The 115,343-nt window shown below is 40.6% G+C and carries 95 protein-coding genes, 3 tRNA genes and 3 pseudogenes (1 of these 101 running past the window's edge); 42 read left to right on the top strand and 59 right to left on the bottom strand.

Features of this window, described 5'->3' with window-relative positions:
* The 9 genes from dsdX to C9J47_RS06430 all read left to right on the top strand — a co-directional run.
* A protein-coding gene (dsdX, locus tag C9J47_RS06470; RefSeq protein ID WP_006231598.1) for a D-serine transporter DsdX crosses the window boundary here: on the top strand, positions 1 to 894 show its 3' portion. The gene continues 444 nt to the left of window position 1, outside the view; the window shows 894 of its 1,338 coding nt (coding positions 445-1,338); its start codon lies off the left edge, out of view; the stop codon is at positions 892 to 894.
* Positions 895 to 909: 15 nt separating this feature from the next.
* Positions 910 to 2,241 carry a D-serine ammonia-lyase gene (locus C9J47_RS06465; protein WP_107252793.1) on the top strand — a complete coding sequence of 444 codons (1,332 nt, stop codon included), beginning with the start codon at positions 910 to 912 and terminating at the stop codon, positions 2,239 to 2,241.
* A 237-nt stretch (positions 2,242 to 2,478) separates the two neighbouring features.
* A complete protein-coding gene (locus C9J47_RS06460) occupies positions 2,479 to 4,641 on the top strand; it encodes a marine proteobacterial sortase target protein (RefSeq protein ID WP_107252792.1) in 2,163 nt (720 codons plus the stop codon).
* A gap of 23 nt (positions 4,642 to 4,664) precedes the next feature.
* Positions 4,665 to 5,237 (top strand): class GN sortase, encoded by a 573-nt coding sequence (locus C9J47_RS06455; protein ID WP_170107466.1) that lies wholly within the window; start codon positions 4,665 to 4,667, stop codon positions 5,235 to 5,237.
* Between the two features lie 98 nt (positions 5,238 to 5,335).
* Positions 5,336 to 5,890 (top strand): RNA polymerase sigma factor SigZ, encoded by a 555-nt coding sequence (sigZ, locus tag C9J47_RS06450; protein WP_107252790.1) that lies wholly within the window; start codon positions 5,336 to 5,338, stop codon positions 5,888 to 5,890.
* 199 nt (positions 5,891 to 6,089) lie between these two features.
* Positions 6,090 to 6,611, top strand: coding sequence for a glutamate--cysteine ligase (locus tag C9J47_RS06445; RefSeq protein WP_245903339.1), 522 nt, complete (start codon positions 6,090 to 6,092; stop codon positions 6,609 to 6,611).
* A gap of 2 nt (positions 6,612 to 6,613) precedes the next feature.
* The gene (locus tag C9J47_RS06440) at positions 6,614 to 8,407 is read left to right on the top strand and encodes an ABC transporter ATP-binding protein (RefSeq protein WP_245903337.1); all 1,794 of its coding nucleotides are present in this window, start codon (positions 6,614 to 6,616) and stop codon (positions 8,405 to 8,407) included.
* Positions 8,400 to 10,319, top strand: coding sequence for an ABC transporter ATP-binding protein (locus C9J47_RS06435; protein ID WP_245903335.1), 1,920 nt, complete (start codon positions 8,400 to 8,402; stop codon positions 10,317 to 10,319). The genes C9J47_RS06440 and C9J47_RS06435 overlap by 8 nt, the downstream gene beginning before the upstream one ends.
* 82 nt (positions 10,320 to 10,401) lie before the next feature.
* A complete protein-coding gene (locus tag C9J47_RS06430; protein WP_211321728.1) occupies positions 10,402 to 11,859 on the top strand; it encodes a glutathione synthase in 1,458 nt (485 codons plus the stop codon).
* Positions 11,860 to 12,324: 465 nt separating this feature from the next.
* On the opposite strand, the gene C9J47_RS06420 is transcribed toward C9J47_RS06430, so the two are convergent.
* Both C9J47_RS06420 and C9J47_RS06415 read right to left on the bottom strand, forming a co-directional pair.
* Positions 12,325 to 12,717 carry a thiol-disulfide oxidoreductase DCC family protein gene (locus C9J47_RS06420; protein WP_107252788.1) on the bottom strand — a complete coding sequence of 131 codons (393 nt, stop codon included), beginning with the start codon at positions 12,715 to 12,717 and terminating at the stop codon, positions 12,325 to 12,327.
* Between the two features lie 413 nt (positions 12,718 to 13,130).
* Positions 13,131 to 14,057, bottom strand: coding sequence for a LysR family transcriptional regulator (locus C9J47_RS06415; RefSeq protein WP_107252787.1), 927 nt, complete (start codon positions 14,055 to 14,057; stop codon positions 13,131 to 13,133).
* A 90-nt stretch (positions 14,058 to 14,147) separates the two neighbouring features.
* On the opposite strand from C9J47_RS06415, the gene C9J47_RS06410 reads away from it, so the two are divergent.
* Entirely contained in the window at positions 14,148 to 14,804 is a 657-nt protein-coding gene (locus C9J47_RS06410) for a CatB-related O-acetyltransferase (protein WP_107252786.1), read from the top strand.
* Positions 14,805 to 15,122: 318 nt separating this feature from the next.
* Here C9J47_RS06410 and C9J47_RS06405 read toward each other — a convergent pair whose 3' ends face one another.
* Entirely contained in the window at positions 15,123 to 15,509 is a 387-nt protein-coding gene (locus C9J47_RS06405) for a hypothetical protein (protein ID WP_107252785.1), read from the bottom strand.
* A 547-nt stretch (positions 15,510 to 16,056) separates the two neighbouring features.
* Entirely contained in the window at positions 16,057 to 16,704 is a 648-nt protein-coding gene (locus tag C9J47_RS06400) for a metal-dependent hydrolase (protein WP_245903333.1), read from the bottom strand.
* A gap of 502 nt (positions 16,705 to 17,206) precedes the next feature.
* Here C9J47_RS06400 and C9J47_RS06395 point away from each other — a divergent pair.
* The 3 genes from C9J47_RS06395 to C9J47_RS06385 all read left to right on the top strand — a co-directional run bounded on the left by C9J47_RS06395 (position 17,207) and on the right by C9J47_RS06385 (position 19,778).
* Positions 17,207 to 18,004, top strand: a complete 798-nt coding sequence (locus C9J47_RS06395; RefSeq protein ID WP_006231612.1) for a transporter substrate-binding domain-containing protein — start codon at positions 17,207 to 17,209, stop codon at positions 18,002 to 18,004.
* A gap of 81 nt (positions 18,005 to 18,085) precedes the next feature.
* The gene (locus C9J47_RS06390) at positions 18,086 to 19,033 is read left to right on the top strand and encodes an amino acid ABC transporter permease (protein WP_006231613.1); all 948 of its coding nucleotides are present in this window, start codon (positions 18,086 to 18,088) and stop codon (positions 19,031 to 19,033) included.
* A 19-nt stretch (positions 19,034 to 19,052) separates the two neighbouring features.
* Positions 19,053 to 19,778 carry an amino acid ABC transporter ATP-binding protein gene (locus C9J47_RS06385; RefSeq protein ID WP_006231614.1) on the top strand — a complete coding sequence of 242 codons (726 nt, stop codon included), beginning with the start codon at positions 19,053 to 19,055 and terminating at the stop codon, positions 19,776 to 19,778.
* 140 nt (positions 19,779 to 19,918) lie between these two features.
* Here C9J47_RS06385 and C9J47_RS06380 read toward each other — a convergent pair whose 3' ends face one another.
* From C9J47_RS06380 to yjeH, 5 genes are all read right to left on the bottom strand, one after another.
* Positions 19,919 to 20,629: a DUF445 family protein gene (locus C9J47_RS06380; protein WP_107252784.1), complete on the bottom strand. Its 711-nt coding sequence runs from the start codon at positions 20,627 to 20,629 to the stop codon at positions 19,919 to 19,921.
* A 165-nt stretch (positions 20,630 to 20,794) separates the two neighbouring features.
* On the bottom strand, positions 20,795 to 22,522 hold the full coding sequence (locus tag C9J47_RS06375; RefSeq protein ID WP_107252783.1) for a hypothetical protein: 1,728 nt from the start codon (positions 22,520 to 22,522) through the stop codon (positions 20,795 to 20,797).
* 217 nt (positions 22,523 to 22,739) lie between these two features.
* Positions 22,740 to 23,984, bottom strand: coding sequence for a dicarboxylate/amino acid:cation symporter (locus tag C9J47_RS06370; protein ID WP_107252782.1), 1,245 nt, complete (start codon positions 23,982 to 23,984; stop codon positions 22,740 to 22,742).
* 178 nt (positions 23,985 to 24,162) lie between these two features.
* On the bottom strand, positions 24,163 to 25,293 hold the full coding sequence (locus C9J47_RS06365) for an S-(hydroxymethyl)glutathione dehydrogenase/class III alcohol dehydrogenase (RefSeq protein WP_107252781.1): 1,131 nt from the start codon (positions 25,291 to 25,293) through the stop codon (positions 24,163 to 24,165).
* A 187-nt stretch (positions 25,294 to 25,480) separates the two neighbouring features.
* On the bottom strand, positions 25,481 to 26,773 hold the full coding sequence (gene yjeH, locus C9J47_RS06360; protein WP_107252780.1) for an L-methionine/branched-chain amino acid transporter: 1,293 nt from the start codon (positions 26,771 to 26,773) through the stop codon (positions 25,481 to 25,483).
* A gap of 165 nt (positions 26,774 to 26,938) precedes the next feature.
* On the opposite strand from yjeH, the gene C9J47_RS06355 reads away from it, so the two are divergent.
* The gene (locus C9J47_RS06355; RefSeq protein ID WP_107252779.1) at positions 26,939 to 27,355 is read left to right on the top strand and encodes an Lrp/AsnC family transcriptional regulator; all 417 of its coding nucleotides are present in this window, start codon (positions 26,939 to 26,941) and stop codon (positions 27,353 to 27,355) included.
* A gap of 93 nt (positions 27,356 to 27,448) precedes the next feature.
* Here C9J47_RS06355 and dnaK read toward each other — a convergent pair whose 3' ends face one another.
* The 15 genes from dnaK to ebgR all read right to left on the bottom strand — a co-directional run bounded on the left by dnaK (position 27,449) and on the right by ebgR (position 46,563).
* Complete coding sequence (gene dnaK / locus C9J47_RS06350; protein WP_107252778.1) at positions 27,449 to 29,374, bottom strand: molecular chaperone DnaK; 1,926 nt, start codon at positions 29,372 to 29,374, stop codon at positions 27,449 to 27,451.
* 254 nt (positions 29,375 to 29,628) lie between these two features.
* Entirely contained in the window at positions 29,629 to 30,063 is a 435-nt protein-coding gene (locus tag C9J47_RS06345) for an Hsp20 family protein (RefSeq protein ID WP_107252777.1), read from the bottom strand.
* A gap of 361 nt (positions 30,064 to 30,424) precedes the next feature.
* Entirely contained in the window at positions 30,425 to 31,489 is a 1,065-nt protein-coding gene (locus tag C9J47_RS06340; RefSeq protein WP_107252776.1) for a DUF3080 domain-containing protein, read from the bottom strand.
* Between the two features lie 428 nt (positions 31,490 to 31,917).
* Positions 31,918 to 31,994, bottom strand: a tRNA-Val gene (locus C9J47_RS06335).
* Positions 31,995 to 32,038: 44 nt separating this feature from the next.
* Positions 32,039 to 32,115, bottom strand: a tRNA-Val gene (locus C9J47_RS06330).
* A gap of 45 nt (positions 32,116 to 32,160) precedes the next feature.
* Positions 32,161 to 32,237: transfer RNA gene (locus C9J47_RS06325), tRNA-Val, on the bottom strand.
* A 305-nt stretch (positions 32,238 to 32,542) separates the two neighbouring features.
* A complete protein-coding gene (locus C9J47_RS06320) occupies positions 32,543 to 33,340 on the bottom strand; it encodes a ParA family protein (protein ID WP_107252775.1) in 798 nt (265 codons plus the stop codon).
* Positions 33,341 to 33,579: 239 nt separating this feature from the next.
* Positions 33,580 to 33,852, bottom strand: coding sequence for a DUF5062 family protein (locus C9J47_RS06315; protein WP_107252774.1), 273 nt, complete (start codon positions 33,850 to 33,852; stop codon positions 33,580 to 33,582).
* Positions 33,853 to 34,115: 263 nt separating this feature from the next.
* Complete coding sequence (gene gltS, locus C9J47_RS06310; protein ID WP_107252773.1) at positions 34,116 to 35,339, bottom strand: sodium/glutamate symporter; 1,224 nt, start codon at positions 35,337 to 35,339, stop codon at positions 34,116 to 34,118.
* 752 nt (positions 35,340 to 36,091) lie between these two features.
* On the bottom strand, positions 36,092 to 36,439 hold the full coding sequence (locus C9J47_RS06305; RefSeq protein WP_107252772.1) for a hypothetical protein: 348 nt from the start codon (positions 36,437 to 36,439) through the stop codon (positions 36,092 to 36,094).
* 117 nt (positions 36,440 to 36,556) lie between these two features.
* Positions 36,557 to 39,718 carry a sensor domain-containing protein gene (locus C9J47_RS06300; protein WP_107252771.1) on the bottom strand — a complete coding sequence of 1,054 codons (3,162 nt, stop codon included), beginning with the start codon at positions 39,716 to 39,718 and terminating at the stop codon, positions 36,557 to 36,559.
* Positions 39,719 to 39,984: 266 nt separating this feature from the next.
* Positions 39,985 to 41,409, bottom strand: a complete 1,425-nt coding sequence (locus C9J47_RS06295; RefSeq protein WP_107252770.1) for an amino acid permease — start codon at positions 41,407 to 41,409, stop codon at positions 39,985 to 39,987.
* A gap of 147 nt (positions 41,410 to 41,556) precedes the next feature.
* Positions 41,557 to 42,009 (bottom strand): beta-galactosidase subunit beta, encoded by a 453-nt coding sequence (locus tag C9J47_RS06290; RefSeq protein ID WP_107252769.1) that lies wholly within the window; start codon positions 42,007 to 42,009, stop codon positions 41,557 to 41,559.
* Positions 42,010 to 45,126, bottom strand: a complete 3,117-nt coding sequence (gene ebgA / locus C9J47_RS06285; RefSeq protein ID WP_107252768.1) for a beta-galactosidase subunit alpha — start codon at positions 45,124 to 45,126, stop codon at positions 42,010 to 42,012.
* Between the two features lie 459 nt (positions 45,127 to 45,585).
* Positions 45,586 to 46,563 (bottom strand): transcriptional regulator EbgR, encoded by a 978-nt coding sequence (ebgR, locus tag C9J47_RS06280; RefSeq protein ID WP_107252767.1) that lies wholly within the window; start codon positions 46,561 to 46,563, stop codon positions 45,586 to 45,588.
* A 498-nt stretch (positions 46,564 to 47,061) separates the two neighbouring features.
* Between ebgR and galE the strand changes: the two genes are divergently transcribed.
* The 4 genes from galE to galM all read left to right on the top strand — a co-directional run bounded on the left by galE (position 47,062) and on the right by galM (position 51,602).
* Positions 47,062 to 48,072: a UDP-glucose 4-epimerase GalE gene (gene galE / locus C9J47_RS06275; RefSeq protein ID WP_107252766.1), complete on the top strand. Its 1,011-nt coding sequence runs from the start codon at positions 47,062 to 47,064 to the stop codon at positions 48,070 to 48,072.
* A 109-nt stretch (positions 48,073 to 48,181) separates the two neighbouring features.
* On the top strand, positions 48,182 to 49,273 hold the full coding sequence (locus C9J47_RS06270) for a UDP-glucose--hexose-1-phosphate uridylyltransferase (RefSeq protein WP_425440593.1): 1,092 nt from the start codon (positions 48,182 to 48,184) through the stop codon (positions 49,271 to 49,273).
* Positions 49,274 to 49,325: 52 nt separating this feature from the next.
* Entirely contained in the window at positions 49,326 to 50,528 is a 1,203-nt protein-coding gene (galK, locus tag C9J47_RS06265) for a galactokinase (RefSeq protein ID WP_107252765.1), read from the top strand.
* Between the two features lie 6 nt (positions 50,529 to 50,534).
* The gene (gene galM, locus C9J47_RS06260; protein ID WP_425440597.1) at positions 50,535 to 51,602 is read left to right on the top strand and encodes a galactose-1-epimerase; all 1,068 of its coding nucleotides are present in this window, start codon (positions 50,535 to 50,537) and stop codon (positions 51,600 to 51,602) included.
* A gap of 84 nt (positions 51,603 to 51,686) precedes the next feature.
* On the opposite strand, the gene C9J47_RS06255 is transcribed toward galM, so the two are convergent.
* Together C9J47_RS06255 and C9J47_RS06250 are read right to left on the bottom strand one after the other, a co-directional pair.
* Complete coding sequence (locus C9J47_RS06255; RefSeq protein WP_107252763.1) at positions 51,687 to 52,709, bottom strand: substrate-binding domain-containing protein; 1,023 nt, start codon at positions 52,707 to 52,709, stop codon at positions 51,687 to 51,689.
* A 237-nt stretch (positions 52,710 to 52,946) separates the two neighbouring features.
* Entirely contained in the window at positions 52,947 to 54,935 is a 1,989-nt protein-coding gene (locus C9J47_RS06250; protein ID WP_107252762.1) for a methyl-accepting chemotaxis protein, read from the bottom strand.
* A gap of 409 nt (positions 54,936 to 55,344) precedes the next feature.
* Here C9J47_RS06250 and C9J47_RS06245 point away from each other — a divergent pair, with 409 nt between their 5' ends.
* Positions 55,345 to 55,677, top strand: coding sequence for a tRNA-binding protein (locus C9J47_RS06245; RefSeq protein WP_107252761.1), 333 nt, complete (start codon positions 55,345 to 55,347; stop codon positions 55,675 to 55,677).
* Between the two features lie 97 nt (positions 55,678 to 55,774).
* Here C9J47_RS06245 and C9J47_RS06240 read toward each other — a convergent pair whose 3' ends face one another.
* The 5 genes from C9J47_RS06240 to artP form a co-directional block, all read right to left on the bottom strand.
* Positions 55,775 to 57,154, bottom strand: coding sequence for an MATE family efflux transporter (locus C9J47_RS06240; protein ID WP_107252760.1), 1,380 nt, complete (start codon positions 57,152 to 57,154; stop codon positions 55,775 to 55,777).
* A 207-nt stretch (positions 57,155 to 57,361) separates the two neighbouring features.
* Positions 57,362 to 58,033, bottom strand: coding sequence for an arginine ABC transporter permease ArtM (gene artM, locus C9J47_RS06235; protein WP_107252759.1), 672 nt, complete (start codon positions 58,031 to 58,033; stop codon positions 57,362 to 57,364).
* The gene (gene artQ / locus C9J47_RS06230) at positions 58,030 to 58,719 is read right to left on the bottom strand and encodes an arginine ABC transporter permease ArtQ (RefSeq protein ID WP_107252758.1); all 690 of its coding nucleotides are present in this window, start codon (positions 58,717 to 58,719) and stop codon (positions 58,030 to 58,032) included. Before artQ ends, artM begins: the two co-directional genes overlap by 4 nt.
* Position 58,720: 1 nt before the next feature.
* Complete coding sequence (locus C9J47_RS06225; RefSeq protein WP_107252757.1) at positions 58,721 to 59,452, bottom strand: arginine ABC transporter substrate-binding protein; 732 nt, start codon at positions 59,450 to 59,452, stop codon at positions 58,721 to 58,723.
* Positions 59,453 to 59,528: 76 nt separating this feature from the next.
* Positions 59,529 to 60,257 carry an arginine ABC transporter ATP-binding protein ArtP gene (gene artP, locus C9J47_RS06220; RefSeq protein WP_107252756.1) on the bottom strand — a complete coding sequence of 243 codons (729 nt, stop codon included), beginning with the start codon at positions 60,255 to 60,257 and terminating at the stop codon, positions 59,529 to 59,531.
* A gap of 534 nt (positions 60,258 to 60,791) precedes the next feature.
* Between artP and C9J47_RS06210 the strand changes: the two genes are divergently transcribed.
* From C9J47_RS06210 to C9J47_RS06200, 3 genes are all read left to right on the top strand, one after another.
* Complete coding sequence (locus C9J47_RS06210; protein WP_107252754.1) at positions 60,792 to 61,388, top strand: HAD family hydrolase; 597 nt, start codon at positions 60,792 to 60,794, stop codon at positions 61,386 to 61,388.
* Between the two features lie 95 nt (positions 61,389 to 61,483).
* Positions 61,484 to 61,972: a hypothetical protein gene (locus C9J47_RS06205; RefSeq protein ID WP_245903330.1), complete on the top strand. Its 489-nt coding sequence runs from the start codon at positions 61,484 to 61,486 to the stop codon at positions 61,970 to 61,972.
* 152 nt (positions 61,973 to 62,124) lie between these two features.
* Positions 62,125 to 62,454 carry a membrane lipoprotein lipid attachment site-containing protein gene (locus C9J47_RS06200; protein WP_011218762.1) on the top strand — a complete coding sequence of 110 codons (330 nt, stop codon included), beginning with the start codon at positions 62,125 to 62,127 and terminating at the stop codon, positions 62,452 to 62,454.
* Positions 62,455 to 62,497: 43 nt separating this feature from the next.
* Here C9J47_RS06200 and C9J47_RS06195 read toward each other — a convergent pair whose 3' ends face one another.
* Complete coding sequence (locus tag C9J47_RS06195; RefSeq protein WP_107252753.1) at positions 62,498 to 63,409, bottom strand: WYL domain-containing protein; 912 nt, start codon at positions 63,407 to 63,409, stop codon at positions 62,498 to 62,500.
* 486 nt (positions 63,410 to 63,895) lie between these two features.
* Between C9J47_RS06195 and C9J47_RS06190 the strand changes: the two genes are divergently transcribed.
* Positions 63,896 to 64,441 carry a hypothetical protein gene (locus tag C9J47_RS06190; RefSeq protein ID WP_107253441.1) on the top strand — a complete coding sequence of 182 codons (546 nt, stop codon included), beginning with the start codon at positions 63,896 to 63,898 and terminating at the stop codon, positions 64,439 to 64,441.
* 114 nt (positions 64,442 to 64,555) lie between these two features.
* On the opposite strand, the gene rihA is transcribed toward C9J47_RS06190, so the two are convergent.
* The 5 genes from rihA to C9J47_RS06165 all read right to left on the bottom strand — a co-directional run bounded on the left by rihA (position 64,556) and on the right by C9J47_RS06165 (position 68,116).
* The gene (gene rihA / locus C9J47_RS06185) at positions 64,556 to 65,488 is read right to left on the bottom strand and encodes a pyrimidine-specific ribonucleoside hydrolase RihA (RefSeq protein ID WP_107252752.1); all 933 of its coding nucleotides are present in this window, start codon (positions 65,486 to 65,488) and stop codon (positions 64,556 to 64,558) included.
* 212 nt (positions 65,489 to 65,700) lie between these two features.
* Positions 65,701 to 66,231 carry a peptide deformylase gene (gene def, locus C9J47_RS06180; protein ID WP_107252751.1) on the bottom strand — a complete coding sequence of 177 codons (531 nt, stop codon included), beginning with the start codon at positions 66,229 to 66,231 and terminating at the stop codon, positions 65,701 to 65,703.
* A 184-nt stretch (positions 66,232 to 66,415) separates the two neighbouring features.
* The gene (locus C9J47_RS06175) at positions 66,416 to 66,781 is read right to left on the bottom strand and encodes a hypothetical protein (protein ID WP_006232079.1); all 366 of its coding nucleotides are present in this window, start codon (positions 66,779 to 66,781) and stop codon (positions 66,416 to 66,418) included.
* A gap of 145 nt (positions 66,782 to 66,926) precedes the next feature.
* Positions 66,927 to 67,361: a MarR family winged helix-turn-helix transcriptional regulator gene (locus C9J47_RS06170; protein ID WP_006232078.1), complete on the bottom strand. Its 435-nt coding sequence runs from the start codon at positions 67,359 to 67,361 to the stop codon at positions 66,927 to 66,929.
* A 92-nt stretch (positions 67,362 to 67,453) separates the two neighbouring features.
* Positions 67,454 to 68,116 carry a cytochrome b/b6 domain-containing protein gene (locus tag C9J47_RS06165; protein ID WP_107252750.1) on the bottom strand — a complete coding sequence of 221 codons (663 nt, stop codon included), beginning with the start codon at positions 68,114 to 68,116 and terminating at the stop codon, positions 67,454 to 67,456.
* A gap of 149 nt (positions 68,117 to 68,265) precedes the next feature.
* Here C9J47_RS06165 and C9J47_RS06160 point away from each other — a divergent pair, with 149 nt between their 5' ends.
* Both C9J47_RS06160 and C9J47_RS06155 read left to right on the top strand, forming a co-directional pair.
* Positions 68,266 to 68,736: a c-type cytochrome gene (locus C9J47_RS06160; RefSeq protein ID WP_107252749.1), complete on the top strand. Its 471-nt coding sequence runs from the start codon at positions 68,266 to 68,268 to the stop codon at positions 68,734 to 68,736.
* 62 nt (positions 68,737 to 68,798) lie between these two features.
* Positions 68,799 to 69,245: a hypothetical protein gene (locus C9J47_RS06155; RefSeq protein ID WP_107252748.1), complete on the top strand. Its 447-nt coding sequence runs from the start codon at positions 68,799 to 68,801 to the stop codon at positions 69,243 to 69,245.
* A 121-nt stretch (positions 69,246 to 69,366) separates the two neighbouring features.
* On the opposite strand, the pseudogene C9J47_RS06150 reads toward C9J47_RS06155, so the two are convergent.
* A pseudogene (locus tag C9J47_RS06150) lies at positions 69,367 to 70,755 on the bottom strand (PTS fructose transporter subunit EIIC); the annotation flags it as partial.
* Positions 70,756 to 70,838: 83 nt separating this feature from the next.
* A pseudogene (locus C9J47_RS27580) lies at positions 70,839 to 71,274 on the bottom strand (PTS sugar transporter subunit IIA); the annotation flags it as partial.
* Positions 71,275 to 71,660: 386 nt separating this feature from the next.
* Between C9J47_RS27580 and rhtB the strand changes: the two are divergent.
* A complete protein-coding gene (gene rhtB, locus C9J47_RS06145) occupies positions 71,661 to 72,284 on the top strand; it encodes a homoserine/homoserine lactone efflux protein (RefSeq protein WP_107252746.1) in 624 nt (207 codons plus the stop codon).
* A 77-nt stretch (positions 72,285 to 72,361) separates the two neighbouring features.
* Here rhtB and C9J47_RS06140 read toward each other — a convergent pair whose 3' ends face one another.
* On the bottom strand, positions 72,362 to 72,757 hold the full coding sequence (locus C9J47_RS06140) for a hypothetical protein (RefSeq protein ID WP_245903328.1): 396 nt from the start codon (positions 72,755 to 72,757) through the stop codon (positions 72,362 to 72,364).
* A 283-nt stretch (positions 72,758 to 73,040) separates the two neighbouring features.
* Here C9J47_RS06140 and C9J47_RS06135 point away from each other — a divergent pair, with 283 nt between their 5' ends.
* On the top strand, positions 73,041 to 73,322 hold the full coding sequence (locus C9J47_RS06135; protein ID WP_107252745.1) for a hypothetical protein: 282 nt from the start codon (positions 73,041 to 73,043) through the stop codon (positions 73,320 to 73,322).
* Positions 73,323 to 73,448: 126 nt separating this feature from the next.
* Here C9J47_RS06135 and C9J47_RS06130 read toward each other — a convergent pair whose 3' ends face one another.
* The 3 genes from C9J47_RS06130 to C9J47_RS06120 form a co-directional block, all read right to left on the bottom strand.
* Positions 73,449 to 73,811, bottom strand: coding sequence for a hypothetical protein (locus C9J47_RS06130; RefSeq protein WP_107252744.1), 363 nt, complete (start codon positions 73,809 to 73,811; stop codon positions 73,449 to 73,451).
* A gap of 272 nt (positions 73,812 to 74,083) precedes the next feature.
* Positions 74,084 to 75,553 (bottom strand): alanine/glycine:cation symporter family protein, encoded by a 1,470-nt coding sequence (locus C9J47_RS06125; protein WP_107252743.1) that lies wholly within the window; start codon positions 75,551 to 75,553, stop codon positions 74,084 to 74,086.
* A 756-nt stretch (positions 75,554 to 76,309) separates the two neighbouring features.
* Positions 76,310 to 76,492: a hypothetical protein gene (locus C9J47_RS06120; RefSeq protein WP_107252742.1), complete on the bottom strand. Its 183-nt coding sequence runs from the start codon at positions 76,490 to 76,492 to the stop codon at positions 76,310 to 76,312.
* Positions 76,493 to 77,465: 973 nt separating this feature from the next.
* On the opposite strand from C9J47_RS06120, the gene C9J47_RS06115 reads away from it, so the two are divergent.
* The 4 genes from C9J47_RS06115 (at position 77,466) to C9J47_RS06100 (ending at position 80,462) form a co-directional block, all read left to right on the top strand.
* On the top strand, positions 77,466 to 77,834 hold the full coding sequence (locus tag C9J47_RS06115; protein ID WP_107252741.1) for a hypothetical protein: 369 nt from the start codon (positions 77,466 to 77,468) through the stop codon (positions 77,832 to 77,834).
* Between the two features lie 546 nt (positions 77,835 to 78,380).
* Positions 78,381 to 78,764, top strand: coding sequence for a GntR family transcriptional regulator (locus tag C9J47_RS06110; protein ID WP_107252740.1), 384 nt, complete (start codon positions 78,381 to 78,383; stop codon positions 78,762 to 78,764).
* The gene (locus C9J47_RS06105; protein ID WP_107252739.1) at positions 78,748 to 79,605 is read left to right on the top strand and encodes an ABC transporter ATP-binding protein; all 858 of its coding nucleotides are present in this window, start codon (positions 78,748 to 78,750) and stop codon (positions 79,603 to 79,605) included. The genes C9J47_RS06110 and C9J47_RS06105 overlap by 17 nt, the downstream gene beginning before the upstream one ends.
* Positions 79,602 to 80,462, top strand: a complete 861-nt coding sequence (locus tag C9J47_RS06100; protein WP_107252738.1) for an ABC transporter — start codon at positions 79,602 to 79,604, stop codon at positions 80,460 to 80,462. The genes C9J47_RS06105 and C9J47_RS06100 overlap by 4 nt, the downstream gene beginning before the upstream one ends.
* 80 nt (positions 80,463 to 80,542) lie before the next feature.
* Here the strand turns inward: C9J47_RS06100 and C9J47_RS06095 are convergent, their stop codons facing one another.
* From C9J47_RS06095 to C9J47_RS06080, 4 genes are all read right to left on the bottom strand, one after another.
* Positions 80,543 to 80,746, bottom strand: coding sequence for a hypothetical protein (locus C9J47_RS06095; RefSeq protein ID WP_107252737.1), 204 nt, complete (start codon positions 80,744 to 80,746; stop codon positions 80,543 to 80,545).
* 112 nt (positions 80,747 to 80,858) lie between these two features.
* Positions 80,859 to 83,837, bottom strand: coding sequence for an Hsp70 family protein (locus C9J47_RS06090; protein WP_107252736.1), 2,979 nt, complete (start codon positions 83,835 to 83,837; stop codon positions 80,859 to 80,861).
* 225 nt (positions 83,838 to 84,062) lie between these two features.
* Positions 84,063 to 85,898 (bottom strand): Hsp70 family protein, encoded by a 1,836-nt coding sequence (locus C9J47_RS06085; protein ID WP_107252735.1) that lies wholly within the window; start codon positions 85,896 to 85,898, stop codon positions 84,063 to 84,065.
* Entirely contained in the window at positions 85,898 to 86,548 is a 651-nt protein-coding gene (locus tag C9J47_RS06080) for a DUF2760 domain-containing protein (RefSeq protein WP_107253439.1), read from the bottom strand. The genes C9J47_RS06085 and C9J47_RS06080 overlap by 1 nt, the downstream gene beginning before the upstream one ends.
* Positions 86,549 to 87,056: 508 nt before the next feature.
* On the opposite strand from C9J47_RS06080, the gene C9J47_RS06075 reads away from it, so the two are divergent.
* Positions 87,057 to 87,410, top strand: a complete 354-nt coding sequence (locus C9J47_RS06075) for a YajD family HNH nuclease (protein ID WP_006232055.1) — start codon at positions 87,057 to 87,059, stop codon at positions 87,408 to 87,410.
* A 156-nt stretch (positions 87,411 to 87,566) separates the two neighbouring features.
* Here the strand turns inward: C9J47_RS06075 and C9J47_RS06070 are convergent, their stop codons facing one another.
* Positions 87,567 to 88,649: a site-2 protease family protein gene (locus tag C9J47_RS06070; protein WP_107252734.1), complete on the bottom strand. Its 1,083-nt coding sequence runs from the start codon at positions 88,647 to 88,649 to the stop codon at positions 87,567 to 87,569.
* A gap of 100 nt (positions 88,650 to 88,749) precedes the next feature.
* The gene (locus C9J47_RS06065; RefSeq protein WP_107243000.1) at positions 88,750 to 89,043 is read right to left on the bottom strand and encodes a winged helix-turn-helix domain-containing protein; all 294 of its coding nucleotides are present in this window, start codon (positions 89,041 to 89,043) and stop codon (positions 88,750 to 88,752) included.
* A gap of 276 nt (positions 89,044 to 89,319) precedes the next feature.
* Here C9J47_RS06065 and C9J47_RS06060 point away from each other — a divergent pair, with 276 nt between their 5' ends.
* From C9J47_RS06060 to lpxL, 5 genes are all read left to right on the top strand, one after another.
* Complete coding sequence (locus tag C9J47_RS06060) at positions 89,320 to 89,457, top strand: periplasmic nitrate reductase, NapE protein (protein WP_081470346.1); 138 nt, start codon at positions 89,320 to 89,322, stop codon at positions 89,455 to 89,457.
* 80 nt (positions 89,458 to 89,537) lie between these two features.
* A complete protein-coding gene (gene napA, locus C9J47_RS06055) occupies positions 89,538 to 92,030 on the top strand; it encodes a nitrate reductase catalytic subunit NapA (RefSeq protein WP_107252733.1) in 2,493 nt (830 codons plus the stop codon).
* Positions 92,031 to 92,041: 11 nt separating this feature from the next.
* On the top strand, positions 92,042 to 92,503 hold the full coding sequence (locus C9J47_RS06050; protein WP_107252732.1) for a nitrate reductase cytochrome c-type subunit: 462 nt from the start codon (positions 92,042 to 92,044) through the stop codon (positions 92,501 to 92,503).
* Between the two features lie 13 nt (positions 92,504 to 92,516).
* Complete coding sequence (locus C9J47_RS06045; protein WP_011218729.1) at positions 92,517 to 93,098, top strand: NapC/NirT family cytochrome c; 582 nt, start codon at positions 92,517 to 92,519, stop codon at positions 93,096 to 93,098.
* Between the two features lie 311 nt (positions 93,099 to 93,409).
* A complete protein-coding gene (lpxL, locus tag C9J47_RS06040) occupies positions 93,410 to 94,339 on the top strand; it encodes an LpxL/LpxP family Kdo(2)-lipid IV(A) lauroyl/palmitoleoyl acyltransferase (RefSeq protein WP_107252731.1) in 930 nt (309 codons plus the stop codon).
* A gap of 89 nt (positions 94,340 to 94,428) precedes the next feature.
* Here the strand turns inward: lpxL and C9J47_RS06035 are convergent, their stop codons facing one another.
* The 4 genes from C9J47_RS06035 to C9J47_RS06020 all read right to left on the bottom strand — a co-directional run bounded on the left by C9J47_RS06035 (position 94,429) and on the right by C9J47_RS06020 (position 98,122).
* A complete protein-coding gene (locus C9J47_RS06035) occupies positions 94,429 to 95,274 on the bottom strand; it encodes a pirin family protein (protein WP_107252730.1) in 846 nt (281 codons plus the stop codon).
* Positions 95,275 to 95,425: 151 nt separating this feature from the next.
* Positions 95,426 to 96,091, bottom strand: a complete 666-nt coding sequence (locus tag C9J47_RS06030) for a DNA-J related domain-containing protein (protein WP_107252729.1) — start codon at positions 96,089 to 96,091, stop codon at positions 95,426 to 95,428.
* Between the two features lie 233 nt (positions 96,092 to 96,324).
* On the bottom strand, positions 96,325 to 96,810 hold the full coding sequence (locus C9J47_RS06025) for a YajQ family cyclic di-GMP-binding protein (RefSeq protein WP_107252728.1): 486 nt from the start codon (positions 96,808 to 96,810) through the stop codon (positions 96,325 to 96,327).
* A 256-nt stretch (positions 96,811 to 97,066) separates the two neighbouring features.
* Positions 97,067 to 98,122, bottom strand: coding sequence for a 3-deoxy-7-phosphoheptulonate synthase (locus C9J47_RS06020; RefSeq protein ID WP_107252727.1), 1,056 nt, complete (start codon positions 98,120 to 98,122; stop codon positions 97,067 to 97,069).
* 623 nt (positions 98,123 to 98,745) lie between these two features.
* On the opposite strand from C9J47_RS06020, the gene C9J47_RS06015 reads away from it, so the two are divergent.
* On the top strand, positions 98,746 to 99,636 hold the full coding sequence (locus C9J47_RS06015; protein WP_107252726.1) for a putative PEP-binding protein: 891 nt from the start codon (positions 98,746 to 98,748) through the stop codon (positions 99,634 to 99,636).
* Between the two features lie 149 nt (positions 99,637 to 99,785).
* On the opposite strand, the gene C9J47_RS06010 is transcribed toward C9J47_RS06015, so the two are convergent.
* The gene (locus tag C9J47_RS06010) at positions 99,786 to 100,802 is read right to left on the bottom strand and encodes an acyltransferase (RefSeq protein ID WP_107252725.1); all 1,017 of its coding nucleotides are present in this window, start codon (positions 100,800 to 100,802) and stop codon (positions 99,786 to 99,788) included.
* A gap of 265 nt (positions 100,803 to 101,067) precedes the next feature.
* On the bottom strand, positions 101,068 to 102,597 hold the full coding sequence (locus tag C9J47_RS06005; RefSeq protein WP_107253438.1) for a protein adenylyltransferase SelO: 1,530 nt from the start codon (positions 102,595 to 102,597) through the stop codon (positions 101,068 to 101,070).
* 252 nt (positions 102,598 to 102,849) lie between these two features.
* On the opposite strand from C9J47_RS06005, the gene C9J47_RS06000 reads away from it, so the two are divergent.
* Positions 102,850 to 103,194 (top strand): hypothetical protein, encoded by a 345-nt coding sequence (locus C9J47_RS06000; protein WP_107252724.1) that lies wholly within the window; start codon positions 102,850 to 102,852, stop codon positions 103,192 to 103,194.
* Between the two features lie 175 nt (positions 103,195 to 103,369).
* Here the strand turns inward: C9J47_RS06000 and C9J47_RS05995 are convergent.
* The 4 genes and pseudogenes from C9J47_RS05995 to C9J47_RS05980 form a co-directional block, all read right to left on the bottom strand.
* Positions 103,370 to 105,259, bottom strand: a pseudogene (locus C9J47_RS05995) (FAD-dependent oxidoreductase); the annotation flags it as partial.
* Between the two features lie 295 nt (positions 105,260 to 105,554).
* On the bottom strand, positions 105,555 to 107,648 hold the full coding sequence (locus tag C9J47_RS05990) for a methyl-accepting chemotaxis protein (RefSeq protein ID WP_107252722.1): 2,094 nt from the start codon (positions 107,646 to 107,648) through the stop codon (positions 105,555 to 105,557).
* Between the two features lie 333 nt (positions 107,649 to 107,981).
* Positions 107,982 to 109,001 (bottom strand): DUF2860 domain-containing protein, encoded by a 1,020-nt coding sequence (locus C9J47_RS05985; protein WP_245903326.1) that lies wholly within the window; start codon positions 108,999 to 109,001, stop codon positions 107,982 to 107,984.
* A gap of 192 nt (positions 109,002 to 109,193) precedes the next feature.
* Entirely contained in the window at positions 109,194 to 110,555 is a 1,362-nt protein-coding gene (locus C9J47_RS05980; RefSeq protein ID WP_107252720.1) for a hypothetical protein, read from the bottom strand.
* 277 nt (positions 110,556 to 110,832) lie between these two features.
* On the opposite strand from C9J47_RS05980, the gene C9J47_RS05975 reads away from it, so the two are divergent.
* The 3 genes from C9J47_RS05975 (at position 110,833) to C9J47_RS05965 (ending at position 115,112) form a co-directional block, all read left to right on the top strand.
* Positions 110,833 to 111,675: a CvfB family protein gene (locus tag C9J47_RS05975; RefSeq protein ID WP_006232031.1), complete on the top strand. Its 843-nt coding sequence runs from the start codon at positions 110,833 to 110,835 to the stop codon at positions 111,673 to 111,675.
* 274 nt (positions 111,676 to 111,949) lie between these two features.
* Positions 111,950 to 113,581 (top strand): peptide ABC transporter substrate-binding protein, encoded by a 1,632-nt coding sequence (locus C9J47_RS05970; protein ID WP_107252719.1) that lies wholly within the window; start codon positions 111,950 to 111,952, stop codon positions 113,579 to 113,581.
* Between the two features lie 277 nt (positions 113,582 to 113,858).
* Entirely contained in the window at positions 113,859 to 115,112 is a 1,254-nt protein-coding gene (locus tag C9J47_RS05965; protein WP_107252718.1) for an esterase/lipase family protein, read from the top strand.
* The last annotated feature ends 231 nt before the right edge of the window (positions 115,113 to 115,343 follow it).

The raw sequence follows: 115,343 nt of genomic DNA, 5'->3' as shown, positions 1-115,343 counted from the left end.
ACCGCTTTAATGGCTGTACATTGTATTGTACCTCCTCATCCGGCAGCTCTTTATGTAACAAATGCACTTGGTGCTGATATTGGTACTGTGATTTTTTATGGTCTTTTAATTGGTTTAACTGCTTCTCTTGTTGGTGGACCACTATTCTTAAAAGTAGTTGGTGCTAACTTGCCATTTAAGAAAGTACCAGAAGAATTTACTTCTCTAGAAGTAAAAAATGAAAACGAACTACCATCACTTGGAGCTACTCTATTTACTGTTCTTCTTCCTATTATTCTTATGCTGACTAAAACAGCAGCTGAACTTAATATGGAGCATGGTACTACGGTTTACTCTATTCTTGAGTTTCTTGGTAACCCTATAACTGCAATGTTTATTGCTGCATTTGTTGCTTACTACATTTTAGGTATTAAGCAAAACATGGGAATGTCTATATTACTAGAAAAAACGGAAGGTGCATTTGCATCTATTGCCAATATTCTATTAATCATCGGTGCTGGTGGTGCGTTCAACGGAGTGCTTAAAGGTAGTGGTTTAGCTGATGTGTTAGCACAGATACTTTCTAATTTAGATATGCCCCCAATTCTACTGGCTTGGTTAGTCGCAATTATATTGCATGCCGCTGTAGGTTCGGCAACAGTTGCCATGATGGGAGCAACTGCAATCGTTGCACCTCTGCTTCCGCTATACCCAGATATCAGCCCTGAAATTATTACTCTTGCAATTGGCTCTGGTGCTATTGGCTGTACTATCGTTACTGACTCATTGTTTTGGTTAGTCAAACAGTACTGCGGCGCGTCAATGTCAGAAACGTTCAAATACTATACGACAGCTACTTTTATTGCTTCTTTTGTAGCTTTGGGTGGCACCTTCCTACTGTCGTACATCATCTAGGTTTAAGGAATTAAAATGAGCACATTGAATATTCAACAATTAGTTACTGATTTTCCTCTGGTTGAAAAACTAATCGCCTTAGACGATGTAAGTTGGTTTAATCCAAATATTACAACTCTGGCTGAAGGCTTGCCTTATGTAGGGCTTGATAATACAGATATAAAAGATGCAAGTGACCGACTAAAAAGATTTGCTCCTTATTTGGCAAAGGCATTTCCTGAAACAGCCAAAACAAATGGCATTATAGAATCTGATGTTGTTGCTATTCCAGCCATGAAAACAGTTCTTGAACAGCAGTACAACATAGAAATTCAAGGAACCTTACTATTGAAAAAAGATAGTCATCTGCCGATTTCTGGTTCAATAAAAGCGCGTGGTGGTATCTATGAAGTGTTAACTCATGCTGAAAAATTAGCAATCCAAGCTGGTTTGCTATCTGAGTCTGATGATTACAGCAAATTGTTTACGGATGAATTTAGAGCTTTCTTTAAGCAGTTTAGTATCGCTGTAGGCTCTACCGGTAATCTAGGCATGTCTATAGGTATTATGAGTGCAAAACTTGGCTTTTCTGTATCGGTTCATATGTCGGCAGATGCCCGCCAATGGAAAAAAGACAAACTTCGATCGCATGGTGTAATTGTTGTTGAATATAAAGAAGATTACGGTGTAGCGGTTGCACAGGGACGAAAAGAAGCAGAAAAAGATCCAACGTGCTTCTTTATTGATGATGAAAATTCACCAACACTTTTTCTAGGTTATTCTGTTGCTGGAGAGCGACTAAAGAGCCAGTTTGAAGCCATGAATATTCTAGTAGATGAGCTGCATCCACTGTTTGTTTATTTGCCATGTGGCGTGGGGGGAGGGCCTGGTGGTGTGGCGTTTGGTTTGAAAATGGCATTTGGCGATAATGTTCATTGTATCTTTGCGGAACCTACCCACTCACCTTGCATGTTATTGGGTATTCATACTGGCCTGCATGATGAAATCTCAGTTCAGGATATTGGTATCGATAATATAACAGCTGCTGACGGCCTAGCTGTTGGTCGTGCTTCTGGATTTGTGGGAAGAGCAATGGAAAGATTACTTGATGGTTTTTATACCATTAGTGATGAAAGAATGTACCACCACCTCGGAGAGCTGAGTAAGTATGAAGATATTCAGCTAGAGCCTTCAGCTTTAGCCGGAATGCTTGGTCCTGTTGTAGTTTCTGACAATGAAGAATATCTTCAGCGAATCCAAATGGATGAGCAAAAACTCAAAAACGCGACCCACTTAGTTTGGGCTACGGGTGGTGGTATGGTTCCAAGTGAAGAGATGGCATCGTACCTCGCTAAGTCTGGAATTTAATTTTTATTTAAGGCATAGCCTAGGCTATGCCTTATCTGATCATTTACTTATCCAGAATGGTATAGCAGCCAGTTTTCTAGATAACAGTTTTGTTCTATGTCGGCTGCCTTTTTTCCGCCACTTTTCATCCATGATTAATCATTTTTCTTGCCTGTTCTCGCCATGCTTATTTGCTTTAATGCCCTTATTAGCAAGAAACAATTCTTTGTGATTAATGGGTGAAGCGAAGGCGATATCATGGTCTGTATTAATATAAAAACGTGGGTGGTTGCCGCTTACTGGTGTGCATTAAGAGATCGGTCTAGGCGATTAAAAAGAGGATTACTTAAACAAGGGCTACATAAACTATTAATAGGTGGGCTAACAGGCATACTGGCACTGTGTTCATTGGCTGTGCAAGCGGACGATTTAGGCTTGGTATATCGTGATGAACATGGCACTCAAACAGCGCCATTATTGTCGACTGATGTAACAATGACGGTGAATGGCTTGGTCAATCGGGTCACAGTACGTCAGACATTCAAGAATACGAGCACAGATTGGATTCATGGTCGCTACATATTTCCTTTACCTGATAAAGCGGTTGTCGACCATTTGCGGTTGTGGATTGGTGAACGCTTTATAGAAGGGGATATTCAGCCTAAAGCTATTGCGAAAAAGCAATATGAAGCGGCGCAACAGGCAGGCGTGAAAGCCAGCTTAGTTGAACAACATCGACCAAACATTTTTTCGACTCAGGTGGCCAACATTGCGCCTGATGAATCTGTCACTGTTGAAATTGAATACCAAGAAGTAGTGTTGTACCGCGATGGCGAATTCAGCCTGCGTTTCCCCACAGTGGTTGCACCTCGTTATATTCCCGTTGTGCCATTAAATAAAGTGCCAGATGTGAACGAAATTACTCCTTCTCTACGTGATTCACAAGACGATCCAACCTTACCTTTTTCACTCAATATTGATCTGAATGCTGGGTTACCCATCGCAGTTATTAATACACCATCTCATGCTTTTACTCAGCAGACGTTATCTGAATATCATTACATCTTGTCTTTGATACAGCCTGATATTGCCGATCGCGATGTGGTTTTGTCATGGCGACCGAAAGCAACGGATTTACCTTCTACAGCCTTATTTACTCAGCATGTTGAAGGGCAAGGTTATGGATTGTTATTGACCATGCCGCCCCAAGTGAATCATCAAGTTAATAGTACGACTAGTACGACTAGTACGACGAGCAGTGCCTTGTTCCACCAGTCTGTCACTTTCGTGCTCGATATTTCAGGTTCAATGTACGGTGAATCTATCGAGCAAGCGAAACAAGCATTGAAATACGGTTTGCAGCAACTACAGCCTGAAGATTCATTTAATATCGTGACGTTTAATCATGAAGCCATGCTCTATTCTGAGCAATTACTGCCAGCTACATCGTCAACAATCGCTCGCGCATTACGTTTTGTTGATGGGTTAGATGCCGATGGTGGCACAGAAATGGCAGCTGCGTTAAAGGCTGCGTTTTCAATCAAAACATATGATCAACCGAACAGCACACGTTGGCTCAATCAAATTGTATTCATTACCGATGGCAGCGTTGGTAACGAAACGGCATTGTTTGATTTGATTGAGCAACAATTGGTTGATCGTCGTTTATTTACAGTCGGTATTGGCTCTGCACCAAACAGTTATTTTATGACCCGAGCAGCAATGAAAGGCAAAGGTACATATACCTACATTGGTGATGTGAAAGAGGTTGATACCAAAATGCGGTTACTGTTTTCTAAAATCAGCCAACCCGTAATGCGTGATATTAAACTGGCATGGTCTGATGGTAGATCTGTTGATTATTGGCCAAACCCTGTGCCGGACTTATATCAACAGGAACCTCTGCAAGTGTCATTTAAGATCCCTGAAAATGCCGCTAATTTGGTAATTACAGGCCAACAAGTTGATCATGAATGGCGTAACGAAGTAGATATATATCAAGGTTTGGCGATAGGCGAAAAACAACCGCAACCGCGTATTGGGTTAGACATTATATGGGCGCGTAATCAAATTAGCAGCATACAAATGAACCCTGAAATATCTGCGGAAGAGAAGAAAAAGCAAATCGAGCAACTAGGAATGAAGCACCACATTGTAACGCGGTATACCAGTTTGATTGCCGTTGATAAAACCCCAGCCCGTGCAGAAGGTGAAGTGGTTAATGATGCCAACGTGAAACCGCATTTACCAAAAGGGTGGAAGTCGAAACAGGCGTCTTTACAGCCCGCACCATACCAATTGGCTCAAACGGGTACTAACAGTGAAGTTATGATTTTTGTCGGCGCATTATTGTCACTGTTTGCTTTATTAATCGGGTGTACCTCTAAGAATCGCATCACGATATGCCGCACGAGATCGTAGTGCAAAACGAAAAGGGTAAAACGATGTTAACACTTTCTAATGTTCGCACAGCTTTGATGGTTGTTGTATTGAGTGTTGGCTTGTTAATGATGGGTCGAGGGGGCTATATCCAAGCTAAGGCGTGGCTTGCACAAGTATTGATTGCTCAAGCTTGGCAACAACAAACAGCAACAGGTATACCAACTAAACCATGGTCGTGGGCAGATACATCGCCCATTGCGCAATTGATTTTACCTAACGGTGAGCAACAAACAGTACTGGCGGGTGTTAGTGGGCGTAACTTAGCGTTTGGGCCTACTTTACAGTTATTCACTGCAAAGCCAGATGAGCAAGGCAATGTGGTGATTTACGGGCATAACGATACGCATTTTAAGTCGTTAGAAACAGCTAAAATAGGTGATGGTATTGAAGTACAAGATGAGTATGGAAAGATTGTACGTTACATTGTCACAAGTGTGCGGGTGGTGAACCAACAAGAAACAAAGGTAGCTGCACAAACGCCGTGGTCGCAGTTAACCTTAATTACGTGCTATCCCTTTATTACTGTTAGCGTAAATGGCCCTTTGCGATGGGTGGTAACCGCCATACCTGCATAAAGACTAACAATCGACTTACTTGGTCTTTGACACTTTAAATTTACTCATAATTCCATTATTATCGAAATATAGTAAGTGTCGTAAATTGAGGGAAGGCTATGCTAGCGGAGTGGTTAACACACAAAGACCAATTAAGAAGTTACATAGTGAAACAAACAGGTGATCTAGACTTAGCTGACGATATCTTGCAAGAGGTATACATTAAAGCAAGCCAGAAAATTCACCAGCTAGAAGCTAAAGATAAACTTAAAAATTGGCTGTATCGCATTACTTATAATACGATTATGGATTTCTACCGATCGCACCAAAGCCATGAAGAGCTGATGGATAACCAAATAGAAGAAGAGGTGCCTGCTGAAGTTGTCAATTTACAAACAATGGGGCAGTGCTTACGCCCGATGTTTGATTGTTTGCCAGAGAAATATCGCCAAGCAATGATTCTTTCAGAATTAGATGGATTACCTCAACAGGCAGTCGCTGAACAATTAGGGTTGTCATTATCCGGAACGAAAAGTCGGGTTCAACGTGGTCGAGTTAAGCTTAAAGAAATTCTAATGAATTGCTGTAATGTGGAAACGGGACGCGAAGGTATCATTGATTTCTATCCCAAAGCAGAGTGTGCTGAATTCGCTAAAAGTAACTGTGTGGGTTAAGCCTAATCTTTAATATTTCATTGATATTTTTTTCTATAAATCGACTCACTTTCTGGGTCGCTTTCTTCTTTTAGAAGAGCTTCTTCGTCTTGCCCCCATCTATATTTTAATTTTCTGGAAAAATATTTTTAAAAATTGCGTCTTTTTTCATTTTCCTACGTCCTAATAGAATGATTAACATTTTTATTGAATAAGACAAATGAGAAATGAAGCTATCCCCTCTGAAGTTAAGACACCAGTTATAGAAATGCTGGAATTTTTAGCAAGCGATCAAGCGAAAGAAACCCTGCGTGATGTTCGCCGTGGAATTGAACGTGAAATGGTTCGAATTACACCCAATGGGTCGCTTTCTCAACGACCACACCCTGTATCTTTGGGCTCTGCACTTACTCTCCCGTACATCACCACCGATTTTTCAGAAGCGCAACTAGAGTTAGTGACTCCTGCGGTTAATGAGAGAAGTGAGACATTTGAAACACTGGCTTCTTTACACCACTTTGTTGCGGCTAATTTGAATGAGGGTGAGTCGATGTGTGCTGCGAGTATGCCCCCTGCATTGCCTGATGATCACGATATTGCTCGTTACGGTACTTCGAATGCTGGAATGGTGAAGGCTCGCTATCGTGAAGGGCTAGCCAATCGTTATGGAAAGCGGATGCAGCCAATTCGGTGCCATTCGCCCCAATCTCAGACAAACCAAGCTCAAGAGAAAATTGTGTAATTATGAATATTCTTTGGAAATTAAAGGGCTACCTTAAAATGTTTGGCCGACACTATCTGATTGCCTTTGCGGCATTGCAGGTGGTTGCGTTGGTCAATTTGATTCCTTCATGGTTGATTGGTCGAATTGTCGACGGCATTAGCACGGACACATTAGACACTCAAACGATGATTGTTCACGTCGTTGGGATTATAGTCTCGGGCGCGGCAATGTACGGTTTGCGTTTTGTATGGCAAAGCAAACTATATGGTGCTTCTATTGCGATAACTCGTGTGATTCGAAGTGAGTTGTTTCAAAAGTTCTCTCAATTGTCACCTGCATTCTATGCTCGCAGAAGTACAGGGGATCTGATGGCACATGCGACCAATGACCTTAATGCGGTGGAAGAAACCATGGGAATGGGGGTTATGACATTGGTGGACTCTTTGATCGCAGGTATTACGGTCATTTTGGGAATGATCTTTGTTGTTAGTGGTGAACTTACCGCTGTCGCACTGCTTCCCTTCCCATTACTAGTACTCATTACTCGCCGCTATGGTGTCAAGCTACATAAGGCGTTCGGTAAGGCGCAATCTGCGTTTTCTGATCTAACCGAAGAGACTCGTGAAACGGTATCGGGTATTCGTGCGGTTCGCTCACACGGCATTTCTGAACGTCAAGAACAGCGCTTTGGAAAAACCTTAGATGAAACGGTAGATGCAAATCTTTTAGTTGCAAAAGTGGATGCGGCATTTGGTCCCACGATTCAATTAGTCTATGGGCTGTCGTTCATCATTTCACTGGGCTACGGAGCATGGTTGATAGAACAAGGCAGCATAACTGTGGGATTGTTTACTACCTTTACACTTTACCTTGGGCAACTACTTGGGCCATTTATGCAGTTTGGTTGGCAGTTCAATGTATTTCAACGAGGTAAGACGTCATGGCGTCGTCTGGAGCAGTTATTTGCTGAAAATATTGAAGTCGTAGAAGGTGACATAACACTGCCGAAAACAGCGGACGCAAGTATGTCTTTTGATATCAAGTCATTCACTTATCAAAAAGCGAACCGTAAAGCGCTCGATAAGGTGAAATTTGATTTGCCATCGGGCGGGTTGGTCGGCATTACTGGGCCAACGGGCAGCGGTAAAAGCACGCTATTGCACTTGGCACTACGCCAATTTCAACTTGAGAAGCCGTCAATAATTCACATTTCAGGTATGCCAAGCGACAGCCTAACGTTTGGTTCCTTACGCAGTAAGCTGGCTTGGGTTCCTCAAAAGCCGCACTTGTTTTCAGGCACTATCGCAGAGAATATCGCGTTGGCGAAACCTGATGCGTCGCAAGCAGAAATCGAGCATGTGGCTGAAATGGCGGGTATTCGAGCAGAAATTGAAGCGATGCCTGAAGGCTTTGATACTTCACTTAGAGAGGGCGGTACGAATCTGTCGGGTGGTCAAAAACAGCGTTTGACTCTTGCTAGAGCTCTATTGTCGGGTGCTGATATCCTTTTGTTGGATGATCCATTTAGTGCATTAGATATGAACACTGAAGTGCAAGTTCGTCAAAACCTAAAGGCGCGTTATTCGCATAAAACGATGTTGCTTGTAACGCAGCGATTAACGAATCTTATCGAAGCTGATCATATTTTAGTGCTCAATGATGGGCAAGTAGAAGAGCGTGGTTCTCACCATGAGTTGGTGGCAAATCAAGGCTGGTATTCAATGGTTTATCAACGTCAAAGCCAGTTGGGGCTGTCCATAAGTGGCGATGCTGCTATTCAAGGTACTGGCATTGAGGGAAAAGACGATGAGTAAGTCTCAAGCAAGTAATGCTCGAACAAACAATAGTGCTGAGAAGCCTGAATCAATGAAAGATAATACGCTTTATCGCCGTTTATTGACCTTCTCATTGCCGCACAAAGCGCGTTTTAGCTTTGCCTTTTTGATGCTGTCGCTTGCGGTCAGTGCCGAGATGGCGATTCCATGGTTGGCTAAAATTGTGTTGGATGAGGTCATTGTGCCTCAGCAATTTGAATGGCAACAACTTATCACATTGATCGGGCTTGTGATGCTGTTCTATGTGCTTGCTGCGGTGTTTGGGTATTTACAAGCGGTTACCTTTAAACACAGTGCATTGCTGGTGGTTAAAGACGTACGTGAACAACTATTCCGCCATGTATTGAACTTTCCTATTGCGACGTTCGATAAATTGTCAACGGGTAAACTGGTCTCTTACATTACCAACGATACTGAATCGCTACGGAATATGTACGTTTCGACGATTCCAACCGTGATTCAAGGTGCATTGCGCATCACGGTTATTTTCATCGCAATTGCATTATTGGATTGGCGTTTGATGTTGCTTAGTTTGGTGCTGATTCCTATTTTGTTGATGACGATGCATTTGTATCGCAAGATTTCAATGTCAGTGTTTGACGGCATTCGAGTTCAAGTCAGCAATATTAACGGGCAAATAAACGAATCGTTGCAAGGTATGGCTTTGATTCAAGCGTTTCGTCAAGAAAAGGCGTTCCAAACTAAGTTTGAGAAAGATAACCAAAGCTGGTTTAACTTCCGTGCTAAGTCAGTCGCAATTGATAGCTTGATGTTGTTACCACTGACACGCTTGATTTCGACGTTGACAGCAGCAGGCATTGTAGCGTGGTTTGCAGGAGCATCGATGTCGACCGTTGTTGAGATTGGTACTTTATATGCGTTTTTGAACTACATTGAGCGCTTCTTTGACCCGTTCCGACAGTTATCGATGGAATTGCACAAATTGCAGGTTGCAACTGTGTCTTCGAAACGTATTTTTGAGCTGCTAGACGATGATTCTGAAATTCATAATCAATCGATGCCGGAAGTGAAGATAAATGATAGCAACGATATTGAGTTTCGTAATGTCACCATGGGATACGAAGTCGATAAGCCAGTACTCAAAGATGTCAGCTTTACGGCAAAAGGTGGTGAGTTTACAGCGATTGTTGGGCATACCGGCAGCGGGAAAAGTTCGGTGATCAACCTGTTGATGCGTTTTTATCAACAGCAGCAAGGCGACATCCTTATTGGCGGACAACCGCTTAATAAACTGCCTGAATCACAACTGCGAAAGCTGTTTGGCTTGGTATCACAAGACCCAACCATCTTTAGCGGTTCAATCGTTGATAATATTGATTTATCTCATGATGCTGCTTTTAGTGATAGCTATACGAGTGATGACAGTACGCTTAATGACAATGACAATAAAGCACTAAAAGCTAGCCGTGATAAAGCGATACAAGCAGCCGAAATGGTGAAAGCGGATCGCTTCATTCATCGTTTACCTGATGGTTTTGATCATCAACCAAGCGATGGCGGCGCTACGCTTTCTGTGGGTGAAAGACAGTTATTGGCATTAGCTCGTGCGATTTCTCACGATCCGAAAATATTCCTGCTTGATGAAGCGACGGCGAATATCGACAGTGAATCGGAAGAAACGGTAAAGCAGGCTCTTGAGAATATCCAAGACGGCAGAACTATTATCACCGTTGCGCACCGTTTATCGACGATTCAAAACGCCGATCAAATTTTGGTGATGAACAGCGGAAAGGTGGTACAGAGTGGTACACATCAGGCGCTAATCGAACAAGATGGCGATTACCGAGATTTATACCTTGCACAGAAAGCGCAAGAAGAAAACGAACATCAAAACAGCACGCTAGGCCTAGCGGCTGTGAGCGCGGCATAAGTGATAAAATAGAAAGAGTCATTACATTATGAATAACGGCACTATTAATAACGACACTATTAATAACGAAAATAAGCAATTTATGCCTCAAGACGTCATTAACGATATTCTTGAGTGGGAAATTATGCACGGAGTCGCGTTTCGTCAGGCCGATAATACGGCAAGGCACGTACCATTCAGCATCGCACCGATGACGATGGAACGCTCTGTGTACCAACACCTGCTTTCTGTTACACCACTGATCGCTAAGTTGGTAAGCAACGTGTCTGAAGATCATGATTTCCTGCAAGAGTCGCTTAGTGATATGGCAAAGGCAGACCCGTTTTTTGGTCGTTTGATGGAGCTGCATCAGCAAGCACATGGTGATGTAACTAAGCGTCAGCAACCTGCTCGCCAGCCACTACTTTTGATGCGTACCGATTTTATGGATGATCGTCAGCATGGGGCAAAAGTGATCGAATTCAATGGTATTGCTGCTGGTATGGGACCATTTGGTCAGCGCGCTACAGAGTTGCATTGCTTTGTGCAAGATCAATGGAACGATGTCTACCGTAATTGGTTAGAAGACGATACGGCAATACCAGCAGACAATCACGGCATGGAACAACTCGCTATAGGTATTGCCGCCTCAGCAAGAAAGGTAAAGGCGCACTTTGCTGAATTGGGTGATAGTGCGAACGAACAAAAGCCAACCTTCCTGATGATTGTGCAGAAAGATGAAGACAATGTTTACGATCAGCACCTATTGGAAGTTGCATTGCAAAATATTGGGGTTCGCACAGTAAGACGCACCTTTGAGCAATTGAGCACTCAGCTCTCTAGTGGTGAAAATCAGCGTCTAATTCTTGAAAATGTTGGCGCAATTGACACGGTTTACTTACGTGCGGGCTATCAATATTCAGACTACTGGGCACCAGAGCTGAATGAAGATATTTGCTGTCACACATTAAGCCAAACGCGTCTGTTTATTGAAATGCATTACGTGGCAATGAACGCGACCATCAGCCAGCAGCTTGCAACGAGTAAATCAATGCAGATGCTACTGACCATGATGCCTGCACAAGAGTATGCCCGTTGGAGGTTAACCCTAGAAGAAGCCCGATTAGTAAAGAGTGTATTGGCAGATATGAAACCCATATCGAAGGAGGCAATCGAATGGTTTAATACCTCTGCCGATAAGCAAGAGTGGGTACTCAAGAACCAAGGCGAAGGTGGTGGTCACTGTGTGTTTGGAGATCAGATCAGTGAGACATTAGCCAAATTGAAGCCAGAAGAGTATGACGCATGGGCATTGATGCAGCGTTTGTATCCGCATGAACGAGATACGCCAACCATTGCGGTTCGTGATGGAAAGCAGACGTTAGTGAACGATCTTGTGAGCGAAATCGGCTTGTTTACCGCCCATTATCAAGGAGAGCCTGTAACGGAGCTAGACGGCTATGCTGGTTACTTAATTCGCAGTAAGCCTGCCAGTGAAAATGAAGGTGGCATTCATAGCGGTCAAGGGATCTTAGATTCTCTAGTACTTATTAATGCGTGATTGTTTATGAGGCTATTGTCCGAACCCTGATGGTCTTAATAGCATGAGAATCTAAATGCTATCAAGGCTCAGAGTCATGTGAGTGACAGCAAAGAGGGTCTTGGCTGTTATAATTAATGGTATTAGACCGTAGTGTTTTGTGAAAAATTTGAAACACGGAAATATTCACCATCGAGTCAGCGAGATCTATGCTGACTCGCCTTTGCCCCAAAGCTTGTTAGAGCTTTAACTCATTCACAATATGTTCATAGCAATTTGCCATACATTTGCTCATGTGATGGGTGTCGCTTACAAAATCTGTACAGTATTATCTCCCCCGGCATTTGAAGATATTGCGACTTATCTGGTCAGCGTGGTCGACAATATGGTGCAGGTGTTTGACGAGCAGACAGATAGTTCGTTAATGCTGATAAGCTCTTCCTTTGTTCAATTGCAGATGGAAAAATTTTCAGCTGCAAGCGGTTTTTATTTCCGATTTTGACGCTGCGGGTAGCGGCCGCTTTTCTTCAGCCGTTTAGCCACACTATAGTGATAATAGCGGGCCAGAAGTGGACGAATAAGCGGCAGGCCGATAAAAAAAGCCAGCGGTTTAAGACAACTGACTCGGCTCATTAACAGGATATACGCATCAAGTTCGCTCAAAACTTTCCCACTTGCTGTTTTTACATGCAGTTCGGTCAATGCTTTCAGGGGGTCGATACCTAGCTGCTGCAGCAACTTTTCCTGCCCGGTAATATCAACCCAGCATACTGAATCGCTCTTCTCTCCTGCCAGACTTTGATAATTATTACGATCTTTAATACAACGCGGGCAGCTGCCATCGTAATAAACAGTTACTTTTTCGTCGCCATTTTTCATATTTCGCCCTCCTACATATATTCTATACCTAGCCTCCTTTATTGCCGTGAAGGCTGAGTTCTTATGATCCCGGTTAATAAAAAGAACGATATTTGCAATTGAACAAAGTGAACTAAAATTACAAAAAACTATGCCTCTCAATGGATTTTTTTATTGTCCGGGTTTACTGACATTTCTTGGTTCGCAGAATATGACGACATCTCGCCATGGGGCACATAGTGCCTTAGAGTGTCAGCTTTAATTACACCACCAAACCAGCCTTTCCTATCACGTTTTTGCCCCTTTTTTTGTTAGTACTGATACTCATTCATAAGCTATTAATACTGCTTTTAGATACCTAAAGTGATGCGATGATCTTGGTATACTTGTTTCAACAAACAAAGTTCGTTCCTCTTGCTGAGGATTAATGTTAATCACTTGAGCTGCTTTGATTGAATACCATTCAGGTGGTTTCGGAAAAATTCAACAAACAATTTGGTACGTTTGGGCAAATGTTGCCTTTTAGGATAGAGAATGTATAAGGGCAATATCGGGCTCGTTTTCCAATTGGGAACGAGTTGAACCACTTCTTTTCGTGTGGCCAGCGACAGTTTAGACAGTGCAAATTCATCCAGCATTGCTACACCACATCCACTTAACATGGCATCGACCATAGATGCGACTAAATTGACGCTGAATGTTCCATGTAGCTTAATATGTACATCTTCCTTGGACTTTTTATTCAGAAACTTCCAGTTATCTAATGCGAACTCTGTATTCCTATAAAGAATATGACTGAGCTTACCGAGTTCCGATGGATGCGCAATCTCACCTTGTTCTTTAATATAACTCTTATGTGCGAATGGCTTGCAATGTAGTGAGCGAAGGTAATGTCCAACATAACCTTCTGGCGGGGAGTCTGTAAGGTAAAATGCAACATCAAAGCCTGACTCGATAAGATCTAACGGACTTTCAGTGAAGATAACCTCTATCTCTATCTCTGGGTAAGTCCGATAAAATTCGGCTAAGGGTTCAGTTAATAGCATCGCTCCGAATGACGCTGAAGCCGCTACACGCAATTTGCCTGCGACGTTTTCTGTTGAACATAGCTTTTCATTAATGGCCTCAGCACTCTCCAGTAGGTACTTAACTTGCTTATAAAACTCAACACCATCGTAAGTAAGATTAAACTGTCGAGTTGTCCTTTGAATTAGTTGAACTGACAAAATATCCTCTAGTTGTCTTAGCTGCCTACTCACATGGGCATTTGAACAATTTAACTTTTTAGCCGCCCCCGCAATGCTTTTTTCCTCACATAATGCGATGTAGATGGGTATGTAGTGAAGCCACTTTATTTCCATATGGTAATTCTGAATGTCTAAATGAACACTACTGGAAATAATAGGGATTATTTAAACTCTCGGCAACATGAATTAGACAAGGGTTAACACATGGAGTTATTCAGCAGTTGGCTTGAAAGCCAAAACCTAAAAGATCACGTTAAAAATCCGAATATTGAGGTCGGAGACTATAGCTATTATTCAGGATTTTATCATTCTAAGTCGTTTGAAGAACAAGCTGTACGCTATTTGTTAGGCGACAAAACAACGGAGGATGCATGGCAAAGCGGTCAGTTTGGAGATATTGATAAACTGCGCATAGGTAAGTTTTGCTCCATTGCGTCGGGAGCAATTTTTATGATGGCGGGAAACCAAGGACATCGACTTGATTGGATATCAACGTTTCCATTTTCAGCAGAAGTGTTTGGTGAAGGTGTTAAAGAAGGATTCCAGAAAGCGGGTGATACGGTAGTAGGCAATGACGTCTGGATTGGCAGTGAAGCGATGATCATGCCTGGCGTTCAAATTGGTGACGGTGCAGTGATAGGTGCTAGGGCTGTAATTACGAAAAATATTGAGCCTTACTCTGTAGTTGTCGGTAACAACCTCGTAATTAAAAAGCGATTTAATGAAAAAGCCATTCAGTCGTTATTAGACATACAATGGTGGGAATGGCCGCTGGAACATATTAAGAGTGCAATGAAATTGCTATGTAGTGGACAAATCGAGGAGTTGGAGCGTTATTTTTTCAAGAACGTGGCTGTTTGATTAAAATTGCTTTTTGAATTTCAGAGTAATTATCAGCTTAAGGTTACAATTGAGATAGCAACTAAACAAGTAAGGGTATACTTTTCATTATCTAATCCGAATCGTAAGAGTTAGTGCAAGAGTACTAACACATTCTTGTCCTGAGACGTGTCAGCGACAACCTGTCTGACACGTTCTTGCCCCAAAGTTTCTGACGAATAAAAATATCAGCTAATAAATTAAGCGTCATTTGGTATTTTTCTATTACAGACTTAGTGTCTATGAAGTCGATAGTTATTGGTTTTCACTTATCGACTCACCTTTAGCTCATGGTCATAATCACTCAATAATTTCAAAGTGGAACTTGTATTTACGTACACCGTCTATCTGAACACCTTTCTCTCTCAACTCAAGGTACTGCTGAATTTTAACAGTTCTAAAATTCATAGCCTTCAGCGCAAGGATTATTCGTAGCTCATCCATTGAACGTGACTTAGCTTCAGAACTACAAGTACCGCAGACAACATAAGCCTTTTGTTTAAAACCAATCTTATTAAGCCAGTTTAGCTCTTTCGGTTCTTTACGTTTGCCACAAAAGTAGCAGCGATTCTCTTGCTGCAATGCTGCCTGTTCCCTTAAAGCTTTAGGGCTTGGTGATTTGATTGGTGGGGTAGTGTTAGTCTTCTTACTACCACTGAACATAGAGAACTGAACTATATTAGACATTTGGATTGCTCTTACTAATCAAGGTATACAGCATATAACTGAACATTATTGTCATGTGCCTTTATATCCTATTCCTTGTGCATTCAATTAGTCAAATTACCATTTTACGCACTGTACTGGTTAAGGGGCTTAGCCTGTGTTTGACGTGAGTACTACAAGACACTTATCTAAGCGAGTTTTGCCATACATCAATTAATTCATGTTCTGCTAAATTAGCAAAACATCTGACTCATTTCTGCCCATATTTGAGATAGGGCAGCAGTAATCACATAATGCCTGTTTGGTTTCACTCATGTTGTTTTTCCGGCATGTAGCTACACTATTAAAGCTAGCACGGCCCTTAGACTTGGCAAAAAATGGTTGAGTTTGTTTGTAGTGGTACAGTTTCCGCAGTTAAGAAATTACATCTTTATTTTTCTTGTTTCGACGTTACTACGAAGGGACTTCACCTCGAAAAATACCCGCCGTTGAACTAAGAATATCTTTTAACCAGCTTGAAGTGACTTGTAGATTAAGCCACTCAGGTCGAAACTGAAAGCGATGCCAATCAGAGAGCAAATCTATTGTTGAGTTGAAGGGGGGGGGCAATAAGAAATAAGGCAACAACCGCAATCAATTGCGCTGTGCTAATGAAAGGGTTTTTAAAAGAAATAACCTTCATCGCAGTACCAAAAGAGGACTTTAACTTTCGGTTGGCTAAATCAACGCTATAGCATTCATCCAATGCAAGATGTAGCACCCCACCAAAAGCGACGAATAACCCAGATAGCCAGCTGGTCGCATTACTATACCCCATATAGTGGGTCATACATACAATGCACATACTCAGTAATGCAATAAAGGCCAACGAATGACAACAGCCCCTATGGATGGTGAGTTTTTCAAAAAATGACTTTGCGCTATGACGAATAAATATATAAAAAGCCACAGCTGCCAAAACAAGTTCTAGCATTGTGACTTGCGCATAGAGGTGGCAAATTAAGACAAAGCTGCATACGCAAGCAAATAAACTAAACAGGGTGCGCATAGAGGTTGAATTGTCTGAATCGATGTCAGGCAATAATCCACCGATAGTGCCTAAAAAGGTCAACCATAGTGCAGTAATAGGCTGTATGTTTCCTGCCGATAATAAAGCGGTGGCCGCTAAACTACTGGCGATAGCCGCATAATTCAAATGTGTATTGAAGTTAGCCACTGGTGCTCTTAGGGTTTGTTATTCTCACAGCTTCGCCTCTATGCCGATATTAACTGTATTTATATCCAGTATTATGGTGCAAATTGTGACGACATCAATGAAAAATCATGAATTTGTCATATGTATTACATCAAGGGATGATTTTTTAAGCGATATGCTTCATGCGTGGGGCAATGATCATTAAAAAAAGGCATTAAATAGGATTTATACATAAATTAAATATATTTTCTAAAGTTTCACATATCTATTCAGCAGTGACATGTGATCATGTATTTATCTCTCTACGTAGAACTTACCACTAATTTTATACTTTAAAGCCACCGTTAGTTTGTTTTGGTTATGTCAGATGTTAAGGGTTTTGTTATTTTATGTGTTGTAGATGTTTGAGTTACTAGCGGTTTATTTGCTATAAAACGGTAGTATCTTTTTTGATACATGCTGTTAAAAACAAATTGATTGTTTTGATTCATTACTGAAGCAGCGACAAATAACAGGGATGTTTATGCGTAAATTACTGAGTGGCATTGTTGCCGCTGTAGCTTTAATGAGTACTTCTGCTGCCGTTACTGCGGGTCCTATTCTTGACGATATAGCTAAATCAGGCGAACTACGTGTTTGTTTTGATGCGGGTTATATGCCGTTTGAAATGAAGAGTAAGAATGGCTCATTCATTGGTTTTGATATTGATATTGGCAAGCAGATGGCTCGCCAAATGGGTGTTAAGTATGTACCTATCAACACCGCGTGGGATGGCATCATTCCTACATTGTTGACGGGTAAGTGCCACATGATCAATGCCGGTATGACAATCAATGCACAGCGTAATATGCGCGTGAATTTTGCTGACCCATACATTGTTATTGGTCAATCTATTCTGATAAATCCTGAGCTTGAGGGTGAAATCACTAGCTATAAAGACTTGAACGACAGTAAATATACGATTGCAACCAAGCTAGGTACAACGGGCGAGCAAGCTATTAAGCGCATGATTAGCAAAGCGAAGCTAAATGTTTTCGAAACGCAATCGGATGCTGTACTAGAAGTGGCTAACGGTAAAGCGGATGCGTTCATTTACGATATGCCATTTAACGCGATTTATGCGTCACAAAATGACGGCAAAGTTATTCACCTAGAACAACCATTTACCTATGAACCTTTAGGTTGGGCTATTGCACAGGGCGATAGCGACATGTTGAACTTTTTGAATAACTTCCTTCGCCAGATTAAAGGCGATGGCACTTATGATCGTGTTTACGATAAGTGGTTTAAAAATGACAGCTGGTTAAAACAAGTACAGTAACTTTTATTGGCTAGGCGCGTAGTGCCTGGCCAATTTTTTATCTTCTTGTTTTAATCTCCAATACGCCTAATGGAAGTAGTTATGCTTAGGACGTCTAATCGTTGGTTGTGGCACGGCATTTTTGTAGTTATCGTCGCGCTGTCTATTTTTGGTATTTACCAATCCTCAAAACAAATTAACTATAACTGGCAGTGGGAAAGGGTGACGCCTTTCTTGATTGATACCTCTCCACTAGAAGTGAGAGCGGGTGGCGATGGTAGTGTTGTTATTAACGATGATGGCTCATTGGTTGTTAATTTCGATTACGATGATCAACCACAGGTTGTGACTCAGTACGACGAGCTGTTTGTTGCTGATAGCGATATTGTTTTCGAGGGTGATATTCTTGCCCAGTCAGAAAATTGGTCTGTCGGTCCTTTAATCGTAGGGTTGTGGGTAACCCTGAAAATATCGGTTATATCCTTATTCTTTGCCGTGATTATCGGCTTAGTTGCAGGTTTGATGCGAATTTCAAATAACCCTGTGACTAAAAATCTCTCGTTTCTATACGTTGAAATTATTCGTGGTACGCCGCTGCTAGTCCAAATCTTTATTGTCTATTTTTTCTTAGGCACAATATTTGATTTAGAACGATTCACAGCAGGTGTGGTGGCGCTGTCTGTTTTCACTGGCGCCTATATTGCAGAGATCATTCGATCGGGTATTCAATCTATTCCCCCTGGGCAAATGGAAGCGGCGCGTTCATTAGGGATGAATTACCCCAAGGCAATGGCTTACGTCATTCTACCTCAAGCATTTAAGCGCACATTACCGCCAATGGCGGGGCAGCTTATTACGCTAATTAAAGATTCTTCATTAGTATCTGTTATTTCTATTACTGATTTAACCAAAGCTGGGCGAGAGGTAATTAGTGGCAGCTTTGCAACATTTGAAGTGTGGTTTGTGGTTGCTGGTTTGTATTTATTACTGACTATTTCACTATCATGGGTAGTGCAACGTATTGAGAAGAGGTTAGCGTCTAGTGACTAGTAATTACCAAGGCGACGATATGATTGTTGCTACGAATGTCGATAAAATCTACCCCAACGGATGCCATGCATTGAAAAAGGTCAGTGCAACTATAAAGCGTGGGGAAGTGGTTGTTATTATTGGCCCATCTGGTTCTGGTAAATCAACGTTCTTACGTACTTTGAACCAGTTAGAGGTGATTAATTCAGGCGATATCATGATTGATGGCATGGACATGTACGCCCGTGGTAGCAATATTAATGCATTACGTGAAAACGTGGGTATGGTGTTTCAATCGTTTAATTTATTTCCTCACAAAACAGTGAAGGGAAACGTCATGCTTGCGCCATTGAAAGTCACAAAGCGTGATGCTAAAGAAATAGAACAACACGCAGAAGATTTGATTTACCGCGTTGGTTTAGCTGAAAAAATGAATGTGTATCCCTCTCATTTATCTGGCGGGCAGCAACAACGTGTGGCTATTGCACGTGCATTGGCGATGAAGCCTGATGTTATGTTATTTGATGAACCTACGTCGGCGCTCGATCCTGAAATGGTAGGTGAAGTGCTTGATGTAATGAAAGCACTTGCTGCTGATGGAATGACCATGGTGGTGGTAACCCATGAAATGGGCTTTGCGCGAGAAGTGGCTGACCGGGTGTTGTTTATGGAAGATGGTGAGTTACTGGTAAGTGACACACCTGAAAATGTATTCGATACGACAATACATCCTCGTTTACAGCAGTTCTTATCTAAAATATTGTAATTCGAAGTGTTATACCCAAGTAGCTTGGGTATATATACATGCCGCTTTATACTTATTATTACGTGATAGTCATTATTTCGTGAAAGTATAAAGCGGTATTGTATTTTATGTTGCGGATTCTTCAGTCAGAACATTCAATGTTACGCGGTAATCAGTGCCGAAATAATACCGATAATGCCACCGAATACACCCCCCCAAATCACCAACCAACCAAGATGTGCAGCTATCATCTTTTGTATCATTTCTTTCACTAGTTGCGGCGTTAATTCGTTTAAGCGTTGATCGATAATATCTTCGATCGTGCTTCGAATTTCATCGAACATCGCAGGCTGTTCTATCTGATCTTTCAGTGCTTGCTTGAAGCTGTCTTGCTGACTGATATCAGAAATGGCATCTTGCATTTTTTCAATAAAAGGTTCTTTCAGTGGTTGCAATGCCTCTGCGCCACCCATCATCACCAGCATGCCTCCGAATGAAGAATTCATAATAACTTCAATTAAAGAATCGAATGTTGGGCTTAGATCGACCTTCTCAATTACAGGCTTAAGATCGAGTTGAGCAGGGCTTGCCATTTCATTGCTAAGGAAACGGTCAACGTTTTGCTTGGTGAAAAACTGCTCCATCATTAAGGTTTTTATGCCTAATTTAAAGTCTTCAAAACGAGCCGGAATAACCCCAGAGCCATACAAGCCTGGTACTTTTTCAAACAACATATGAATAGCTAACCAGTTTGTTAGCGCACCAGAAAATGCAAATAAACCGCAGAACATGACAATTTGCTGGTTTGTGAGATAGCCAATAAGCAAAATCAACAATGAAATAATATTGGTTATTAGACTTTTATTGTTCATAAAACCCTCAAGGTGGGAAGTAAGTAGAAAACCGCGGGATTCTAGCAAAATAGTGTGACTAATGTCATGTTTATTGTCGGGGGAATAAGCCAGCAGCATCTTCGGATACCTATGGCGATTACTTTCTATGATGTTTGATCATCTTCCGAGGCCATTGGGATCTACTTAAATCCTGAAGCGGTTACGTAATCCTAGGCCAATGAGAAATAGGAACAGGAAGCAAAGACCACCATAGACAAGGCTTATTGCGCCGAAGTAACTTGGTAGGGTATCGGCGAGGGCTTCTCCTGCTGTCTTATTAACATTCCTAGAACTAGATATGAAAGGCAGGGCACTTGAAACCGCCAACTCGAAGCCATAGAGATAAGTGGAAAAATCTATGTTAAGGGTATTAGACAGCCATTGTGAATAGTCTTTCGGGTTAAGGCTTAATGGGAAAGCAAAGCCTACTACATACAAAACCATAGTGAGCATCAATGTACACAGGGCTGAAAATGGTCTTAGGATACTTTGCCCGTAATTACTCAAACCAGAGAAGCACATATCCAGTAGAGACGCACTTGTCCCCATTTCATGCCAACGCTTAGCTCTCATTTCGTCTGCATGGAAACGAAGTGCTGCGGCATGGTCTTTGTTGTTTTCGGCTATTTCTTTGATGCGTCTTAGGCGGGCAATGTCATCTATATCTGTGGCTTGTTCTTTAAACCAAGAACCTTCCCTCCGTAACTTATATTCTAGCTCTTGTAACACAACTTGATTTGTAGTTTTAGTACTTGTGAAATCAGGAATACACCCCATACCTTTCACTGAAAAGTCTAGGGATTTTTCGAAGATTGAATGTCTGAAACTAATAAGCTTGGTTGATGTTAAACCAAGTAAGTCATTAAAATATGCAAATCCCTTTATTGTATTTTTTTCAAATAGAAAAGAGTTAGATCCTATTGTTGCACCCGAAAAACGTATATTTCCATCACTAAATTTAGCTTCAGAGAAGTCTGTCTGTCCCAAGCCAAACCTTGCTTTAGTAAAATCGATATCTCCGTAGCCATACTTTGTTTTTGAAAAGTCGACATCTCCCTCACCAAAATCAACATTTGAAAAAATTACATCACCATTTCCAAATACTGTGCGGCTGAAATCCGCCTTTCCACTGTCGAGGATTGAGTTAGCAAATCTTACGTTACCATCACCAAATTCTACTTTTGAAAAATCGACATCTCCCTCACCAAACTCAGTGTTAATGAAAGATAAGATTCCGTCCCCAAATTTAGTATTACTAAAGTCTACTTTTCCAATACCAAACGTTGCATTAGTGAAGCACACGTCTCCACTATTAAAATTGACATCCCTAAAGGTGACCCTGCCATTACCGAAAGTTGCTTCAGAGAAATATTTATTACCTTGCCCAAATTTACTATTACTAAACAGTATTATTCCATTACCAAATTTAGCCTCAGTAAAATATACATTTCCATCACCAAATGACGTTTGTATAAATGTTGCGATTCCATCGCCAAACTGAGTATAGGCAAAATCCACATTACCTTCACCAAAGTTTGCATAAGAAAAATCTATCTTGCCTTTTGCAAAGGTGATGTTTGAAAAATCTACATCTGTATTCCCAAAATGAGTTCCTGAAAATGTAATATCTCCGTTTGGGAAATGAAAATCACGAAATGAATGCGCTAATGAAGAATGGTCAGCTTGAAGACGTGGGGCATATTTACTGAAGTCAACATCCTCAAAACTGACATCAGCTTCTGGATTATCTTCCACCCATTGATTCCAAGCGTCTTTACCCTTTAGCCATAGGTGGATAGCGTCATCACCTTCAAGCACTACCCGTTTTGCAAGGCTTTCATTAGGACTATTAAGTAAAGAAACTTCAGACATACGCACCTCAATTCAATGTAAGTGCGTATATTGGTGTATTTATGTCTTATATTCAACGATATAACTCAACAAAGATTGCAGCTTACAACTTATTTAAACGTAGATATAAACATATCTTGAGACCACTCATCGCCTTAACAAAGCAAGTGTGGTTACTAACGAGCTGTTTCTGGTCTTTTGTCGTTGTTTTAAAGACATCGTGGCATTACCTTACTGGTTATGAGCGTTGCCATTTGTCGACAACATAAGCGGCGATAATATCACCTTCAACATTGACCGCTGTACGGAAGGTATCAAGTGGACGTTCAATGATCAGCAAGATAGCAATCGCTTCTAATGGTATGCCTGCTGCAAGTAGTACTAACTGCATACCAGACATAGAGCCAGAAGGCATACCCGGCGCACCAATTGACGATACCATCGCCATAATGAAGATCATTATTAAACCGCTAGTACCCAGATCAACGCCGTAAAGCTGCGCCAAGAAAATAGCTGCTACGCCTTCAAATAGCGCTGTTCCATCCATATTCATGATAGCCCCTAGGGGAAGCACCATGCTGCTGGTTGACTGTGAAACGCCTAACTCATTTTCTGCTGTTTGCATCGATAACGGCAAGGTTGCAGAACTCGATGATGTTGCGAACGCCATGGCCATAGGTGCTGACAATGCTTTAAATAACGTACTGAATTTTATGCCCGTTGCTAGCTTGGCGATAACGGGTAATACGACACCGCCGTGAATCAGTGTGAGTACGAAAACTAATAAAGCGAATTGGGCGAGTTGACCAAAAATAGCGCTACCGCTGGTGGCTGTAAACTCGAAAACAATGGCAAAAACAGCTATGGGTGCGAAGCGAATAATACCCGAGACAAAACGGTTCAAAGCACTGTTAACGCCAGAGATAACCTCAAACACAGGATGTTTAGTCGGTAAGCTTGTTAGTAGCGCCACACCAAATAGCAGAGAAAAAACAACAATAGCGAGCAAATTTGTATTAGTAAGTGCAGAGAAAGGATTAGCCAATGCCATATTGAATAGCTTTTCTGCAATAGCACCACCAGAAGCGGCAGTATTATCAATTAGTTGTACATTTTCACCAACTGAAACCGATGCAGTATCGATCAGCTGTGGCCAGGCGGGCAAGGCGAGGGATGAGCCTAACCCTAATGTAATCGCAATTAATGAGGTAAAGCTGTAAAACAATACTGCTTTATAACCCAGAGTTTTCAGTCGTAATGTGGATCCTAAACTGGTGATCCCTTGTAGCAGAGAAAACATCACAACCGCACCGACCACCATTTTTAACAGCCCAATATAGGTTGTTTTTGTCAGCATCAGTAATTGAAAAGCCGTCGTTTGCGTTATATTCGATGGAAGTGGTAACAGTGTGGCGAGAAGCCAAGCAATAACGGCAGATAGAAATAGCTGAATAGGCAGTGAAATAAAATGTTTTTTGCTCATTGTTGCGCTTTTGCCTTGTCGTTATGATGAGTATATCGACAAGAAACAAATCCTATATATTGGATGCAGTAATCATCACGGCTTAATAAAAAAAACAGCCTTCGAATGAAGGCTGTTTAGTCGACACTCAATGAGGTCGTTAGGCGGCTACGCTTTATCGCCGCCGCTGTAATCGTATTTATTTATCAAAGTGAATAACGGTACGGATGCTTTCACCTTTGTGCATCAGTTCAAAAGACTCATTGATGTCATCTAAACCCATGGTGTGCGTAATGAAATCATTCAATTTGAATTCACCAGCCATGTAACGTTCAACAATTTCAGGTAGCTCAGAGCGACCTTTAACACCGCCAAACGCAGAACCACGCCATACACGACCAGTTACCAACTGGAATGGACGGGTGGAGATCTCTTGACCTGCACCAGCAACACCGATAATCACCGATTCACCCCAACCTTTATGGCAGCACTCAAGGGCTGAGCGCATTACGTTTACATTACCAATACATTCAAATGAGTAATCAACGCCGCCATCCGTTAATTCAACAATTACATCTTGAATTGGTTTGTCGAATTTAGTTGGGTTAATGCAGTCGGTAGCACCTAATTGACGAGCAAGATCAAACTTACTTTCGTTAATGTCGATTGCAATAATGCGACTCGCTTTTGCCATTTGAGCACCGATAATCGCAGATAGACCAATACCACCCAGACCAAAGACTGCAACAGTGTCGCCTTCTTGTACTTTGGCAGTGTTAAGTACTGCACCCATACCGGTTGTTACACCACAGCCTAATAGGCAGACTTCTTCAAGTGGTGCTTCTTTGTTTACTTTTGCCAGTGAAATCTCAGGCAGTACGGTGTATTCAGAGAATGTCGAGCAACCCATGTAATGGAAGATTGGCTGACCGTCTTTGTAGAATCGAGTTGTACCGTCAGGCATTAAGCCTTTACCTTGTGTTTCACGAATTTTTTGGCAAAGATTTGTTTTACCAGACTTACAGTATTTACACTCACCACATTCAGGAGTGTAAAGAGGAATAACGTGGTCACCAACTTCAACACTCGTTACGCCTTCGCCAATCATCTCGACGATACCACCGCCTTCATGACCAAGAATGACAGGGAAGATACCTTCTGGATCATCGCCAGACATCGTAAATGCATCTGTATGGCAGACGCCTGTTGCAACGATGCGTACCAGTACTTCACCAGCTTTCGGTAACATCACATCCACTTCTTCAATAGAAAGTGGCTGGTTTGGACCCCATGCAATAGCAGCTTTTGATTTGATGAATTGTTCAGTCATGTTGATGTGTCTCTCTATTAGAATTCGGGAGAAAGGGAGAAGAAGTTCGCATCCCCGTTTCGATGGTTGCTATTGTAGTCATTTCTCACATGATGATAATCCCATTAAATGGTAAATGATTATTACCGTATGGAAATAGTGTGACGAGCAAAGATAGAGAGGAGCCTACGCAGGTAGCGATGGCGTATTATTCACGGGCGAGGTGAGTCTGTTGCCATTTTAGAAAGGGAAGGGTTAGGCTTAGTAACAATAAGGCATACACCATTTTCAAACCTAACCCATAGGCGAGAAGAGCACAGAACAAACAGCCTAGAAAAATGAGTGGTTGGTAGTGCTTAGGTAACAACTTAGCGGCAGCCATCATTGAGGCAAAATAGATCACCACAAACACACCATTAACCCATGCGATCAAATCTTCCAGCTCTCGGTTAGCCACATAGGCCAGTACAATCACTAAGCCCATTACAATCAATATGGCAGCCAAAGCACGTGATGGTACATTGTGTTGATTAAGGGGCGACAAGTAACGCGGCAATACGCCGTCTTTACTGAAACTCCACGCTAAGCGAGATAAACTAGCGGTATACACATTAACGGTGGCTAACCCGCCAGCAATCCCCAGAATACCAATGACTTGTTCCCCTAAGCCGCCAAAGCCATAGTTAAATGCATTAATCATGGCTAAATTGCTGCTTGGTAAGTTACTCGCGACAATGTCGGTAGGCATTGGCATACGTAATAACACCCATGTACATAAGAAGTAGATACTGCCGACTAAGACAGTACCGATCATCATTGCGGGTAACATATCTTTTTTGGGGTTACGAAAATCATTGGCTAAGTGAGACATGGCTTCGACACCAAGGAAGCTCCAAAATGCTAATCCTGCGGCTGTCATAATTAGATTTGGTTGGATCTTTTCCTGTGGTAATACCGTAGAAAAAGTCTGTAATGCCGATTCACCAGTTGTTAGCCCTAACTGTATTATCAAAAAGAGCGCTATAACGACGATAATAATCGCTAATGTCAGTAAAAATTGTAACTTAGCAGATATCTGGATGCCTTTGTAATTCAGTGCAAACAGCAATAATAATGATCCCAGTTCTGCCGCCAATAAACCCTGTTCTGATAGAGGGGTTAATGCATAGACAAAATGGAAGGTCAGTAAAATCGCAGCAGGCGCACCAATTGGCACCACAAATAAAAAAAGTAAACCGATGGAACGACCAGCGACTTGACCAAAGGCTTGTTCGACAAAATAAGCGGGACCAGCAGCGTGCGGGAATTTGGCTGTTAGCGCCCCAAAGACAACGGTGACAGGTATGATAGTCAGTGTTAACAATAACCATGTATAGACCGCACCATAGCCAGCAATATCAATGGTCATTTGCGGTAAAATAAACACGCCAGTACCTAATAATGTGGTGGCCATTAAGCCTGCACCTTGCCATCGCCCCATTTTTGTTGAACGGTCATCCATTGCTAAACCTGTCTATTCGTGGTGATATTCTAGTAGATAGGTTGAGTATAATGGGCTCTGTGCTGACAATCTGTCAGATTAACCTTGAAATATGCAGCTTTTCGCGACAATTTGCAGGCATTATGCAGCTAATGTGTAGTGCACAGAAAAGAGCAGAGGACGCCCTTGGACAAATTTGATCAGGCAATCATTGCCGAATTACGAAAAAATGCCCGCCAAAGTGTGTCTGCAATTGCGGAGGCGGTGAATCTGTCTCGTCCAGCAGTTACAGAGCGCATCAAAAAGTTAGAACAAACTGGTACGATTCGCGGTTATCAAGTCTTACTGTCGGAATCACAGAAAGAAGGCGTATCGGCATATTTTGAAATTCGTCATCAATGTGCACGGTGTGCCGATGTGGTCGAAATATTTAAAACGTTGCCTGAAGTACAATCTTGTCATGGGGTTAGTGGTGATATGGATTTATTAGTGTTTGTAAAAGCCGATTCGATCCAACGATTACATCAAATACGTGAAACATTGGATGCACACGTCGATATTGTCAAAATCAAAACCCATGTGGTGATGAGTGAGTGGTTGTAATAATTAATGGATTTGGTATTACACGTATGATTCACCGCGATACGTTTCTAATAAAAAAGCCCACTATCAAAATGAATAGTGGGCTTTTTTGTTTTATTTGTCTTTGACTTCTTCGAACTCGGCTTCAAACACATCATCGTCAGTTGAAGATTGACCTGTTGTGTTATTCGTCTGCTGGCTTGATTGAGCATGTTGCGCTTGTGCTTGTTGTTGCGCCATTTGTACCAAGGCTTGAGATGCTGTCATTAATGCTTGTGTGGCATTATCAATCGCAGTTTTGTCTTCGCCTTTGAGTGCAGTATCAACATCGGCTATTGCTGTCTCAATCTTTGCTTTTTCATCAGTAGGAAGTGCATCACCCAGCTCTTCGACTTGCTTACGGGTACTGTGTACCAGTTGATCGGCTTGGTTTCTGGCTGTCACTAACTCTTCGAACATTTTATCCGCTTCTTTGTTAGCTTCTGCTTCTTGTACCATCTTTTCGATGTCGTCGTTACTTAGCCCGCTAGAAGCTTGGATGGTGATCTTCTGCTCTTTGTTTGTGGCTTTATCCGTAGCAGAAACATGTAAAATACCATCGGCATCTAAGTCAAAGGTCACATCAATTTGTGCTGTTCCACGTGCTCCAGCTTGAATACCTTCGAGGTTAAACTGTCCTAACGATTTGTTGTAGTTCGACTGCTTACGTTCACCTTGCAACACGTGAATCGTAACGGCACTTTGGTTATCTTCTGCGGTTGAGAACACTTGATTCGCTTTGGTTGGAATTGTGGTGTTTTTCCCAATCAACTTGGTCATCACGCCGCCCATGGTTTCAATACCAAGAGACAGTGGAGTCACATCTAATAACAAGACATCTTTTACCTCACCAGCTAATACACCAGCTTGAATAGCAGCACCGACAGCAACTGCTTCATCAGGGTTCACGTCTTTACGCGGCTCTTTACCAAAGAACTCTGTTACTTTGGCTTGAACCATAGGCATACGGGTTTGACCACCCACTAAGATAACGTCAGTGATATCGGTGATGGATAAATTAGCATCTGTCAGCGCTGTTTTCAGTGGCTCTAATGAACGTTGTACTAAGTCTTCAACCAGTGACTCCAATTTCGCTCGAGTCACTTTAACGTTCATGTGTTTAGGGCCGCTAGCATCAGCAGTGACGTAAGGTAAGTTCACATCGGTTTGCTGTGCGGAAGAAAGCTCAATTTTTGCTTTTTCTGCCGCTTCTTTCACACGCTGCATTGCTAGTGGGTCGGATTTCAGATCAATGCCTTGTTCTTTCTTAAATTCGCCAACTAAGTAGTTAATCATACGACTATCAAAGTCTTCACCGCCGAGGTGGGTATCACCATTGGTCGATAACACTTCGAAGGTTTTCTCACCGTCTACTTCGTCGATCTCGATGATAGAGATATCAAATGTACCCCCACCCAAATCGTATACCGCGATGGTACGTTCGCCACCTTGTTTATCTAAACCATAAGCTAATGCAGCGGCTGTTGGTTCATTGATAATACGTTTTACATCAAGCCCTGCAATGCGGCCAGCATCTTTGGTTGCTTGACGCTGTGCATCGTTGAAATACGCTGGCACGGTGATAACAGCACCCGTTACTTCTTCACCTAAATAGTCTTCGGCGGTTTTCTTCATCTTTTTCAAGACTTCAGCCGAGACTTGCGGTGCTGCCATTTTTTTACTTTTTGCCTCAACCCATGCATCACCATTATCGGCTTTCACAATATTGAATGGCATAATTTCGATGTCGCGTTGAACTTCTTCGTCTTCAAAACGACGGCCAAGCAAGCGTTTGATTGCAAATAATGTATTTTTTGGGTTGGTTACAGCTTGGCGTTTTGCGGGTTGACCCACTAATATTTCGCCATCTTGGGTATATGCAATCACTGAGGCTGTGGTGCGTTCACCTTCAGCATTTTCAATTACACGTGGCTTGTCGCCATCCAATAGGGCAATACAAGAATTCGTTGTGCCTAGGTCAATACCAATAATCTTACTCATAATCTTTTCTCCAAGAATTTTGTAGACGGCTGAAGGCTAAAACGCAGTAACCTTGATGGTATCGTGTCGTTTATCGGAAATAATCAGCCGTTGGATATATCAATTTATCAATTGTTTATAGATGAGAACTAACATGACAAAAACGGTATTTAAGCAAGGGCAATATTAATTAAATCATGCTCTTGATGTTATTCACCGTGTTGCTCTGTTTCATAGTGTTGCTCAATGGTTATTCCTCACCTTATTACACACTGTTATTTATGGCTGATGGCAATCGTACGTGGTTGTATGACGTCTGGTGTTTCACGCTCTAAATCAATATGAAGTAGACCATTTTTCATGGTTGCGTTTAGCACTTTGATGTAGTCAGCTAATTGGAACTTACGTTCGAAATCGCGCTCAGCAATGCCTTGATAAATGTAATTCTTGTCTGCGTCTTCGTTGTTTTTACTTTCAGCAGTGATGATAAGTAGATTTTCTTTTTGGGTGATATTAATCTGATCGTCAGAAAAACCAGCTACCGCCATGGTAATACGGTAATTGTTTTCATCTTTCTGCTCGATATTGTACGGAGGGTAACCGTTTGATGTACTTTTCGCATTTTTTGCGTTGTTTGATTCCATCATGTCAAACAGACGGTCGAAACCAATAGCACTACGGTATAGGGGAGTAAAATCGACATTTCTCATAAAACTATCCTCATAAATAAGCAATAGCCTTAGTGATAAATACGCATGAGGGTATCAGACGTAACTAAGCACTAAGGGGATCAGAACATACACTCCACAGACCACCTTGGGTTCAGGGACGTGATGCCTAACATTTCAAGTTGTTTACTTTCTCTTTGTTCCCTCTAACGAGGCGAACGAGACAAGTGGTTTGAAGTTCCATCTGGCAACTTCTGTAATTAATTTATGCTTCCGCTTGGGTTTAGTCAATAACTAAAATTAACTATTTTGCGAGTATCTTATATGTCAATGATAAATAATGGTTTTAAGTTGTTCTTGGTGTTGGTGTTGGTGATGATGGTGTTAGATAAAAAGCTCAGATTTAATTTCCGAGTTTTATGCCACAACGTTTGAATGTACGTTGCCAAAATTTGACGTGTTTTAGAGTGGCTGCACGAAATGATGCATGTAATTGCCCTTCGATATAAGTGCGATGGTAGGGCGAGAAAGCACCGAGTGGCGGAGAGATAATTGAAAATGCAGTAATAAGATCAGGTTGAAGCTGTTGGTATTGTGAATCTAACTCTGCCAGGTAAGGCTGAATAGGTTCAGCAAAGAATTTGAAGAAGACATTACGTAAATAGGTCGCTTTCTGTTGATTTCGGCTCAGACCGCAACTGATCGTGTTTTCTTGTGCTTCAAGTAAGGCTGTTGTGGTAAGTAACCAATCACGGGCACGTGTCATTGAGTAAAATAATTGTCCGTAATAGCGAAATAGGTGGATTTGTTCTTGATGATATAGCAAAGCATCTATTGATTGCTTTGATGTTGGCATTTTAGTGAGAATGTTGGTGGTAATGCCTGCAATATTGCGAAAGGCTTCTTGGTTTTCGACAAAGCCTGGGAAGTGATTAAATTCAAAGGTTACTGACACGGGTGAAAATTGCTGCCGCCATTCTTTGCCACTCACTAACATATTCCATAGATGGTGAGGTAATTGTTGTTGCTTCTGTGCTTCCAATAATACTAATTCACTGTGAAGTGTTGAATTGTTATCGAGTATTGACTGGTTATCGAATATAGCAATACAGCGATTTAGCCCATTAATTAACAGTAGTTCATATTGTAGCTGGTGGGTTTTATCTTGCACCTTTCCCAATATTGAATTGCGCTCGGCTATTAGGTGGAATAAATCACACTTTCTGAGCTCATAAGCGTTCAGCAAACTTATGCGTATATCTGGATTTGGTAGCGTGAGATCACGAACGTCAGGAAAGGGAATCATGGACGTTGTAGGGGGAGGCTTAGTGTCGACATCTAGAGCGCTTGCCAATCGGTCATGATAGCGTTGAAAAGCTACGTCAGTACTGTTTCGTTCACACCCTGTAAGCAGCGCTATCGAGAAGAACAGCCCAAGTATGTGATATTGCAAGATCGATTCAGACATTCAACTATACCCAAGCTACAGGATTCAGAGTGATATCAGCGTATTTAATTCAAGGAAAATGTGTGTAGGAATGGCATTCCCTTTCAAACACATTTGACACAGAAGTAGATACGCTGAATCACTCCCGAAGGGCGAGTTTTGTTAGGCTCTATGCGGTGTTACTTATTTTCAACGTAGAACGACTAGGTCTATAAATAAGTGCCTTGCCTAGAGTCTAACAAATTCTCGCTGAAATGAGCATCTTGAGGTAACTTGGGTATATACAGCTCCTTATATGCATTGTTTAATTATACGAATGATTAGGGCTGTTGATTTTTTAACTTAGCAAGAATGAGTTAGTATCAAGTTCGATGGTAGGAATTGTAGCAATAAACAGCAGATACAAAAAAACCTGCTAAAAGCAGGCTTGATGTATCTCTAAGAGAATTTGGTGCTCGCTACTGGACTCGAACCAGTGACACCTTGCATGTCATGCAAGTACTCTAACCAACTGAGCTAAGCGAGCAAATTGTACTGTGTGATAACAAATTATTTCGTGCTATCTAAAACTGGTGCTCGCTACTGGACTCGAACCAGTGACACCTTGCATGTCATGCAAGTACTCTAACCAACTGAGCTAAGCGAGCAAATTGTACTGTCTAATAACAAGCTATTGCGTGCTATTTAAAATTTGGTGCTCGCTACTGGACTCGAACCAGTGACACCTTGCATGTCATGCAAGTACTCTAACCAACTGAGCTAAGCGAGCAAATTGTATTGTTCCGTTTTTGGGAACGAGAGAATAGTAGCGATTCGATTAATTTCGCGCAAGTGTTTGAGATCGCTTTTTTATTAATTTGCATTCATTCGCTCGCAGAGTGACCAGTTTGGTGCCAGTCTGAGCGTGAAAACACAAATTAATTAAGGGGGAGTTGTTTAGATTTATCATGATGATAGAGATTGAGGCTGACATTTTTAATGTTCCACCCATAATATTAATGCGCTTACACTAATGACGACTGATGGTTTTCTAGACATTCACCAGTTGTCATCAATGATAATTTGACGGTAATGCTATGTTTCTACTTCAGCTAGCACGGGTGCACTTTTTTCAAGTGTCATGAATAACTGCTCAAAACTCTTCGTGAGTTTATGTGTCGGCAGTAAATGGATTAGTGGCTTCTGATAGTAATGCGATTCTTTCATTTTTATCGATTGAGGCAGATAAGGTTCAAGAATCGGTAATCCGAGATCCTTCAAGTCAGTAATGATTTTCTTTGGGAAGTTAGCCTGAGCATTAAACATATTGACGATAACCCCCTCAACCTCGAGTGTTGGATTATGGTCTTCTCGCAATTCAGAAACATTATTGAGTAACGTTAATAGTGCTTGCTGTGAAAAGCTATCGCAGTCGAAGGGGATAAGTAAGCGCTGAGCGGCAATTAAGGCGGCTTTACTGAAAAAGTTTAGGTTGGGTGGGGTATCGATATAAATGCGCTCATATCGTTTATCTAATTCATCTAGCGCATCGCGAAGCTTATAGATCTTATAGCGGCGTTCTAATTCAGATTCGATTTTTTCTAATCGTGGGCTAGATGGAATAATATCAAGGTTAGTAAACGATGTAGGTTGTGGGAACTCAATCACAGGAGTGGAAACACTAAACCAGCCAACAGTTTGGTTTAATAGATCTGCTATGGTTTGTTTACTCTCTGAGTTAACGTCGTAGCCTAAATAATGGCTACTGTTACCTTGAACATCCAGATCAATCAATAACGTTTTATACCCTTTAGCCGCGCTTAAGGCTGCCAAATTAGCTGCAATGCTGGATTTACCAACCCCACCTTTTTGATTAAATACGACACGACGCATTATGACCATCCTTGATATTATCTGATTGAAGATATACCCATAGAACCTCAAGGTTCTCGCTGAGGTGACTTGGGCATATAACAAGTTACATGCCTGTAAACACGGTAGCAATGTTTGTTTATTGTAATTGCAACGAAGGCAAAGAATTAGGTAACTTGTTGTTCTAAATATAGCTTGATACAAAAAATCAGCAACCTGGTTGCTGATTTATATAATGTAGGTGATAACCGCAGTGAGTATTACTGTAGTAATTCGTGATCAGGTGGGAGTAGGCGAGAGATCCATAGCACTAATTTGTGTTTCATGTTCACGCCGTCTTCTTGATCAACGGCAAGAGGGGTAATTTGCTTACATTCGATGAGTAAACGGTAAATGCATTCAACACGTTCTGTGGATGAAACGGTTTTCTCTAAGTCTCCATATCCTTGCTTTTTAGCGAAAGCAAAGCCTAGCTCCATGGCTTTCTTCAGTAGTTTTGCATCATTGTTGTTCTTGTTTTTATTCTTTTTCATTGTTCATCTCTACCTATGAATGCGTAAAAGTTGTGCCCAAATAATGACAATGGATGTGTGCTGTATCTCATTTCTACACTAAGACTAGATTACAACAAACGTAAGAAATGAGGTATGAAATTTATGACTTCATTGTGTAACGTTTGTTCGTTATTAACTTCAATTTTCCGTGATGAGCGTTGTATCACGAAATATAACCGAAAAAAAGGGGATGACGATGTCATCCCCTTTGATATATAGCAATTTGGCATTACTGCAAAGTACTACTGAATAAAGCTTAAATAGCCTTGTAAAACGATCAAGTTCGCGATGTCGATAAAGAAAGCACCAACAATAGGAACAACCATGAAAGCTTGAGGTGATGGCCCATTTCGTGACACTAAAGACCCCATGTTCATCACAGCTGTTGGCGTGGCACCCATACCAAAACCACAGTGACCACCAGCAATAACCGCAGCATCATACGTTTTTCCCATAACGCGGAAGGTAACAAAATATGCAAACGCAGCAAGTACAACTGTTTGTACTGTTAGGATCATCAGCATTGGTAAAGCCAACTCAAGCAATTCCCACAACTTAAGACTCATTAAGGCCATTGCCAAAAAGAGTGATAATGAAATGGTACCTAATGCATCAACTGTTTCACTGTTGATCTTATAAACTTTCGTTGTTTCACTAATGTTGGTGATAAAAACACCAATAAACAATGCATAAACAAAGTCAGGGATACGAAGCCAAGAAATACCAAAGCTATCAACAAGTTCTTTCACATGTGCAGCACCTGCAACACAGATCAACAAGATGAACAGTACTTCAATGGTGTTCTTTGACGTAATACGATCTTCTTCTTTATCGCTATAAGTAATCAGATCAGGGTGTTCAATATGGTGATGCTCACCATCACCAAACGATGACTTCAATTTGTGTTTGTTAATCAGGCGCTGTGCAACAGGTCCACCAATAATTCCGCCCATCACTAAGCCAAATGTTGCAGAAGCCATAGACAGTTCAAGAACGTGTAGATTGTAATCTGCTGCAAAGCTTTGTGCCCAAGCTGCACCCGTACCATGTCCGCCAGACAGTGTTATTGAGCCCACTATTAAGCCAATAATAGGGTCTAAGCCAAGTAAGGTACTTAGTGTTACACCAACAGCATTTTGGATGATGATGAAAACCGTTGCTAACCCTAAAAATAAAAATACGCGTGAACCACCTTGTGCCAGTAGCTTGTAGCTTGCAGCTAGGCCGACGGTAGCAAAAAACATCTGCATTAAAGTGTCTTTAATACTGAGTTTGAAAGTAATGTCGATGCCTTGCTGATGTATTAAAGCAATTATAACCGCGACTATTAGGCCTCCTACAATAGGTTCTGGAATATTATACTTCCGAAGAACCGTTACTTTTGTATTAATGAAGTAGCCAAGAAAAAGCACAATAATCGCAATGAGCAAAGATTCTAGCTCGTTTATTTGAATTGTAGTATTCATGATTTAGTCTTTTCATACTTTTCTTAATGGCCAATATTAACCGCTAAAATCTCTTGTGCCTATATTGTGCTAATCGCTTTAATAGTGTAGGCGTCACGGGGTATTAATGTTTCAAATGTTGAAGGTTTGTTGGGTTGTTATCTTGAATTTATCTAAAGTGATTTTTTTGTGATTATTTTGTAGAGAGTAAGATTGGTCTGATGTGCTGGTTCTATGTGGATATATATGTTGAATAAACGATTCTTTATAAGAAACTTACAGCGTACAATTGAATAAACATTATATTAAACATGGATATACCATCGTTATAGTGCTACATAATATGTTCTATATATTCCTTGCTGTGTAAAACCTCAGTTAAATCTGCACTGATAGAGTATAAAAAGTAAACAGCAAAATAAGCAGAGAGTATTTATGGTTTATTTTGGTGAAAATTTGGCAATATTTATTAAATTTAATTTTATCTTTTAATCTATAAATTATCTAACCATAGAAAATAGCTCGTTTTTTGTTCTAAATTGAGGTTTTGAATGCAATGGGTCTAGTTTATGGGGAGGTTTTCTCGATAATGTTTGTTATATAAGTAGGGGAAGAGTTATCAATAATATAGCTAGTGTGAATTCTTTTGTCAGTTTAACGTTCATTATGTATAGATGTAATGAACGTTATTTTAGGGTAAAAGAGCTGGTACTAAACCAGCTGCTGTATGTTTAAGTCTATACACTTCGAGTTTTGAGTTTAAATACGTTAAATTAAGAATCTGAGCGTTTTTTCAGCTTTAGGTCTTTCTTTAATTGTTGAATAAAATCTAATCGTGATTGACTAACAGGTATCGCGTCTACTTTTTGTTGGTCAAGTGCATACAATTCTTGAGCAGTCATACAGCGACCATGAATACGCGTATGAGGTTGCTTTGTTTCTTCTGTCGCACGCTCAGATGCTTCTTCTTGTTCTCGCGCCATAGCTTCACGCGCTTTGCTCTGATTTGTAGCATCTTGCACTGATTGTGCAGGTTGACGTCTAAACTGTTGACGAGCGGGTGTTTGAGGGCGTTGATCGCGTTGTTTAATAAAATCATCTAAATAATCACTAAAGCTCATAATGCTGCCCCTTTATTATATCTTGAATATAGTAAGTCAGCCTCTTGCTGAATAGAAGCTTTAATAACTTAAGTATGGACGTTTTTTACATCTGAGACGTTTATTGTTTATAACAGACTAGCTTTCATCCAGAATATCTTCAGCATTTATACTATCAGTGATAAATTTCACTTCGAATTCATCGATTGGCATAGGTTTACCGAAGTAGTAGCCTTGAAATTCTTCAACGCCAATGTTGGTCAAAAATTTAATTTGATCTTCGTTTTCGACGCCTTCTGCTACAACGAGCATCGATAAGTTATGTGCAAGTTCAATAATAGAACGCGTGATTGTAACGCTATCTTTGTTCATTGGCAGGTCTTGAACAAACTCTCTATCTACCTTCAAAATATGTATTGGGAATCGACTAAGGTAGGCGAGTGAAGAGTATCCTGTACCGAAATCATCGATGGCAATTTTCACACCAAGAGCTTCTAATTTAATGAGCTTATCGAAGGCTAACTTCACATCGGCCATGACAACACTTTCCGTTATTTCTAACTCTAGGTAGTGGGGATTACAGCCTGACATAGTAACGGCTTTATACACAGTATCTACGATGTCTGAATGCAATAATTGGCGTGCAGAGATATTTAATGCAAAGTGTAGGTCTAACCCGTTACTCTGCCAAATTGCTAACTGTTCACAGGCTTGATTGATCAGCGTTTCGCCAACATTAACAATAAGTCCTGAATTTTCGAGAATCGGAATGATCCCTAGTGGAGACTGGATCTGACCTTCTTCGTTCTTCCAACGTAATAATGCTTCAATACCACATACTTTATGGGTTTTAGCATTCACTTTAGGTTGATAAAAAAATGTGTACTGATCAGTACCTAGACTTTTACGTAGGTCAGATTCAAGTTGAAGACGTTGTACACTTTCTATACCCATTTTTGGGGTGAAAAAACAATATCGATTACGTCCCTGATCTTTAGCGTGATAAAGTGCAATATCAGAGTTTTTTAATAAGGTATCACTATCTAAAGAATTTTCAGGGTAAACGGCAATCCCCATGCTTGCTGTAATCGATAATGATTTCTCTTCTATAGATAAAGAGGCACCAATATTATTTATAATGCGTTCAGCCAGAGTAGCAATACTCTGCGATGTGGTATCCGACTGAATTAAAATGGCAAACTCATCGCCCCCTAAACGAGCAAGAACGTCTTCATCTCGAAGTGAACGTGTAATACGCTTGGCAATGGTGATTAATACTTTATCACCCACATCATGACCAAGAGAATCGTTTATCTTTTTAAACCAATCGAGGTCTATATTTAATACGACAACAGACGTTTTCATTTCTTCTGCGTTTGTGATCGCTTGTTCAATGTACTGCTGGAGAAGTAGACGATTAGGTAGCTCCGTTAAAAGGTCATAATGAGCGAGTTTATGAAGCTTACTTTCAAACAGCACGCGCTCTGTAATATCTTTTCCCGTCGATATGTAGTGACTTATTTTTCCGGTATCGTTACGAATTGGTGAAATAGTTTCGTCTTCATAGGAAACCGTATTATCAGATTTTTTCCGTGTAATAACGCGGTTAATTGTTCTTCCTGCTTTTAATTGTTGACGAATATGCTTTATTTCACTGGTTGTTTCATTAGACCCCTTCATTAAAGTGCGTGAATCTCGTCCTACCGCCTCAGCTGAGGTGATACCAGTAAACGCTTCAAAAGAGTGGTTTACATATTCAATAATACCGTTCTTATCTGTAATAAGAACAGTATTGTCACTTTGCTCTACTGCATGAGATAGACTTTTTAACTTTAGCTCTCTTTCAATCCAATCTGTGACATCACTAATATGAAGCAAAATTTCACTGGTTGAGCTAAAAACGGTTTCACTAGCAATAAGAGCGACATATTTTATGCTTGTGTGATTCGGCAGCTGGATACTAGCCTTAATTGGGGTATTGTTACCATCTGCCATAGCAAGCTGAACTTGATAAATGAGTTGGTTCAGAATATTTTTTGCCTTTTTATCATGGACTATGTCATAAATGTTTTTTCCTATGGCTTCGGCGGTATCAGTAATATTAAAAACTCGTTCAGCTGAATGATTTAAAGCCGTTATTTCTAACCTATTATTTAGCGTCATTAAACCATCAGGTGCATTTTTTAATACTGAAGCGTAACGTTGAGCATTGTCCTCAATTTCTTGTTTTAATTTTTTTTCATGTATTAATTGTTGGAATAGGTGCCAAGCAAGTACGATACAGCCGGCTATTAATGCCATTACAAGAATGCCAAAGGTGGCAAATTTAATGATACGTTGTTGAGAAAAAGAGAGTTCAGTTACTAAACTTGCCATGTTGACTCTTGAAATGACCGTCCAAGGTAAATCTGCCCCCTCAAAAGGAAGTACAAATAACTTGGTACTGCTTAATTCTTTCCCAGAAAAGAAGCGAGAATAAGTATAAAGGTAATCACCAGTGCGTATTTGACCGTGTTTCTTTTTACCTATTTCGTCCCAAATATTAGGGTATTGCTGGAAGAAGTCTTTGGCGCCGATGTTTTGGGTTAAGTTAAATTGCCAAGCACTGTCTTGATTTGGACCTAAAAGCCATTGCCCATTGTTATTGACAAGCCAGTTTCCACCACCTTGCCCCCAGTTATATTCTTGTTGTATTTGGCTTAAAAAATCATTACCTAGATAATTTAATGTGATTAACCAAGATTCGCCATTTGAGTTGAAATGACTAACAAAGCGCAGCATGGGTTTAATGGGAGTTTCAATCTTACCGTTTTCAACATTTAGATCGAATTGCGAAGTATAAAAACTGCCTACAGGCACCTGAAGGCCTCTTTGAATATAAGGTCTCTTGCTTTTATCTTGAAGTTTATCATCGGCAACTATAACGATATCGTCACCTTTTTTATTAACCCGTAGAACTTCCATGCCATTTGCATTGATAAGGCGTATTTGATCGTAATGATTTCTTGTTTTCATGATACGAATAAATGTTTCTAGCATCCGATCTTTTTGTTCTTGTGTTAACCCCGGAGTGAAAGCCAGTTCTTGTGATTTTGCCGTTAAATAGCGTAAATCATCAATGATCGGTGTGAAGTGCAAGCGGGTGATATGAAGAACGGATTGATGTTTCGTAAGCTCTTTTTCCTGAATGCGTAGTTCTAGCTGGTTAGCATCTTCATGATATATGTACAGTGTCGCTACTATCGTAATTGATAGAAGAGGTAACAGTAATACAATAAAACGAAGTAAAGCCTTTTTCATATATTATCCATAAAATGGGGGGGAATCCCTATTTCTATAGAGTATATACACATGATGGCATAGCGCTTCAAGTTACAAAGGTTTATTTTCGGTTTGTGACGATGGTCGTCAATTAACTTATTGATTTAAAAGTTAATTGCAGTAGTTGAATCATTGCTAGTCACTAAAAAGCCCTCAAAGGCATACTACCGATGAGGGCTATTGATTCTGTATGTCGTTAAATTCACAGGCGTTTTGTGCCTTACTTTCCATACAGGTGGGCGTATTTACTCTGTAGCGGTGTTAAGTTCTTTTGTATTTGTTATGACTAACTTTTTTTCATACTGATTGTATTTCCACCATGCATATCCGAGGAATACGACAATTCCGCCAACATTATAAAATATGATGGTGAGTATATTACCGCCGGTTGGGAAGGTTGCTGCAAAGAACCCAACAGTGAAGATAACAATCAGAACAGAGACGATTGCGATGCCAGTTGTACGTGAACCCATTTTGAAATCACGTTCTAAATGATCAAGCTTCCAGCGTAGTACCAAGTAAGCAATCATAATAAACAGTGGGGGCAACATCGACGCTGCTGCTGTCATATTAATAACGGTACTCATTAGATCTTGTGCTGTTTCTGATCCGATGGTTGGAATGAGCATAAGTGGAATAACAATAAAGAATTGTACCCATGCTGCTCGTGCTGGTACGCCATTTTTATTCAGGGCAACTGTCTTTTCACCAAAGATGCCTTTGGGAATTTCAGAGAAGAAAATTTTGACTGGTGTTGCTGTCCACATTAATAGTGAGCCTAGCATTGCAGTGAAAGATACCATACCAACAAAACGGTTCATCATTATTTCAGGTAGACCAAAGTGTTTAGCCAATCCTTCAAAAACCTGTACTGTTCCACCGGTGAATTTTAACTCTTCACGAACAACAAACACGTTGATTAATACAGAGCTGACGGAGTAAAGCGCACCAATAAATATACCAGCAAGAATAATTACTTTAACGAATGATTTATGGCCACCTTTAATATCGTTAACGTAGACAGCAACAGATTCGGCCCCACCTGCTGCCATGAATATCCAGGTAGTAACACCCAAGAAGGCCCAGTTAAAACTTGGTGTCATAGCTTCAATCGTAATGGGATCTGCAGGCTGAATACCACCGACTACAGCCGCACCCGCTAAAAATATGTATGACATTGTAAGTAATAGCATTAACGACGAGGTAACTGAAGTTATCGGCCCAAGCATTTTTGCACCATTAGTCGATACATAAGTAGCAACAGCAAAAAGTAAAGTACTTAGAACAGCCGTTGTCATAGGTGTAAAGACGTATTCATACCCAAGAAACGCATACGACGCATAAGCAATGACACGTGGTAGCAATGAAGTGAAGAAGAAGAGATTTACAAACCAATAGGTATAGGCAGATATAAATGCCCAGCGACCACCTAGTGAACTTTTAACCCATGAATATACACCAGCCTCAGAGTCTTTATTTAATGCGACAAATTCAGCAATAATTAAACAAAATGGGATGAAATATAAAATGGTGGCAATAAAGAACATAGGGGCAGAAGATAGCCCAATTTCAATATTATTATTGATGACATTATTAAAGCTAAACACAGCCGCAAATGTCATGGACAGCAAGGCAAATTTGCCTATGGTGCCTCGTGCAGATTTAGACATTATTTTCTCCGGTGAATCACGTTAATTATATTTGTTTTAACTCTCCACTTCCTAGTAGGTATGGAGTGGAGAGTGCAGAGGTTGTGATCTTCTTCTCAGAAGCCAGTGCCTTTTATTTTGTATGTTTTTTCATGTTGTTATTCAGCGTTATTTATTAAGGAAGTAGCCATCTTCTATTGTGACTTTAAGGACTACCTTGCGAACTCGCTTATCACCGATGAATCGGTAAGCGTTGTTATTGTCCAATATGACCACTTGCCCTTGACCAACCGTTTGTAAGGTGCCAGAGCCAGCAAGGTATTCTCGGTCCGTTTCATCTTGATAAGGCATTACGATGTCAAGTTGCTGCTTGTGGTTTGCCTCAATGGTTTCTTGACCTTCGAGGTAGTAGTGGACATCAAAGTAACGACGGTTTCCGATGAAGTGCTCTGAGTTTTTAGCCACGCCATCTTCAATCATGTAAGCCAGTGAATCGCCAATCGAGTGGTAAACGCCATCACGAATATTGCCGATGTTTTCGATAGCTTCGACACAGCGATTCCATTTACGTCCGTCGCGGTATAATGTTTTGAATTGCTCGAGGTTCTCTAAAACAACCATTTATTTATCTCCGCTAATCATGCTTGGTGTATTTTCTTGAATGTTTTGGTCTGTTTGTGTTTTGAGTGAAAAATCTTGCCCCGCCAAGTAATTTGCACGGCAATTCGCTTGGCTAAATGGCACTAGCGTTAAGGCGTATTGGAAATCGTTCATGTAAACACGGTAAGAATCTAATACTTCAGAACCCCAAGAGTTCGAGCCTAATCCCATTAGCTTATGGTCAAGATTTAGCGTGATATAACCGCTTTTTTCTAATTCATTGATATGTTGTGCTTCATGCAAGTGTTCACCGGTGTAATGCCATGCACTTAAATTAATAGGCTGTTCTGGTTTTACAAATAGTCCATTACCTTGGCGGTTCACGAGTGAGGCCCAGCGCACGTCTTGGCGGTTGCCGTTGTTTTGTGGGAAAGGGTAGTTCTCAAACATTTTTGTTACTGTTGATTGGTAAACATCAATGATGTTGCACTGTTTACTATCAAGGTAGTTTTCTTCAGGACCACGCCCGTAGTATTCAATTTGCTCGAATTGATTATTGATCCCCATATCCAATCCAATTACAGGAATAACATGTGGGTATTCACCGTATTTTTTGCCTGTAAGAGAGAGGTTTACTTGACCTTCTGAATGAATTTCATAGGTGTAAGTGCAACGCATACCAAAATCTAGAACTGGCGGAGCAACAATGCTGTTAACAGTGACGATAACATTCCCGTCTTGCTGCTCTATATGTAGTGTGCGGAAATGTTCTTCCATTATTTGCAGATGAGCAGGTTCCCATAAACCTTCATACTCTTGCTTATGGTTGTCGACCATTGGCTTGAAGAAATTCATCTTTGGTGAGCTAGCGATTATTTCAATACCGTTGCTCAGCCAAGATGTTAATTGACCGCTAATTTTAGAGAACGTCAGCTCGAAGTTGTAACCTTCAACTATCCACTCTAGGCGTTGCTCTTTAACATTAAGCGCAGTGCTATTTGTGTGTGTGAATGTAGGTAATTGCGCGGTATTTTCTTTTATTTGGAATTGGAATATGCCCAGCTCGCTATTTGCGACACTGTAGCGCGTACTTGAATTTTTACGTACTGAGACATTAATGAAGACTTCACGTTCATCTAATTCAGGTAGAGCAACTTGAAGGTCACGGCTTTCACCTACTTTTACATTGGTTGCTGAAAGTTGGTATTGAGCCAGTGTTTCACCTTCAGCACGAATATCGACCAGTAAGGTGATGTCATCTAAGGTCGAGAACCAGTATTTGTTTTCAACTGTGATAAGGCCATTTTCTGCATCTTTTACACTGACTTTTACTGGGCAGATAACTTGTTTGTATTCACGTAAACCTGGACCAGGAGTTTGATCCGAATACACCAAACCATCCATGCAGAAGTTATAATTATTCGGGTAATCACCGTAGTCACCACCGTATTTATAAACGTCACGCCCTTTTTCGTCTTGTTCAAGAATACCGTGATCACACCACTCCCATAAGAAATGCCCTTGAATATGATCATGTTTGTAGAAGACATTTTGATATTCAGTTAGTCCGCCCGGACCATTACCCATTGCATGAGCGTACTCACAAATAATGCGAGGCTTGTCCATGGGTTGTTCACCAAAATAATTCATCAGCTGAACGCGGGAATACATGGTGCTAACAATATCTACAACTTCAGCATTACGATCTTCTTCATAATGAACAAGGCGGGTATCATCAATGGCTTTTGCTGCTTTACACATTGCGCGAATATTGCAGCCGTAGCCAGACTCATTACCTAAAGACCACATGATGATACTAGGGTGGTTCTTTTGCGCATGAATTTGACGTTCAATACGATCAACGAACACATTCTCCCATTCGGCATCATCGGTAATACGGCTTAAGTCGCCAACGTTAGCAAAACCATGGGTTTCTACATCGGTTTCGGCCATCACAAACAAACCGTAAATATCACACATTTCATAGAAGCGAGGATCATTAGGGTAGTGTGCGGTACGCACTGAGTTAATGTTGTGTTGTTTCATCAAGATCAGGTCTTTTTCGACACGATCAATGCCTGCGGCTCGACCATTTAAATGATCATTGTCGTGGCGGTTAACCCCATGAAGCATGGTATACTGGTTATTGATATAGAACAGGCCATCTTTTACTTTAATGTCGCGGAAACCAACACGCTGTGGAATGATCTCGATAATAGTGCCAGCATGATCTTTAAGCGTGAGGAATAGGTGATATAAGTGCGGATTTTCGGCTGTCCAGTGAACAGGGTTAGTCACATCAATAGCAAAAGTAGCTGTGTGGCATTCTTCGATAGCTAGGTTATCGACTGAGTCATCGGAGATAAGCTGATTGCCGTCGTATAAAGCATATTCAAGTTGGAAGCCTGAAGCCTGTGCTGTTTGTAAGTTTTCGATGACGACAGAACCAGAAAGTGTAGCACTTTGATATTGTGCATCGAAATCTGTGCGTATTGTGTAATCATAAACATGAACTGGCTTTTTACCTACGAGGTAAACGTCACGGAAAATCCCAGCTGTCCACCACATGTCTTGATCTTCGATGTAGGTAGAATCAGCCCATTGCATAACACGAACAGAGAGTAAATTTTTACCCACTTTTACTTGTTCTGAAATATCAAACTCCGCCGTTAGGCGGCTGCCTTTACTGAACCCTACATACTGACCGTTTACATACACTTCAAAATAGGTTTCAACGCCATCGAATTTGATGATTGTTTGTTGTTTATCCCATCCGTCACCCAATGTGAAAGTACGTTGATATGCACCTGTAGGGTTGTTAGTCGGAACAAAAGGAACGTCAATAGGGAAAGGAAAGCCTTCATCAGTGTATTGAAGCTTACCATGACCTTCCATTTGCCACATGTTCGGAACTTGAATGCTATCCCATTCAGACATTTCTTGATTGTAAAATTCATCAGGAACAAGCATTGGATTATTGAAAAAATTAAATGTCCACTGCCCACTAAGTAGCATGAAGTGACTACTCAGATCACGTTGAAAACTCTTAGCTTTATTTAATGCGTCGTAAGAGAAGAAGTAAGCGCGTGGCTCTATTCTATTTTCGCTAAGATGGTTAAAGTTTTCCCAGTTATTCACAATGCCTCCCGGACATATTTTTATAATCTGAGAGCCATGTTAGTTAAAGTTTTAGTAAAATAAATTGGTAAAACTATTTTACTTTAACTTGGTCACATTTTGTTCTTGAGTTTGTGAGCCGACTAACATTCTTGGCGGGAAAGAATATGAGCATTTAGCATATAAAAAAGGTGGTAGGAGTGAAAAAAACGACTGGTCGATGGTTTAATGTACGCGAGAGGTATACTTTTTGGCGTTATTAAGGGAAATGTTTGTTGAGAGCGATTCAGAGTGCTTTCTGGATGTAGTTATACTTTAAGGTGAATGCTGGTTAAATTTTAGTAAAATACAAATATAATAGATGAGTAAGTCTTCTTTTTTAACTTAGTTAGAGTTTATTCTCTGGTCTGTCTAAGCTGTTTGCGATAGGCATAAAAAATGGCACAAAAGTACCATTCGTATTGAAGCAGAGATAAGCTGTTATTTTTTCGTTGTATCTCTTAATCTAAGCTTGCTGGGTACATAAGAGTGAATAGGGATTGTGCGGCCATCTCGGCTGCGTTCCATCAGCAAATTAACGCCTTGACTGCCCATTAACTCAGAATGAATTCTAAAGGTAGACAATGAAGGGAAGGTGAACTTTGCTGTGGGTATATCATTCACACTAATCAGAGTTATATCTTCTGGTATAGAGAGACCTTGCTCATGAATGGCACGCAAAACCCCAATTGCAATAGAATCTGAAGCAATAAACAATGCTTTAGGATGATCACCAGCGAGCATCTTTTTCGCCAGTTTATAGCCTGATGAACTAGTAAAGTCCCCACGATGGATATCAGCAGAAGAGACTACGCCTTTAAGTTGACCGTATTCGGTAAAAGCAACTTCTCGCACATCAGACTTATTGGCACAGTCTTGCCCACCAATGAATCCAACACGATTGTAATTTTGCGCGATAAAGAAATTAATAACTTCTTGACTGATACGAGCAAGGTCGATATCGACAGAATCGAAGTCTTGATCAAAATCGGTATAGTCTACGTAAGCAATATTTGTAGATAGCGATTTTACTGCTGACAGTTGTTCATTGGGTAAGCGACCTACTAACAATATGCCATCGATATGTTTGAGTTTATTATTAACCTTCGACTCGTACACATTGGTAAGGCTAATGCCCAATTTTTCGCATTGAGTTTCAATACCATGACGAATAGATAAATAATAAGGGTCGTTGAACTCAACATCTTGTTTGTAGTTGTATATAGCAAGAACGTTAAGGCGCTGTTTAGTGCTAACTTTACGCGATGATGATGTTTTATATTCAAGCTTTTCTGCAATCTCAAATATTCTACGCTTTGTTTCTTCTTTTACACTGAGGCTAGGATCATCATTCAATACTCTCGAAACTGTGGCGAGCGATACGCCAGCTTCGTTTGCTATTTCCTTTAACGTTGCCATTCTTCCCTCCAGGGCGTTTATGCGCATTTACGGTTATCAGATAGAGGATGAACATGCTTGTTGATGCGAGCTTAAATTACCTGTTAAGAATGCGATCTATCCGTAAACGTACTTATTATCAAAGCGCTGCATTTAATATGTATAGAAATACGCCGAAAGGTATTTTATGACGTTTTAGTAAAATTATCGACACCCTTAGGTGCTTTTTACTCGTGTTTATGGCGATATTTTTGTATTAAATCAGCATAACTAGCCAGCGACAATGCAGTTAATCGTTTACATTATTTGTCGAAAGATAATGAATCCTATTTATTCTCTTTTTACATCCTTCTTTATTATTCCTTTATTTCTACGAACTCTCATGTTTTTCCACAGAATCATGACGCTTTCCATTTGTGGAAACGTTTACACAAGTGTGGTTTTGATCACGGACCTCAGGGTGTTTTGCTTGGTACACTTTTTAGCAGTTAATCGTTAATCAAGATTTGGAGAGAGATTGTGAAAGTATTAGTTACTGGTGGAATGGGTTATATCGGCAGCCATACATGTGTGCAAATGATTAATGCAGGGCTAGAGCCGATTATTCTCGATAACTTATCAAACAGTAATTCAGCAGTACTTGAAAGAGTGCATGCATTAACTGGTGTAACGCCTCTATTTTATGAAGGTGATGTGCGTAACCAGACAATACTTTCTCAAATCTTTAGCGAGCAAAAAATTGATTCTGTTATTCACTTTGCTGGCTTGAAAGCAGTTGGCGAATCGGTAGAAAAGCCACTTGAATACTATGATAACAACGTTCACGGCACGCTTGTACTCGTCGATGAAATGGCGAAAGCGAATGTGAAAAGCCTTGTCTTTAGTTCTTCGGCAACGGTTTATGGTGATGCTACTGAAATGCCCATTAACGAATTGACCCCTACAGGCGATGTTACTAACCCATATGGTCGTAGCAAATATATGGTCGAGGAATGTTTGCGTGATATCCATTTTGCCGATCCGACATGGAGCATTACGTTACTGCGTTATTTCAATCCGGTTGGTGCACATCCATCAGGTACGATGGGCGAAGACCCACAAGGCATTCCTAATAATTTAATGCCATTTATTGCGCAAGTTGCTGTTGGTCGCCGTGAGTACTTATCTGTCTTCGGTGATGATTATCCAACTCCCGATGGTACAGGCGTTCGTGACTATATTCATGTTATGGATCTATCGGATGGTCACGTAGCTGCGCTCAATGTTGTTGGACAAAAATCAGGTTTGCATATATATAACCTAGGCACGGGGCAGGGTAGCAGCGTATTACAAATGGTGAATGCATTCAGCCAAGCTTGTGGTCATGACGTTGCTTATAAAATTTGTCCTCGTCGTTCAGGTGATATCGCAGAGTGTTGGGCTAATACGCAAAAAGCAGAACAAGATCTAGGTTGGAAAGCCCGTTATAAGGTTGCAGATATGGCACAAGATACGTGGCGTTGGCAGTCAGAGAATCCACAGGGTTACTAAGTATCCATTTCTATCAATATATTTAAGCTGCAGGGATAGATGTGGGAATCATATTTAGTATGCCAGTTTAACCCTTGCTTCGCACAACTTTGAATAGGCAATTTTGATTATGTCGAATATTGATTCGAGCACTAATTTGAACGGCGACACTTTTGACGCAACCGATCACCCGCACCGTCGTTATAACCCATTAACAGGTCAATGGATTTTAGTTTCGCCACACCGTGCAAAGCGCCCTTGGCAAGGGGCTGATGAAACGCCAGAACCCGCTGTTGATACCCAATATGATAGCGGATGTTTTTTATGCCCAACGAATACTCGAGTGTCTGGTGATAAAAACCCAGATTATACTGGCACCTACGTATTCAATAATGATCACGCTGCGTTAACGGTGGATACACCAGACGCACCGCAATCTGATAATCGATTATTTCGCAGCGAGAGTGCCCGTGGGCTTAGCCGCGTAGTGTGTTTCTCTCCCGATCATAGCAAGACATTACCAGAATTATCTGTGTCAGCTATTCGTAGCGTTATTGACACATGGAACGAACAGATTGAAGAGCTGGGGCAAGATTATATTTGGGTTCAAGCTTTTGAAAATAAAGGTTCAGCGATGGGCTGCTCTCAACCTCATCCGCATGGACAAATCTGGGCTAACAGCTTTTTACCTAATGAGATCTCCCGTAAAGACGACAATTTAAGAGCGTATTATCAGAAAAACGGTACGAATTTACTGGTTGATTACGTTAACAGTGAAATGAAAGACGGCTCTCGCACTGTAGTTGAAACTGAACATTGGATTGCTGTGGTGCCTTATTGGGCTGCATGGCCATTTGAAACAATGTTAATGCCTAAAACGCATGTACGTCGTATGAATGAATTAACGGATGAGCAGCGTGATGATCTTGCGTTAGCCATGAAAAAGCTGACTAGCCGTTACGATAATCTGTTTAAGTGCTCGTTCCCGTATTCGATGGGTTGGCATTACGCCCCCTTCTTTAAAGAAGAGGAAGGTGACGATACAAACATTGAGCATTGGCAGCTTCATGCGTTGTTCTATCCGCCTCTTTTGCGCTCTGCGACAGTACGTAAATTCATGGTCGGTTATGAAATGTTGGCAGAAAGCCAACGTGATTTAACCGCAGAGCAAGCCGCTGACAAATTACGTGCACTGAGCGATATTCATTTTCGTGAACAATAGCAGTGAATCACAACGTTAACCCTTATTCAACAGATTATTAGGTAGTAAGAACATGACAAAAAACAATAAATCTCAAGCCTTAATTCATAGCGTAACGTCTGTATTCATTGATGTATTGGGGTATGCACCAAGAAAAATCATTCAAGCGCCTGGTCGGGTGAACCTTATCGGTGAACACACTGATTATAATGATGGTTTTGTATTGCCGTGTGCGATTGATTACCAAACTATTGTGGCAGCTTCATGCCGTGAAGACAGTATCGTACGTGTTGTTGCCGTTGATTACAGCAATGAAGTGAAAGAGTTTGATATCACTCAACCGATTATATTTGATCAAGACTGCATGTGGATTAACTATGTGAAAGGTGTAGTGAAATGCTTATTAGATCGTGGTTATGAATTTAATGGTGCAGACATTACTGTAAGCGGTAATGTTCCTCAAGGTGCTGGGTTAAGTTCATCTGCCGCGCTTGAAGTTGTGATTGGTCAAACATTTAAAACGCTTTATAGCTTAACGATTACTCAGCAAGATATTGCTTTAAATGGTCAACAAGCTGAAAACCAATTTGTAGGCTGTAATTGCGGCATTATGGATCAATTAATCTCTGCAGAAGGTAAAGCAAACCATGCACTATTAATTGATTGTCGAACGCTCGATACGACACCTGTATCTATGCCTGAAGACATGGCTGTTGTTATTATTAACTCGAATAAAAAGCGCGGCTTAGTAGACAGTGAATACAATACACGTCGTGAGCAGTGTGAAGAGGCAGCGCGTGTTTTTGGCGTAAAAGCGCTACGTGATGTCACTATCGATCAGTTTAATGAACGTGTGAATGAGCTTGATGAAATGGTGGCGAAGCGTGCGCGCCACGTGATTACTGAAAATGATCGTACTGAACAAGCTGCCCTTGCATTGAGTGCTGATGATATCAAACTGATGGGCAGTTTAATGGCTGCATCTCATGCCTCTATGCGTGATGATTTTGAAATTACGGTACGTGAAGTAGATGTATTGGTTGATATGGTTAAAGAATGTATTGGTGAAGACGGTGGTGTGCGTATGACTGGCGGTGGCTTTGGTGGTTGTATTGTAGCGATTATGCCACCAGCAATGGTGGATAGTGTTAAAGCGGTTGTAGAAGCAAGATATGAAGCTGAAACAGGGCTAAAAGAATCTATTTACGTGTGTAAAGCCATGCCTGGTGCTGGTGAGGTCGTCGGTATTACAGCACTTGAATCAGTAACGGCTTAATAAGGACTGATGATGAGTAATACATTGCATCAATCCATGACACAGGATATTGCCTTTGATGGCAGCCCCGCGAAGATTTTCACGTTAACAAACAGTAATGGTATGTCGGTATCGTTTATGGATATCGGCGCTACATGGTTAAGTTGTTGTGTAGAGCTTGGTGAAACGACCCGCGAAGTGCTGCTAGGTGTTTCTACGATGAAGCAACATCAGCAGCAACAAGCCTATTTAGGGGCAACTGTGGGTCGTTATGCGAATCGCATTGAATCTGGCAGATTTGTTATTAATGATGAAACGCACCAAGTGTTAACGAATCAAGCGGGTAATTGTTTGCATGGTGGGCCTGATAGTTTTACTCATCGTCGCTGGCTGGCTGAACAAGCCTGTGAGCAAACGATAGTCTTTACACTTGAATCACCAGATGGTGATCAAGGTTTTCCAGGTAAGGTCAATGCGTCTGTTAGTTATACCCTAACAGATAAAAATGAAGTGGTTATCGCTTATAGTGCAACAACCGATAAAGCATGCCCGATCAATCTGACGAATCATGCTTACTTCAATTTATTAGGGGCAGATTCACAGTCAGATTGTCTTGGTCACTCGCTCGTGATTCATGCTTCACAGTATTTACCTTCTGATAAGAAGGGCATTCCGGTTGGTGAATTGAAAGATGTACAGGGTACGAGCTTTGACTTCATGCAATCAAAGGAATTGAAGCAAGATTTTATGGCAGACCACGATCAGCAATTAGCCGCGGGTTATGATCATTCTTTTTTATTGGAAACAGAATGTCATCAAGGCAAAGCAACGGCAGCAAGCGTGACTTCGCCAGATGGCAAATTACGATTAGAATTACAAACCACAAAGCCAGCTATACAGCTTTATACCGGTAATTATTTAGTGGGTTGTCCGAACCGAGAAGGAAGTGAATACGTAAATCATGCTGGTTTTGCGCTAGAAACCCAATATTTACCAGATTCCCCCAATCATCCTGAGTGGCAACAACCTTCTTGTATTGTACAGCCTGAACAAATGTACAAGCATCAAACAACGTATCGATTTTTGGTTGTGTAGCTATACCTAGTTAAAAGCCATACCCTAAATAGAAAGGAGCCTCGACAATGAATGTTAAGGCTCTTTTTTTATCAATTCGCTAAACTAGCTTTTTACTTTATCGACTGATAAGCGGCGCACTAATGTTGGCATGAACATATGTGTATCTGTATCTACTTTCTCTGGCTCTATTGGTTGATTCTTATTGGCTAATTTTAGTGATAATTGAGCAGCATGCTCAGCCATCATTTGAATAGGGTAGCGAATAGTCGTTAATTTTGGATGTAAGTATTTTGCTATTAATCCATCATCGAAACCAATGAGTGACATGTGTTCAGGTGCTTGAATCCCATTTTCTTCCAGAATAGACAGTGAGCCTGCTGCCATATAGTCGTTATAAGCGACAACAGCGGTAATCGGTAGGTTTTTAGCGAGTAAGTTAGTCATTGCTTGCTCGCCACCTTGCTCGTCTGGGCTGCCATATTCAATATAGCTCTCAGGTTGATGTAAGCCGTGTGCTTTAAGGGCTTCTTGGTAGCCGGCTTTTCGTTGTTCCGCATCTTCAATTTGGTGGTTTGAACAGACATAGCCAATATGCTGGTGGCCATGACGAATCAAATATTCAGTCGCAAGGTAAGAACCTTTGTGATTATCTAGCGCGATACACTTTTCGGCAATTTCAGGGATATATCGGTTAATCAGAACGAACCCTGATACTTCTTTAGCGTAGGCAATAAGTTCTTCATTAGATAAGCCCTTACTGTGAATAACTAATGATTCACAACGGCTATTTATTAATAACTCGATTGCATCACGTTCAGTATCTGCATCGTGATAACCATTACCAATAAGAATATGTTTACCGTTGTTGCGTGCCACACCATCGATGGATTTAACCATTGAGCCAAAGAAAGGGTCGGATACATCACCAACCAATACCCCTAGTGTATTCGTCGATTGACTTACCAGTGCTCGGGCATTGGCATTAGGGCGATAACCCAGTTTGCGCATGGCAATACTAACAGCATCAATAGCAGATTTACTTGCCTTGGGTGACTTGTTAATAACACGTGAAACCGTAGCAACAGAAACACCTGCTTCTTTTGCTACATCTTTAATAGTTGCCATACATTATCCCAATAAATATCAGTATTCTTTTTGCCTATGCCATTTAACAACGGTTGTGAAAATAACGCAAATAGAGATCATGAAATTGATAGGCTGGTTGTATAGTATTCCTTGTAAATCAGTACTGAAAGGCGGTGTAAGCGTTATCATTAAAATCTATTGGAACAATGGAATGAACAATAAGCAGCCTAAAGTGACTACTTATTGTTTGCTATTTTATACCAGTAATGTTGAACGTTAGGATAGCTTGAAGCGACTAACTAATTTATTAAGTTGGTTATTGGCTTCAGATAACGAGTGGCTGGATGTTGTTGTTTGTTGAGCGCTTTCTGTTAGCATTTGAATCATATTTTGAATCTGGCTCATGTTGTGGTTTATTTCTTCAGTAACGGAACTCTGCTCTTCCGCTGCTGTTGCTATATGCGAGTTTAAGTCATTGATTTCACCTATTGAGGTCATCATTTCATCTAGCCCCCCATTGACTTGTTCAGTATCATCAACAACGACCTCACAACGTGTTTTTGTATTGTTCATGGCTGTTACAACGGTTGTAACCCCAGCTTGAAGGTGGGTTAACATCTCATTGATTTCAGCGGTGCTATTTTGTGTACGAGCAGCAAGTGCACGTACTTCATCAGCAACAACTGCAAACCCTCTACCTTGATCGCCGGCTCGTGCGGCTTCAATTGCAGCGTTAAGTGCCAATAGGTTAGTTTGCTCTGCGATATCGCGAATCACGTTAAGTACCGTGCTTATTTTCTGAGTCTCATTGCTCATTTCGGTAACATTTTCTGACGCGGTTTTAATTTGCGTCATTAATAGAGCAACGCTGTCGGTTGCTTTGTTAACGGCTGCTTTTGATTGGTCGGCAGCAACTGTGGCGCTATGGGTATTGGTAACGGTATTGGTGGTATTACGTGCAACTTCTTCTGCTGTAGAAGCCATTTCATTTATGGCTGTAATAACCTGCATTGTTTCATTGGCGTGGCGATCAACAATATCGTGGTTAATTTGGCTTTGATTTTTGACTTCGTCAATAATGTTTGAAATTTGATTACTTGAATTGGATACAGAGTCCATCATCTCTCGTAGATAGATAATGAAATGATTGACGGATACGGCAATACCTCCAACTTCATCGTTTTTATTAATTTTAATTTCAGCGGTTAAATCGGCGTCGCCCGATGATAGAGCTTCAATATTATTCCTTAATGCTTCGAGACGTCGGGCTAGTTGTGAGAAGGCAATAAAGCAAAAGAGAATAATAGCAGCAGCAATAGGAAGTTGAATTGACGCCAGAGTGACTAGAATTGAGTGAGTCGTTGATTCAAGTAGGGTCGTTTGAGTGCTAAATGCGACGGTCCATGGCGTTCCTGAAATTCGATGCATGAATAACGTATAATTAACCCCATTATTATCATAACGAACCTGCAGTGGTTTATTGTCTGTTACCTGAGAAAGGTTACGGCTAATATTCGCAGCAAAAGGTGACTCTTGAGCAATAGACGAAAGATTATCAAGTATGAGTGAGCGGTTAATACTACGTGTATTGTTGAGTATTTTACCGTCAGATTCGATGATGAGAATATCACCATTTAATGCCTGTTCTTTCTCTTCGACAAGGTCATTGAAGAAACCTAATGTTAGATCAATTGTTGCAATGCCGTATTGTTTACCTTCTTTCAAAATAGACATAGCGCAATTTGTTCTTGCCTCAGCACTGGCCGAGTCCTTATAAGCTGGTGCCCAAGCACATTGTCCTTGAGGTGCGGCTAAGCCATTCTTGTACCAACCTTGTTCGTAATAATTAAGTGAATCAGCAGAATTCCAGTAAGTATTTTCAATTAGCTTATTACTGGCGTCACGGTGATAAAAGGTACTGTATTTATCAATGCCTTGTTGGCGCTGCTCTGGTAACGGCCAAATACCGCCACCAAATACCTGAGTTTTTCCGTATTGATCAACTAATCCCGGTAAAATTTGATCGATCTGTTCACTTGAAACTAATGCAATGGTTTGGGTGATAGTACGTTGTTGTGCTTGAACCTGTTCGAGCTCAGTGAAAATGTCACTATTAAGGTCTTGGATTGTGTTTTTTATAATCGTTTCTTCATTGGTAACTAATTTCGGTGAAACCCAATAGTTGATGCCCAATGTGGTGACTAACCCGATAAATAGCATAAATACTGTAAAATAAAGTGGGTATATATATCGAATAGACTTCATGTTCCTTGTCCTCATTTTCGTTCCTATTTTCAGTAAGCCTGATAATTATTGTTGTTTTATAATGGTCGTTTAAGTCTCATATGAAGGTAAAACAGACTTATCAATCACCTTTGCTTTCGAAATAACCCGTAATTACTTCAAATTCGAACGTGTCATGCTAGATGATAAATATAACAATGTATGTGATTCAAGCTTATGTTTTGTAATGTTTGAGGGATGAAGACGCAGGTAACAATGTTCAGGTGGAATAATCTAGACATCATACAATGTGCTGTACCATTTAATGGCTGTATCGTAAAAACAGAAATAGAGATCACAGAACTGACAGGGAAGTAACCCAATATCCCTTGCAAAAAAGCGTTTAAATGATAATGTAAACGTTACCACTAAATCCTGTCGGAGTAATGAAATGGACACTATCACTTATCCAGATTTTGCAAAATTAGATATACGCGTGGGCAAAATTATTGAAGTCGCTCGCCACCAAAATACAGATAAACTGTATATCGTACAAATCGATGTAGGTGAGAAAACCCTGCAAACAGTGACTAGCCTTGTACCTTATTACACCGAAGAAGAATTGATGGGTAAGCAGGTTGTGGTACTGACAAATTTAGCAAAAGCAAAAATGCGCGGTGAAACATCCGAATGTATGTTGTTGTGTGCAGAAACGGATGATGAATCAGAGAGTGTACTTTTAACACCTGAGCGTCTTATGCCTGCTGGTGTGAAAATCGTTTAATAACCGAAAAATAGCTTGATGTTGCCTCTCAGTACAGTATGAAAAAAGCCCCTTCCGTTTTGTTATGAGGGGCTTTTTACTATCTGAATTTATAAATTTAAGCTGCTATTAAATTCTTGATCCACTTGCGGCTGCGTAAGCGATGTATACAAGCAAACCATTTGAAGACCGCCTCTAATAGAAACAATGCGTAGACCCATTCTGGTGGGAAGTTCAGCCAAATGGCGCCAAGGGCGGTGAGGGGAATACCGAATGCCCACTGTGTTAGCATATCTTGGTATAAACAGAATTTCACATCACCGCCAGCCCGCAATACGCCGACCACTAATGTGGTGGGCACGGAACGTAACACAACACCAAAACATAATATAATGATGAAACTTTCGGCGAGTTGGCGCGTGTCTGGTGTGAGTGCTGTGAACATATCTAATAATGGTGCTTTTAAGTTGTATAGGCCCATTGCCACCAAAAGTGAAACCAGAAAACTAATACAAGCGAAGCTAATCGCTTGATAATACACAGCGTCATAATTTTTGGCGCCAATTTGATTACCAACTAACACACCAGCTGCATTCGCAATGCCCACCAATAAGCTAAGGGAAAGGGATTCAATTGGTGTAATGACTGATAATGCAGCTAAACCTTGTACGCCAGTTTGTCCCATTATTGCGGTGTAGGTAAAAAGACCAGCAGCCCAGGCTAAAAAGTTAAAAGTTGTAGGTAATGACAGTGAAAAAAACAGGGTGAACTTATCTTTATTGATGATGCGTTTTATATCGAGGAGGCTAAATGCCAATAGGTGCTGCTTGCCATATAGGTAGCCATATAAGGCAATGACTTCAATCACGGAACTAAGTAGCGTGGCAATAGCTGCTCCTTTAATACCGAGTGCGGGTAATCCAAAGTGACCAAAGATCAGCACCCAATTAAGGAAGATGTTTGCAATAATACCGAGCGTACTGAACAGTGTGCTGATTCCGGGTTGATGCGTTGAACGTAGCCCAGCAGACATACTACCGACACAGGCGACAGCAATCATACTGAAGCCTGTGATCATTAAGTACTCACTGCCCCGCTGATTCACAAGTGCTGAGTCAGTAGCTAGTCCCATGATATGAGAAGGAAATACCAAGAAAACGCATACGGTGATTAAGGCAGTCCCCATGGTTGCAAGCCAGGTTAATGCGGTGCTCTCTCTGACCCCCTGAGTATCTTTTGCCCCCCAATATTGTGCCGTTAATAATGCTCCTCCTGTGGTAATTCCCCCTAACATAATGGTAGTAACAAAAATGGCACGGCTAGCAACACCAATGGCGGCGACATCGATTTCATCCAACTGGCTTAACATTAAAACATCAATAAGGCCTTTGCTGGAGAATAGAATACTTTGTAAGGTAATCGGAATAGCGATGGTAATGAGTGAGCGAAAAAAATGACCTTGAGTGTGTTGATAGATATTTCTGAGGATCGCTGTCATAGGAGCTTATCGTAAATGTGAAAATACTTATTTTACCACTATAAATAAGTGTTTTTTATTCTACAAGGTGAGGGTGTAGGGTTTGTGATAATGAGCCGAGTAATGGTTTAGGTTAAAATAAGGACCAAAGATATATAAAGAGAAAGCCGATAACACACTTTGTGCTATCGGCTTTTTAAGTAACAGGTTAGTAAAGGTGTACTTCGTTTAATGAGCAACTTCAAACGCCAAAGCTTTCTTTTCAACTTGGCGGAAAATCAGCGTTAGAATGCCATTCACAGCAAGGTAGAATACGCCTGCAACACTGAACACGATCAAGGTGTCATAAGTCTGGGCGTTAATACGTTGTGCGTAACCCATCAGATCCATAATCGTGATCGTGCTGGCTAGCGACGTTCCTTTAAAAACCAAGATAACTTCATTCGAATAAGCCGGTATTGCACGACGAATGGCAAAGGGTAATAAAACGCGTAGTGTTGCGACTTTATCCATGCCTAGTGCACGGCATGCTTGCCATTGACCAGAAGGAATGGCGTTGAAAGCCCCTTTAAACAACTGTGTGCTGTATGCCGCCGTATTTAATGCCAAGGCTAACATCGCACAGAACCAAGGTTGGCTTAACCAACTCCAAAGAAAGCTTTCGCGTACTGCTTCAAATTGCCCTGGGCCGTAATAAATTAAGAATATTTGAACCAGTAGTGGTGTGCCTGTGAACAATGTAATAATGCCACGGCTGATCCAATGTAAACCCGTTGTTCGCATGATCAGTGTTAATGTCATTAATAACGCAAGCGTACAACCTACTAATAGAGAAACGGCTGTCAGTTCAAGACTTGTTGCCAAACCACCTAGCATTTGCCAAACATGTTGTTCATTCATGCGGTTGCTCCTTGTGGTGCGCTAAGGCCTTGAACAGTAAATTTCTTATCAATTACTTTAACCGCACGTTGTGTAATCAGTGTAATCACCAAATAAATAGCAGCAGCAGTGGCATACCAAGTAAAGGCTTCATGCGTTGCAGCAGAAGTGAGCTGTGCTTGTTTAAGTAAATCGGTTACGCCAATTAATGATACTAAGGCTGTATCTTTCAGCAGTACTAACCACTGGTTAGTCAAACCGGGTAGGGCATGCCTAACCGCTTGTGGCAAAATAATGCGAAAAAAACTATGTGCATTACTTATACCAAGAGCACTTGCTGCTTCACGCTGACCATTATTCACCGCTTTTAATGCGCCACGTATCGTTTGAGCAGCATAAGAAGCAAAGATGAGTGACAAGGCAACGACTCCTGATACGAATGGGCTGATATCAACATAGTCACCTGTGATCATAAAGAGCACCTGACCTGAGCCGAAAAAGATAAACAGCACCACTAATATTTCAGGTAAACCACGAAGAATTGTAACGAATGCAGTTGTCGGCCAAGCTACAAGGCGGCTACGAGACATCTCGCCACTTGCAAAAATAACAGCTAAAACTAAGCCGACTAATAAACTGGTAAAAGCCAGCTGGATGGTCATCCAGCTTGCCTCTACGAGTGACATTGAGTAACCCGAAAAAACCATATTACTTACCGAAGTACTTATCGAAAATTTCTTGGTACTGGCCATTCGCTTTCACTGTTTTAAGTGCAGCGTTTAATTGGTTAACCAGCTCTTCATTCTTTTTGTTTACGGCAATACCAAAACCGTTACCAAAGTATTCTTGGTTCGTGACTTGGTCGCCAACGTAAGTGAGTGTGTCGTTCTTTTTAAACCATTCAGCAACAACGGCAGTATCACCAAAGACAGAATCGATACGACCATTTTGCATATCAATAAATGCATCTTGGTAACTTGCGTATGGCACTGTTGTTACGCCAGCCATTTGATCGATTAAATAACTTTGGTGTGTTGAACCATTTTGTACGCCTACACGCTTACCGCTTAGTGCTGCTTGGTTTGCTACTTTTCCTTCAACGGCAACGAATGCTGCTGAATTATCGTAATAAGGGTTGGTGAAGCTGACTTGCTTTTGACGTGCTTCAGTAATATCAATACCAGAGATAGCCGCATCGTAACGCTTAAATTTAAGTGCTGGAATTAAACTGTCGAATGCTTGATTGTGAAAGCTACATTTAGCGTCCATTTCTTTACAAAGCGCATTGGCTAAATCAACGTCAAAACCTTGAATTTGATTATTTTCGTCGACGTATTCAAACGGAGCATAAGTTGCTTCCATCGCGAATTTAATTTCTTCCTGTGCAGCTGCATTTGCTGAAGCAAGACTAATAAGAGAAGCCAGTAAAATCTTTTTCATCGCGATACTCCGTGTATTCGTTTTTTAGGCATAGAAGAGCTTTTTGCCAAAATAAAAGGTAAATTTAAAAGGGTAATTAGTGGGCTAGGTATTCTGCGAACTCAGGGGTAGCCGGAGTAATGAATGCCTCTTTTGTGCCATGCTCTACGATGTATCCTTTTTCAAGATACAGAACATGACTTGCAATCTTTTTCGCAAAATCGACTTCATGGGTCACAACAACTTGTGTGATGCCAGTTTCGCTTAATTCGTTAATGATCTTGACGATCTGATTGGTGATCTCAGGGTCAAGTGCCGCTGTTGGTTCATCAAATAACAACACGTCAGGTTTCATCATTAGTGCGCGGGCAATCGCGACACGTTGTTGTTGGCCACCAGATAATTGCATTGGCCATGCATCTGCTTTATCTGCCAATTGCAATGTTGCCAGAATTTGCATTGCTTCTTTTATTGCTTGATCTTTATTTAGCCCAGCAACTTTAACGGGCGCTTCAATAAGGTTCTCTATGACTGTCATGTGTGGCCATAGGTTATATTGCTGAAAAACCATACCGACTTTACGACGTAATTTAAGCCCGTCTTTTTCTTGTACTTCAGTGGCGAAGTTAAAAAACGCATCAGCGATATTCAATTCGCCGCTGTTTGCTGTTTCTAACAGGTTCAATACACGTAGTAGAGAGCTTTTACCTGCACCGCTTGGACCTAACAACACAAGGGTTTCACCTGTATTACACGTGAAGTTCACATCATGAAGAACTTGTGTGTTGCCGTAGAACTTATTGATACCGCTTATTTGAATACTCATGCTGACTTACTGCATTAATCGTCACTGGGGTCTTATACTACCCATGATGGGTTGTTATGCAAGAAAAATGTATAAAAAATCTATTTTGTTAAATTATTACTTCTATATTGTTCGATTTTTTGGTGTTATCTACTGGTTTAACCTGCTGTTTGGACGTTATTTATGCTTTATATTGTTAATGGAAGATATGGCTGTGATTTGCGGTAAGAAAAACCATGCATTTAATAAGCCTTTTTTAGAAAAGGAGTATGAATTATCAATATTTATAACTAGCAGAATAATAACAAAAAAGTTTTGATGCATGGTTTGTATTATTTTCTGTCATATGCATATTTATTTTCTTTGAACCGAATGGTACGTAAAGCAAACGAGGCTTGCTGAAGAGGGAAATGAATGAGTTTTGTGGTATTTCCAGAGGGGGAACAACTCACATGCTGTTTATTTTAAGCTGCTTCATTGAGTTACGTTGGTAAAGTCAGGCATAGTGTTTATATAACAGTGTTTATATAAACAAAATGGCTGAGGAGTACATGAATGGATTTAACTAAATACAAAGGCATTATTTTCGATATGGATGGCACGTTAGTCGATTCAATGCCAGCACACTTAAATGCATGGAAAGAGACATGTGAAGCGTTTGATATTCCATTTGATCGGGAGTGGTTTTATACCTTAGGGGGAATGCCAACCATTAAAACTGCGTATGCAATTAATGAGAAATATCAATTAGACTGCGACCCGGTATTATTAGCCGAAAGTAAGCTGCGTGTTTTTGATGATATACCCCATAAAGGAGACATCATTCCAGCAACGTTTGACGTGCTAAAGCAACAGAAAGCATTATCTAAAAAGATTGCGATTGGTACAGGGTGCCAGCGTCGTCATGCTGATGAGTTATTGGTAGTAACGGGTTTAATGCCTTACCTTGATGCGGTGGTTACGTCTAATGATGTTGAAAATCATAAGCCCAATCCAGATACATTTTTAGAGGCAGCCAAGCGTATTGGAATAGAGCCCAAAGATTGCATTGTTTTTGAAGATACAGAATTAGGTCGATCTGCCGCTATTTCAGCTGGTATGGATTGCTATTTAGTTACTGACGGTCAGATTGCTGAGTTTAAATCTGCATAATTTCTTCAGACAGGTAGCTTGTACTCAACAGGCCTCTCGCAACTTTTATCGCTATCCGTTATTCTTACCGCTCAACAAGCAGCAATGATGATGCAATGACAAATAAAGATAATAAGCAGGAACCTCGCCACAGTAAGCTATCGTCTGACGGCCATAGAAAAGGCAATCGAAAAGGTGAACAATATGGTATGTCAGAAGCTCGATTTTGGACCCTGCGCTTAGGTAAAACGGGGATAAGAGCACTACACATTTTAGGAATAGCAGCCTCTAGTGGCGGTATTCTATATGGTGTCGATAAAGCGTTATGGGTTGGCTGGTGGATGCTTGCGATGTCGACAGGCATGATCATGATGTTAATGGAGATCTTACGTTCTCGATTGTGGCTTATTCAACTCAAAGGGGTACTTACCTTTGTTAAGCTAAGTTTGTTAGCGTCTTTTTGGGTAATACCACAACACAAGCCTTCGCTTTTTATTACTATATTAGTAATGTCAGTCTTTATCTCTCATGGTCCTGCTGGTTTGCGCCATTATTCCATTTGGCATCGTCGACGTATTGATGAAAAACGAAAGATGAATGGTTAAGCAAAAAAGTGATACAAAAGTGAAGCTTAACAGTATTTTTTTGCGAAAGTTTTTTCTGCTATTACACTTATACCTAAGAGACTTGTTCTGTGGGAATTTATTATCCTACATCTTGAAGTAACTTGGGATATTAGATAATTAGGAGAGGGTCAGTGAAATCATTGCTCAGTGTTATTGTTGCGCTATTTGTACTTACAGGTTGTTCCAAGTCAGTGGATCAGCAAGCAGATGATTACGTTGATGTAAGCTATACCTTATGCGGTACAAAGGTTAAGGCATTTTCTCAAGGAGATGATGGTAAAATCCGTGTTATCTGTGAAAACGACAGCTATTTTGTGGTAAAAAATCAAGATACATTAGCTTATATGCATGAATTAAACGGTGCTTATTGTTTAGGGCTAGGTTTTGCTGTGTTCACCGAGCGGAGTAATTATTATACATTTACTTGCTCAAACGATAAAAATTTCAACATACCCAAATAACTTGAATGTTATAAAAAGCCGCATTTATTTGCGGCTTCTTTATTTAGGCAGTATACCCTGGAGCTAATGTTGCGCTATTGACTTGGTATAAGGCTTGATGATTTCCCAATGCTAGCTGGTATCCTACGGTTTTATGCAAATTTCTATTTTTACTGCAATCTACTTCCCATTTACGAAGTAAATAACCCGCTAAAGCTGCGCGTGTTTCAATTACTCTTTTTCCATCCACCATTTCATAATCTAGTTCAATAGCTTCAGGATTTTTTTGCTCAGGGTGGGGGATTAATTCTAGGTCAATAAATTTCTGCCACTGGCGATCTTCAGCAATAAGCTCGTGGTTATGTGGTTCATCAATCAGTATATTTGCACTGACAACACGATTACATACCACGTCCATAAAGCGACCATTTTTGCGATCAAACGAACGCACATGCCAGCGGTTTCCTGAATCAACAAGACTGTGTGGCGCGATAACACGGCACGATTTACCACTGGAAGTTGAAATGTATTCTACTTCAATTAATTTGTTTCTATAAATCCCTTCACATAACGCAGCCATAATTGGTGTTTTTGGTAGGGTGAGTAATTGAGGTGACTCACAGCAGATTGGAAATGCTTGATGACCAGAAAATCCATCACCATAACCTAGAGACACTGTTGCTAGCGTTTTTTCTAGATCAAGTGTAAACATTGGCGAGAAGGCATCTTGTTTATAGTATTTCTTCGATCGCATATCTAATTTTAAATTATCTGGCAAAATTTCTTTATATAAGGCTAAATCACGCGTTGTTGCTGCGTGGCCCACTGCAAACCTATCTATCAAATCTTTACGTGTGACTTCACCAAGAAAATACAGTGCAAAATCAATAAACGCCAAACGTTCTCGTTGAGCTGAACCAATGGTGTTTAGCTTTTGAATAATGTCTTGCGGCTGTTCGTGAAGTTGAAAAGTCATGGTTATTTATCCAGTGGTTTTGTTAATCGACACTATATACCTAAAATCAGTAGATGCAATACTGGAAAAATAAAATCACGATGATCTTCAAAAAAGTCATTAGTACTGTTCTCTTCTTTAGGGATTAACATCTGACTTTGTTATTATTCATTGCCAATAGTTTGATTTTTGTTTTAAGGGTAATCAATATTCAAGTAAAACATTAAACTATTGATTTTTCATATTGTTGATTATATGTACGCTACAAATGCTAATTAAAAGTTTGAAATTTGTATGAAATATAGAATTGCTAATATACCTAGTTATTATATGGTTATTGGCTGGCTTATATTAAGAATATGATATAATTAATAAATTCAAAGCTGTCAATATATCGACTTGAAAGGTCAACTTATAAAGTGTTACTTTACGCTGGTGAATGATTATTTAATGGATGAAATAACACATGATTTAATCAAGGATGGGCATAACAAAATAGGAACAAGTGTGGAAATATCTCGCAACCAATTGAAGCAGACGTTAGATGTATTGAGCCAAGGCTATGTGTGTTTAGATGAAAACCTAAGACAGGGCGTATTGGTTTATATTGAAAGTCAGCTAATAGAACAAACGGTTGAAAGAGATCAATACTTGTCTTTAGAATGTTTCCACTGCGATTATCCATATGCCCGCATGGGCTCAGCAACAGATATTGATTTCTTCAACGGTCAGGAAATGCCGAAAGAGGATAAGCCGTTTATTGGTGATCGCTTCAATACAATTGATATACGTATTTGTTCTGTTGTGGGAACCCATTTGTCAAAACCTGTTTACCGTTGGAAAACGATAGGGCGCTTTCAAGAACATGAGATATTAGAGGCAATCAATGCTTTGATAGTATCGTTAGGCTCTGATGAATATTTTAGTTACTGCGCAAGCTGTCACGAAGTTAAACCTACAGGTTATTTGAACAACAATGCTTGTGACTGTGGTTCAGAAACGATGCAAGATATAGCAGGCTTTAAAGACAATAATTTAAGCGTTGCGTATTAACTTGCTACGTTCCCTATATATTTCTGAAAGAAAAGCTCCCTGCTCTTTTGTATAAATGATCCAGCAGAGATCTTTTTCTTCTCTGATAATTACCTCCAAGCTACCTTAAGATAATCAGTAGTTAGCAAGGCGTTCTACTAATAAGTCAACAAAGCCCCGACGATTCACATCAAACAATACAGTCGTATTTATTGGGTTATCGGTTAGCTGGTAGCGATCGACAACTGTCATCCCCAATGTATGGCTCCCTTGTGTTTCAACACCTACCCAGCAATTGATCGATGCGAACAGCGTTGGTTTTAATAACCAAGCAATGGTGCAAGGATCGTGCAAAGGTGCTCCTTCGAATCCCCATTTTGGGTCACGGTGATAAATCATAAAGAAATCAAGCAATTCAGCGGTTACTTGGGCTACTGGATTGTTTATCTCGCGAATTTTTTCGATATCCTCATCCATGATTTGTGCTCTATGGGTAACATCTAGCCCACACATAGTGATAGGAATACCTGATTTAAAAACAATATCAGCCGCTTCGGGATCAACGTAAATATTAAATTCAGCAGCAGGAGTCCAATTACCAACTTCAGCTGCGCCCCCCATTAACACAATACTATCAATCTTACTGTGCAGCTCACGGTGGGTTGCCAGTAACAAGGCTATGTTAGTAAGAGGCCCGGTAGGTACAAGCGTGACTGGCTCTGTTGATTCTGTCAGTACTTTAGCCATTAGTTCAACTGCGTGGCAGGGCTGTGGTTCAAACGTAGGTTCGGGTAACACTGGTCCGTCTAATCCAGTTTCACCGTGTACATTATCAGCAATAATCAATTCACGAGAAAGGGGCTGTAGAGCACCACCTGCGACGGGAATGTCTGTTCTGCCAACTAACGTGAGAATACGTAATGCATTATGCAGGGTTTTTTCGGGGGTTTGATTACCAGCACTGGTAGTAACTGCTTTTATATCGAGCTCTGGGCTAGCGCAAGCAAGAATAAGTGCGATCGCATCGTCATGACCAGGATCACAATCGATAATGATAGGGCGAGACATGTTATTTTCCTTTTTAAAGCGAAATCACAAATAAATACTCACATCACTATATCGAGAATAATTAAATCTACTGTGATCCCATTAGCAATAACACATCTTTTAAATCATGGGGTTATAGTTATAGTTCCGATTGTGTGTCTTGTAATGCATTTCACAAAAACTGATAAAGAACACAATAACTCGTGTTATATGTTACAGAAAAATACTAAATCTTATTCATTTAACCCTATCAGTTTCCTATATTCAGTCTCTGTTGCAACATCGAGTTTGTCTGCTCGATCAAGAAAGACAATACCATTTAAATGATCGAGCTCGTGTTGGAATATTCTCGCAATAAAACCAGTGAATTCAGTTTCAATGACATCACCTAAGACATTGAGATAACTAACTCGGATGTGTGTGTAACGATTTACCTTTGCCCTAATACCCGGAATACTTAAACAACCTTCCCAGTCTTTTTCCATTAAATCACTGTGCCATAATAGTTCAGGGTTTATCATGATGGTTGGCTCCATCAGTGGTGCATGTGGATAACGATCGTTAGGGCGAGAAGCGACAATAAAAACACGAAGTGACTCACCAACTTGTGGTGCAGCAATACCAACGCCTTGGTGCGAAAGCATAATCTGTTCAAGTGATGCAAGCAGAGGTAATGTAACGTTAATTTGTGTGGTTGATAAGGCTTCGGCTGGAACGCGTAAAAGTGGATTGCCGAGTTGAATGATTTCGAGAGATGCCAGCATGCTCTTATCCTATTTATAAACAAGTCTATACCCAAGTTACCGTGTATATTCTAGTGATAGCAAGCAAAGAAAAGGGAATACAGTAGGAGTAACAGCGGTAGTGCGTGTTTGAAGGGGGATATAATAACTACCGCTGTACTTGGCTTTTGTGGCACTTTACTAGCGCAATCTAATAGCAGTACCGTTAAGCTGATTGAAGTAATATCTGACCAAGGTGGTTTACAACAAAGGCGGCATCTTGTGCTGCTGCATTGACTTTGGCGATGATCTTTTGAGCGCGCTCATCATCACCTTGAAGGCTAGCGACTACTTTTTGATTCATGGCTTCAGCCATATCTGCTTTTTTCTTACAGTCGTTAAATAGCGCAGAAACAAATGAAACTTCTACTTCGCCACCTTTAGTAAACAGCTCACCTGCAATGTTGTAAACAGTGTGAAATTTCTTCGCCATATCCTTTTTATCTGATTGAACATCTTTAGCCCAATCAGCCGCCCAGCCTTTGAAAATTACTGCAATTTGTGAGTTAGGTGCAATGTTAATTTGTTTCATCGAGTGTTTGTCCTTGGGTTTTCAGAGTAGGCATAATAAAGTAGCGGTGAGGCTGTTTAAAGCAATAAAATATTCAGGCTATTTAGGTGGTTGAAAAACAAACAGCATAATTTCAAATCAGAGACTTAAGAATATCTTCTCCCCATTAAACATCAATATTGCGAACTAACTTTTTTAGTAGGCCGAGCATTTGTTCTTGCTCTTCACTATCGAGAGAGGACAGCATCGATTCATTTATATCAACAGGTATGTGGATTAGTGTACTTTGTAAAGCACGCCCTTCATCTGTGAGATAAATACGAAATGAACGGCGGCTTTGTGGATCATCGCGGCGTTCGACGAGGTGAAGTCGCTCAAGCTTGTCGATAGTGCGTGTCGTTGTCGAACTTTCAACTTTAGATTTGATAGCGATTTCTCGCTGAGTTACGCCTTCTTCTTCCCATAAACACATAAGAGTCGGCCACAGCGCGATGGTTAAACCATGTTTTTTGAGTTCAGTATCAAAATCATTTTTTAGTTTATTGGCAACGACATTAATAAGCCAACCAAGGCTTGATTGACGGTCGAATGATGTACTCATTATTATGTTCTATCTTCTGAGTTATAGGTGAAATCACTACCCGTACTATAAGGAATAAGTGGATGATAAGCCATATTAAATGCTATGTGTTATTACACGATCCCCGTCATTTTTAGCAACGAATACACTATGCCTACACAGATTAAAAAGCAGTAGAAGGCTAGCCGATTTTGTTTAAATGCAACCATATGTGAACTTGTTACTTGGGCTGAATTGGTTGTCTTGCTAAGATCTGTGCTGGTTGATTGCTTTCCTGTAAACATGGCTTTGACTAAAGGGACATGTTTTAGTTTATAAGAAATGATTGCTAGCAAATGTAAGCCTATTAGAGCAATCAGTAAACGAGCCGTTAATGCATGAACAATCCCTATCAAGTCACTACCAGCTAAGAAAGACGACTCATTTATCCATATATCGAAGACACCCATCAAAATAAAACCCGTTAGGCTTTGAATTAATAGGCAGGTTAGTAGGGTGATAACCATCCAGCCGCCAGCGGGGTTGTGACCGATCGTATGCTTAATTTTTCCCGTTAAGTAATGCCACACGATAAGTGGTGAGCGTAAGAAGTGGCTGAATCGGCTTGTGTCGCTACCGATAACTCCCCAACATAGACGCCATAAGACTAATATAAGCAACGCTATACCTATGACTTCATGTGGTCCATTTCCACTAAAGCCTGAAGTTAATAACCCTAAGCATAGTAGCGCCTGAAGCCAATGGTATAAGCGTGTTGGTAAATCCCATACTTTCATAAAAGTGTTCCGTTAATGAATTTCTCGTTAATTTACGCTGCAACTGTTGCGTGCGCAATGGTTGCAGTGTAAATTAATGCCGAGTTTAGGGAATTAACGAATAGTTCCTATATGCATTTATCGATTGTTAACCAAAAGAGGATGAAAATATGTCTGCTCAACCAACAACGAAACGCTTGTCGACACGTATCAAAATGGTATTTGCTATGGTACTTGGAAGTGTCAGTGTGGCTGCGATAGCCAATAGTGCTACGCAAGTAATCGAAGCTCGTCAGCAGAATTTTGAAACGATAGAGCAAAATATGAAGCCGCTGAATAGCACTTTAAATACCGATCTCATTGATTGGAGCCAATTTAGTGCATTAGCTATCACGAGTCATCAAGCTGCAATCGAGTTACAAAGTGCATTTCCGAAAGGGAGTGATGCTGGTAGCCGCGCTAAATCATCAATATGGAGTAAGCCCGCAAAGTTTAATACCTTGATGTCGCAGATGGAGCAAGGTTATGCCGATATGCTAGAAGCTGCTGAGCGTCAAGATATGGCGTTAGCAAAGCGAGGGTTAAAGCAAGTAAGCGGAACGTGTAAAGGATGTCATCGTCAGTATCGTTCGGTTTGGTAACATTGATTGCTTATTTTTATTTACTCAAAAGTTAGTATTAAGGTCAAGAGTAAGGAAATATGATGAGTAAGGTAATAATTAAACGCATACATAAAATGGCAGCGGTTATCGCCTTTCTACTGATAGTTTTATTCTTTGTTAGTAGTCTTATGGTGGATATATCTGGCGATTATGTAGCTATTGCGCAGGTAAAACAGACTATTTTATATAGTGTTGGGTTCTTAGTTCTTGCAATGATGGCAACGGGAATTAGTGCTAACAAACTGTATGGCGCGAAAGTTAAGGGGGCATTAGCAGTTAAGCAAAAAAGAATGAAAATTGCTGCCGCTAATGGTGTAGTTATTCTTATACCTGCTGCGATATTTTTAGCGGATTGGTCGGCTGCGGGTCAGTTTGATTCGGTATATTGGACGGTACAGGCTATTGAATTAATTGCAGGGGCGACGAATGCTACTTTATTGGGATTAAATATTCGTGATGGTATTCGATTGTCACACGCTACAAGTTAAAATTTTCCTCTTAGCCATGAGAAAAGGCAGGTGGGGGAACCTGCCTTTGAATATTGTCTAACGTTATTTCCTATCAGGAATCACAGATATTTAATATTACTCTCAACCTTAGCCTCAGGGCTTATGCATTTGCCACTACTGCTGAATCACTTTTAGCTTGATCTAGGTTAGCTCGAATCAGTTGCTCTGCATTATTCATCGCTTCTTTGGTTTTTGTATCGACAATATGCATGCCATCAAAGCGTTGAATCTCTTTAATCGCGACATCGTGCGCAAAGATAACCAGCTTTGCATTCGCGACATCTTTTGCGGTTAATCGATTTACAATACCGTTAGCACCTTGGGTTTCGACTTTAATTTTAATGCCTAATTTACTGGCAGCTTTTTCTAAACTTTTGGCTGCAAGAAAAGTGTGCGCAACACCTGATGGGCATGATGTAATAGCAAGTACTTGTGCCACACCTTCTTCAGAGATTGATTCAACAGGCGTGTAATTCATTGTTTCGTTTTCATCTTCTTCAGTAACAGGTTTCTTCAGTAAGTTAACGATAAGTGCAGTAACAACAGCACCTGCAATCGTACCTACAATGTAGCCAATTTTACCGTCTACAACGGGCAGTACAATCCAGCCACCCCAAGGTGCGTGGTTCAACACATTAAACATAAAGCCAGTTACGTTACCCACAATACCACCAACAACAATGGCAGGAATAACACGTATTGGATCCGCTGCAGCAAATGGAATCGCACCTTCGGTAATACCAATCATACCCATGATAGCGGCTGCTTTACCTGCTTCACGCTCATCTTTCTTATAGCGTTTAGGTGATAAAATAGTCGCAAGTGCCATACCCAGTGGTGGAACACAAATCGCGATGCCTACACCACCCATTAACCATGGCTGTGTATCAACTTGGGTTTGCGCAAACAGTGTTGCGACTTTATTAATCGGGCCACCCATATCAAATGCTGTCATACCACCAAGAATCGCACCTAGTAGTACCTTACCGCTGCCAGCCATACCCGCTAGCCATTCATTCATTGATGTCATCATGTGTGCAATGGGTTCACCAATCCCCCACATTACGATACTACATACGATGAATGTACCAATCAGTGGGTAGATAAATATCGAGCCGAGTGACGTCATACTATCAGGCAGCTTAATACGTTTAAGTTGCTGCACAACAAAGCCTGCAATAAAGCCGACGACAATGGCCCCTAAGAATCCCGTATTGTATTGTTGAACGGCAATCCATGAACCAATCATACCTGGTGCTAAACCTGGTTTGTCGGCAATAGAATAAGCAATATAGCCGCCTAAAATAGCGGTAAATAAGGTTAACCCTGCAATACCCATTTCAGCGATGTCTTTTAGTACACCTGTTTCTGGTACTGCACCTTTACCTGAAATCATCACTGATAAAGAAAGTAAAACACCACCGGCGACAATGAATGGAATCATGTGCGACGTACCAAACAACAAGTGTTGTTTCATTCGACTTAGTGATGCTTTAAAAGAGGAGGCCGGTACTTCAGGCTGTGTTGGTTGCATAGTTGGTCGTGCTTTTTTCTGTGGTGTTATTTGCGTTAATAACGTGACGGCTTCTTCAGCTGTTTTTGCTGCACGAAGTTTATCTGTGAATCCATCTTCAATTAATTTACTAGAAATTTGTGCTAATACTTCAATGTGGTGATTATCGCCACCATCGGGTGATGCGATCATAAAGAATATATTAGACAGTTCACCATCATCTGCGCCGTACTCTATGCCAGCACGGCTAATGCCGACAGCAACAGCGGGTTTAATAACGGCTGAACTCTTTGCATGAGGAATCGCGATGCCATCTTCAAAACCTGTGCTACTAATATTTTCTCGTGTCCATACGTCTGATAAATATGCATTTTTATCAGAAATGCATTGAGTGTTCTCAAGAAGGGTAGCCATTTCTACCAGTACATCTTTCTTATTTGTAGCTTTAAGATCTAGGCAAATTAACTCATTGGTTATTAGGGATTCAATCTTCATGATAATTCTCCGTATTAGTCATGCTTGTCTATATATTGAGGCAAAATATAAAACGCAGATATAGGAGAATTCATGCATATACTGGATTTTCGTACCCACAAAATTAAAGTGTGATTGAAGTCCTAAATCGTTTGATAATTAACCGTAAAAAAACAGGTGTGCTTTTTTACCATACAAGGTGACCCGTAATTAAAAGTGCGACAGTGTTCTATAAAACATTATGACTTTGTATAAAGTGAATACATTTGTTCTTTTGATGATTAAAACGTATCTTGTCATCAATGTGTGCTTTGAAAGCATTATTTGCGCAGAACGAATACCTTTTCGATTAATAACTAACTTGTTTCGTAGAATGTATGGGTGAGTCGCTTAAATGGAGAAAACAAATGTCAATTGAAGTCTGGTTAACCTTTTTGCTTGCAGCCATATTGTTGAGTGTTTCGCCGGGTGCTGGGGCTGTGAATACGATGGCAAATACAATGAAGTATGGTTTCAAAGCAAGTTTAATCGCAAACCTAGGCTTACAAGTGGGCAGTGCATTTAATATTGTAATGGTTGGTTTGGGGTTAGGTGCCTTGCTTGCACAGTCAGAACTGGCGTTTTCGGTTATTAAGTGGGTAGGTGTCGCTTATCTTATTTTTCTGGGTTATCAAAAGTTTAATGAAGTTAGTAAACTCGATTTAGGTGAAGTGAAAGCGCAAAAACCTGAACCATTAAAGTTGTTTACTAAATCCGTTATTGTGAATATGACCAATCCTAAAAGTATCGTTTTTTTGGTCGCATTATTACCACAATTCATGAATACTAACGAGCCTCAAATTAATCAGATCATGTTGCTGGGCACGACAATGTTAGTGGTGGATACAGTGGTAATGATTGGCTACTCCTTACTGGCAACGCGTTTAGCACACTTAATTAAAAATGAGCGTCATGTGCGTATTCAAAATAGAATTTTTGGCAGTATGTTTATGGGCGCTGGCTCTTTATTGGCAGTTGCAAGTCATAACTAACGCGTAGTTTTTTTATTTTGTTAACTGTCTTTAATATTAACCATACCGAGTAGTAGAATACTTGGTATGGTTTTTATTTAATTATTGAATACACATTCGCTAGGTATATTCTCGGAAATAATGGTTGATTCCAAAATATCAATAGCACCATTAAAGTCGATGGCGAATCCAGCTTTAGGCTGCTCGACATGCTCAGCGGTGATCTCAACATAAACAGGCTGGTAAGATTCGTTACGAGTATTTTGTAGCGTGATTGACAAGGCTTTCATTGGTTCTACAATGGCCGAGTTTTGTACTACCCAATAATAATGAGCAGAACCGCAAGGTTGAAAGCTGCGTATGCCATCTCCCCAAGTGTAGATACCTTTATAGTTAATGATGTCGCCGGTTTGTGGTTCAGTGCTACATCCAATTAATCCCGTCGCTAAAAATATGGTAAACACTCGTTTTGCAAGGCGAGCAGAAAACATCATCAATTTCTCTATTAATTATTTTTGTGACCAAATAATACCAGAGCCTAAGTTTGTGTCGTATTGATAGTGTCAAATTTTCTCATTATTTTTAGGTATTCTTTAAAAGAATTATCGTTTCTATTCTGTGATGAGCAAAGATTAACCAAGCCATTGTTTACTGATGGAGTATATTCACATTTAGGCAACATTTATGATGTATATCAATGTCTAGAGTACAAATAAACTTGCACGCTACCCTGTAACGTACTACTGTGGTTATAACCAGTATGCTTGGGAGGTACTTATGATTAAAGTTAACTTCGAACTGGCAAAGCAAGCTTATGCCAAGGTATTAAAATATCCTTATGGTGGCGAGATAGAGCAACACGAATATATGGCACTCCGTGTATTTCGTTGGGATTTAGCTCGAGCTGGAATGCCCATTGATAAAGCATTCGACTTACGATTAGTCGCTTCTGGCTATCGCAAGATTATGGTGCCTCCAGCGAAGGCGCACCGACCCCTTCCTGAGTGTGTCACAAATCAAATGAGCACGAGTTGGAAACATGAGCATGGTTATCGTTAGCGTTTCTTTCAAATGATATATACGGCGCTTAATATTTATTTTTTATAAAAGGTCTTGATAGAGGCCTTTTTTGAGTATTGTGTTATTTGCGATTGGATAAGCGTCATCCATTATAATTGGTGATATTTATATATGATTAAATTCAATACCATTGACCGTAACAGTACGGTTCTTATTAATTTGTTCTAGTAAAACATTCGCTGCAGCTAAGTGGGAGTATGTTATGCGTGAACCGTTAGTGCAGTATTGATTTGCATGATAAAGATCACCATCATGATTGAGTGATATTTTTTGAGATGAAGGGCTACATTTTTTGTTGGTTTCTATTAATCCAAAGATACCTTTAGTCTCATTGAAAAATAAAGCACTGCTATTATCTTTAGATTCTATCTGCATGGAATTGTTATTCATTACGTCATCAAAATTGACTGATGCACTAGCGATACTTGATGTAAGTACAAATACAATAATAAGTGATTTCTTATACATAATAATCAATACCTTCAGTAATGAATTTAAATTAGAGCAACGTAAATATTTCAGGCTAGAGACAGCAAATATACGTGTTTTTTGTCTGCTCATAATATCAACATGGGCTGAATCATTACTGAATATTATGATCTATTCCTTGAATATATATCTGAACGACTCGCTAAGTGTATTTTTAATCTTGAGGTCGTTTGGAATATCGAGAACAAAAAAAGCCAGTGCTATGCACTGGCTTCTTGTTACTAGTGGAAGTTAGTCGTTAATAATTTTAACTATGACTTCGCACGTGCTTCTTTCATCGTTTCAGGATGCCATGCACCGTCTAACTCTTCTAGTTCAGGGAACTTAGAGCGATCAAATTCTGGTGTTTTCCCTGCTTTAAGCTGTGTTTCGTAGTCTTTGATAACTTTGAATGCCAACTTCGAGAGTAGAAGCAATGCCACTATATTAATCAGTGCCATCATTCCCATCGATGCATCAGCTAGGCTCCATACCACAGGTAGGGAAGCGACAGAGCCAAACATAACCATACCAAGAACAGTTAAACGGAAGATAAATAGACCTTTCTTCGTGTTACCGTTCAAGAACATGATGTTTGTTTCTGCGTAGCTGTAGTTCGCAATAATAGATGAGAAACAGAAAAGAATGATTGCTGCTGCCATGAAGTAAGTTGTCCAGCTACCTAGTTCACTCGTTAGTGCTTGCTGTAGTAGACCAATACCTGATGCTGCATCTGGCTGATCCATTACGCCTGAAAGCATAATCATTGCAGCAGAAGCTGTACAGATAACGATAGTATCGGCGAATACACCTAGCATCTGAACGAAACCCTGTGATGCAGGGTGGTTAGGGTTTGGTGTTGCACTTGCTGCGATGTTTGCAGCAGAACCCATACCGGCTTCGTTAGAGAATAGACCGCGAGCGATACCACTCTGCATTGCTTGGGCAATCGTATATGCAACACCACCTGCGGCAGCTTCCTGCCAACCAAATGCACTCTTAACGATTAATGTTAATGCTGCTGGTAGTTCAGAGATGTTCATTACAACAACAAGTGCAGCAACGGCTAAGTAACCCACAGCCATTACTGGAACGATTCGAGCAGAAGCTCTTGCAATTTTAGTTAAGCCACCCATGATGAAGAAAGCAGAGGTAATAACAATAATGATGCCCATTGTTGTTTCATCAAAACCAAATGAATGATTTAGTGCATCTGTAATCGTGTTTGCTTGAACGGCGTTGAAGACTAAACCGAACGCAATGATCAGGAATACTGAGAACAGTGAGCCCATCCAGCGTTGACCTAAACCTTTCTCCATGTAGTAAGCAGGGCCGCCACGGTATTGACCATCGACGTCTTTTACTTTGTATACTTGGGCAAGGGTGGATTCAACAAAGGCAGTTGCCATTCCGAATAGGGCGATCACCCACATCCAGAATATTGCGCCAGGTCCACCTACTGTCAGTGCTACAGCAACACCTGCCATATTACCAGTGCCGACACGAGCAGCCATTGATGTACAAAATACTTGGTAAGAACTAATACCTGTTTCGGAATTCTTACCTCTTTTAAGCACGCCCACAGCGTGTTTGAATTGACGAATTTGGATGAAGCCTAAACGTACAGTGAAGTACACACCTACGCCAACAAGCATGTAGATAAGCACTTGGCCCCATAGAACACCGTTAACCGCGTTGATAACAGTCATTAGACCATCATTCATTGATGTTAAAACACTCATAAAATTATCCTGTAACTAAGTCTCATTCAACGGACGTTGATGAGCGAACTGAAACATCCATTTCAGTTATTGTTCATGAATACGATTCTTAATTTATATTTTTTATTTTCCACTATTGCATGGTCTTGAAACCAGTTGCATTTACAATTGTGAAACATTGAATCGATAGCATTGCCCTGATAAGGCGCTGAAATTTAGCATGAAATTCCAAATTATCAGTGTGATGCAGATCACGTTTTATGAATGATTTATGTGGAATGCAAGCATAGGGTATTATGTCCTGTTTAATTTTTGCTTGTGTAACAATAACTTAAATAATTCGCGGGCTCTTTTATGACGATCGTTAAAGAACGCTGTATAATTGCAAATAAACAGATATTTAACCTACTGTTAACGTTTCTTTCGGTTAATAAAGCTGTATTATTGGTCATGTTTGATTTCATGTTTGTAACAAAATCTTAATGACACTATTTAATTGTGGGTATTTTTTCAAGATATCTGAATAAAGAGTGAATTAATACAAAGCTCTTTCGGATTGAACAAGTTGATATCAACATTAGGCACTAAATTTGTGTCGTTCAATCAGCTTAATCTACAACAAGGTCAGACAAAGTTTGATTATGGGGACGTTAAAACTCCCCAAAAAGGGAGTTTTAGGATTATCTTCAGCCAACTGTGAATGCCAGTGCCTAGTCTTAATTTTTATATTATGCAGAGAAGTGTTAAACCTCTAAGGAGTTGGCGCTGTTGTTGCTCTTAGTGCATTTGATAAGAATCTTCTTTTGGATAACTCATTAAACCTTGGTGTACATCATTACTCTCTAGGGTTGATTCTGTAATTTTGATCTCATGTCCACATATACAAATGTATTTGTTTTCATGGCTAACCAAATATTCATCAGATTGCCCGCATTTGTTACATGTAGGGTATATTTCCATTCTTGTCTCCTTAAAAAATCCATTCAATGTTACTACGAGTATTTTTGGCTTGTCTCTAATGCAAAATTAGAAATGAGATTCATAGTTGATTTTTGATACCTAACGCTAAATGACAGATTGCCTTTTTACTTTAAAGGTCAGTTATCGCCAGATTCTTCTATATGGACCATATTCCTACAATTTCCTTGAAAACGCCTGCTTTGAGGGGCTTTTTCTAGCCGTTTTACCAAATTGCCATCAGCTTATTCTTGAACTCAGAAACAGGAATGGATTCAAATGTTGAGAAACGGGTTATTCCGACTAAAAGCAAGAAGACACGAATGATGGATGCATAAGGCCAATGATGTTTAATCTGTTGAATGATAAACGTGGCAGTTTGCTGGAAGTGCAAATGAGCTTTTAGGTACAGTAGCATGAGGATAAATTCTGAGATGTAATCGATTAAATCATTATAGTCTATTGAAAATAAAGAATAATAATAATTGTCAAAAAAGAATAAATTGTTTAAAATTGCGTATCTGTTACTTTTGAGTGTATTATTACACTAAGTGGTATTTGTAGTCTCAATGCGTTTGTTGGGTTGCATTTATGTAATGGTCGCTTGGCGTGTTAAATCATGTAAAGACAGTCGGCGAACATATTCGGCGATATATTTAGGCTAATTATTCTGTAATGATAAATTTATGTTCACATAAATGCATTCTACAGGTATATTTAACACTCAAGTCGTCATCTATGACATCTAAATCGCGAATTTCAATTATAATTAAAATGTCCAAGTATCATTCTTGGTATGTTAGTTGGTAGAACTGATTTCAATCTCGTCTTTCAGATGGGTTGTTAATTTTATGCAACCTACGTAATGAACGAATGACCTATACGGAAATTTTCTTGTATAGGAATTATTGTTAATGCAATCCCTTGAGTTTTACCAAGCTCAGTGATTGATTCGTAAGATCCCCTGAGGTAATTCATGGATAGTTTTGCAGCTGCAGAAAAAGCGCTGAGTGAAATGTTAAAAGGTGTTGAATCTGGCACAACGGTTGTTGATTCAAGTACTATTATTAAAGAACCACAGAAACCCGCTAAAAGTGATGAGCGTTTTGATTATAGACAAGCATTAACTGACTTTGCTGATGAAGTACCAGGTCGTCAAAAAGCTGTAATTAAACGTATGCCTCTTTATAAGATCAATAACCTTATTGCTGTATTACATGAATTTAAAGAAGAAGCTCGTCTTGTTCGTATGAATGAAATATTAGCATTAATGGAAAAAGATGGTGTTCATCCTGAAGAGTTAATGGGAAGTGATATCGTTTCAGAAGACGATGTTGTAGAATAATTTATCGTAAGTTTCTGATTGTTATTACATTTCAAAAAACAATTCTTAGGGTTGGTTTAAGTATTCCTGACGTCAGCAATTGAATATTATCGATTGCTGATCGATATTCTATGTTTATAGTAATATTATTTGCCTGATTTAATATACATGCCAGCCTCACTATTTTGTGTAAGCATATAAATGATTTATACAAAATTTAAGTCAATATTTTCACTATTTCGAACTTGTTTCTAAGTGAATTTATTAACTGTCGTTATTTGAATCCTGTATCTTGAGGTAGCTTGGGTATATGATTTAGTAAGCACTATCAACCGCCTTTCTGAATATTGAGAATGCGCGGTTGTTTCATTGTGGCTTCATACCTTGTAATCCTTCCTTATAAACACTTTATTGCCAATAACATTCCTTATCCTCTTTTTATTCGTAGTTCTGCCTATTTCTTAATATTTTGCGAATTGAATCAATGATACATGCTATGAGACTTGGCATTTCATTGTGTTGGTGTTATATATCACTATAACAGTGGGTGCGATGAGTAAGTGATCGGTGAATGACTGGAATGATGAGTTACCAATATATAAACAGTTGAGCCAACGAATTATCGAGCAGATAGCTGATGGCACGTGGCTAGAGGGTACGGCATTACCGTCGGTAAGGGCTGTTGCTGCTGATTTGAAAATTAACCATTTAACTGTAATGAAAGGCTATCAGTTACTGGTTGATCAGGGGTTAATTGAAAAGAAACGAGGCCAAGGAATGTATGTACTATCTGGTGCTATGGATGTTATTCAAGAAAACCAGAAATCATACTTCTTACAGAAAGAGTTGCCTGATCTTGTAGATAAGTTAAATAGAATTGGTTTGTCGATTGATGAGCTTGTTATTGAATTAGAAAAAAATGGTAGAGTGAAAAGTGGAAGTATTGATTAAAGCTGAAAAGCTAAGTAAGTCTTATCGCCAGCAAAAAGCTTTATCGAATATCAGTTTCGAACTTAAAGCTGGACAAGTTTTAGGTTTACTCGGTCATAATGGTGCGGGTAAATCGACGTTGATTAAATCTATTCTTGGTGCCCAAGATTATATGGGTGAAATGAGTATCTTTGGATTAAATCCGCAAAAAGATCGTGCACAAATAGTTTCACAACTTGCATATATTTCTGACGTAGCAGTATTGCCCGAGTGGATGAAAGTCTCTCAACTCATTAAATATACAGCAGGTGTTCATCCTCATTTTGACCGTAAAAAAATGGATGAATTTTTATCAAAAACAGATATTAAGAACAAAAGTAAAATTGGCAGTCTTTCAAAAGGAATGAAAGTACAGTTGCACCTTGCATTGGTAATGTCGACTGATGCTAAAGTATTGATTTTAGATGAGCCTACGTTAGGTCTTGATTTGATTTACCGCGATACATTTTATCGTTATTTAATGGAGTGGTTTCATGATGGTGATCGAGCATTAATTATTGCGAGTCATGAAGTTTCTGAAATTCAGCACTTGTTAACTGATGTATTAATGCTTCGAAAAGGTGAAGTGGTATTACAAGCGCCATTAGCTGATATTGAAGATAACTATACCGCTGTAACTGTTGAGCAAGCGAATTTGTCTTCTGCTGAGGCATTGTCTCCAATTTATGAAAAGTCAGGCTTAGGGCAACATCATTTATTATTTGAGAATATTGAACGAGAGTTACTTGTGCCATTAGGTAAATTGTCTCAGCCAAATCTAGCCGATATTTTCATAGCAAAACAACAGGAGGGTCAGCTATGAGTCCTGTTATCTATATGCTTGAGAAAGAATTCTTAGAGCATAAATTGGTTACACGTTTACCCTTGTTCTTGGCTATTTTTGCCGTTGTTAATTTTATGCTTGTGATGAGCGGTGGTGATAATTTAAATATCAGCTATCAAATTTCAGGTATGGATGAGTGGGCTGGTTTTTCTAATGTGACGGGTTATGCGGGTATTATCGGTAAATTGAATATTATTGTGGCTGGTATTGTCTCAACGATTACCTTTTTTTCTTTTGTACCTAAAACACTTCGAAAAGAACGCCAAGAAGGAAGTTTGATGTTTTGGCGTTCAATGCCAGTGTCAGATAACCTTGCGATAGCCGTGAAATTGATTTTTGCATTAGTGGTTATTCCTTTAGTTGCTTCGGTATTATTGTTGTTTTCTGATGTTATTGTTTGGGTATTGGCTAGTTGGTTTATGCCTGCTGATATGCTGGCGACATCATCAATTAGTTTTGCTAGCTTGATTATGCACTGGTTTGGTTTTCTAGGTCGCATGGTATTAGTTAGCCTAGCATTATTACCCGTTGCTTGTTTGTTGATGGTTTTGTCGCAAATCACTAATCATCCGTTAGTGACCTTATTTGTTGCGGTCGTTATGATTAAATTAATGGCTTATATGATATTTGGTAGCAGCGTAGTAGGGGATTGGATTAGTAAAATTTACAATCTGCCGTTTAAGATTTTAACCAGTGATAGCCCGGTTACAGTCTTCTTTAGTGTTGGCTCTGTGACATTAATCGCTTTATTAGCTGCAAGTATTGGACTCTTTTGGATGTGTGCGAAGCTACGTTCGTCAGATGATTTTGCTAGAAAGCTAGGAATGAATAGTTGAGGTTAAGTAATATCTAGAACTATTGTTATAAAAAAACGGAGAGCATAGGCTCTCCGTTTTTTTTTAACTAAATTCGATGTTTAAGCTGCTGCTACGTTCGTTATGTAATTAACTTCACTTTTGTACTTACGTACATTACGAGATAAAGTGCCTTTCGGAAGTTCGAAGCGTTTTTCTGCTTCATAACTTGATAATCCATCAAAGATTACTGCTGCAACGGCTGAACGTTGCTCTTCAGATTTAAAGATACGTTGAGCAATTAACTTAAATTGGGAATGTGTCATAACTCTACTCACTATTTTCTCTAAACTCAGGTCCAATAAACTTATTACCTATTGAACTTGGTAAAAATGATTTATATGAGCTTATGATAACAACATTTACCCTAACGAAAGCTTAACCGATCAGCCTTAATCCTGTTGGTAGTGCATCACCGAAAACACGTTTAGTTTCTGCTTCTGTTAATACTTTTACCTCTGAGACCATTTGAATCCAACTTTCAGGCGCTTTACTTGCCTTCAATTTGTTAATGACTTTTGTTCTATTTTCATCATTAATATCGAGTGTACGATCGCCTGTCATCCTACTCATCATTACTGCGGCAAACCCTATGTTAGGATCTTTACGCCAGTCAAACTCCATGAGTTCTGGCAAACAGTATGAAATATGTTCAGACGATAGCAAATTATGCGTACTGCCATAAAAAGGGCTACGTGTGCCAATACGACCAAGAGCCCACCAATGTGCCTGTGAGTACTGTGTTTTTTGTAAGCGTCCAAATAATGATTCAATCAGCTGTAGCTTGTTTTCGAATGGTAAATGTTCAAGAGATGCCGCTAAACGCACCATATCTTCGTAACTGCGTTCTTGCATTTCTTTGCTTAGCTTATTGTTACGCGTTGCATTCGGGCTTATGTATTTGGCGATATCTTTAAAAATAACAAGTTGCTGTTCTTGGGTCAGCCCGCCGGCGATACGACGCCAGAATGTCCACCAGTCACTCCATGTTTGCGTATTGGAATCAAACTGTACACCATGTTGATACAATGCCCAAACTTGTTCCATACGGAATTCATCTGCTGGGTAGCCAAAACCAGGGCGCATAGTGAAACCAGTTAGCTTCAACCAATTACGTTCATGTATATCTGAACGACGTCGACGCTTACGACTGTCGATTAAGGTATCTGCTAATTCACGTAAACAAGGTACATCCCAGTTATCACGCTTGCCAATCATTTTTTCTAGATCGTTACGCAGTGTTTTGATTGCTTTACCGCTGTTGATTGCTTGGATATTTGTGTTTTTACTGCCGCCATAAACGAGCTTAATTGCAGATTTTGCTTCTTCAATACGATTTGGCAATAACTGCTCAGCAAGTGTTGAATTACCTTTATCTCGGTTAAGGCGAGCTAAATTCTTACGAATTGCGAATTCGACTTTCCAGCGTTTATTTTCATTTGTCACGCTGACACACTCAATTTGTAGTGTACCCACTTCTGTTAGTTGGCAAGCTAGTGTTACTTCTTCTCGATCTTTTTGGTTTGCGGCTAATTCTGAACGATCTCGTTCACTGTCTAGCGTTGCAATAAACGGAGGAAGATCAACATAACTCCCTTCGTTATTTTCTTCATCGATTGTTAATAATCCCCCCGCTTCAATTTGGCTATCATCAGTTGATGAAATAAGATTGAAACGAACAGGTTCACCCAGAGTTAGAGCAAATTTACGTTGGGTTAAGCGAACTTCAGTGCCTTCTTCGGTACCTTTAGGCAGTAAACAAATACCTTGTTGGTTTTTCTTTTTATCTCCCAACATTAGGTAGAAAGAACGGGCTGAGCCACCACCAATTCTTAATTGTGCACCATGTCGTGCTTTTGCATACGCGACGGCACCATAAGCAACGGCTAAATCAGGGTGGGGGTTACTTAACTCAGTGACACTGTCACCGCGCCAATGTGAGAAAATATCAAGCGCTCGGTTGGTCAATAATGGACTATTGAATACGCCACCGTTCAGCAATACAGCAGACGGAATAATTGGCTGACCATCGATGATGCTAATTTTTGTTTCAGCATGTTGGTTATGAGCCAGCAATGCATCACGGCAAACACTGTCGTGTAGATCTATAAATTGCGCAAGGTGTTTACTAATAGCGGGATCTGCTGCATACGGTAAACCAAATTCGACAACTGCTGCTTGTCGGTGGCTTGGTTGGTCATCAAATTCCGTTTTAGGAAAGAAACCATTTAAAGCAATATCGTGTACTTCTTGTCGCGTTAGTTCTATTGTTTTGGCTCCGCCGATTAAACGTGAACCGCTACCTAGTAACGTGACTTTTGCAGTATCAGGTGCGTTGCCAGACAACAGCTGTTCTTTTACTTTTCGCGTTTGCTGAATCAGCTTAGATAAACCTGCCGCACTTAATTTTTTCGTGTCGCCGTGTAAACGTTGCTCTGCTTTATGCGCGAGGGCTAAATCAAGGTTATCACCCCCTAGCATAAGGTGATCACCTACACCGATACGGTTAAGGGATAACTTGCCTTTTTCAGTTCCGACTTTGATTAAACTTAGATCGGTTGTACCACCACCCACATCGCACACCATTAATAATGGAATGTTTTGGAGTAGTGTTTCTGCGTTCTCTTTATTTTGAGCATACCAGTCGTAACAAACGGCTTGTGGCTCTTCTAATAAAAGTACATTAGGTAAGCCAGCCATAGCAGCAGCTTCGATAGTTAATGCGCGAGCACCTTCATCAAAGGATGCAGGTACAGTGATTACCACTTCTTGATGGCATAATTTACTATCGGGGTGGTGATAATCCCATGCTTGGCGTACATGGTTTAAATAACTGGCACTGGCAACAACAGGTGAAACCTTTTCAATATCACTGGTTGAAGCAATAGAAGATTGTCGGCTTGAAGACCAAGGAAGAATTGCTTCACTGCGATCAACACCAGTGTGAGATAGCCAACTTTTAGCACTAACAACTTGGCGACCTTCAACTTTTGCACCTAAATCGCGTGCGAATTCGCCAATAATAGCGTTGTTGACTTCGCCTTCGACAGGCTGAATGTCCCAAGGTAGAACAAGTTCAGCTTCATTCATTTCCCCTGGTGCGGGGTGGTAACGAAAAGATGGTAATAAGGCTTTACGCGCCACTTCACCGGGAGCAATTAGCTGATCAATTTCAAATATTTGTATCGGGCTTGATTCTAGTTGCTGTGTTTTTTCGGCAAGAAATGCAGTTTTATCTTGCGCGTGATCTGATGAATGCGGATCAGAATCTTGGGGAATTGGCGAGTAAGCAACAACCGTGTGTGTCGTACCTAAATCGATACCGACAAGAAAGCGAGGTGAAGAGGGTGCAGACATTTTTTGCTCCAGAGTCAGTCCTGAGATCATTGCACAATAGTGTGATGAAATTGAAATAAGCAATGAGAATGTTCAGGAGATACTTTGTTATTGGACAGCTGGTTTAATACCATTTGATTTAAATTGATGATCAGATGTTTATTTGAAGATCAGCTATTCGCATAGAGTGGTATATAGAGACCTAAAATTACGGCGCATCGTATGATGCGCCGTATGTGTAGGGTTTTAAGCTTCGCGAACGTCGAATTCAACTTGCCATTTCTGGCCGCCATCACTTGGAATTGCTTCTAAGCAAAGCGTACCTAATTCTGTAACACGAGAGGCTAAGCGTACGGGAACAATCTCGCCAACACTACGACCATCAGAAACGGGCAGTGTTACCTGAATAGCAGGTAGTTCTTCCAGTTCTTCTGGTTGCCACCAATCTAAGTGAGTACCTGCTGAGTCTTCACGACGAACGGTTGAACCGAAGAATTTAAATTGTACTGGCTGACCAATAACAAGTCCGAATTCTTGGCTAGGTACTTCAGCATGAGAGCCTTCTTCCATACCAAATGGTGCCACACACAATGCTTCCAGTGGTGGTTCCATACCTGGAATTGCAGGCATAGAGCTTTCGATACCGACATAGTAGCTACTTGCGATACCACCCCGAATACGTACACCTTGACCTTTACGAACGGAACCGTAGTAAGACGCACCGCTTGCAACCGCTAGATCAAGATCTAACCCTTCAAGTAATTTTGCTTCTTCACTACCCGCTGTTGTTAGCCAGTTATTCATGATCGAGAGTAGGCGTTCTGAAATCAGCGATGATTTAAGCACACCACCGTTGAATAGAATCGCAGTCGGGCGAATAAAACCGTCGTGTAGTTGGTCGTATTTCTCGAATAATTCATCAACCGCAGTAGACTGACGGCTTAAGAAGTGCGCTACATGACGAGTAACCGCAGCATCTTGTGCATACGGTAGACCCATTTGGGTTAGTGCGCCACGTGCAGTTTGTACTGGATGCTCCTCTACGCTTGTGCGAGGGAAGAAGCCTTCAACCAATGTTTGCTGTACTTCTTCTTGCGTTAGCTCTGTTTGCAGCGTGCCACCAAGCAGTTTAGAGCCGCGGCTAGGTACAACAATTGGCACTGCACTTAATTCAGCATCGCTTAATAATGCTTCTTTAGCATCACGGCAAGCATGAGTAATGGCTTGTATTTGCCAAGGTTGTAGCTGTTTACCATCTTGAGCTAGCTTCATCTTTAGACGGTAAGCCAGCGCCAGATCCATGTTGTCGCCACCCAGTAAGATATGGTCACCAACAGCAACACGGTTAAGTGTCAGGTTTCCATCTTCTTCAGTTACAGCAACTAATGAAAGGTCAGTTGTACCGCCACCAATATCGACAACAAGAATAATATCGCCAACATTTACTTGGTCACGCCATGTAGCATCATTGTTCTTGATCCAGCTATATACAGCTGCTTGAGGTTCTTCAAGTAATGTAAGGTGTTTAAGACCAATACTACGTGCCGCATCAGCGGTTAAATCACGTGCTGCAGGGTCAAAAGATGCAGGAACGGTAATCGTGACATCTTGATCACACAGTGGTGTACCAGGGTGTTGGCTATTCCATGCGTCAGCCAAGTGCGATAAGTACGCACAGGTTGCATCAACAGGGGATACTTTTGATACTTCTTCTGGGCTATTTAGCGGCAAAAATGCATCGCGGCGGTTTACGCCACCGTGGCAAAGCCAGCTCTTAGCACTAGAGATTAATCGAATAGGGGTTTTACTACCTAGTGTACGCGCCATTGCACCGACAATAGCATTAGGTTGGCTATTCCACGGTAATGAAGTATCACCTGGTGCAAGCTCAGATTCGTGTGCTTGGTACATAAATGAAGCCAGCTGATCTTTTTCTTCAACATTACCTGGTGTGGTTAGCTGAGGAATCGGCATAACTTGAACGCTTGCATCTTCATCGTGCAAATCAACGTAAGACAATACGCAGTGCGTGGTACCTAAGTCGATACCAACGCTAAAATGATGTTCTTGATTCTCTTGCATTATAATTCTACCTCAGCGGCTGCTACGATACGTACATCGTGACCTTCTGCTAGTTTAGGCAGTTTAACATCAGTCACTTTCCAACCACGGTGGATTAGGGTGCCATTGAATGGAGCTTCGCCAACAACGTTACCAGTAAGACGTACTTCTGACGCATTAAAGCCAGCAGGAAGTGAGATTCGGCTCTCTTCGTCTTCTGAACGGATAGGGGCAAAGCTAAAGTATTCGTTTAGTACTTTATGGCCGCCTTCGTGAATAACACGAGCAGCAGCACCGATTTCAGCATCGGCGAAGCCTTTTAGATCTTCTTGCATAAAGTCAATAAAGCGAGCTTCTTGTTGAAGCAGTGAAAGCAGTTGAAGTGCGGCATCAGGTGTCGATGTTTTTAGTTTTGGTTCAACTTCAACAATCTTTTCAACTTCAACGATTTTTTCTACTGGGATTTCGACGATCTTCTCAACAATCTTTTCGACAGGTTTTTCAACCTCTACGATTTTCTCTACTTCGACTTGCTTTTCAACAATCTTTTCCACTTCTACTGGCTTGCCTTTTTTAGCAATATACAGCACCAATAAAACCAAAACTAAACCGCCTAACCAAGCATGACCTAAGTCAATCGTGGTTGGCATCGTTGACAGATCAACAGTCATACTAGAAAAATCAAAAGCCATAATTCGTTTACTCTTAACAGTGAAAAATCGATTCACTATGAACAATTTGGGATAAATACTACCATAACAGCATTGCATTACATCTAATCGAACAGCAATTTTTGTCCCAAAACTAATAAGAATCGGTGTCTTAGTCTATTTTACAACCAATCACGAGATTGACATAACTATGTCATAGCTTGATGTTGATTTTGTTAGACTTCTAAACCCAATAAAAAGCCAAGTGATATGCGTGTTTATTATTCATTTTTAGGCTCAATGTTGGTTACTTTTTTATACATTTGATGCGCCACTTCTATTTGTGTCTGTGACTATCTCCATATCCTTGTGACTTCTGTATTGCACTACTACCCGTGTCAGTGTTTCAATGGGTATATTACTGGTTAGTATGAATGCATTTCAGGTGCTGTTTTTGATGAGTATTGCTAAAAACAGTGATTTGAATTTATGCTAGATAGAGCTGATTAAAGAAATAACAGGTTGAGATATGTCGTCTGATCATTATGGCACAAGTGCCAGCTATGCTCGTAAAGAGCAAGGTTACCGAGAAAAAGCACTGAAAATCTACCCTTGGGTATGTGGACGTTGTTCTCGTGAATTTGTTTATTCTAACTTGCGTGAATTAACGGTTCACCACATGGATCATGATCATACCAATAATCCTCAAGATGGTAGTAACTGGGAATTATTGTGTCTTTTCTGTCACGATCATGAACATGAAAAATACACTGAACACGATCAACAAAGTGGCAGTGTTATTGTAGCGGGCGAAGATGATCACCAAGCTGCGACGTTTAATCCATTTGCTGATTTAAAAGCAATGATGAACAAGAAAAAATAAATTAAGACATAATATCGAGAGATTAGACACTCGATATTAACGGTACAGTAAAGACAAAAAGAGCGGGGCTTATACAAGCACCGCTCTTTTTTTATAATTTTGTTTTGTCGCTAAGCAGCTAAGCAGCTAAGTATTGCTTGAATCTAGCTTTAAGACTTAAGTACCTAGAATCTGCATTGGTAATCGTAGTAGCTCATCACCTGTGCTCGCGAAGTACCATATAATGCCAATAAGTGAACTCACTAAGCCGACATACCAAGCAAACGAGAAGATTTGACCGTAACGATCTAATGGCAACAAATGACTCTGATGGCGGTGCTTCCATTCAAATAGAATTTCAACACAGCCCATAATCAATAAAAAACCGAATAATGTTAAGCCTAATGTATAGCTTAATACCACCCCGCCAATCGCAGCAGATAGGCATAACGCGATACCCACTTTACTGTTCATCGAGAAGCTGATGCTTTTAAGTACATGCCCTCCATCTAAAGGTAGAATCGGTAATAGGTTAAATAAGTTTAATAGAGCATTGAAAACAGCAAGCCCAGCAAAGAACATGTTGTCAGTTACCCAATAGGCAATTACGCAGGCAATTGACATGATTAAGCCAAACAGTGGCCCCATAATCGAGATAACAACGTCTTGCCAACGCGTGTTAATTTTTTCATCACTTAATGCCAAACCACCGAAAAATGGGATTAAGTAAATGCCTTTCGTTTTCATACCAAAGTACTTCATCGCACGAATATGACCGTACTCGTGAAATACTAAGCAAGCCAGTAATGCTAAGGCAAACTGAATTGAAAATAACCATGAATAAGCGGCAAGGCTGGCCGATGCTAATACGACTTTAATCAATTTTGCACTTTTCAGTGCTTTCATACCTAACGATGCAAGACCAATTAAGCTAAAGCGGCGCTCTGCTTTAGGGATAACTTGCGGTGTTTGTTGTTCAATGTCTTTTTCATTACGCGAGCCGTCAGCAACGAGCTGATCATTGGCAGTGGCTTTGTATTCCACTAAAAAAGGTTGCCAGCTAAGATTTACTTCCACACTGCATTTAATGACGTTATCGCCATTAGTCAGTTCAAATTCATGTAGGTGCTTATCGTTATGGTCGGCATGTGCATTAAGTTGTGAAACTAAGGTGTTATTCCAAAATAGCTGTTGCCAACCAGCCATAGAGCCTTCAATTCGTAAAGGCTGACCAAGAAAATCAATTGATAGTAATTCCAAGAGTTATTCCGTTTGTCGAAGATAAGTCGATGAGGATTATTGCGCGTAATTATGCCGAGGTGATGTAAAGGCGTAAAGACAAATGATGAATGAGCATGCTTTATGGATAATCTAACGCTGACTTGATATCAGTTAAGTTTTCTTTAATCCAGTGTTTGTTAATGGCACCCCAGTTGGTAATTGTGTAGTGACCACTGTGATTACGTTCGCCTTTTGTTTGCTGAAAGACACATTCGATGTCTAATTCAGCAAGGCTTTTTATCGTATCTTGCGCTGTTCGACGCGGCATACCAGTGTATTCAATAAGTGCTGGCACACTTGCTATACCTGTTTCAATTAAGTGTGCAACGTACAGGCGACGATAATAACTTGATTTTGTTTTGCTGATTGTCATGGGGATTTAACGTCCTTTTAGAATGTTTGCCTTTAACGTTAAGAGCAAAAACGAGCATCTTGAGGTGACTTAGATATATCAATAATAACATTAATTATCTTTTGCTTGTATTGGCAATTATTTCAATTTATGTCGTGAAAATTGTATTGATTGTTCAGCTATTCGTTTTTTAAGTAATGATAAATAGACAGTCGCTGCGAATATTTTCCACTTACTTATCAAAATTCTCATCTATGACTAGAGTTAACAGTAACTCAATGAACACGGAGTAGACGTATGGAACATGAAAACCAACGTCGCATCGAACTAAAAGCCTTTATTTTCATCACTGTTATTTTATTTCCAATATTGGCTTTTGCTGCTGTTGGTGGCTATGGCTTCTTTGTGTGGTTCCTACAAGTTGTAACGGGGTGAGGGGCTGTAAATAAAATACCTTCCTTGTACACAGCTGCCATCAATGAAGTAACAAAATGGGTAACGCTGGAGAGGTAATAATGAAAGTTTCTCGACGGAAGTTTATTAAAGCACAGGCTGTTGCCTCGGCAGCTGCTGCGGCAGGTATATCGATACCAATAAGTGCTAGTAATGTTGTGACTGATGCTTCACTGACTAAGATAACATGGGAAAAAGCACCTTGTCGTTTTTGTGGAACAGGCTGTTCGGTTAACGTGGGAACGAAAGAAGGTAAAGTGGTTGCCACACATGGCGACATTAAATCACCTGTTAATCGTGGATTGAATTGCGTAAAAGGCTATTTTTTATCAAAAATCATGTATGGGCAAGATCGCCTAACACAACCGTTATTGAGAATGACGGATGGTAAGTATGATAAAAATGGTGAATTTTCACCAATTAGCTGGGATGAAGCGTTTGATATCATGGCTGAGAAGTGGAAGAAAACATTAAAAGAAAAAGGACCAGAAGCGATAGGCATGTTTGGCTCTGGTCAGTGGACGATTTATGAAGGCTACGCGGCATCTAAGTTAATGAAAGCGGGCTTTAGGTCAAACAACCTCGAACCTAATGCTCGGCACTGTATGGCATCAGCGGTTGTTGGCTTTATTCGTACCTTTGGTATTGATGAACCAATGGGCTGTTACGATGATATAGAAGCAGCCGATGCATTTGTTTTATGGGGCTCAAATATGGCAGAGATGCACCCCATTTTGTGGACTCGAATAACCGATCGTCGTTTATCAGTACCTGATGTGAAGGTGTCTGTGCTATCCACGTTCGAGCACCGTAGTTTTGAGCTGGCTGATCTTCCTATTATTTTTACTCCCCAATCTGATTTAGCCATTCTTAATTACATTGCCAACTACATTATTACCAACGACAAGGTCAACAAAGACTTTACCTCTAAACATGTAAACTTCAGACGCGGAGCAACTGATATCGGTTATGGGCTACGCCCTGAAAACCAACTACAGCAAGCGGCGAAGAACCCAGATAGTGGTGATTCAACATCAATGACGTTTGAAGAATTCAAAGAATTTGTGTCGGAATATACCGTTGAAAAAGCCAGTGAAATGTCTGGTGTTAAACAAGACAAATTGATTGAACTCGCCGAACTTTATGCAAATCCTGATACCAAAGTCGTTTCGTTCTGGACCATGGGGTTTAACCAGCATACTCGCGGAGTATGGTGTAATAATTTGGTTTATAACATTCACTTGTTAACAGGGAAAATATCCACTCCAGGTAACAGCCCATTCTCTCTAACAGGTCAGCCTTCAGCGTGTGGTACAGCACGAGAGGTGGGTACTTTTGCCCATCGATTACCTGCTGATCTCGTGGTTGCTAACCCTGAGCATCGTAAAACGGCAGAAAAAATCTGGAAACTGCCTGATGGCACAATACCAAGCAAAGTAGGGGCACACGCGGTATTGCAATCTCGAATGCTAAAAGACAGCAAGATCAATGCGTACTGGATCCAAGTAAATAATAACCTGCAAGCAGGAGCAAACATAAACGAAGAAACTTTACCGGGTTACCGTAATCCAGATAATTTCGTTGTGGTTTCTGAAGCTTATCCAACCGTCACATCACAAGCTGCTGACTTAATTTTACCGACAGCAATGTGGGTAGAAAAAGAAGGTGGGTACGGCAATGCTGAACGCAGAACTCAACTTTGGCACCAAATGGTTGAAGCACCAGGAGAATCAGAATCAGATCTTTGGCAGTTGATGGAGTTTTCAAAACGCTTTAAAACCGATGAAGTTTGGCCTAAAGAATTACTTGATGCCAATCCCGATTACAAAGGTAAAACGTTATTCGATGTTCTGTATGTTAACGGTAAAGTGAACAAATACCCGCTTAGCGATCTTGCTGAAGGAAAGTTGAACGACGAAGCTAACTATTATGGATTCTATGTTCAAAAGGGTTTATTTGAAGAATATGCCGAGTTTGGTCGTGGGCATGGACATGATTTAGCACCCTTCGATATGTATCACGAAACACGGGGTCTACGTTGGCCGGTTGTTGACGGTAAAGAAACGTTGTGGCGTTATCGTGAAGGGGCAGATCCTTATGTAAAAGAGGGGGCTGGTTTTGAATTTTATGGTAAACCAGATGGTAAGGCGCTCATTTTTGCGTTGCCGTATGAGCCGCCAGCAGAAAGCCCCGATGAAGAATATGACATGTGGTTAAGTACAGGCCGTGTTATTGAGCATTGGCATTCAGGCTCTATGACACAACGTGTACCTGAATTGTTTAAAGCCTACCCAGATGCGCAAGTCTTTATGCACCCTGAAGATGCAAAATCACGAGGTTTACGCCGTGGTGATGCGGTAAAAGTGGTATCTCGCCGTGGTGAGATTATTACACGGGTAGAAACGCGAGGTAGAAATAAGCCGCCAATAGGTTTGGTGTTTGTTCCATGGTTTGATGCTAGCCAACTCATCAACAAGGTGACACTGGATGCAACCGATCCGTTGTCTAAGCAAACTGACTTCAAGAAATGTGCAGTCAAGATTGTGAAGGCATAAGGAGAATAACGATGAAACGATTAATGTCGGCGGTTTTATTCACGGCGGTAGCGATTGTGGGCATAACGGTAAGTGTTGCTGCTACCGTTGATTCTGATTTAGCGACGCTAAGAAAAGCACCATTAAATCAAGAGTCAACGCCACCACCCATGAGCAAAACACTCAATACAGACATAATACCTGCGCGTAGCTACCCTATGCAACCTCCACTTATTCCTCACAAAATCGATAACTATCAAGTCGATATAAAGGCGAATAAATGTATGTCTTGTCACGCCAGAAGCCGAGTGGCAGATACACAAGCAACCATGATCAGCGTAACCCACTTCATGGATCGTGATGGTAATTTTTTGGCAGAGCTTTCACCTAGGCGTTATTTTTGCCAACAATGCCATGTAACACAATCAGATGCCAAATTGCTGGTGGATACCGATTTTACCGATCTTGACTCGTTAATAGGTCAAGAGCAGTGAGGGAGAAATCAGTATGTGGATTTGGATTAAAAAGTGGTGGAGCGTTATTAGGCAACCCCCTAAATATTTTAGCCTTGGTTTTTTAACATTAGGCGGATTTATTGCAGGGATCATTTTCTGGGGCGCATTTAATACGGGAATGGAATTAACCAATACTGAAAAGTTCTGTGCTAGTTGTCACCAGAATGATGTGTACCAAGAAATACAAAGTACTATTCACTTTACGAACCGTACTGGTGTACGTGCTATTTGTTCGAATTGTCATGTACCGCATGATTGGACGGATAAGATGGCGCGTAAGATGCAAGCTTCTAAAGAAGTGTTTGCTTGGCTTACAGGGGCAATATCGACACCTGAAAAATTTGAAGCACGTCGGCGTGAAATGGCTGAACGGGAATGGGCGAGGATGAAAAAGAACGATTCATTAGAGTGTCGTAATTGCCATGAATTTGTCTATATGGATTTCACTCGTCAATCAACGCGTGCCTCAAAGCAGCACTCAACGGCGCTCGCCGATGGCAGTAAAACGTGTATAGACTGTCATAAAGGTATTGCGCATCACTTACCTGAAATGAAAGGGGTTGAGGGTTTTTAAAACAAAAATCATGTTTTAGCGAAAATCAAGATTGAAATGAAACGAGTTATGATTGTTCATGGCTCGTTTTTTTCTGTTCTTGCAAATCAGAGCCTGTAAGTCAATAAGTGTAATTTGCTTAATATTTATCATAAATTGCGCTCTTATTGCCACAAAATGACGTCTTCATAGCACTTCAAGTAACTAACGTCTGCTATTTCTTTCACAATGCTACTATTGGTAATACAATGCCGATCGTCAAAAAAAATGGCTTGGATGCATGTCTGTTGCATACCAAATAACAAATATAACTAGGTTTCACTTTTTTATTTATGAGTAATTTTACGCCTCCCACATTTACAAAAGCGCTTTTACATCCACGTTATTGGCTAACACTATTCTTTGTTGGGTTAATGTATGTAATTAGCTGGTTACCTTATTTTATTCAATACCGAATGGGGCAAGGTGTAGGGCGCTTAGCAATGCGCTTTATGAAAAAACGTCGTAGAATCATTGATCGTAATTTAGAGCTTTGCTTCCCGAACATGTCGAAAGACGAACGCGAAGTGATGATCAAAAAAAATATAGACAATACTGGTCTTGCATTGTTCGAATCGGGAATGGCTTGGTTTTGGCCTGATGTACGCGTTAATCGTCATGTTGAGATCAAAGGCCTAGAGCACATGAAAAAGCTGGAAGCGGAAGGCAAAGGGGCATTACTCGTTGCAGTGCACTCTATGAACCTTGAGCTAGGCGCACGTGCATTTGGTATTAAAATGTCGGGCACGGGTGTTTACCGCCCAAACGGCAACCCTTGTTATGACTTTTTCCAGTACCGAGGTCGAGCACGTTCAAACCGTACGTTGATTGATCGAAAAGACGTGAAAGGCATGTTGCGTGCTCTTCGTCGCGGTGATCGTGTTTGGTATGCACCAGATCATGATTACGGACGCCGTCGTTCAACGTTTGCCCCTTTATTTGCCGTTGATAACGCATGTACAACAACCGGTACGAGTTTATTAGTGGATGCGACAGATTGTGCTGTTGTACCTTTTACTATGGTACGAGACAGCGCTTCTGGTAAGTATACGTTAACGATGTACCCGCCAGTTGAAGGCTTCCCTAATAAAAATCCTGAAGAAGGTGCAGCTTTCATTAATAAGATTGTAGAAAACTCAATTATGCAGGCACCTGAACAGTACATGTGGTTACATCGACGCTTTAAAACTCGCCCAGAAGGCGAAGCGTGTTTATATACGTAATAAAACCAAGCGAGTATATTATGACCAACTACTTACCTAGAATGGTATTACGCTAGAAATTTAGAAGCCCACGAAAGTGGGCTTTTTTATTAATCATCAATTAATGTGCCGTTTTGATAATCCTGAATAGTTTGGTTTATTTCATCCATCGTATTCATCACGAAAGGCCCATAGTGCACAACAGGCTCATTAATAGGAATACCTGAAAGCAGCAACACGCCACTGTCTTTTAAGGAAGAAAGTGCTAACCCTTCGCCTTGGTCTAAGATTGCCATTTGCCCTGCAATAACGGTTGTACCCTCGACTTCAATTTCGCCTTTATACACATATAGCATGGCTTGGAAGTCAGGGTTTAAACAGCTGGCGAAGGTTTCACCACTGCCAGCTTGCCAATCTGCAATAGTGGTTGGCACGCCTGTTTGTTGTAATGGACCAGTTAGGGTTTCCCCTTTAATGGTTAAATCGCCTGCAATAACACGAATAAGATTTTGTGTATTAAATGCTTTTTCTGTTATTTCTTCTGGCTGAAAATCATGGTATTGCGCGGGTAGCATTTTTTTTGCCGCAGGAAGGTTTACCCAAAGCTGAAACCCATGTAGCTTTCCGTCAGACATAATTGGCATTTCACTGTGAATAACCCCACGACCTGCCGACATCCATTGCGCCCCGCCATTACGTAACTCACCAGTATTACCCATATGATCTTTATGCTGAAAGTGACCTTGTAACATATAGGTTAACGTTTCAATTCCTCGGTGAGGGTGTGATGGAAAACCGCCAATATAATCGTTTGGATTGTCAGATTTAAGTTCATCCAGCATTAGGAATGGGGAGAATAGTGCGTTATCAAAACCATGAATGCGCTGAATTTTAACGCCATCACCATCAGATGATGGGTGTGATTGAAGAATCTGTTTAATACGTCTAATCGCCATAAGGCCTCCGAACTGATACTCAGGTTTTGAATTCAACTGAGTGATGTCATCAGTGTAGAGCGGCGATGGAACAGTTAACAGACAGCAGAAGTGAACAGCTTATTAGAAAAATTCGAATGAGTTGTATACCCAAGCTAGATATTCAAGTGACCTAGATATTCAAATGCTCTTGTATTCTTTGCCATGCTTCACAAATTGTTCTGAATTGATGCGCATCGCCATTAGGTCTATCTGGGTGCCACCGCAATGCAAGTTTACGCCACTGACGACGAATCTCGTTAGGCTTTGCGTCGATAGTTAGTTCTAACGTCATTAAATCTTGTTGATTGATGGTGTGAAAATTGTGTCGTGAATTTGATGGATTCTGTGCTGATCTTTTTGAAGAATGGATGCCAATATGATCTTGATAACGGTGCCAAAAAGAAGAAAGTAAGTTCTGAATGGTTGCTGTATCAGCATCGTAGTTTTTCCAGTTTAAATAGTATTCACGCAGTGGGTCGTTGTACGCTATTTGATTATTGTTCGAGCTAAGATTCTGAGAGAGCTGAATGTCCATTGCTTGTGCTTGCAGCCATTGCTCTGGCAGCAACATTTCTTGCAATTGGTATAGTGCGTTCATCAATAGAAAATTGCGCTTAAAAAGGTCTTTTTCTGGCTCATTATCCAGCGTTGATAGTATCCCTCGTTGCTTTAATTCTTCTGAAAGGGTATGGATCATCCAACCTGTTGGTTGCTCTTTTAATAGCGTAATGATGGGCCAAATAAGCGGATTATCGTGGTGTGATTGGCAATATGATTGCTCACTATTCATTTGCATATAAAGGTCATGTCCTTGATTGCTACATTCGCAATGAATAAAGCTTATCTATTGTTTACTATAGTGAAAATTTAGAGTAATTCAATCGATTAATCAGCAGATGATATGTGAAATGATTTGCAAGTTCGTGAACGTAGACATCAAAAAGTAGGGGGGAATAAATAAAAACGAGACCTTAACAAAGTCTATTTTGTTATCGATCTCGCTATGTTTTTCTAGGTACTTACGCAGTATTAGTCGCGGAAGTTATCAAACTGGAAGGGTTGGCCTAGTTCTTCATTATTACGAACTAACGCCATTGTTGCTTGTAGATCATCACGCTTTTTAGCGGTTACGCGCACTTTGTCACCTTGAATCGATGCTTGAACCTTAAGCTTTGCATCTTTAATTGCTTTCACAACTTTTTTCGCAGTGCCAGATTCAATGCCTTGCTTGAATTCGACATTACACGCCCATGCTTTACCTGTACGCACTGTGTCTTTTTGCGTCATTGATTGTGCATCAACGTTGCGTTTAGCCAAGTTTCCACGAAGGATAGAAACAAGTTGTGTTAGCTGGAAGTCAGATTCAGTCGTGATTTTTACGATTTCTTTATCAAACGTAATGCTTGCTTCAACATTTTTAAAATCAAAACGTGTTTTAAGTTCACGTGCTGAGTTATCAACAGCATTTCGAACTTCTACAAAATCGACTTCAGAAACAATATCAAAAGATGGCATGTGTTCAACCTTAGTTGTGATGTCAAAGGGTTAGTTAACCAATGTATATCAACCTAATGACAGTATATATAACACTCTATGAAAAATGCACTGTCATGATAAATGTAGATACCGCCTTGTATTGGGCGTGTTGTTGGCACTATACCTTGGTTTGGTTTGGTTTTAGTCGCTAAATCTAATGGTTTAGCTTTGGCAATGCAGTATTTTAACAGAAAATAGGTACAGTATTTGAGTAACTGTACCTATTTCTCTGATTTTATTTACGGCTTTTGACCGCGTCGGCAAGCATATCTAGCATAGTGACGGTATCTGCCCAGTTTACACAAGGGTCTGTAATGGATTGACCGTATACCAATTCTTTTTCTTTTCCTGCTACAACAGCTTGGTTGCCTTCAATAATAAAGCTTTCAGCCATAATACCTGCGATGTAATTACTACCTTCACGAATTTGAGAACAGATATCAGCTGCAACATCAAGTTGACGACGGTGTTGCTTTTGGCAATTACCGTGGCTGAAGTCAACAACAAGGCGTGTTGGTAAATCAAATTCAGCCAGTGTATTACATGATGTTTCAACATCAGCTTGGTGGTAGTTTGGCATTTTGCCACCACGTAAAATTACATGACCGTGTGGGTTACCAGCGGTACGGTAAATTGTCATTTGACCATTTTTCGCTGGTGAGCAAAATAGGTGAGATTCACGTGTTGCACGAATCGCATCAATGGCTATTTTGATATTTCCGTCAGTACCATTTTTGAAACCAACAGGACAAGAAAGGGCAGAAGCCATTTCACGGTGAATTTGAGACTCAGTTGTACGCGCGCCAATTGCTCCCCATGTGATTAAGTCAGCAAGATACTGTCCTGTAATCATATCAAGGAATTCAGTAGCAGTAGCCAGACCTAAAGCATTTACATCTACTAATAATTTACGTGCTTTATGTAAACCTGCGACAAAATCTAAGCTACCGTCAAGATGCGGATCTGAAATTAACCCTTTCCAGCCTACAACGGTACGAGGCTTTTCAAAGTATGTGCGCATAACAATACAAAGTTCATCTCTGTATTGTTCCTGAATAGCAACAAGGCGCTTAGCATAATCCATTGCTGCATCTGTATCGTGAACAGAACATGGTCCTACGACAACTAAAAGTCGAGAATCCTTACCGGTTAGGATGTCTTCAACTTGACGGCGAGAATCAGCAACGTGCGCTGCAATTTCGTCAGTAATAGGAGAGACTGCTTCAATTTCTGCCGGAGTTGGCATTAACCCTAGGCTAACGGTACGGAGTTCATCAGTTTTCATTGGCATAATACGTTTGCCTACCTTGGTATATCAAAAAATAACGACGCGTTAAGATAGCCCAAAAGCCATCAGGAATAAACCAAACTTGTGATATGGCTTAGATTTTTCATTGTTGAATGCCGTTTTTTTAGCTATACCTGCTGGATTCTTAGCCAACAGTGAATTATGAGCATTAAATGACCAAATGGATTGATGTGTTAGTCGTTATGAATACGAAGAATACATACATGAAATATAAGCACTAGCGATTTGGTTTGTTTTATTCTTGTTTTATGAATACTTTTGCAATTTAATATTTTAAAGGCTTGCTACATTAGTCATGAAACAGTAATGTCAGAATAAAGCAATGAAACATGATTAACAGTCACTTATCTATCTTCTGTGGTAATGTTTTACCTCTTGAAAAAGGAGGTGGGTAAAAGTTGATATTGCATGTTTAATGCATGTTTAATGCATGATTATTGGTGGTTTATTTTGATGGTGCTGTGCCATTCAAGGTAGGGCTGTTTTGTGCTTACATTGTTTTATAAACGGCTTTGATAAACTTAAGCTTCTTAAATGAGGGCGATGTCATCAATGGATGATAACGACACCTCGCGCACTTTTTAACATGGTTGTATTGGTGCCTTATGACAAATAGAACTCAGGCTGAACTGAATTATTTAGAGTTACTGACAAACACTGCTCAATTAGCGAATGAGGATTGTTCAATTGGCTTAGTGTCGCTAGATGCTTTGAGTCAGTCACTTATCGGTATTCATCCTTATGCGGTCGTTAATACACATCAGTTGGACGACAAAAAGCAACAGGAAGTACTTGAACTTGCGGGGGAGCATGGCGCACCTTCGGAATACTATGTCTCTGAATTGACAAACGCGTTAGTTAGCGCAGCTCAAAAAATGAAGGGTAAGCCATTAAAGGTAAAACTTTCAGGGGCAGATTCGCATACACGCAGTGAGCTACTGGGCAGTGAATTAGAGAATAAAGAAATAAACCCTGTGATTGGTTTGCGCGGTGTTTCTCGTTTTGCAGAGAAGAAGCATCGAGGTAGCTTTGAACTTGAGTGTGAAATTATTAAACGTGCTCGTAATGCTGAAGGTATGGTCAATATTGAATTGGTTATTCCGTTCGTTCGTACGTTAAGTGAATCTGCAACCATCATTGATCTATTAGCTGAGCAAGGTTTGTGCCGTGGCGCAGATGGTTTGAAAGTGCATATTATGTGTGAATTACCAGCTAATGCATTGTTAGCCGATAAATTTCTACAGTACTTTGACGGTATTGTGATTGATATTGATCAGTTGGGTCAATTCGCTTTGGGTCTCGATCAAAGTAATGCTTCACTGAGTTATTTGCATGATGATCAAAATGAAGCGATTTTATCATTGGTGCAACAAGCACTTAAATCTGCTGCAAATGCAGGTAAGCCTTGTGATGTCGTTACACATTTCATTCATCAAGCACCTAAGTTACAGCGTTGGTTGCTTGAACATGATGTTGATACAGTTATTTGTCAGTAATCAGCGGATTTAACCGATAAGTCTGAGTTAATACTTCTTAAGTCATAACATCGAATCAATAGACATAGAAAAACGGCATCTTTAAAGCTTTTAGTGTAGTAAAAGCAAGATGCCGTTTTTATGTATAGAGAGAAAGACGGGATTAATCGTTAACGTAGCAATACACGTTTAAGTGGCGTTAGCTCAATCAACCATATTAATGCCATCGAGAAGATAAAAGTAAGAGGGATGATAGTGAGATCCCTTATTAGATCATCGATGTTGAGCATACGCGTAATGTTCAAAATATAAATAATGACTAATAGGTGGCATAAATACACCCCTAGTACATCTTTACTCCAACGAGATACGCGTGGGCAGTCGCCAAATGTCGGGTTAGCTTGAAGCAAAAAGAAGATACCTAACACCCAAATTGGTGTACCGACTAAGAAGTCATGAATATTAAAATCTATCCCTCTTGACATAAAGAAATATGCTTCAGCTAAGTGCAGTGACATTCCCCCTAATAACAGCGACAGAGCGATAGGCTGCGAGATTGTCAGTTTACGTCGACGAATTTCAAAACCAAGCGCAACAATTAAGGTACTAAAGAAAGGACCATTACGCGTTAATAAAGGCGATTCAACCTCAAAAATTGGCTGATAACTGCCAGCAATTAGCCCGAAGACATAAAGCGATAAGGCTATAGGAAGAATATACTTTTCTTGTTTAATAGAGATCAACGTTGCCAGTATTGCTACGGCACTTAGTAATGCTGGAATGTACCATAAATGCACTAAACCACCTTCAAAAAGCGTGTTTAAAGGGTTCTGCATTAAGTAATTCCAATAGCCTGTACGTTCGGCTAAATACCCTTTTTCTGCTACCGCTTGTAAGTTAAATGGGGTTAGTAGATAAATAATACTCCATGCCGCCCACACTTTGAGTAACGGAAAACTGTAGTGCTTAAGCGCTTGAAAAGGGGCTGCTATTAATCGAGGTTGAACAAGAAAACCCGCTAAAATGAAAAACAAAGGCACAGCAAACCGACTTGTCTGGTTAGCGAGTAAACCGACCCATGGTAAATCATCTATGATTGGCATTGTCATGAATGGCTTTGCATGAATGACGATAACGGCAAATAGGGCAATTATTCGCCCCCATTCAAAACTAGATATTTGTTTCATAGTATTTACTTATTGATTCGTATTTAACATCAACAATGTTGTTTTGTGACGTTTTTCAAATTGGGTAGGGAATTTAACAGGCAGGGAATTGTTGTAAATAGAGCGGTAGCAATAATTTTCATTTTTACGCGAGGGAATTAATGAAGCGTGAAGCATGTCGCACATAAATCATTTAGCTAGTGATTCTTATGTTAGTAACCATTACATACAGTGATTTCATGGTTACTAACTGTGACAGAAAACGTTATTGTTCTGTGTGTAAGTGTTAGGACGAGCAGCTAATCTCCAGTTTTTTCCCCCAGTATGGCGGTTTATCTGCAAATTGATTAAATTCTGGGTGTTCATCGAAGGGAGATGATAGCACCTGTACTAACTCATCTATCATGGTGAAATCACCATCTTCCGCTTTATCAATAGCTTGTTGAGCAAGGTAGTTTCGTAATATGTACTTTGGATTATGTTGTTTCATCCATTCTAACCGTGATTCATCACCGTCTTTTTCAAAGTTCAGACGAACAGCATATGCCTTAAGCCATGTTTCTAGTGGTTGGATACACGAGAATAAATCTTCAAAACGTTCAATGCTATTAGGTAATGCACTCATAGATAAATCAGTAGCTGAAATACTCGATAGTGTTCTGAAGAAAAGTGTGTAATCCACCATTTGTGATTGAAGTAGCTCAAACAGACTCGAAAAGAGCACGGTATCTTCTTCTCGTTTTTCGATTAATCCTAATTTATTACGCATTCTTGCGCTGTAATCACGCTGTAGTGTGAGGTGATAACGATTCAATATTGCATCAACATCTTCCTTGTCAATCAACGGTGTGAGTGCATAACCCAATGCTGACAAGTTCCATAAAGCAATGGAAGGCTGTTGATTAAACGCGTAGCGACCACTGTAATCGGAATGGTTACAAATGTAGCCGGGATTATAATCATCAAGGAAACCAAAAGGGCCATAATCAAAAGTGAGCCCTAATACCGACATGTTGTCTGTATTCATTACACCGTGTGCAAAGCCGACCGACTGCCACCCTGCAATTAACTGGGCTGTTAATTCCACAATACGCGTCAACATGCTGGCATAGATATTATTGTGCTGATTAGGTGATGCAGTTTGTTTATCTTTTTGCTCACTTTCAGTAGTAAGTAAATCGGGAAAGTGATGCTTTATTAAATAGTCTGCAAGCAGTTTAAGTTCGCTGTGCTGGTGGGTATAAAAAAAATACTCGAAATGACCAAAACGTAAATGGCTTTCAGCCACACGAATTAAGGTAGCACCACGTTCCATTTTCTCGCGAGAAACCAGCGTTGTACTGCCTAACAGTGCCAACGCGTGAGTGGTTTTAATGCCCAGCCCGTTAAGTGCTGCACTGCCTAAGTATTCGCGAATACTCGAACGCAATACTGCACGACCATCACCTTGGCGAGAGTAGGGCGTTTTACCTGAGCCTTTTAAGTGAATATCCCATTTAGCATTTGTTGATGTTAATATTTCACCCAACAACAAGCCACGACCATCCCCAAGGTCAGGATTGTAATGTCCAAACTGATGCCCTGTATATTTCATTGCTAGCGGCGCTGTGCCTGCCAACTCTTCATTGCCAGTAAATACGTCAACAAAGAAGTTTGTTTGTGTTTCTTGGGGATCTAGCTCTAGCATTTCAGCAACTTGTGGATTAACGCTAACCAAAAAAGGGTCAGATAGCGGCTGAGGTGTTACAGCTGTACCAAAGGTCGTTGGTAATTCACTGTAAGTATTGTTGAACACAAGTTGGGACAGGGTCTTCATTGACTGCTCACTTATCAAAAGCATGATGGTGTCGAGTAACTCTCCTTAAAGAGTAACAAGTTAATGCTGAGTAACAAGAGACAAAAAGTAGGGGTATTACAAGCTAAGTAAGAACGAAGCCTATCTAGACATGATTTTCTTCATTATTGACTTAGGTCTAACCATTTAAAGAGTGTTTTAGAGGGCATTTAGCGACAAGTTGTAGTTTATTCGATAATATTCCTCTCAATTAGAATAGTAGGCTGAATTGATATGAAAATTTCCGTTGATGGTGGGTCTTTTAAAGTTGCGATTGATACTGAATATGAAGGTTTAATTGCTGAGGCAACAGATATCTTTCAAGAAACCTTAAAGCAAGCTAAATCAAATGATAAGGCTATCTTACGGTTTCTACAGATAATTATTGAGCACCGCGAAAGTGATGATGCGATTGGCTATGCTGTACTAGGCTTGCTTGGTTGGTATAACGAGGTCATTAATTCAGTAGAAGATAAAGATATCGAGCTAAATTTACCTCAGATTTTACCTCACCTCATTAATCCGGCAGGCGATCTTACTGCCACTAGCGAAACTGAAACGAATACTTTCAAACACTAGTTAGCATATTTGAAGCTGTTCCGACATAAAAATGTGAACCTGATTACGGTAGTATAATCAGGTTTTTTCTTGTTGTTTTTGTCCTCCTGAAACGAGCATCTTGAGGTGACTTGGGTATATATAGTAATTACTTTGTCATATAGAGTGGTATTGTATTATTTGAAAAATAACTATTGGCTGCTTTATGCCCGTTGATAGCTGTGAGCTCAGAGGCATCTATTCTATATTCTGATGCGCAATCTCGCAGATCGCATTTATTTCTGAGTTGACAGCCACATTCAAGACAACGTTTGGCTTCAGTTATAGCTGATTGATTTGTAAACCCTGTTTCGACTTCACTAAAATTTAATCGTCGCTGCTCAACGGTTAGTTCAGGCATTGTCACTCGTAATATATGTTTCATGGCATCAGAAAAGTTGAGTTCTTTTTGTTCTGATGTCTGTCCTCGAGCTAGAGATCTCATGACTTGTGTTACGTTCGTTAAATGTGACGGATTAACAAACTGCATTTTTGAGTTATTGCTAAAGTTGAATGAGTTGCTTTGCAGACTTTTCATATTGCTATTCAAGTAACAATCAATTGCTTTAGCTGCGACTCTACCGTCAGCCACCGCTTCTACCGCAGTGGCAGGACCACGGCGAAAATCACCAATACCAAATATATTACGGACACCACTGTGCATTGTTGTTTCATCGCAATCGATAGTATTCCAGCGGGTTAATGGTATGTCGATATTGTCGTTATCAAGAAAACTGAGGTCTGGGGCTTGTGACACGGCAGCAATAACAGTATCAAACTCCTGGGTAATATATTCGCCAGTTGGTTCTGGACGTGAACGTCCTGATGAGTCAGGTGTGCCAAGCGCCATTTTTTCTAGGCAGACCTTATTTACCCTGTTGTGTTCATCGCCAATATTTTCTACAGGATTAGTCAAAAAGCTAAACTTGACGCCTTCCTTTTCGGCTTCATCAACTTCATAGGCTTCTGCTGGCATCTCTGCTCGAGTACGGCGATAGATCAGCGTCGTATCAGCTCCTGCTCTTACAGCAGTACGAGCGCAGTCAATTGCGGTATTTCCACCACCGATTACTGCTACTTTTTTCCCAGTTATGCATTGTTGTTCTGTTACAAAATCTTTGAGGTAATCAACCCCAAGGTAACACCCTTTTAAATCACTACCTGGGTAGCCCATACCAACGGCTTTTGATGCGCCTACTGCCATACAGACAGCATCATACTTCTCGCTTAGTTCAGATAAAGTAAGTTCTTCACCAAGTTTACAGGAGGTTTTAATCTCCATACCGTTTCGACACATTATTTCAATTTCTTTATCAAGAATAGCTTTGGGTAAACGGTATTCAGGAATGCCGTAACGAAGCCAGCCTCCGGGATTGGGCATTGCTTCAAACACGGTAACATCATAACCCTCATTGCTAAGGTAGTAGCCGCAGGTTAGTCCACCAGGACCACTACCGATAATAGCGATGGATTTATCTTTATGAGGTTTTCGAGCTGGAACATAAGACTCTAGAGCAGCAAGATCGATGTCAGCGGTATGTCGTTTCAATTGACGGATTGCAAGTGGTTCATCAATTAATCGACGTTGGCAGCCGGCTTCACAAAATGCAGGGCATACTCGACCAATTGATAATGGCATAGGTAATGTCTGTTTAATGACTTCTATTGCTTTCTTGTGATCATTTTTCGAAATATGATAAAGATAAGATTGAATGTCGACACCTGCAGGGCAAGCCGTTTGACAAGGAGCTTCGCAGTATTCAGCTTTGTGTTCAGACAGTATTCGAATAAGCGCTTTTTTTCTACGTTTTGATAACTGTTCAGATTCTGTGATTACTGACATGCCATCAAATGGCGTTATTTTGCATGCTTTTTTTATACCAAAACCATCAACCTCGATTTCACAAAGGTCACAGAGGTGTTTTTTTCCATAAGTATCTGAATCACAGAGTGAAGGGATATGGATGTTATGGTGTCTGGCGATAGTAAGTAGGGTTTGATTTTTATCGACCTCAAACAGTTGTCCATTTATGGTGATGCTGAACATTATTACCTCGAGATTATATAACTTCTTGCCCATAAATTTAAATCATTCACTTTTATGGGATGAGTAGCATAAGATATTCTTCATCGAGTAAATTTGCCCTTGCTCTTGTTTTTATCACTTCAGATCAAGACGTGGCGTTTTTTTCTGCTTTTTTATCCTTGTTGTTAGCCTAACTCGCCTTGCGCTTGCGGTCGTGTTGTTACGTTGTTATTGAATTTAATATCAAAAAAAGCCACCGAGGAGTAATTTCGGTGGCTTTTATATTATACGTTATCGAATATATGTAAGGCTGTGATTATGTGCGAAACTGATTTAGCTCCGTACGCAATGTTGTCGCCGTGTCAGCCAATTGTTCCGACAAGGTAGATGATGCATTCATGCTATCCACCACATCATTGGCGGTTTCGTTGATGATCACTACGTTGCGGTTGATCTCTTCGGTGACCAAACTTTGCTCTTCTGCGGCAGATGCAATCTGGTTGTTCATATCGTTGACCACGTTAATCGCGGCATTGATTTCTTCTAATGCAGCTTGAGCTGAATCTGTTTCGGTACGGGTTGAGAGAGCTTGTTGTTGACTCTCGGCCATCAAAATTACGATCGATTGGGTTTCGCTTTCGAGGCGAGATAACATGCCACGGATTTCTTCGGTTGATCCTTGTGTGCGATTTGCCAAGCTACGAACTTCGTCGGCAACGACGGCAAAGCCACGGCCAAATTCACCTGCACGGGCAGCTTCAATCGCGGCATTAAGAGCGAGTAAATTAGTTTGATCCGCAATACCGCCAATTTCAGACAAGATGTTCTGAATCGCGGCACTGGATTCAGCCAAGTTCTGGATTTGCGCTTGTGCATTGTTAATACGTTCTGCTAATTCGGTGACTGAACAGGCGGCGTAATCCATTTTCGCAATGCCTTCCTGGCTACTCACTTGCACCTGACTCGCAGCGGTGGCGGCCTGAACAGCAGAGCTTGCCACTTCATTGGCTGTGGCACTCATTTCATTCATAGCGGTGGCTAATGAGTTCACTTCAGCCAACTGTATCGCCAGTTTTGTTTTCGCATCATCTGCTTTTTCGGTACCGGCAACGGCATTGCGATCCACGGCTTCCGCGGTTTCGGTCGCGTGACGCAGGGTTTCTTGCATACGTGCTACGAACGTATTGAACCAGTGTGCGAGTTGACCCGTTTCGTCTTTGCTGTGAATTTCAATACGGCGGGTTAAATCGCCTTCACCTTCGGCAATATCACGCATGCGCTCAACTAACTGCATCATGATTTTGCCGATGTTGTTTGCCAGTAAAATCATGGCCACAATACCCACGATGGCTGCGAATAAGCCCGCTAATACACCGTTTGTGATGGCTTGGTCGTTTTGCTCTGTGCTCCAATCGGTGAAAGCATTCACGTCTTTGGTTAACACGTTAGAAGGAATCGATACCAACACAATCCATGGTTTGCCTGTGGTATTAACTGATGATACGGCCATGATGTCGTTACCGATCGTCAGCAGTGTTTGATTGTTACTTAAGGCGAGCTGTTGAATGTCGCCCCAACGTTGTGAAATATCACCAGAAACAGCCTTACCCACATCGGCAGGTGCTTTGCTGTGCGCCATCACATTACCTTGCCATGAGGTAATCATGATGTCGCCTTGGCCGTCATACAGCTCGCTAGCAAGTTGTTGGCTTTGGCCTTGAAATTCAGCCAGCGACCAGTCAAAACCTAATGAACCAACGATTTTTCCGTTAACTTTCAATGGTTGGCTGATAGTAGTGATCAGCTCTTTGTTGCCACGCACGTCGTAATAATACGGTTCCATAACAAACGTATTCCCCGTTTCATACGGCGCGAGATGCCACTCGTCAATACGTTCTCCATTGCTATTAAGCGATTGGTTTTGGAAGGAATCCATTGCTGTGGGTTCAAAGCCACCAGCCGAGGTAGGGGAAAAAAATGGTGCTAGGTAACCCGCTTTATTTAATGAAGCAAGGCCTTCTTGCGTGACTGGTGCAGCCCAAGGTGATGATTCCCATACCATGTAACCGGCAAAAACACTTTTGTTTTGATTTTTAAGGCTAGCGACAAATTGTTGAACCAAAAGATCGGCGCTGCCTTGTTGTGATGCCGTTAATTCGAGCATGGTACGTAATTGGTCAAGATTAGCTAAAACCGGAGCCAGTTGGTTATTTAGTGTGTTGCTTTGCTCGTTAGCTGCAGCTATGAGGTTATTGTCTGTTGCTGTTTTTAATTGTTCAGTAACACGGTTGGTAATTTGCTGCTGAACGGAAGTGAATGATTGCGTGGTAAACCACATTGCAATGGCAAGCGTGAATATCATTGCTACGCCAGAGCTGACTGCAATGCGTGTTTTAATAGATGCAAACACGTGCTGATCCCTCGTTAATATAAAAAAGATAAATAGAAAATGGTTAGACTTATTATAAAAATAGTTATTTTTGGAACCAGAGGAATTATAAAGCAAAGATAAAAACAGAAGATGTGCAGATATTGTTAATCATTAAAGATAATGAATGGGTTGTTAATGCATCAAGAGGCCATCGCTAAATGACCCTAAACAGGTATAACAAAATAGGATAGGCACAATTAACCATCTTGTAGTACAAGATGATATTTTAATTTATGAGTGCCTGCCTTTACATACAGTCAATAAAAAAGGTGGAGGCAATCCATTGAACGTCAATGATTGAAGGTTACTCCATTAAAACAGGTATAAGATCCCAATACTTGCTAGGTTTACTGACGAATCATAGAAGTTAATATCACTATCTTCTTCAAACCAGACCACACCAGCATTGGCCAGCCAGCCATCCCAACCAAAAGGTTTGTTATAGAAGGCAGTAAAGCTGGCACCGTATCGATTACTGTCTGCTTTTTTACTGTAAACAGGGTTGGCCTCATCGTATTCCAGAGTCGCATAAGTGGCATTGGTGACAAATTTCCAGCGATTAACCGAGTAAATATAGTTTATATTAAAAGACAGTCCATCATAGGCTACGGCGTCGCCGTCGAGATCTTGATCGATATAGGCTATTGCAGGGGTAATTATGTGTTTATTCTCGTCTCTGTTAAAAGTGTATTGAACAGAGAAACGATTTCTATCGCCGTTACGATCCAGCAGAGCGCGATCGGCAGCAGACAATCCCAGCTCTTCACCACTTCGTTCCTTATCGATATCAACTTCCCGTGCAGAGTAGCGAAGCTCCAGTCCGGTTCCGTATATTTCATCCCAGATGAGTCGATAGCCGTTGCTGGAACGATCGGTGTTTGTACGATTGGTGTCAGTGACAAAGGGATCTTCCCACACTTCGGTCGCAAGCGGGGTTTGCAAAAAGCTAACACCGATTACACCAGCATTACCTATTTCTTGCCGTACACCAGCGCGAGCGGCAAAATCGAAGCGGATATAGTCTTCAAGTTGGTTACCAAAAAATATCTGGGTACGGGTGCTGGCAAAAGTGTAGGCGATCTCCAGACCGAGTACAGGTAGGCCAGAAGTTTCACTATCAGGTGAGTTAGTGAGAGTGTCGATGCTTTTGTTACCGAGATCGACACTGCCGAACTTTGCCAGCGTGTTGGATTCGACGCTGGTAACACCGGCTCCGAGATTGATAAAACCACTGAAGCCACTTTGCGGGGGAATTGGCTTCATAGCGTAAGCGGATGACACCATGGTAGTGCTGAAGACAAGAAAACTCAGGTAACGCATAGAAAATCTCATGACTAATCAATATTAATATCAACAATAGTCATATTTTCTGTCTGGGATTTTATTAATGATAAGAAATACACTAAAAGCTTTCCAGCTAGGCTAGATCAGAAGATTAATGGATGTGGTGGAACCTGTCAGCTTAGGTTACGAACTAGCACTGACAGATTGAATTTTGGCTAAGCCATATTCCACTGCGGCTTGTTATTTTTCAGGTGTGACCATTTCCATGACTTCAACATCCACAATGCGAGAACGGTTCATGATGATTTTCCATCGCTGAATACGCACCGTATCATCTTCATCTGTTTCTTTAGTGATCAGGTTAATTAAGTGACGTTTTTCAACCGACTCCTTGGTAACCTGCCCATCACTGAGTTGATAGATTCGCTGTGATCCTTTTTCCATTAAACTAGTAAATACACGTAAATCAAGCATGATAGATTCAAGTGTTTGTTCATAACCACTTAAAAACTTAGTGGGTGACATACGAGTGGTACTTTTGTAGTGCAATATCGTTTCTTCACGTTGCGATACTTGGTGTTTACGCACCTTTTTAATATCACTTTCTAATGCGTCGTAGTTGGTATATTCCAGCCATTCAAGCTGCCGACCTGTTAGGTGGCCTGTATTTGCATCGAAGAATTGCTTACGCCACTTTGCCTTACCTTTGCGTAATAAGCGCCATAACATTATTTTTAAATCGTCTTTAAATACTTCACGAGCCGCATAGATCAAAGAAAGTACCAAGATGAAAGAGGCTGTAATATCACCTAAGAAACCGCGCGCTTTAATCAGCATTATGGTAACGAAAATCATCACGATACCTGCAGCCAAGCCAGTCACAATTTTCTTGGTATTTTTACCCAGTTCAATGGTTTTTTCTTTCATTGTTACTGGGTATTCAATCAAGCGCCGCAGTAAACGCATTTTGTTAGACATACGCGTTTGATCTTGCATTGCTTTTGTTGAGTTGTAGTCGTGCTTAGTTCGGTGCTCTGATTCTGTTTTGCAGGTCTCTAGCAGCATTTCCTTTATTTCTGGGTATTCCTTGCCGCGAGGTAGGTGTGCAACTAATGCAAGGCAACGTTGTTCGGTAAACCATGATAAATAATTATCGATATTTTCGTAGTACTTCAGTAGCTTTTTATCTGTAGGGCGACTTCTACGTAAACGCTTAAGAATGCGCACACAAAGTTGGGCGACTTCTGCTACCTCTTCTAAATCGCGTTCTTGTTTATCATCTAATAATTGCTGAGCTGATTTCTCGAGCGCAAGCGCATATTGATAGGCATACAAACTCAAACTTAAACGATACTGCTCACTGGAGAGTTTGCCTCTGCTGGCGAGTCGACTGTGTACTAGCGGTAGGTGGTTAATATCGCTGTAGTAAGTACGTTTTCCGTGAATTGCATTGTGATAAAATTCATCCTCGGTAACGATATTGGAATGTAAGCCAAGTTCACCAGGAACGAAAATATACATATCAAGCTGTCGATTAGTTGTTTCCTGGATGACATGGGAAATCTTTAGTTTATGCCCATCTTTTCTTTCGACAGTGATCACTTCGTTTATATGCCTCTATGCAGGTTGTTATTTGATGTTTACGGTTATAATTTTAGAGTATTTAAGTGGGTATTATTAGCTGATTTTGCATTGATTTGTGTCAACAGCATGAAATTTAGTCAAATAACCGAAGATAGGTCAGGCAAGCTGAACTAACATCACGTATAATGCGCGACCAAAGTTCGTATTGATACTCGTATATAGCGTAATGTCTCGCTGTTTGTGACTTACCTTTACGAAACGTATCGTTATTATTTACTCAGAGAGTGTCGGATTCATGATTAAGATTGGACAATACAACACATTAGAAGTCGTCAAGCTAGTTGATTTTGGCGTGTTTCTAGATGGTGGTGAAGACATTGGTAATATTCTTTTGCCAAAGAATTCTGTTCCAGCCGGCACGCAACTGGGTGATGAGCTGAAAGTTTTCATCTATTTTGATTCGCAAGATGACATCATTGCAACCACGACAGAACCACTGGTTCAGGTAGGAGAGTTTGCTAAGCTACGTGTTGTAGGCGTTAGCAGCTTTGGTGCATTTGTTGATTGGGGTTTGGTTAAAGACCTATTAGTTCCATTCAGTGAGCAACGCCGTAAGTTGGAAGAAGGCGACAACGTGATGCTTCGCGTTTATACCGATAAAGCATCGGGTCGTATTGTTGGCTCAACGAAGTTTAACCGTTTCCTTGATAACACACCGGCTAATTACACTGTTGGCCAAGAAGTGAAAGTAACAATTGTCGAAATTACCGACCTTGGCTACAAAGTGGCGATTGAAAATGAGCACTGGGGTCTTATCTTCAAAACAGAGTCTTTTGGTAAACTGTTTGTTGGCAAGAAGCTGAGAGCATTTGTGAAAGAACTTCGTCCAGACGGTAAAATCAGCTTGTCACTACAGAAAGCAGGCCGTGGCAAAGTTGACGATTTGTCAGATAAAGTGTTGAAGTCGCTAGAACGAAAAGGTGGTTTCATGCCACTAAGTGATAAATCATCACCAGATGAAATTTTCGAAGCGTTCCGTACAAGTAAGGCAACGTTCAAGAAAACAATCGGTGGCTTATACAAGCAAGGTCTGATTGAAATCACTCGTGAAGGTATTCAGCTTAAAGACAACGACTAGTTAGCCTGAAAATATCGAACACCCCCAAAAGCCGATGATAATCATCGGCTTTTTTTGTGACTACTGCCATATATCCCTCATTTTTATCCTTTTATTGCTATGAAACTATTCTTCCAAGAGTATTCTGGGTAAGCAAATAGTTGCATTTTGACAAAACAAAAAGCGCGAGATGGAAGTACGTGCTGTATGTGTTTTGTGTTTTCTAATACCACTCTGAATAAGTGAATGATCAGAGAATTATTTAGATTGGTATCCATGATTAAAAGGATTTGATATGCAAGGCATCAAGAAATCTAAGTTAGCGGCAATGGTTGCTCTTCTGGCTGCGGCACCGTTGGTTATTGCCCCCGTTTCAGCTGCAGATGTACCTGAAGGGGTTACGTTAGCAAAGGTTCAAGAGATCGTTCGTGGTAATGGCGATGAAGTGCCAACGCTGGATCCCGCGTATTCATCTGATACTGCGAGCTCTCGTGTTATTCAAGATATGTTTGAGGGGTTAGTGACTCAAGATACTGCTGGCAATATTATTCCTGCTTTAGCAACAAGTTGGGAAAAGTCAGAAGATGGAAAAGTGTATACTTTCCATTTACGAGAAGGGGCTACGTGGTCGAATGGTGAACCGATAACAGCGAAAGATTTTGAATATAGCTTTCAGCGTGTGATTGATCCTGCAACAGCAGCACCTTATGCCTGGTATTACACGATGGCAAATATTGTGAATGCCGATGAAATCAATAAAGGCGAGTTATCGACAGATCAGCTAGGTGTGAAAGCGCTCGATGATAAAACGCTTCAAATTACGCTAACAAAACCCGTACCGTATTTTGCTAAAATGTTAGTACATGAATCGACGTATCCTGTTTACCAAGCTGCGATCGAAAAATATGGTGACGCATGGACGAAGCCCCAAAATATCGTCACAAGCAGCGCTTATAAGTTAAGCAAGTGGGTATTGAACGAACGTATCGTGTTGGAAAAGAGCCCAACGTATTGGAACAATGAAAAGACAGAAGTAACCAAAGTTACTTACCTGCCAATTCAAGATTTAACAGCAGAGTATAACCGTTTCCGTACCGGTGAAATTGATATCACTTCGTCATTTCCTTTAGAACAATACAATGCGATTAAAAAGCAACGTCCTGATGAGCTACTAACAATGCCATCGTTGGGTACGTATTATTATTTGTTCAATATTAATAAAAAGCCGTTTGATGATGTGCGAGTGCGTAAAGCTTTAGCCTATGCCATCGATCGTAATGTTGTAACAGACATCATTTTGGGACAAGGCCAAATTCCGGCTTATGGTGTAACGCCACCTTCAGTGTCTGGTTTTGAAGCTCCGAAGCTTGCATGGGAAACCATGAGCCAGAAAGAGCGTACCAAGAAAGCCCAAGCGCTATTAAAAGAAGCTGGGTTTGATAAAAAGAACCCGCTTAAGTTCGAGTTGGTTTACAACACCAGTGAATCACATAAGAAATTGGCGATTGTTGTTTCTTCGATGTGGAAGAAAAGTTTAGGCGTTGAAGTTGAGCTAGCAAACCAAGAATGGAAAACATTCTTACAAAAACTATCTCAGCGTGATTTTGATGTTGCACGTTATGCGTGGATGGGTGATTACAACGAGGCATCAACGTTTTTATCATACTTTGAAAGCACTGGTATGAACTACGCAAGATGGAGCAATGTTAATTACGATGAGGCGATGAAGCTTGCTATTCAAGCCCCAACAGATATCAAACGTAATGATTATTACCAGCAGGCAGAAGAAGTATTTGCCGACGAAATGCCAGCGGTGCCGTTATATTTCTATACTCGTTCAGTATTGAAGCAAACGAAAGTGGGTGGCTATTCGAAAACGAATGCATCAGAAGGGCGTTTTACGCGTGATCTGTATGTAACTCAATAAATAATATAGATTGATCAAAATAAAAGCAGAGCACTATTCGTATTACAAACCAGTAATACCGTGCTCTGCTTTTTATTATGATAAATAAGTTATTGTGAGAAATAAGCGGTTCACAATTAGCACGTAATCATTCACTATGAACTCAGTGGCTTATTCGGTGTAGCTTGTTCAGTATGAGTTACTCGCTTATACGACGCTCTATTTAAACTGACGCTCTATGTACACATGCGCTATATAAACACGTGCTATGTAAACAATAGACGAAAGGGGTTCATGAATGGTTATACAAACGTCAAAAAAACGATTTAAGCATGTGCGTGCTTCTGATCTTCGCGGAATGGGGCAGTTGGCTACGCAGGCAACCATGAATGTAACCCGCATTGCTGAAGGTGTTCACCAATCTGTATGGAATACATTGGGAATGCCTGGAGGTAAAGACCCCGGTCGTACAAGAGGTATTACTGGCCTTGTTTATAACAGTATTTATGGCGTAACCCAATTATTGGGAAGTGGTGTAGATAAGGTACTTGAGAAACAACAGCCTTGGTTCGACACCTTAGATAAAGATAAAACAGAAACCAATGAGCGTACGGCGGTTTTGTCTGCATTAAATGGGATTATGGGCGATCAGCTCGTTGAGTCAAATAACCAATTAGCAATTCCGATGACTTTTTACCATCAGCAGCAAGCTTTAAGTTGGAATGATGAAGAGCAAGCACTTGTTATTCCACAAGCGAAGAATAAAGTATTGTTGATGATCCATGGTTTGTGCATGAATGATCGCCAATGGTGTGGTGAGTATGAAGGGACGGAGGTCAATCATGGTGAGCAACTATCATCCACGCTAGGTTATACCCCTGTTTATCTTCGATACAATACTGGCCTCCATGTTTCACTAAATGGAAGGGAGTTGTCTGAGCTGCTTGAACAGTTAGTCGATAGTTGGCCCGTTGAAATAGAAGAGCTGACAGTGGTTGCTCATAGCATGGGAGGTCTATTAACGCGCAGTGCCGTTCATTATGGTTTTCAGCAATCAAAGCACTGGCCAAATGTGATTAAAAATATTGTTTTTCTTGGTACGCCGCATCACGGAGCGCCATTGGAGCGTGCAGGGAATAAGCTAGGTGCAATATTAAGTGCAATCCCTTATACCGCCCCATTCAATAGGCTTAGCAATCTTCGCAGTTCAGGGATCACCGATTTGCGTTATGGTTATATTATTGATGAGGATTGGCAAGGGCAAGAACGCTTTGGTAACCATGCTGACGAACGTTTGAGTGTATCGTTACCGCCCCTGGTTGCTTGTTTTACTGTTGCTGCTACAACTGCCAGCCAAAGAAGCCTTTTAGCTGATAGATTAATAGGGGATGGGCTTGTTCCCCTTCACAGCGCTTTGGGTATCCATAAAGTCGAAGATCATCATTTATCGTTTGCTGAGACGTCACAGAAAATTTTCTATGGCATGAATCATATGCAATTGCTAAGTGATCCCGCTGTTACCCAGCAGCTAGAAGAGTGGTTGAGTTATTAATTACGGATTTTCATATTAAACAGTTCTCTCATAATCATCGTAATTGAAACCTCTGTAACTTTATTCAGATAAAAAGCAAACGATAACGTTCTGTGTGAATTTCTAGCAGTAAACTGTTGAAAAAATATGCTAACAGTATTAATTTTTATTTTAATACATTAGTTTTTCTGAAAAAATCATCCGTAGAAATTTTCATTTTGAATTTAACGTATTGATAATAATAGTATTAAT

Source organism: Photobacterium indicum, from assembly GCF_003026215.1.
GTDB lineage: Bacteria > Pseudomonadota > Gammaproteobacteria > Enterobacterales > Vibrionaceae > Photobacterium > Photobacterium indicum.
The sequence above is the reverse complement of the archived record's forward strand: the minus strand, read 5'-3'. Positions and strand labels throughout refer to the sequence as shown.

Excerpts from the sequence above, each read along its gene's own strand:
- C9J47_RS06465 (WP_107252793.1), top strand. The coding sequence starts at position 910 with ATGAGCACATTGAATATTCAACAATTAGTTACTGATTTTCCTCTGGTT.
- C9J47_RS06460 (WP_107252792.1), top strand. The coding sequence starts at position 2,479 with ATGGTCTGTATTAATATAAAAACGTGGGTGGTTGCCGCTTACTGGTGT.
- C9J47_RS06455 (WP_170107466.1), top strand. The coding sequence starts at position 4,665 with ATGTTAACACTTTCTAATGTTCGCACAGCTTTGATGGTTGTTGTATTG.
- sigZ (WP_107252790.1), top strand. The coding sequence starts at position 5,336 with ATGCTAGCGGAGTGGTTAACACACAAAGACCAATTAAGAAGTTACATA.
- C9J47_RS06445 (WP_245903339.1), top strand. The coding sequence starts at position 6,090 with ATGAGAAATGAAGCTATCCCCTCTGAAGTTAAGACACCAGTTATAGAA.
- C9J47_RS06440 (WP_245903337.1), top strand. The coding sequence starts at position 6,614 with ATGAATATTCTTTGGAAATTAAAGGGCTACCTTAAAATGTTTGGCCGA.
- C9J47_RS06435 (WP_245903335.1), top strand. The coding sequence starts at position 8,400 with ATGAGTAAGTCTCAAGCAAGTAATGCTCGAACAAACAATAGTGCTGAG.
- C9J47_RS06430 (WP_211321728.1), top strand. The coding sequence starts at position 10,402 with ATGCCTCAAGACGTCATTAACGATATTCTTGAGTGGGAAATTATGCAC.
- C9J47_RS06420 (WP_107252788.1), bottom strand. The coding sequence starts at position 12,717 with ATGAAAAATGGCGACGAAAAAGTAACTGTTTATTACGATGGCAGCTGC.
- C9J47_RS06415 (WP_107252787.1), bottom strand. The coding sequence starts at position 14,057 with ATGGAAATAAAGTGGCTTCACTACATACCCATCTACATCGCATTATGT.
- C9J47_RS06410 (WP_107252786.1), top strand. The coding sequence starts at position 14,148 with ATGGAGTTATTCAGCAGTTGGCTTGAAAGCCAAAACCTAAAAGATCAC.
- C9J47_RS06405 (WP_107252785.1), bottom strand. The coding sequence starts at position 15,509 with ATGTCTAATATAGTTCAGTTCTCTATGTTCAGTGGTAGTAAGAAGACT.
- C9J47_RS06395 (WP_006231612.1), top strand. The coding sequence starts at position 17,207 with ATGCGTAAATTACTGAGTGGCATTGTTGCCGCTGTAGCTTTAATGAGT.
- C9J47_RS06390 (WP_006231613.1), top strand. The coding sequence starts at position 18,086 with ATGCTTAGGACGTCTAATCGTTGGTTGTGGCACGGCATTTTTGTAGTT.
- C9J47_RS06385 (WP_006231614.1), top strand. The coding sequence starts at position 19,053 with ATGATTGTTGCTACGAATGTCGATAAAATCTACCCCAACGGATGCCAT.
- C9J47_RS06380 (WP_107252784.1), bottom strand. The coding sequence starts at position 20,629 with ATGAACAATAAAAGTCTAATAACCAATATTATTTCATTGTTGATTTTG.
- C9J47_RS06375 (WP_107252783.1), bottom strand. The coding sequence starts at position 22,522 with ATGTCTGAAGTTTCTTTACTTAATAGTCCTAATGAAAGCCTTGCAAAA.
- C9J47_RS06370 (WP_107252782.1), bottom strand. The coding sequence starts at position 23,984 with ATGAGCAAAAAACATTTTATTTCACTGCCTATTCAGCTATTTCTATCT.
- C9J47_RS06365 (WP_107252781.1), bottom strand. The coding sequence starts at position 25,293 with ATGACTGAACAATTCATCAAATCAAAAGCTGCTATTGCATGGGGTCCA.
- yjeH (WP_107252780.1), bottom strand. The coding sequence starts at position 26,773 with ATGGATGACCGTTCAACAAAAATGGGGCGATGGCAAGGTGCAGGCTTA.
- dnaK (WP_107252778.1), bottom strand. The coding sequence starts at position 29,374 with ATGAGTAAGATTATTGGTATTGACCTAGGCACAACGAATTCTTGTATT.
- C9J47_RS06345 (WP_107252777.1), bottom strand. The coding sequence starts at position 30,063 with ATGAGAAATGTCGATTTTACTCCCCTATACCGTAGTGCTATTGGTTTC.
- C9J47_RS06340 (WP_107252776.1), bottom strand. The coding sequence starts at position 31,489 with ATGTCTGAATCGATCTTGCAATATCACATACTTGGGCTGTTCTTCTCG.
- C9J47_RS06320 (WP_107252775.1), bottom strand. The coding sequence starts at position 33,340 with ATGCGTCGTGTCGTATTTAATCAAAAAGGTGGGGTTGGTAAATCCAGC.
- C9J47_RS06315 (WP_107252774.1), bottom strand. The coding sequence starts at position 33,852 with ATGAAAAAGAATAAAAACAAGAACAACAATGATGCAAAACTACTGAAG.
- gltS (WP_107252773.1), bottom strand. The coding sequence starts at position 35,339 with ATGAATACTACAATTCAAATAAACGAGCTAGAATCTTTGCTCATTGCG.
- C9J47_RS06305 (WP_107252772.1), bottom strand. The coding sequence starts at position 36,439 with ATGAGCTTTAGTGATTATTTAGATGATTTTATTAAACAACGCGATCAA.
- C9J47_RS06300 (WP_107252771.1), bottom strand. The coding sequence starts at position 39,718 with ATGAAAAAGGCTTTACTTCGTTTTATTGTATTACTGTTACCTCTTCTA.
- C9J47_RS06295 (WP_107252770.1), bottom strand. The coding sequence starts at position 41,409 with ATGTCTAAATCTGCACGAGGCACCATAGGCAAATTTGCCTTGCTGTCC.
- C9J47_RS06290 (WP_107252769.1), bottom strand. The coding sequence starts at position 42,009 with ATGGTTGTTTTAGAGAACCTCGAGCAATTCAAAACATTATACCGCGAC.
- ebgR (WP_107252767.1), bottom strand. The coding sequence starts at position 46,563 with ATGGCAACGTTAAAGGAAATAGCAAACGAAGCTGGCGTATCGCTCGCC.
- C9J47_RS06270 (WP_425440593.1), top strand. The coding sequence starts at position 48,182 with ATGTCGAATATTGATTCGAGCACTAATTTGAACGGCGACACTTTTGAC.
- galK (WP_107252765.1), top strand. The coding sequence starts at position 49,326 with ATGACAAAAAACAATAAATCTCAAGCCTTAATTCATAGCGTAACGTCT.
- C9J47_RS06255 (WP_107252763.1), bottom strand. The coding sequence starts at position 52,709 with ATGGCAACTATTAAAGATGTAGCAAAAGAAGCAGGTGTTTCTGTTGCT.
- C9J47_RS06250 (WP_107252762.1), bottom strand. The coding sequence starts at position 54,935 with ATGAAGTCTATTCGATATATATACCCACTTTATTTTACAGTATTTATG.
- C9J47_RS06245 (WP_107252761.1), top strand. The coding sequence starts at position 55,345 with ATGGACACTATCACTTATCCAGATTTTGCAAAATTAGATATACGCGTG.
- C9J47_RS06240 (WP_107252760.1), bottom strand. The coding sequence starts at position 57,154 with ATGACAGCGATCCTCAGAAATATCTATCAACACACTCAAGGTCATTTT.
- artM (WP_107252759.1), bottom strand. The coding sequence starts at position 58,033 with ATGAATGAACAACATGTTTGGCAAATGCTAGGTGGTTTGGCAACAAGT.
- artQ (WP_107252758.1), bottom strand. The coding sequence starts at position 58,719 with ATGGTTTTTTCGGGTTACTCAATGTCACTCGTAGAGGCAAGCTGGATG.
- C9J47_RS06225 (WP_107252757.1), bottom strand. The coding sequence starts at position 59,452 with ATGAAAAAGATTTTACTGGCTTCTCTTATTAGTCTTGCTTCAGCAAAT.
- artP (WP_107252756.1), bottom strand. The coding sequence starts at position 60,257 with ATGAGTATTCAAATAAGCGGTATCAATAAGTTCTACGGCAACACACAA.
- C9J47_RS06210 (WP_107252754.1), top strand. The coding sequence starts at position 60,792 with ATGGATTTAACTAAATACAAAGGCATTATTTTCGATATGGATGGCACG.
- C9J47_RS06205 (WP_245903330.1), top strand. The coding sequence starts at position 61,484 with ATGACAAATAAAGATAATAAGCAGGAACCTCGCCACAGTAAGCTATCG.
- C9J47_RS06195 (WP_107252753.1), bottom strand. The coding sequence starts at position 63,409 with ATGACTTTTCAACTTCACGAACAGCCGCAAGACATTATTCAAAAGCTA.
- rihA (WP_107252752.1), bottom strand. The coding sequence starts at position 65,488 with ATGTCTCGCCCTATCATTATCGATTGTGATCCTGGTCATGACGATGCG.
- def (WP_107252751.1), bottom strand. The coding sequence starts at position 66,231 with ATGCTGGCATCTCTCGAAATCATTCAACTCGGCAATCCACTTTTACGC.
- C9J47_RS06175 (WP_006232079.1), bottom strand. The coding sequence starts at position 66,781 with ATGAAACAAATTAACATTGCACCTAACTCACAAATTGCAGTAATTTTC.
- C9J47_RS06170 (WP_006232078.1), bottom strand. The coding sequence starts at position 67,361 with ATGAGTACATCATTCGACCGTCAATCAAGCCTTGGTTGGCTTATTAAT.
- C9J47_RS06165 (WP_107252750.1), bottom strand. The coding sequence starts at position 68,116 with ATGAAAGTATGGGATTTACCAACACGCTTATACCATTGGCTTCAGGCG.
- C9J47_RS06160 (WP_107252749.1), top strand. The coding sequence starts at position 68,266 with ATGTCTGCTCAACCAACAACGAAACGCTTGTCGACACGTATCAAAATG.
- C9J47_RS06155 (WP_107252748.1), top strand. The coding sequence starts at position 68,799 with ATGAGTAAGGTAATAATTAAACGCATACATAAAATGGCAGCGGTTATC.
- rhtB (WP_107252746.1), top strand. The coding sequence starts at position 71,661 with ATGTCAATTGAAGTCTGGTTAACCTTTTTGCTTGCAGCCATATTGTTG.
- C9J47_RS06140 (WP_245903328.1), bottom strand. The coding sequence starts at position 72,757 with ATGATGTTTTCTGCTCGCCTTGCAAAACGAGTGTTTACCATATTTTTA.
- C9J47_RS06135 (WP_107252745.1), top strand. The coding sequence starts at position 73,041 with ATGATTAAAGTTAACTTCGAACTGGCAAAGCAAGCTTATGCCAAGGTA.
- C9J47_RS06130 (WP_107252744.1), bottom strand. The coding sequence starts at position 73,811 with ATGTATAAGAAATCACTTATTATTGTATTTGTACTTACATCAAGTATC.
- C9J47_RS06125 (WP_107252743.1), bottom strand. The coding sequence starts at position 75,553 with ATGAGTGTTTTAACATCAATGAATGATGGTCTAATGACTGTTATCAAC.
- C9J47_RS06120 (WP_107252742.1), bottom strand. The coding sequence starts at position 76,492 with ATGGAAATATACCCTACATGTAACAAATGCGGGCAATCTGATGAATAT.
- C9J47_RS06115 (WP_107252741.1), top strand. The coding sequence starts at position 77,466 with ATGGATAGTTTTGCAGCTGCAGAAAAAGCGCTGAGTGAAATGTTAAAA.
- C9J47_RS06100 (WP_107252738.1), top strand. The coding sequence starts at position 79,602 with ATGAGTCCTGTTATCTATATGCTTGAGAAAGAATTCTTAGAGCATAAA.
- C9J47_RS06095 (WP_107252737.1), bottom strand. The coding sequence starts at position 80,746 with ATGACACATTCCCAATTTAAGTTAATTGCTCAACGTATCTTTAAATCT.
- C9J47_RS06090 (WP_107252736.1), bottom strand. The coding sequence starts at position 83,837 with ATGTCTGCACCCTCTTCACCTCGCTTTCTTGTCGGTATCGATTTAGGT.
- C9J47_RS06085 (WP_107252735.1), bottom strand. The coding sequence starts at position 85,898 with ATGCAAGAGAATCAAGAACATCATTTTAGCGTTGGTATCGACTTAGGT.
- C9J47_RS06080 (WP_107253439.1), bottom strand. The coding sequence starts at position 86,548 with ATGACTGTTGATCTGTCAACGATGCCAACCACGATTGACTTAGGTCAT.
- C9J47_RS06075 (WP_006232055.1), top strand. The coding sequence starts at position 87,057 with ATGTCGTCTGATCATTATGGCACAAGTGCCAGCTATGCTCGTAAAGAG.
- C9J47_RS06065 (WP_107243000.1), bottom strand. The coding sequence starts at position 89,043 with ATGACAATCAGCAAAACAAAATCAAGTTATTATCGTCGCCTGTACGTT.
- C9J47_RS06060 (WP_081470346.1), top strand. The coding sequence starts at position 89,320 with ATGGAACATGAAAACCAACGTCGCATCGAACTAAAAGCCTTTATTTTC.
- napA (WP_107252733.1), top strand. The coding sequence starts at position 89,538 with ATGAAAGTTTCTCGACGGAAGTTTATTAAAGCACAGGCTGTTGCCTCG.
- C9J47_RS06050 (WP_107252732.1), top strand. The coding sequence starts at position 92,042 with ATGAAACGATTAATGTCGGCGGTTTTATTCACGGCGGTAGCGATTGTG.
- C9J47_RS06045 (WP_011218729.1), top strand. The coding sequence starts at position 92,517 with ATGTGGATTTGGATTAAAAAGTGGTGGAGCGTTATTAGGCAACCCCCT.
- lpxL (WP_107252731.1), top strand. The coding sequence starts at position 93,410 with ATGAGTAATTTTACGCCTCCCACATTTACAAAAGCGCTTTTACATCCA.
- C9J47_RS06035 (WP_107252730.1), bottom strand. The coding sequence starts at position 95,274 with ATGGCGATTAGACGTATTAAACAGATTCTTCAATCACACCCATCATCT.
- C9J47_RS06030 (WP_107252729.1), bottom strand. The coding sequence starts at position 96,091 with ATGCAAATGAATAGTGAGCAATCATATTGCCAATCACACCACGATAAT.
- C9J47_RS06025 (WP_107252728.1), bottom strand. The coding sequence starts at position 96,810 with ATGCCATCTTTTGATATTGTTTCTGAAGTCGATTTTGTAGAAGTTCGA.
- C9J47_RS06020 (WP_107252727.1), bottom strand. The coding sequence starts at position 98,122 with ATGCCAATGAAAACTGATGAACTCCGTACCGTTAGCCTAGGGTTAATG.
- C9J47_RS06015 (WP_107252726.1), top strand. The coding sequence starts at position 98,746 with ATGACAAATAGAACTCAGGCTGAACTGAATTATTTAGAGTTACTGACA.
- C9J47_RS06010 (WP_107252725.1), bottom strand. The coding sequence starts at position 100,802 with ATGAAACAAATATCTAGTTTTGAATGGGGGCGAATAATTGCCCTATTT.
- C9J47_RS06005 (WP_107253438.1), bottom strand. The coding sequence starts at position 102,597 with ATGAAGACCCTGTCCCAACTTGTGTTCAACAATACTTACAGTGAATTA.
- C9J47_RS06000 (WP_107252724.1), top strand. The coding sequence starts at position 102,850 with ATGAAAATTTCCGTTGATGGTGGGTCTTTTAAAGTTGCGATTGATACT.
- C9J47_RS05985 (WP_245903326.1), bottom strand. The coding sequence starts at position 109,001 with ATGAGATTTTCTATGCGTTACCTGAGTTTTCTTGTCTTCAGCACTACC.
- C9J47_RS05975 (WP_006232031.1), top strand. The coding sequence starts at position 110,833 with ATGATTAAGATTGGACAATACAACACATTAGAAGTCGTCAAGCTAGTT.
- C9J47_RS05970 (WP_107252719.1), top strand. The coding sequence starts at position 111,950 with ATGCAAGGCATCAAGAAATCTAAGTTAGCGGCAATGGTTGCTCTTCTG.
- C9J47_RS05965 (WP_107252718.1), top strand. The coding sequence starts at position 113,859 with ATGGTTATACAAACGTCAAAAAAACGATTTAAGCATGTGCGTGCTTCT.